Source organism: Microbacterium sp. SWDP-B6 (genome assembly GCF_059803615.1).
Genome location: NZ_JAPFGV010000001.1, coordinates 228,818 through 339,984, shown reverse-complemented (window position 1 = coordinate 339,984; position 111,167 = coordinate 228,818). Strand labels below are relative to the sequence as shown.

Below are 111,167 nucleotides of genomic sequence, written 5' to 3'. Positions count from 1 at the left end.
GCAGTCTGCGCCGCGGTCTCGGCCTGCGCCCGTTCTGCGCTCGCACGCGAGAGATGCTCGGCGGCGACACGTTCCTGGGCGCCGCGCACACGCAGCAGACCAGCCAGTGGGAAGGTCATGGGGTGAGTCCTCCGAAGTCGGTGGTGAGGGTGGCGAGCTGCAGCCAGGATTCGTCTGTCGCGGCGAGGTAGTCGATGCTCTGGGTGAGGAATCGGGAGATCGCACCCTCGTGAGCGATCGCGGCGTCGACCATCGGGTTGGCCCCCTGCCGATAGGCGCCGATCTCGATCAGGTCGTTCGCACTGCGCCGAGCGGCCAGGACGCTGCGCAGCGTCACGGCGTTCTGCCGCTGCTCCGGCGTGGTGACCTTCGACACGACGCGCGACACCGACCCGAGCACGTCGACGGCAGGAAAGTGACCGCGGATCGCGAGGGCCCGATCGAGCACCACATGCCCATCGAGGATTCCTCTGGCGGCATCGGCGATCGGCTCGTTGTGGTCGTCGCCGTCGACGAGCACCGTGTAGAGACCGGTGATCGACCCCACGGGCCCTGTTCCCGCCCGCTCGAGCAGCCGGGCCAGCACCGAGAACGTCGAGGGCGGATAGCCCCGGGTCGCGGGCGGTTCGCCGGCGCTCAACCCGATCTCGCGCTGCGCCATGGCGACGCGCGTCAACGAGTCCATCATCAGCACCACGTCGAGTCCGTCATCGCGGAAGCCCTCGGCGATCCGCGTGGCGACGAACGCCGAGCGCAGCCGTGCCATCGCCGGCTGGTCCGAGGTCGCGACGATCACCACCGAACGCGACAGACCCTCAGGCCCGAGGTCGTCTTCGAGGAACTCGCGCACCTCGCGACCGCGCTCGCCGACGAGGGCGATGACGTTCACATCGGCGGTGGATCCACGGGCGATCATCGACATCAGTGACGACTTGCCCACACCCGACCCGGCGAACAGACCGAGACGCTGTCCCGAGCCCACGGGTGTCATGGTGTCGAGCACGCGCACACCGAGTCCGAGCTGCCGGTCGATGCGCTGGCGGTCCATCACGCTCGGGGCATCGTGGTCGAGCGACACGTGGGCGACGCTCCTGTCGAGCGGCCCCTTGCCGTCGATCGGCCGACCGAGTCCGTCGAGCACGCGTCCGAGCAGCGCTCGTCCCGTCGGCACCTGCAGCGGCGCTCCCCCATGCCGCACCCGGGCACGGGCGGTGATCCCGTCGAGCCTGCCCAGGGGCATGCAGCGGACTGAGGCACCGTCGACGGCGACGATCTCGGCATCGACCGGGCGGCCGTCCGCCGTGTCGATGCGGATGCGGTCGCCGACCGCTCCGTCGATGCCGAGCACCTCCACCCCGAGTCCTCGCACCGCCTTCACCGTGCCGGAGCGCTCGGGGCGCGCGGCCGTGAGCGCGCGCTGCCACGACCGCGTCCCGGTGATCACCCGATCACCTCGGCAACCTGGTCGTCGCCGTCGAGTGCTGCGGCCGCGCGCGCGAGTGCTGCGGTGATGCGCGTGTCGACCGCCCCGTTCTCGATCTCCACGATGGCGCCGCCGTTGTCTACGGCGGGAGAGACCGATACCTGGATGCCGCGGAGCGCGTCGATCGTCGACTCCTCCTCCTGCAGGACACGGGCGTCCTGCACGCTGAATGCGACGCGAGTCCACCGGTCCGCCGGCATCTCGGCCAGGGCGCGCCGAAGCGCGTGAGCGGCGGATCGCGCAGGATCCGACAATTCCGCTCCGAGGATCGTCGTGGCCAGCATGACCGCGAGTTCTTCGACTCGGTCGGCAGCGAGCGTGCTCAGCTCGTCGATGCGCTGGTCGAGCGCCGCCTGCGCGGTCTCCAGCGCGCGCAGACCAGAGCCCCGCTCGTGCAGGTACAGCTCCTGGAGTTCCTGCATCCGCTGCTGCTGCGCGGCACGCTGGGCCTCACCCTCGTCCAGTGCGACTCTGCGACCTTCGGCGAAGCCGTCGGCGTAGCCCCGGGTGCGAGCGCGGTCGGCCTCGCCTCGGAGGTCGATGGGAGTCTCGCCGACGCGCGGCACGACCAACGGCGTGAAGGCGGAATCGAGCACAGCGGACACCTCGGAGTCGAAGGGCGAGGCCTGTCCGTGGCCCGTAGGTCGAGCGATCCGTGCTCCCTGCCCACTATCGCGACACATATCTGCGGCCGTAACCGCCGCCGCCGAATCACCTGCCGTCAGAGGGATCACTCGATGAGCTCGTCCTCGTCTTCGCGCGAGATCGTGATCTCCTCTGCGGCCTCCAGATCACGGATGATGCGCACGATCTCGGCGCGGGCCTCGTCGACCTGACGCATGCGCACGGGACCCAGCACCCGGGTCTCCTCAGCGAGGTTCTCCTGGTTGCGCTCGGTCATGTTGCTCTTGACCTTGTCGGTGATCTGCTCGTCTGCGCCCTTCAGCGCGAGCGCGAGCATGCGGAGGTCGATCCCGCGCAGCACACGCTGGGCGTCGCGGTCTTCGAGACGAGCGATGTCGGCGAACGTGACCATGCGGCTGCGGATATCCTCGGCCAGCGCCAGGTCGCGCCCCTCGAGGCTCGCGAGCAGCGACTTCTCGAGGGCGGTGTCGGACCTGTTGATGATCTCGACGAGAGGCTGCACGCCGCCGATCGCCTCATGATTGTCGCGCATCGCGAAGACGCCGGTGCGAGAGCGCAGCGAGTCGGCGACGATCGAGATCGCCTCCTGGGTCGCGGTGCCCATCGTCGCGATCGCCTGAGCGACATCGGTGCGCAGCGGGTCCTGCAGGGCGGCGAGCACCGCCGCCGCCCGATCGGCTCGCAGGTTCGCCAGCACCACGGCGACCGTGGTCGGCAGCTCGCCCTCGATGATCGTGGCGAGCTGGGCCGGGTCTGCCGCGTTGAGGAAGTCGAAGGACACCGAGCCCTGCGACATCACCCTGCCGACCATCCCGACGGCCTTCTCGCGCCCGAACGCCGTCTCGAGCAGTCCGGTGGCGAGTTCCTGGCCGCCGCGCGACGGCACAGAGCCGCCGGTGGCGATGCGCCGGAACTCCGCGAGGGCGCGGGCGGTGGAGGCGACGTCCACTCCCCCGAGCTGCGTGAGCTCGGCGGCGAGCATCTCGGAGCGCTCCTCACCGAGGTGACGCAGCACTTCGGCGCTGGCCGCGCGGTCCATGTTCATCAGCACGATCGCGGCCTTGCGAAGGCCGCTCATCTCCGGCACCGCAATCGCCGCGGGCGCCACGGCGGTCGAGACCTCGACCGTGTCGGCCTGTGCATCCAGCAACTCGGTCAATGCGCTCATACGGTCGCCTCGTCCATCAGGTCGGCCAGTGCGCTGGCGATGGTGTCGGGTTCGCGCTTCGCCAGATCGTCGATCTCACGGCGTCTGCGCTCGACGAGCACCTTGTCGGGCTCCGGTTCGTCATCGAGGTCGATCGATGCCGACGGCAGCAGCGTCGTGGGTGCCGGGGCGACGATCGCCTCGGCCTCCTTGAGGCCCCTGAGTGAACGGAGCTTCTGCTCCTCGCTCTCGGTGACGGTGGCGAAGTACTCGATCGGACCGTCTTCGGTGTAGAGCACACGGCGCTTCATCTTGCGGCGCACGACGAGGAAGACGATCAGGATGATCACCGCCAGCAGGATCGATCCGCCGATGATCGCCGACCGCAGCAGCTCCTGCTGCATCTGCGCCTCACGCTCGGCCTCCGCTGCCGCGAGCGCCGTCGCCGCCGCCGTCGCTCCCGCCTCGTTGAACTCGACGAACTCGACGGCGATCTCGTCGCCGCGCTCGACGTCGATGCCGGCGGCCGATGCCACGAGCGATTCGATCTGGTTCGCCGTCACGCCTGTGACGGTTCCGCGATTCAGCGCGATGCTGACCGTCTGCCTCGTCACCTCTCCTGCCGGGGTGATGGTCTTCTCCGTCGACTTGTTCACGGCGTTGTTGCGAGACGTCTCCTCGAACTCGTAGGCGCCGGTGCCGTCGGCGTTGTTCGGGACCGCGATGTTGTCGGGGCCGAGCACGCCGGTGCCGCCCGCTTGACCGCCGTTGTAGGTCTCCGTCTTGGTCTCCTCCGACGCGCTCAGCTCCCCCTCGGGCGCGGAGTACGTCTCGTCCATGCGCTCGGACGTGGAGTTCGCGACGTCGGCCGACACCGTCACGGTGGCGTTTCCGGGCCCGACGATCGTCTCGAGCATCTTGCTGACGGATGCGGCGACCTTCGCCTCGTGCTCCGTCGCCTGCTTCGACGAGTTGCCGGTGAGGCCGGTTCCGACAGCCGAGAGCACTCGGCCGTCCTGATCCGTCACCGCGACGTCTTCGGGGGTCATCCCGGGCACGGCGGCGCTCGTGAGGTGCACGATGGCCTCGATCTTCTCGTCGCTGAGGGTCGATCCGTTGCGGGTCTTCACGAACACGGATGCGGTCGGGCTCTGCCGCTCCGAGACAAACACCCTCTCTTCGGGGATCGCGAGCTGCACAGATGCGGTGGAGATGCCTTCCATGGCACCGATCGTGCCGGCCAGCTCGCCCTCGATCGCGCGCTTGTAGGTGACCGACTGCTGGAACTCGCTCGCGGTCACACCCATGTCGTCGAGCAGCGTGTACCCCTCGCTGGTGTCTCCGGGAAGACCGGCCGATGCCGCTGCCAGGCGCTGCGCGTAGACCTGGTCGTCGGGCACGAGGATGGTCGCGCCGCCCTCGGTGAGCTCGTAGCCCACGCCCGCCGACTTCAGCTGCTCGACGACAGCCGACGCATCGCCGGCGCTCAGGCCGGTGAACAGCGGACTCATCTGCGGCTTGGTGAGCCATGCGCCGAGCGCGATGGCCCCCATCACGAGCAGCGCGACGCCGATGATGGCGATCGTGCGCTGTGCGAGAGAGAATCCTGAGACGACCAGCTTCGCGCGGTCGTAGTAGCTCGTGAGCATCTTGGGCATCGTCAGGCCTGCATCCTCATGATCTCGTTGAACGCCGAGACGCTGCGGTCACGCACGGCGACCACCAGATCGAGCGTCACTGAGGCGCGTGTCGAGGCGATCATCGCCTGGTGGATGTCCTGCAGGTCACCTGTGACGGCCTTCACCGCCAGCTCGTTCGACGACGACTGCAGCTGCTGGAGGTTCTCCACGGCGCCCGAGAGCGATGTCGCGAAGGCGCTCCCCGATGCCGATGCACCGGATGCCTCCGGACCCGTCTCGAAGCTGAGCGCAGAGAGCGGCGTGACGCCTGCCGCGGAGATGGCCTCGACGCCGGACATCAGTTGCGCCCGATCTGCAGTGCGGCCTCGTACGTCGTCTTCGCACGGTCGACGACGGCGGCGTTCGCCTCATATCCGCGCTGCGCCAGGATCAGCATGCTCATCTGGTCGCCGAGCTCGACGTTCGGGTACTGCACATAGCCGTCCTCGTTCGCGTAGGGGTGCTCGGGGTCGTACACGAGCTTGGCCTCGGCATCGGATTCGACCACGCCTGCGACGTAGACGCCCGGACTCTCCGTGCCGGCCTGCACGGTGACGAACTTCTCTCGGAACGCCTCCTGGCCCGCGGGAGTGGCCGTGTTCACGTTGGCGATGTTGTCGCTGAGCGCGTCGAGCCACTTGCGGTGCGCGGTCAGGCCGGTGCCGGCGATGCCGATCGCGTCGAAGGTCATGCGGAGGCCTGCCCGATCGCCTTGGTGATGGACGCCGCCTGGCCGCCGATCGCCTGGCTGGCGAACTGGAACCGCAGCACGGTGTCGATGTTCGACAGGGTCTCGGTGTCGAGGTTGACGTTGTTGCCGTTCACCCTGGTCGGTTCGAGCGATCGCTCGACCGTGGCGCCGACTGTTCCCGAACCGCCTTCGACGGCGGAGCGCAGCTCGTCCTCGAACTGGACGCGCTTGGCCTGGTAGCCGGGCGTGTTGACGTTGGCGATGTTCTCGGCGATCGAGCGTTGGCGCAGGGCCAGCCCATCGAGGGCGCTGATCAGCGCAGAGGAGGTGACGGATTCGAGCACGGGGGCACTCCGGACGTTGGTGGAGAGGCCGATCCCTGGCCAATCGTCGAGCGATCCGTGCTCGGTGCCGACTATCGCGACACTCGACTGCTCACGTAACCTCGATGCTCAACCCTCGACGTCGAGATATGCGGGTACGTCGGTCTTGGAGGTCGGCACCCGTCGCAGTGCGGCGATCTCGCGTGCGACATGGGCGCGGGAGGTGACCAGGCCGCCGATCATGAGCTGCTGTCGCGCGAGAACAGCCTCTGCGCGTTCGCGAAGCTCCTCCGGCACGGGGCCGGGTGGCGCATCGAAGGGCTGGTCATCGAGCTGCTCGTCGGCAGCGTCGAGAGCCCGCTCGAACTGGTCGAGCACCGTCAGCCAGGCCGAGAGGTTGTCAGGCACGAGAGCTCAGGCCAGAGCCGTGATGGGCGTCTGCGTGCCGGACGTGATCGCCGCGGCCGCCGCATGCCAGGCCTCGCGCAGCGGAACGACGAGATCGCGGCACTCTGCGGTGGCGACCCGATCACGAGCGATGTTCGCGGTGATCAGACGGCCCGTGAGGTACGTGTACACGCCATGCAGTTCAGCGGAGCCGTCCCACTCATCGGTGAGTGAGCCGTTCAGTTCGGCGACGATCTGCTGCGCGTGCACGAGGTGGTTGCCCGCGGCCGCCCAGTCTCCGGACTCCTGCGAGGCGTCTGCGCGCTCGATGTCGACCAGCAGGCGGTCGTAGAGCAGCACGAGAAGGCGTTCCGGCGTGGCCGAGGCGACCTGCTGCTCGAGGTACTGCTGCTTCGCGCGGTCGAGAGAGGTGATGGGCATGGTTCTGGTCTCCGATGAGATGGTGGTTGCGGTGCTCAGGTCACGACGTCGTCGTGCCGTTGAGGCCTGCGAGCTGCGAGGTGAGCCACGACGACTGCGACTGGAGCTTCGAGAGCTGGACCTCGAGCTGCGCATAGGTGCGCTCGAGCGTCGCCTGCCTCTGCTCCAGCCGGACGTCCCATCGCTCCACCTGGGTCTTGAGCGTCTTGACCTCGGTCTCCTGACCGGTGATGCGCTGGGTGAGCAGCCCGTCGTACTTGTCGGAGTACTGGTCGGTGACGCCTTCGACCCGTCCGGCGATCGACGAGAAGATCTCCTGGGTCTTCTCCGGATCCTCGGCGAGGGCCTTTCCGAACTTCTCCGCGTCGAAGGAGAGCACGCCCTTGTCGCTGATCGAGATTCCGATCGTCGACGGCGATACTCCGTCGACCGGAAGCTGCATCGCGTTCGCGAGAGCGCCGCGGAGATTGCGAACGGTGCTGTCTCCGGTGAACACGCCGAGAGTGGTGGTCTCGCCGACATCTCCGATCGTCGCCTTCGATCCCTTGTCGATGCGCGTCAGCAGCGCAGCGATCTCCTTGACGAACGTCTCGGCGGTCGTGGTCTGCTTCTTGTCGTCCCTGGCGACGGTCACCGTCACCGGATCAGCGCTGGGCTTCGTGACCGTGACCTCGATGCCCTCGCCCACGCTGATCGTGTTGCTGGCGCTGTTCAGCGTCTGCTCGGCGGCGGTTCCGGCGAACAGACGGATTCGGGCGTCGGCCCCCTGCGTGATGACGGCGGCGCCCGGCTCGGCGCCGAGATCCGTCGAGGTGCCGGCCGCGACGTCCGCGGCAGTGCCTCGATGCACGGCGAACTCGCCGGCTGCGCCGGTCTCGATCGACGTCAGCTGAATGCGAGAAAGCGGCTTGCCGTCGGCATCCACACCGGCGGGGACGACCGTCGCGCTCACCCCGGCCTTGGACGCGTTGATGGCCTTGGCCAGGTCCTGCGGACCCGTGCCGAGCGGGGTCACCTCGATAGATTCACCGTCCGAGCCGACGAGAGTGAATGCGCCGCCCCATGCCGCGGATCCTCCGGATGCCGTGACGATGGAGTGCGCCGTGGCGACGGCGTCGACGACGACGTCGGTCGAGAACGCCGATGCCTTCGCGCCGGCCGTGACCGTGACGGTCTCGGATGACGATGTCGCCGTGAACGAGGCGAGCGAGGAGGGTGCGGCCGCGGTCTTGGCCTTGGCGACGAGCTCCTGCAGCGTGGTGTTCAGCGACTGGAGGTTCGTGATGATCGAGTTGCGGTCTGCGATCTTGTTGGTGATGAGCGTCTTCGGAATCGCCGAGACGTCCATGAGCGCTTTGATGAGCTCTTGCGTCTTGAGCCCTGATACGAGTCCGTCGAGTTTCATCCCGGTCGTCTTCCGTGCGAGGTGGTCTGGGGTGTCCTACAGGAAGGCGCCCGAGCGGAGGTGACTCCGCCCGGGCGCCTGTTGCGCCTCAGGCGCAGCGACTCAACGGAGAAGCTGCAGGACGCCCTGGCCCGACTGGTTCGCCTGAGCGAGCATGGCGGTGCCGGCCTGCTGCAGGATGTTCGAGGCGGTGTACTTGACCATCTCGGCCGCCATGTCGGTGTCCGCGATGCGGCTCTTCGCTGCGGCCAGGTTCTCGGCCGAGACCTGCAGCGAGTTGATCGTCGACTCGAAGCGGTTCTGCACGGCACCGAGGCCGGCACGAGCCGTCGAGACACCCTTGATCTCGGTGTCGAGCGCCGCGATCGTGGTGAGCGCAGCGGCAGCGTCCGTCACCGTCAGCGCCTCGATACGAGCGCCGAGACCGGAGAAGTCGGTCAGGGTGACTGCGATCTGGTCCTCATCGGCGTCAGAGCCTGCACCGACCTGGAACGTCAGCGTGCTCGCGCTGTCGAGCAGCTTGATGCCGTTGAAGTTGGTGCTGGCGGCGACGCGGGTGAGCTCCTTGCCGAGCGAGTCGATCTCGGTCTTGATGGCGGTGCGCGAATCGGCGTTGTTCGAGTCGGAACCCGCCTGCACGGCAAGGTCGCGGACACGCTGCAGGATCGAGTGCACCTCGGTGAGAGCACCTTCAGCGGTCTGGATGACCGAGATGCCGTCCTGCGCGTTGCGGGCTGCAACGTTCAGGCCGTTGACCTGCGAGCGCAGGCCCTCGGAGATGGCGAGGCCGGCGGCGTCATCGGCTGCGCGGTTGATGCGCAGACCGCTCGAGAGCTTCTCGAGCGACTTCGAGACGTCGTTCTGGTTGACAGAGAGGTTGCGGTACGCGTTGAGTGCACCGACGTTGGTTGCGATCTGAAGACCCATGAGAATTCCTCCGTGGTTATGGGGCTGGACGCGGGCCCATCCGTGGGCCTGCACAACCGATATTCGCGACATGCGCCGCCGTCGTAACCACGGAGCCGGAAGATTCCGGGCGTCGGTTCAGACGGCGGCGAGGAGCTCGCTCGACCGGTCGCGAGCCTCGGGGCGGATCGGGCCGAACAGGGTCTCGAAGAACTCCGCCCGCGCCTTGGTCGATCGATCGCCGGTCGTGCCGTTCTCCCATGCCTCCATGGCCTCGCGCATCAGAGCGAGACCCCGCGAGCGGACCTTCGACACATACGCGTGGCTGACCTCGAGCTCTTCGGCGATGTCCTTCACCATCCGGTCTTCGAGGTAGATCCCGCGGACGACCTGTCGCATCGCCGCCGGCAGCGCCTCGATGACGCGGTTCACCATCGCCCGCGTCTCCGACTGCTCGACCGCGTGCTCGGGCAGGATGACGCTGTCGGTGAGATCGGCGGCCTGACGCCCGGTCTCGACGTCGAAGTGCTCCTCGAAGCTGGTCGCGGTCCGTACCATCTCGTCGAGCTTGATCATCTCGGCCACGACGTCGACAGTGAAGCCGGACTCCCGCGCGAGCTCAGCCGTGGTCGCCACCCGGCCGGTGCGAGCGAGCAGAGTCTCGGCGGCGACCCGCAGGCGTTCGATCTTGTCGCGACTGCGTTCGCCGGCAGGATCCGCTCTGCGCATCTCCGACAGCATCGCCCAGTTGATCTGGCTGCTCGCGAAGGCGCCGAAGGGAATGCCGCGCGCCGGGTCATACGACATCGCGGCACGGGCGAGGCCCAGGCGTGCGGCCGAGAGCAGATCGTCGAGGTCGACATGCGTCGCCGATCTCGCCTTCTCCACAGCCAGGAAGGTCGCGAGCGGCATGTTGTCGCGCGCCAGCTTCTCGGGCGAGGCAGAGACGACTTCAGGCTGAGTGGAATCAGCAGAAACAGCGAAACTACTCAGCAATGTGACTCCGTGGCTTGAACGACTGTTTTACGAGTGAAGCTAGCATGAAGCACACGTTTATGAGTAAAAAATGATCAGGGCGCGCCGATACCCAGTCGCCCTAGAATCAGTCCCACACGGCAGGCATCCCCCGCGAGCGACTCGCGGCTCCGCTCCGACCGAACGAAAGAAGACGATCATGGGTGTGATCTCCCGCGGCTTCGGCGCACGGCGACGCGAGTCGGACGACCGCCTCCCCCCGGGCCAGTACCTCACCGAGGACTTCCCCGTGCTCTCCGCAGGGCCGACGCCGCGAGTCTCCCTCGACACGTGGGAGTTCGCGGTCGTCGGTCTCGACGGCATCCGTCGCACCTGGTCGTGGGACGACCTGCAGGCACTCCCGATCGACACCATCACCACAGACATCCACTGCGTGACCCGGTGGTCGAAGCTCGGCACCCGCTGGCGTGGCGTCTCGCTCGATCATCTGCTGCAGGATGCCGGCGAGGGCGAATTCACGCGGGTCTTCTCCTACGGCGGGTACACCACCAACGTTCCGCGCGCCGACCTCACAGGCGGCAAAGCGTGGGTGGCGTTCGAATTCGACGGCCAGCCGCTCGCTGCGGAGCACGGCGGCCCTGCTCGCCTTCTGGTGCCGCACCTCTACTTCTGGAAGTCTGCCAAGTGGGTCCACGGTCTGGATCTGCTCGAGAACGACGAACCCGGATTCTGGGAGCAGAACGGCTACAACATGTACGGAGATCCCTGGAAGAGGAGCGTTACTGGTGACCACGGCACCGCTGTGGCTGGTCGCCAGAGTCGTCGAGACACGAAACCCCACCCCCCACGGTCGCGTGCTCGAGCTGCGGGTCGACGGGTGGCCGGGGAATCTGGCCGGTCAGCACGTCGACGTGCGTCTGACCGCAGAAGACGGGTATCAAGCGGTCAGGTCGTATTCCCTCGCATCGTCCGGTGACTCGGACATCATCGAACTCGCGGTCGACGAAGTGCCCGAGGGCGAGGTCTCTCCCTATCTCGTCGAGGACGTGCGCCCCGGAGACGAACTGGAGGTTCGCGGTCCGATCGGCGCCTACTTCGTGTGGACCCCCACCCAGACCGAGCCCGTGCAGCTCATCGCAGGCGGGTCGGGGATCGTCCCGCTCATCGCGATGGCGAGGCAGCATGCGCGCACGGGCAGCTCGGCGCCGATGCGCCTGCTGTACGCGGTGCGTTCAGCCGCCGATGCGTTCTACACGGACGACCTCGCCCAGCTCGCCGACGACGCCTTCCTCGTCGACTGGGCGTACAGCCGTTCGGCGCCTCCGGGCTCCGAACGCCCGGCCGGCCGGGTGGACGCGGCGACGATCGCGGCCTCCACCATTCCCGCCACCGAACACCCGTCGGTCTACGTCTGCGGGCCGACGGGCTTCGTCGAGGCGGTCGCAGACCTGCTCGTGGCGGCGGGGCATCCGCCGGAACGGATCCGCACTGAGCGCTTCGGAGGTGCCTGATGGACGCTGCCCACCCCGGTCATCGCACGCGAGTCGACGGCAACGCCGCAGGCGGGATCCTGCTCGAGGTCTTCGGCAGAGACATGACGAGCGCGCGAGCAGCATGCGCGCACTGCGACCGCGAGGCCGAGCTCGCCGACGCGATCGCCGAGCTCGATCCGGCCGGCGTCATCCTCCTCTGCCGCGGGTGCGGTCGCACACTGCTGACCTGTCTCCGCGACGGCGGCAGCGCGACCCTCGTGATCGGTGCTCTGAGTCTCCTGCGCTGGCCGGCCGACGGATAGCGCCCCGACCTGTGGGATGCAGGTCCTGGGGCGACGCCGCGTCCCCCGGCGTCGGTCAGAGCTCGACCGGCGGAGCGGGCTCCGAATCCGCGACCTCGGGGTGACGCGCGAGGTTCACGATGGCGGCGACGAGTCCGCCCCAGATCGTGACCATCGCGATGATCATCATGACGACGGCTGTGATGGTCATGCGCTGGCTCCCTTCTCCGTCGAGCGGGGTTCCGTCGTCGGCACCATCGGGATCGACGAGGTCTCGGCATCCGGCTCGTAGTGTTCTTCGGCGAGGAACTCGTCGTACTCCGGGTCGTCCTTGGCGTGCGAGCGACCGCTCCACGGCAACGCGGACAGCAGCAGCGCGAGCGCGACGAGTGCGATGACCATGCCCCATCCGAAGACGGCCAGGAACCATCCGGGGTAGCCGCCGTACGGCTCGGAGATCTTCGAGATCAGCTCGGTGACCAGCAGGTAGCCGAGCACCAGGGGCGCGAGCGCACCGACGAGCAGCATCCAGACCCGACCGACCCGGAAACTCGAACGGCGATCGAGGTGCTCGACGAGCGCCGGCAGCTTGTGCAGCAGCCAGGCCACGACGATCACGGCGACGAGCGCGACCGCCATGATGCCGAAGGCATTGACGAACGCGTCAGCCGTATCGAGGACCGACAGAGCGGTGGTCGTCGAGAAGAGCGCCATCGAGACGATCGCGAGCGGAATCGACACCGTCAGGGTCGTGCGGATGCGCGCCCAGCCGAGCTTGTCCTGCAGGGCTGCGACGATCACCTCGAGGATGGAGATCAGTGAGGTCACGCCCGCGAAGACCAGCGCCCCGAAGAACAGGACGCCGATGATCGAGCCGCCCGTCGCCTGCGACACGATCGTCGGGAAGGCGATGAACGCGAGTCCGATCCCCGACGACGCGACTCCGGCGACCTCGGTGCCCTGCGCCTGCGCCATGAAGCCGAGCGCGGCGAACACGCCGATTCCCGCGAGGATCTCGAAGCCCGAGTTCGCGAAGGCGACCACCAGGCCGGAGCCGGTGAGGTCGGTCTTGCGCTTCAGGTATGACGAGTACGTCACCATGATGCCGAAGGCGACCGAGAGCGAGAAGAAGATGTGCCCGTAGGCAGAGGCCCACACGGCGGGGTCTCCGAGTGCTTCCCAGTTCGGGGTGAAGAAGGCGTTCAGGCCGTCCATCGCGCCGGGAAGGAACAGCGACTGCACCACGAGGATCGCGAACATCACCGTCAGCAGCGGCATCAGGATCATGTTGGCCCGGCCGATTCCCCGCTTGACCCCCAGCGCCATGATCACGATGACGATCAGCCAGACCGCGACGAGCGGCAGCCCGACCTGAGGCACGAACTCGGTCGAGATGCCGACCTCGGCGACGTCGGCCGAGCGGAGGAAGTCGACGAAGAAGAAGTCGTTCTCGTTGCCCGGCCCCCAGGTCAGCTGAGCGGAGAACCAGGTGTACATGGCGGCCCACGCGATGATGACCGCGTAGTAGACCGCGATGACCACGCAGATGAGCACCTGCCACCAGCCGAGCGGCTCTGCCCGGCGGTGCATCCGGCGGAAGGCCAACGGCGCAGAACCGCGGAACCGGTGACCGATGGCGTAGTCGAAGAACAGCAGAGGGATGCCGGCGGTCAGCAGCGCGCACAGATACGGGATGAGGAACGCGCCACCTCCGCCCTCGTACGCCACGTAGGGGAACCGCCAGATGTTCCCCAGCCCGACGGCGGAGCCGATCGCAGAGAGGATGAAGACGTTCCGCGAGCCGAACGCCTCACGTTTAGGGGTCTGCGTCGTTGCGGTGGCCATGCGCCGAGAGTACCGGAGTCGCGATCAGTTGACTGCGCGACTCTCGGGGCGCGGCAGCGCGCAGGCGGCGGTCCCCCCGGGCAGCCTGTGTCTGAAGCGGGCGATCAGCGTGTAGCCGAGTGCCGCAGCCCAGGAGAACGGCGACGTCACGAGCAGCTGGCCCACGACGCGCAGAGACCTCGACCGCTGCATCCTCAGCAGCGCGGCGAAGGCGGCATGACCGCGGAACCGGCGCTCGCCGACCAGAAGCCACACGTAGCGGGTGACATCGGCGGAGCTCAGGCCGATCTCGTCGAGGTCGAGCCACTGCCACGGCTGAGCCTCGGGGAACCTGACGAGCCACCGCTCGAGTCGGCGGACCCACGTGGTGCAGAAGGCACAGTCACCGTCGTAGACGAGCAGCGGTTGCGGACGCATGGCATCGACCCTACGCCTCGTCCACTCCCCTGTTGTTCGTGCGCTCTCGCGCCGGCGGTTCGCAAGGGCCTTGCGACACGCCACGCACCACTGTAGGTCTGGGCACATGGGCAGGTTCGTGTACGAGGGAAGCCAGAAGGCCGAGATCGACGATCGCACGCTCCACCATCTGCAGGTGGTCGTGACGACGAAGCTGCGACGAGGTGAGCCCTTCCTCTTCACCTGGAAGGATGACACCAGCATCGGCGGCGGTCGCAGCACGGTGTGGTTGCACCCCGGTTGCAACCTCGTCTTCAGCTACTCCGGCGGCCGGGTGCCCGATCTCAACCGTCAGTGGGTCGAGGCGCTCGCGTCGACCGCCAACGCCCCGTCGGGGTTGTACGTCGTGCGCGAGCCCGCTGTCGAGTCGAGCGCTGACCCCGGGCGATCCACGCGCACCGGGTGAAAAACGCTCGCCCCGTGGCTACGCAGGGAGCTGCTCGTCCGCGAGTCTGCCGAGGAAGTCTGCGGATGGAGCGAAGAAGACGCAGCCGGTCGTCGCGTTCGAGAAGTCGAGCAGCCTGTCGTATGCGCCGGGCGGATCGCCGATGAACATGTTCTCGAGCATCTTCTCGATGACCCACAGATATCGCGAGTACCCGATGAAATAGGTGCCGAACGACGAGGAACCAGGGCTCCCGAAGGGCATGTTGTCACGGAGGATGTCGTGCTCGACCCCGTCGACGACGATGGTGGCGAGCGTCTTGTGGGACTTCTGCCCCGCGACGGCGTCGTCCAACTCGACGTTGTCGGCCTTCTTCCGACCGATGATCGCCTCCTGCTGCTCGGTCGTCAGCGACTGCCACCGATCGAGCTCATGCAGGTACTTCTGGACGACGACGTAGCTGCCGCCGACGTTGTCTCCGTCTTCCGCACCAACGAGAGTCGAATCGGGCACGCTGTTCCCGACAGGATTCGCCGTGCCGTCGACGAAGCCCAGCAGGTCGCGGACGTCGAAGTAGCGGAAGCCGGCGGTCTCGTCGACCACGGTCACGGAGTCGCCGAGAGCATCGAGCAGCTGCCTCTCGAACTCGAAGACGAGATCCTGACGGTTCGCACGGATGTGGAAGAGCAGATCGCCGGGGGTGCTGGGGGCGGTGTGCACGGGACCCACGACCGGCGCGAAGGGGTGCAGCTCCGCGGGAGCGCGGCGCGCGGTGAGTCGCGGCCATGCTGCAGAGCCGATGCCGACCGTGCACGACAACATCGCATCGAGGTCACGGAATCCCACGTTCTTCACGATGTCGTCTATGCCGCTGATCGCGTCACGCACGGACGCCGCGGCATCCGCACCCTCTGCGATCCGCAGCACGAGGAACGTCGCGCTGGAAGTCAGGGGCGCATCGACCTTCTGCGATTCGATCGGGACGCGGCGGGAGGGAGAGCTGCTCACGCTGTCGAACCTAGAGGATGTCGACGAACAAGGCTTCGACGGGTGTCGAACGAGCAGGGGCATTCCGGCGGGCACCCTTGAGTACGGCCCAGAATCCCGACATCATGACCCGGACAGCACACCGACCACAGGAGACCCGCCCATGAGCGATGTCAGCGACTTCATCCGTTCCGACGTCCCGCCATCCGGCCCCGGGTGCGTGGACTGCGAGAGCCTCGGCTCGTGGTGGCTGCACCTGCGTCGATGCGCGTTCTGCGGGCACATCGGATGCTGCGACGACTCCTTGCACAAGCACGCGACGAAGCATGCGCACTCGAGCGGTCATCGGGTGATCCAGAGTTTCGAGCCCGGCGAGGACTGGTTCTGGGATTACGACACCGAGACCGCATTCGACGGACCCGTCCTCGCGCCCCCGCACAGCCACCCGCTGTCGCAGACCACCCCGGGTCCTGCTGAGCGGGTCCCGGCGGATTGGCAAGAGCAGCTCGCCGGGAACGCATGACCGACGCCTCGGGCGACCAGCCGCCTCTCCGCCTCATCGCGGATGCCGACGGTCCGGACGAGTACGCGATTCGCGACTATCTGACCCGCAGCGGAGTCCCCTTCCTCTCGATCGCGGTACCGGCAGGCTCCTCGTCCGCGGGGGGCGTCGATCTCGCCGGCAGGCGTCTCCCCCTTGTGGTCCTGCCGCGTGGCGGCGTCCTCGAAGATCCGACCCCGGAGCAGGTCGCGTCGGCTCTCGGCTGGGTCCATCCCCCTGCCCGATCGACGTACGACCTGATCATCCACGGCGCGGGTCCTGCGGGACTCTCGGCTGCGGTCTACGCGGCATCGGAGGGTCTCAGTGTCGCCGTCGTCGAACGCGACGCCGTCGGCGGTCAGGCCGGCTTCAGCAGCCTCATCGAGAACTACCTCGGTTTTCCCGGTGGAGTCTCCGGGGCAGAGCTCGCGGAGCGTGCGCGCCGGCAGGCGGTCTCGTTCGGAGCGGATCTCGTCCTCATGCGTCACGGGGTCGATCGCACGTTCACGGATCACGACGTGCGGGCGCTGCTCGCCGACGGCTCCGAGATACACGCCCGCGCTGCCCTGTGCGCGACAGGAGTGCAGTGGCGTCGACTCGACCTTCCGCGAGCCCGCGACCTCCAGGGTGCGGGCATCTACTACGGCGCCGGCACCAGCGAGGCCTCCGCCTGCATCGGACAGCATGTGTACGTCGTCGGCGGCGCGAACTCCGCAGGACAGGCCGCGATGAACCTGGCCGCGCACGCCGCACATGTCACGGTGCTCGTGCGCGGACCGTCGCTCTCATCGACCATGTCGGCGTATCTGCTCAACCGACTCGCCGTGCAGCCCAACGTCACCATCCTCGTGAACACCCGAGTCGTCGACGAGCACCTGCAGGAGATCACCCTCGACCAGGCGGGAACGGCGACGCGGTTGCCGGCCACGCACCTCTTCGTCTGCATCGGCGGCGCGCCCAACACCGAATGGGCGGAGACCACCGATGTCCGCCTCGACACCCGCGGATTCCTGCTCACCGGCGTAGACCTCTCGCCCGACGACCTGGATCGATGGCCCCTGAAACGCGCCCCCTACTATCTGGAGACCTCCGTCCCCGGGGTCTTCGCCGCCGGTGACGTCCGCGCGAACTCCGTCAAGCGCGTCGCATCGGCCGTGGGCGAAGGCGCCATGGCGGTCACCCTCATCCATCGATACCTGGCCGAGGTCACTCCGCTCTGATCAGCGACGGGGTGATGTCATCCTGCGTGGTGGGCTCCCGCGCCCAGCCGCCGCGCTGCAACCGGCGGGGTGACGGGACGTCGCGACCCACCTCGGGGCTCTCGGACGTGTCCATGTGAAGGCTCTTCTCTACTCGTGGGAGGGGGTGGTCGGTATGCGGTGGCGGTGAGGTCGCGCGATCTGAAGCAGGTGCGCGACCTCCGGTGCGGTGTCGCTCATGGCGCGGGCACGAGCGATGAGCTCTGCGTCGAATTCGGTGGTCCGCCCCTCGTGTTGGCTCACATGCTCCCGCCACGAGCCGACCGCGTACGCCTCCACGACGGAGTCCGGGTCGTCCGCGTCCACGTACACCTGCCATTCCCTGGCGCCGGTCCGCAGACGCGTCTGCTCGACCCGCTGCATCAGGGCGAGGAACTCCTGTCTCCGCTCCTCCGTGATCCGGTATCGGATCAGCACCAGAACGGCAGAGTCGTCGTCGCCGCGCGCGCGCGGCCGGTCGTCGACCCCCGGCACCTCGACGATCCTCCGGCCGATGCCGCTCGTCGCGGGCATCGGCCACACGAGGAGGGAGAGCCCACCCAGGCCACACAGGATTCCCGCTCCGACGACCACGAGACCCGGATCCCAGATGGCCGCGAGCACCCCTGCGCCCGCAGAGCCGGCGGCGGTGCATCCGAACAGCACGAGTTGGTAGAAGGACAGGCCGCGCGTGCGCACCCAGACAGGCAGGAAAGCCTGGATGGTTCCGTTGATGGTGGCGATCACACCGATCCACGCGAGCCCCGTCGCCACGAGCGCCGGGAATGTCACCCACAACGTGGGCGAGGCGACGAGCGCCACGAGGCCCGCGCCGAAGACCACCGACGAGGCGAGCACCACGCCGTTGACGGCTGCGACCCGACGCGCCCAGGGAAGCACGAAGGCGCCGACGATGGAACCGGCGCCGAGAGCCGCCAGGAGAAGACCGTATCCGCTCGCGGAGAGCCCGAGGGAGTTCTTCGCGATCGTCGGGAGCAGCGCCCACAGGGCGTTCGCGGGGATGAGGAAGACGGCGAGCCGGAGCAGAATGAGCCGGACCACCCTCGAATGGCGGACGTAGCGGATGCCGGCCCTGGTCGCGTCGACGAAGGGCTCCGGGCGAATCGCGGGTGGGCTGTATGTCTTCCAGAAGAAGAGCACCCCGAGGAACACGAGGAACGAGAGCGCGTTGAGCAGGAAGACCGCCGCGACTCCGAACTGCGCGACGACGAGACCGGCGATCGCCGGTCCCACCGCCCGCGCGATGTTCACGCCGATGGAGGAGAGACTCGCCGCGTCGAGGAGGAGCTTCGGCGGCACGATATCGGGCACCAGTGCCTGGAACGCAGGGAGCTGGATGGCCGAGACCGTCCCCAGCACGAACGTCGACGCGAGCAGGACCGTCGTGGTCGTCTGACCGGTCGCCGTCAGGTAGGTCAGCCCGAGCACGACCGCGAGTTGCACGATCTGCGACCAGAGAAGGACGAGCCGACGGTTGAGGAACTCGCCGATGACACCGGCCGGAATCGCGAAAAGGAGCACGGGAGCTGCCGATGCCGTCTGGACGAGCGCCACGAGCAGCGGGGATCCGTCGTCCTGGACCAGCAGCCACTGGGCGCCGACCGTCTGCATCCAGCTTCCGATGTTGCTGACGATGGACGCCAGCCACACCAGACGGAAGATGGGGACGGCGAGCGGAGCGAATCCTTCCTTCCATCCGATGCGCGCCGGCGCAGCACTCACCTGCGCCTCAGCCATGGGCCGCGATCTCCTCGAGGATGCCTCCGATGAGCTGCACGATCTCCGCAGCGTGGCTCTGAGTGACCAGATGCGGCGCGTCGAGTTCCATCACAGCCCGACAGCCCGCCCGCCGATACCCGAAGCGCTGAAGCTGCGGGCTGACCAACCGGTCTTCGGTCGCGACCACGCCCCAACTCGGCTTCGCCCTCCACCCGGCGCCGGGCGCCCGCTCGGTGAACACCGAGGCGGCGATCGGGCGCTGCGAGACCGCCAGAACACCCGACTCGTCCGAGGGCAATCCCTGCGCGAGCAGACGAGCGAACTGATCCGGCGCGACAGTGAGCTCTGTCCGACGTGCTCCGGCGTCGCCTGGGAACAGGGCGGGCACGAGGTGGCCGGATGCCTCATCCGGGGCGAAGCGATCCCTCATCTCGGCGATGCTCTCCCCCTGATCCAGCGCATATCCCGAGATGAAGAGCAGTCCGGTGACGTTGGTCGCCTCACCGGCCACGGTGACGACCGCTGCTCCGTATCCATGCCCGACGAGGAGCACCTCTCCGTCGACGCGCTCGACGAACGTACGGATGTAGTCGCAGTCGCCGAGGAAGCTGCGGCCGATCACGGGCGGGACGAGCACTCGATGTCCGCCATCGAGCAGACGGAGCACGATCGGCCACCATCCCGATGCGTCCAGAAAAGCGCCGTGCACGAGCACCACCGTGCTGGTTCTCATCATCTCGCCACCTCGTGGTCGTACGTGCGTGTGAGACGAATCTAAGAACCGAGAGGCCGGCGACCATGCGACAGGAGTCGAAGACGAGCATCTCCACTTCTGCCTGCTTTCCTCCTGGTGTGTGCGCGAGAGAGAGGGTTCCATGAGACGTACTCGAGTTCGGTGAGGTGGAGTCCCCCTCTCATCGACGCAGAGCGACACGGTGAGCCCATCCCCCGCTAGGAGCGAACCCATGACGATCAGCGATACGACGACCGACGCCACCTCGATGGCGCTGCACGAGATCGCGATCCAGCTCGAAGCGTCCCTGAATCGCCCGGTGGTCATCCGCCGGTTCGGTCCGGCGGGGATCGTCGGCCCGCAGTCCCCGACGCTGCTGTCCGTGCCGGTGCAGGACGACGGTGATGCCGTCGCGCTCATCGTGATCGACCTCGGCGCGGGGTCGCCCCTCACAGCGAGCGAATTCGAGGCCGTCGATGCGGCGGCCGCGCTCGTCCGGATCACCCTTCGTCGTGACCCCGGTTCATCGCGAGCCGATCGCGAGTCGGTCCTGCGCGATCTGCTGGACGTGGATGACTCGGTGCGTCGAGACGCCTATTCACGCGCACTCAGACAGAGGTGGGTGCAACGCGAGGCGGGCACGGTCGTGCGCGCCGTCCTGATCGATTCCGCCGCCACCGACGTCGACCGCATCGCCTTCGGCCGCCACCTCGCCCATCTGCGTCCGGTCCCCGCGCACTTCATCACGCTCGAGGGCGGAGTGGTCATGCTGGTCGGTCAGCCGTCGGACATCGACCTCGCCGACGTCCTCCTGCAAGAGGCCGCACGACGCGGGATGAGGATCCTCGGCATCGGCTCCGCCTCGCCGCAGCGAGGCGCGACAGACCTCCGGAGCGCAGCCGACGAGGCGGCGATCGCCGCCTCTCTCGCTGCGGCCCTCCCCCAGTTCCATCCGTCCGTCGACGCGAGCGATCTCGGCGTCTGGCGGCTGCTCGCCTCGGCATCCGCGAACCCCGACGCCCTTCGGATCATCTCTCCGGCGGCCGACGTGCTCTACTCCCAGACGGACGACACCCAGCGACTGACAGTCGAGACGTACCTCGACGTCGGCGCCAACGTGGTCGCCGCGTGCCGGATTCTCTTCGTGCACCGCACGACGCTCTACTACCGGCTCGAACGCATGCCCCCGATCGTGAAGGATGCGCTCGACGACGGTGTCAAGCGCAGCACTCTGCACCTGGCGCTGAAGCTCATCCGGCTCTGGGAATCAACGGGCCGGCTGTGATCGCGTGTCGCGAACCGACCGTCATGCGGACTCCACGGCTGTTTCCGGCGATCGCGGCGTCCCGATGGCCGACACGTCACGACGCACCCTCTCGAAGATGAACGCCTCGCTGCTGCCCGGCCCCAGAAGAGTCAGGGCTTCATCAGCCTCGGCGATCGCGGCCTCGCCTTCGCCGGCGTGGATCAGCGCACGGATGTGTCTGCGCATCATGAGCAGCACTCGGGTGTCGTCGTTCAGCGAGCGAGCGATGGCGATGCCCGACTCGCCGATCCGCATCGCATCCTCGAATCGTCCGACGGCGACGTAGGCGTCGATCAGGTCGAGGCACGCCGCGTACTGGGTGACGATGCTGGTGAGGCTGTCCGAGGTCTCGGTGGATCGCACCCTCGCGAGGGTGGCCTCCGTCGCCGCGATGGACTCGAGGAACTGACCGCGCTTGCCCTTGATCATGGATGACAGCACCTGGGCGTTCTCCAGCCCCGTGGTCTCGTGCGCAGCGGTGAATGCGTCGATGGCAGCGAGGGCAGCCCCATCAGCGTCGACGAGACGATCCAGGGTCCAGCTCGCCCATCCGATGTAGTACTGCGCCCAGCCCTCCTGGGCCGAATCCCCGGCGCGCCGTGCAGCAGCCAGCGCCGACCGTCCGGTGATCACCGCCTTCTCGCGATCGCCGACCTCGACGATCTCAGCCCACGCGACATATCCGAGCTGCGCCGCTTCCTTCGCCGGATCCCCCAAGCGCTGCGCCGCGCTCGCCGCGAGCGAGTAGAACCGGTGCCAGTTGCCCCACGTCATCCAGATGTCGGAATACCAGTGCAGCGCATCGGCGACATCGCAGACCACCGCATCGTCGCCGCGCTCTGCGGCCTCCGTATACGCCGGCCACCAGTGCTCGACCTCTGCGCGGATCCAGGCCGCGGCGGCCTCCGCACTGACGAACCCTCTCCCGGTGCGGCCGAGGGCAGTGGGCTCCCGCATCGGCTCGTACCAGGCGCCCGCGCGCTCCAGGCTTCCGAGCAGCCAGGATCGAACGTGGTCGCGGCGCCGCGCTATCTCGTCCGGTCCGACCGTCATGCGCAGCTTGCTCCGGCCGAAGAGTCGCATCAGATCGTGCAGGCGGTAGCGATCTCCGCCGCGCGCTTCGAGCATCCCCAGATCGGTGAGATCGTCCAGGCGAGACTCGACCTCGGCGAGATCGGCTGAACGCACCGCCGCGGCGGCGAGGTGAGCGCCGAACGTCCTCCCGTCGATGAGGGAGATCCAGCGGAACAGGGCGGCGGTGCGGGGGTCGAGCTCGTCGTAGGAGAGCGAGATGGCGGTTTCCACGGCCAGATCGCCGGCGACGAGAAGACGCAGCCGATCCTCCGACGTGCGCATCCGGCCGAGCAGGTCATCGACCGTCCATGCGGGCCGGCTGGCGATGCGATTGCCGACCACGCGCAGCGCCAGAGGGATGTCGTCGCAGAGGCCCGCCACCTCACCCAGAGCATCGTCGTCGGTCACGGCCTGCGGGATCAGCCGACGGAGGAAGGAGATGCTCTCCTGTCGTCGAAGTGGTCCGAGACGCAGTCGCCGCACGCCTTCGAGGCCTGCGAGGCTGCGGCGAGAGGTCACGACGACGACATCGCCGGCGCAGATCGACAGGATGGGACGGATCTGCGCCTCGTTCGCGACGTTGTCGAGCAGCACCGTGACCGGGGCGATGTCGACGGCTGCCCGCCATCGCGCTCTCGCCTCGCCGAGATCCGCGGGCGGTTTCTGCTCCGCTCCGGGCAGCTGGCGCAGCATGGCGGTCATCACCTGCAGCGGAGTCAGGGGCGACGAGCTGAAGCCGTCCAGCCCGAGGAAGACGTTGTGGTGGCCGCTCGTTTGCCCTCCTCGTTCGAGGATCTCGATCGCCACGGTCGTCTTGCCGATTCCCGGGGCCCCGCTGATGACGAGTGCGGGGCGCTGCGGATCCGGAGCCGGCGGACCGTAGAGGATCGCGAGCGCCTCATCGATCTCGGCGTCGCGGCCCGAGAAGTCGAACACCCGGTGCGGGGAGATCGCCCCAGGACCGTCGCTCGCGAGGGCGGCACGCGGTCGGGCGCGCGCAGCGCGGAGGAACGCATGCTGATCGGCCGCATCGAGGCCCAGTCCGTCGGCCAGCGCGTCGACGGTGCGGCGTTGGGGAGAGACGCTTGCGCCTCTCTCGAGGTCGCCGATCGTGCGAACGCTGACACCCGATCGTGAGGCGAGCGCTTCGAGGGTCAGGTTCTGGCCCACTCGCAGCGACCGCAGCAGCAGCCCGAAGGGTGAGGGTTCGGTCACGACGTCCGCCTTTCGCTGAGATCAGCTTGGCAGGTCTTCTCCGCGGAACGATGGCGGGACGGTTACGAGGCCGTTTCGTCATCGATCGGGACGACAGCTCCATGCTGCGCGCGCGACGCGGGCCCGACGAACGCGCGACGCATGACCACCGCTGCCGAGACCGTCGCGATCAGGACGATCGAGATGAACACGAGCAGCACAGCGGTCTGCGATGCGAAGGTGAGGATCACACCGATCGCGAGGACCGGCAGGGCGAGGCCGCAGTACGCGATCAGGAAGATCAGCGCCAGCGTCTCACCGCGTCGACCGGACTCCGCGAGAGCGGATGCCGTGGCGACCGCCGATCTGAACAGCAGCCCCACTCCGACGCCCGCCACGATGCCTCCTCCGAGGAACACCGGGAGCGACGGCAGCAGAGTTCCTGCTGCGACCGCGACGAGGCCCACTGCGCAGCAGACGGCCGCGACCGCGAGCTGGATGCGCATCGGCACGCGGGCGAGCGCCACCTGCCCGGATGCCGCAGCGGCGAACACCGAGCACGCCGTCACGCCGGCGAGAAGATGGTCGTGCTCGCCGAACGTGCTGATGAGGATGGTCGGTGCAAGAGAGGTGAACAGCCCGAAGAGAGCGAACCCCGCGAACGCGCCGAAACCCGCGGCGACGAACGCCGTCCTCGATCGCGGGGGCGCGGCGATCCGCTGCGGTCGATACCGCCGCGGCTCGTGCGGCGGCGTCACGGTCTCGGGAACGCAGGCGACGGCGATCGCGGCGACGATGAGCACGACGAGGAACACCGCGTGCGGCAGCACGAGCGGTGCGGGCAGGAACTCGGCGAACAGACCGCCGATCAGCGGTCCCAGCGCCAACCCGCCGAGGTTCGCGGCACCGGCCACCGATGCGGCGACGATGACGTTCTCGCTCGGTCGGGCGTGCGCGCGCAGCTCGCCGAGATGCGCGGTGGCCGTGGCAGTGAGGATGCCCACGCTCGCACCGTTCACCAGTCGCGCGGCGAGGAAACCGGGCACCTCGTGCCACAGCAGGAACAGCACGGCGCTGAGCACCGCGATGAGGATCGCTATGATCAGCATCCGGCGCCGACCCATCCAGTCGCTGACGTGCCCGAGCAGGAACAGGCTGAGCACGACGCCGACGGCGAAGGCCGCGAAGATCAGCGTGATGACGGAGACGGGGAACCCGTCGGCCTCCTGGTAGAGCGGGTACAGCGGTGTGGGCACCGTCGCGTACGCCATCACGAGCAGGAAGGCTGACGCGACCACCCAGAATCCCGCACCGTGTGAGAGGCGGGAGTTCGTCATGGTGGAGACACTATCGACGCCCTGCCCGGTCGGCACCGGACGGATGTCGAAAGCGAACGGGGCGGATCCTGGACAGATGTCGAGCGGTCGATGACGGCGCGCGGGTTAGCGTGGTCGCGCTCCCACGAAGCAGACGTGGGGCGACCGACAGTCGTCCGGCATCGTTCGGGACGACGGAAACCTGGAGGCTGATCATGGCGTTCGTGACCACGGATGATGGCGCAGAGATCTACTACAAGGACTGGGGCAGCCCCGAGGCTCAGCCCATCATGTTCCACCACGGCTGGCCGCTCTCGTCGGATGACTGGGACGCCCAGATGCTGTACTTCCTCGGCAAGGGCTACCGTGTCATCGCCAGCGACCGCCGCGGGCACGGACGGTCGTCGCAGATCGGCACCGGGCACGACATGGATCACTACGCGAGCGATGCCTCGGCAGTCGTCGAGCACCTCGACCTCCGCAATGCGATTCACATCGGCCACTCGACGGGTGGCGGCCAGGTCGCACGCTACGTCGCACAGTATGGTCAGCCCCAGGGCCGAGTCGCCAAGGCTGTGCTCGTGTCATCCGTGCCCCCGCTGATGGTGCAGACCGACGCCAACCCCGAGGGCACGCCGATCTCGGTCTTCGACGGCTTCCGCGAGGCGCTGGCGGCGAACCGTGCGGAGTTCTTCCAGGCGGTCGCCTCCGGCCCCTTCTACGGATTCAACCGCGAGGGCGTGGAACTCTCCGAGCCCGTGGTGGCGGACTGGTGGCGTCAGGGGATGACGGGCAGCGCCCTGGCCCACTACGAGGGGATCAAGGCCTTCTCCGAGACCGACCAGACCGACGACCTCAAGGCCATCACGGTGCCGGTGCTGGTCATCCAGGGCGATGACGACCAGGTCGTGCCGTACAAGGATGCATCGGTGAAGCAGGCCGAGCTTCTGAGCGACTCGACACTGAAGATCTACGAGGGCTTCCCGCACGGCATGCTGACCACGCACGCCGATGTGATCAACCCCGACATCCTCGCTTTCATCCAGCAGTAGCAGTCTCAGCGCGATACGGCGGGCGCATCCGGGCTCAGTTCCCGGGTGCGCCCGTCGCTAGGAGCCGGAGATCCCGGCCCCGACGACGTCGAAGGCCGCAGCGAGCAGTCCGATGGCCATCGTTTCGGGCAGCGGCTCGAGCGGCCGGTGCGCCCTCGGGTCCCCGTCGGGACCGTGGTCGGGACGAGGATCGCGGTCTCGGCGCCGGGGGACGAGGTGCGCATGCACATGCAGCCCTGCGGCCGCGGAGAGTGCGACGTCGACGCGATCGGCTCCGGTCGCTCGGCGGATGATGCGGGAGGCGAACTGGATGTCGACCAGGAAGAGCTCGGCGATCTCCGCCGGCGCGTCGGCGATGTCGTCGTAGTGATCGCGAAGGCTCAGGATGCTCCGGCCGGGGAACCGGGCGTCGGAGAACAGTCCGACACGCGACACGGTGAGCCTGCCCACCGGATCGGCCAGGACGAACGAACACTCTCGACAGCTCTTCACGTGGCCTCCTTCCCGGCATCGCCTCGACGTCCGCAAGCCGCTCAGAGTCCACGAAGAACTCTACGAGCGGCGCGACGATGCACGAAGAATTCCCCCGGGCCTGGCCATTCTCGACACTGCAGAGTAGAGTTCCGCGCCCGTCGGAGACCTGAGGTGGAGGATCGTCCACCGTCAGCAGGCGATCGATGAGGTGGGCCCTGCCGGGATCGAACCGACGACATCCACGGTGTAAACGTGGCGCTCTACCAGCTGAGCTAAAGGCCCTGGTGCGTCCAGTCTACAGATGACCCGATGCGCACCGATGTCGTGGAAGGGGGATAGGCTGAGGGCGGCACGCGTTGTGTACAACCGACAAGGTTGCCCGCGTCGCTTCCCGTTTCAATGGCATGACCTGCCAGCTTGACGAAAGGCTCCCCCGTGACTGTGCACGACCAGGATCCGTATTCCCAGGGCCCCCTCGACAGCGATCCGGAGGAGACGGGCGAGTGGCAGCAGTCGCTCGACGAGCTCGTCGACGCGAAGGGCCATGGCCGTGGCCGCGAGATCATGCTCAGCCTGCTCAAGCGCTCGAAGGAGCTGCACCTGGGCGTACCGATGGTCCCGACCACGGACTACATCAACACGATCGCTCCTGAGAACGAGCCCGAGTTCCCGGGCGACGAAGAGGTCGAGCGTCGCTACCGCGCGTGGATCCGCTGGAACGCGGCCATCACGGTGCACCGCGCACAGCGCCCCGGCATCGGCGTCGGCGGTCACATCTCGACCTACGCGTCGTCGGCGGCCCTCTACGAGGTGGGTTTCAACCACTTCTTCAAGGGTCTCGACAACCCCGGCGGCGGAGACCAGATCTTCGTCCAGGGTCACGCCTCCCCCGGCACGTACGCCCGCTCGTTCCTCGAAGGCCGCCTGAGCGAAGACCAGCTCGACGGTTTCCGCCAGGAGAAGTCGCACGCGCCGTACGGCATCCCCTCGTACCCGCACCCGCGGCTGATGCCGGAGTACTGGCAGTTCCCGACCGTCTCGATGGGTCTCGGTCCGATCAACGCCATCTACCAGGCGATGTCGAACAAGTACCTCGAGAACCGCGGCATCAAGGACACCTCCGAGTCTCACGTCTGGGCCTTCCTCGGCGACGGTGAGATGGACGAGGTCGAGAGCCGCGGTCAGCTGCAGGTCGCAGCCAACGAGGGCCTCGACAACCTCACCTTCGTCGTCAACTGCAACCTGCAGCGTCTCGACGGCCCTGTGCGCGGCAACGGAAAGATCGTGCAGGAGCTCGAGTCGTTCTTCCGCGGCGCCGGCTGGAACGTCATCAAGGTCGTCTGGGGCCGCGAGTGGGACGACCTGCTCGCCCGCGACACCGAGGGCGCGCTGCTCAACCTGATGAACGTCACCCCCGACGGTGACTACCAGACCTACAAGGCCGAGTCCGGCGCGTACGTCCGCGAGCACTTCTTCGGCCGTGACGAGCGTGCCGCTGCTCTGGTCAAGGACTACTCCGACGACCAGATCTGGAACCTCAAGCGCGGTGGCCACGACTACCGCAAGGTCTACGCCGCCTTCAAGGCCGCGACCGAGCACAAGGGCAAGCCCACCGTCATCCTCGCCAAGACCGTCAAGGGCTACGGCCTGGGTCCGCACTTCGAGGGCCGCAACGCGACCCACCAGATGAAGAAGATGACGCTGGACAACCTCAAGACGTTCCGCGACGCGATGCACATCCCGATCACGGACGCGCAGCTCGAGGAGAACCCGTACCTGCCCCCGTACTACAACCCGGGCCCCCAGGACGAGACGATCCAGTACATGCTCGAGCGTCGTAACGCGCTCGGCGGCTTCCTGCCCGAGCGTCGCTCGACGCACGTCGGCCTGGCGCTCCCCGACGACACGGCGTACGCCCTGCCCAAGAAGGGCTCCGGCACGCAGGAGATCGCCACCACCATGGCGTTCGTCCGACTGCTGAAAGACCTGCTGCGCTCGAAGGACTTCGGCCACCGCATCGTGCCGATCATCCCCGATGAGGCCCGCACCTTCGGAATGGACGCCTACTTCCCGTCGGCGAAGATCTACAACCCGAACGGCCAGCACTACACCTCGGTCGACCGTGAGCTCCTCCTCGCCTACAAGGAGAGCCCGCAGGGTCAGATCGTGCACGTCGGCATCAACGAGGCCGGCGCACTCGCGGCGTTCACCGCGGCCGGCACCTCGTACGCCACGCACGGCGAGCCGCTGATCCCGATCTACCTCTTCTACTCGATGTTCGGATTCCAGCGCACGGGTGACGCGCAGTGGGCCGCCGGCGACCAGATGGCCCGCGGGTTCATCATGGGCGCCACGGCCGGCCGCACCACCCTCACGGGTGAGGGCCTGCAGCACGCCGACGGCCACTCGCATCTGCTCGCCGCCACCAACCCGGCGACGGTCTCGTACGACCCCGCCTACGGCTACGAGATCGCGCACATCATGCGCTCCGGTCTCGAGCGCATGTACGGCGGAGAGCACGAAGACCCGAACGTCATGTACTACATCACGCTCTACAACGAGCCGATGGTCATGCCCGCCGAGCCGGAGAACGTGGACGTCGATGGCATCGTGCGCGGCATCCACCGCGTGTCGGTCGGCGAGGGCGAAGGGCCCCGCGCTCAGCTCTTCGCATCGGGCGTCGGACTCCCCTGGGCCCTCGAGGCGCAGGCACTGCTCAAGAACGACTGGGGCGTGATCGCGGATGTCTGGTCGGTCACCTCGTGGACCGAACTGCGCCGCGACGGCCTGGCCGCCGACGAGCACAACTTCCTGCACCCCGAAGAAGAGCCCCGCACGGCGTACCTCACGCAGAAGCTGCAGGGTGCCGAGGGTCCCGTCGTCGCCGTGAGCGACTTCATGCACGCCGTGCAGGACCAGATCCGTCCGTGGGTCCCGCAGCGTTTCGCGACGCTGGGCGCCGACGGCTTCGGCTTCTCCGACACGCGTGCAGCCGCTCGTCGCTTCTTCAAGATCGACGGTCCGTCGATCGTCGTCCGCACGCTGCAGTCTCTCGCCGAAGACGGGGTCGTCGACCGTTCTCTCGCCGCGCAGGCGATCCAGAAGTACAGCCTGCACGACGTGAACGCCGGCACCAGCGGCAACGCGGGCGGCGAAAGCTGAGTCGTCGGTGACGGGTTCCTCTTCGCGCGGCATGGACAAGTCGGCCACGCTCACCTGGCTGCGCCGGATCTCCGGCGACATCGCCTCGGTGACGATCAAGCGCCTCGAGGACACCCTCCCGTGGTACGCCGACATGCCACCAGCCCGCCGCTCTGCGGTCGGGCTGGTGGCTCAGGCGGGCATCACGTCGTTCATCCAGTGGTATGAGGATCCGACGTCGACGCCATGGATCGCCGCTGACATCTTCGCGGCCGCACCCAGAGAGCTGCTGCGCAGCGTCAGCCTGCAGCAGACTCTGCAGCTCATCCGAGTCACCGTCGAGGTGACCGAAGAGCGCGTCGCCGGAAGAGGCGCAGATCTCCGAGAGGCGATCCTGCTCTACTCCCGCGACGTGGCCTTCGCCGCGGCCGACGTCTACGCCAGAGCCGCCGAGGCCCGCGGTCTGTGGGATGCCAGACTCGAGGCCCTCGTCGTCGACTCCATCCTCACCGGTGAAGCGGACGAAGAGCTGCCGAGTCGGATCGCTGCCTTGGGCTGGCACGGTCACGGAGAGGTCGCGGTGCTGGTCGGCACGACTCCGCCGCAGTTCGACGTCGACCTCGTGCGTCGCACAGCGCGAAAGCTCGCTGTCGACGTGCTCATCGGAGTGCAGGGATCCCGACTCGTGCTCGTGATCGGCCGCGCTCGCATCGCCGGCCAGGAGCCTGCCGAAGGCGAAGAGGAAGAACTCGGCTTCGAAGAGATCGCGACGCGACTCGAGCCCTCGTTCGGCCCCGGTTACGTCGTGCTCGGGCCTGCGGTCGCCGCGCTCGTCGACGCGAGCCAGAGTGCACGGGCGGCCCTCGCCGGGTTCGCCGTGGCGCGCGCATGGCGCAGCGCTCCCCGTCCGGTCGACGCAGACGACCTCCTTCCCGAACGGGCGCTCGCGGGCGATCCACTCGCCAAGCAGACGCTGATCGAACGCATCTATCGCCCTCTGCAGGCGCACTCCACCGATCTCGTGACGACGCTCTGGAGTTACCTCGACAACGGCCGCTCGCTCGAGGCGACCGCCCGAGAGCTGTTCGTGCACCCGAACACCGTGCGCTACCGCCTGAAGCGCGTCAGCGAGGTCATCGGCTGGGACGCCACGGGTCCGCGCGAGGCTCTGATCCTGCAGACCGCGCTCATCCTCGGTTCGATCGGCGCCGCAGAGCAGGTCCGACGCAGGGCTCCCCTGCGTCGTCCGTCGCGCTGATCGGCGATCTGAGCCCCATCAGCTGTACGCCACACACAAGGGTTTTCTCGAATCTTGTGATGGATCATCCACCACTGATGGCGGATCGTTGGCAGACTGGGGTTGTGATTGTCGTCGTATGCCCTGGACAGGGCTCGCAGACCCCCGGTTTCCTCTCCCCCTGGCTCGAGCTCGACGGTGTGGCAGACAGCCTCGCCGCGTACTCCGAGGCGGCGGAGGTCGATCTCCAGCAGCACGGCACGGTGTCGGATGCCGACACGATCCGCGACACGCGCATCGCCCAGCCTCTGATCGTCGCCGCATCCCTGATCGCGGCGAACGCGCTCACGGCGCGTGGCGGTCGCCCCGCCGACGGTGTCGCCGGGCACTCGGTCGGCGAGATCGCCGCGCTCGTGGGCAGCGGTGTCATCGACGCCCAGACCGGCATGCGCCTGGTGGGCATCCGCGGCCGCGCCATGGCTGACGCGGCGGCACAGACCCCCACCGGCATGAGCGCCGTGCTGGGCGGCGATGAAGAGGCGATCCTCACGCGTCTCACCGAGCTCGGGCTCTCACCCGCCAATTACAACGGCGGCGGACAGCTCGTGGTCGCCGGCGAGCTCGCAGGACTCGACGCCCTTGCCTCCGAGCCCGTCAAGGGGACCCGCGTCATCCCGCTGCAGGTGGCCGGCGCATTCCACACGTCATACATGGCCTCAGCCGTCGCCGCTCTGCGCGATGCGGTCGCGACGGTCACCCCGTCCGACCCGCAGATCACCCTCTGGTCGAACCGCGATGGATCCGTCGTCGCCGATGGCGCACAGGCCCTGAGCCACCTCGTCGACCAGGTGTCGTCACCGGTGCGTTGGGACCTCTGCATGGCGTCGTTCGCCGATCACGGCATCACCGGCCTGATCGAGCTCGCGCCCGCCGGCGCGCTGACCGGTCTCGCCAAGCGCGGTCTGCGCGGAGTCCCCTCCGTGGCCGTGAAGACCCCCGATGATCTCGATGCGGCCGTCGCGCTGCTGAACGGAGAAGCCGCATGAGCCCCATCCTGAACCAGGTCACCGGTCCCGCCTTCACGCGGATCTACTCCTTCGGTGCTGCCCGTGGCGAGAACGCCGTGCCGAACGACGACCTGATCGGCCCCATCGACTCGAGCGACGAGTGGATCCGCCAGCGCACCGGCATCGTGACCCGCGTGCGCGCCGACAAGGGCACGGATGCGATCGACCTCGCCGCGATCGCCGGCGCGGAGGCCATCGAGAAGTCCGGCGTTCCCGCCGACCAGATCGACCTCGTGATCGTCGCCACCATCAGCAACCCGAAGCAGTCGCCGTCGGTCTCGGCGATCGTGGCCGACCGTGTGGGTGCGAACCCGGCTGCCGCCTACGACGTCAACGCGGCCTGCGCCGGCTACGCCTACGCGATCACTCAGGCCGACGCGCTCATCAAGTCGGGCGCCGCACGCTACGCGCTCGTGATCGGCACGGAGAAGCTCTCCGACGTCGTCGACCCTGCCGACCGGAGCATCTCGTTCCTGCTCGGCGACGGCGCGGGCGCTGCACTCATCGGTCCGAGCGACACGCCGGGCATCGCCCCCGCAGTGTGGGGTTCGGACGGCTCCAAGGCCGATGCGGTCGGCATGAACGCGACCCTGACCGAGTTCCGTGACGGCGAGGTGCCGTGGCCGACCCTGCGCCAGGAGGGCCAGACGGTCTTCCGCTGGGCCGTGTGGGAGATGGCGAAGGTCGCCCGCGAGGCGCTCGACAAGGCCGGCGTCGAACCGACCGACATCGCCGCGTTCATCCCGCATCAGGCGAACATGCGCATCATCGACGAGTTCGCCAAGCAGCTGAAGCTGCCGGAGTCGACCGTGATCGCGCGCGACATCGAGACCACCGGCAACACGTCGGCAGCCTCGATCCCCCTCGCCAGCCACCGGCTGATGGCCGAGCATCCCGAGCTCTCGGGTGGGCTCGCGCTGCAGATCGGCTTCGGCGCCGGACTCGTGTTCGCCGCCCAGGTCGTCGTCCTCCCCTGAGAACGCGCCGACTTTCCCTAGACTGTTCCACGGTTCCGAATACAAACCCGTAAGAAAGAGGAAGACCACATGGCTTTCACCAACGATGAGGTCCTCGCAGGCCTCGCAGAGCTCATCACCGACGAGACCGGCATCAACGCATCCGAGGTCGCCCTCGAGAAGTCGTTCACCGACGACCTCGACATCGACTCGATCTCGATGATGACGATCGTCGTCAACGCCGAGGAGAAGTTCGGCGTCACCATCCCCGACGACGAGGTCAAGAACCTCAAGACCGTCGGCGACGCTGTCAACTTCATCGTCGCAGGCCAGGAGTAATCCTCGAAGGATGCCACCCCCGCGCTGCCGGGGCGTGGCATCCTCCGCCTTGCCCGCTCTCTGCTCGACCCGCCTGACAAGGAACCACACATGACCAAGCGCATCGTCGTCACCGGCATCGGCGCCACGTCCGCCATCGGCGGGACAGCACCCGAGAACTGGACGAACCTGCTCGCAGGCCAGTCCGGCACCCGCACCCTTGAGCACGACTGGGTGCAGCAGTACGAACTTCCGGTCACCTTCGCCGCCGAGGCGATCGTCCGCCCCGAAGAGGTCCTGCCCCGCCACGAGGCGAAGCGGCTCGACCCCTCCTCGCAGTTCGCGCTCATCGCGGCACGCGAGGCCTGGGCGGATGCCGGTTCTCCCGAGGTCGCTCCCGAGCGTCTCGGAGTCGACTTCGCCACCGGCATCGGCGGCCTGTGGACCCTGCTCGACGCGTGGGACACCCTGCGCGAGAAGGGCCCCCGCCGCGTGATGCCGCTGACCGTTCCGATGCTCATGCCGAACGCGGCGGCCGGCAACCTGTCGCTGCAGTTCCAGGCTCGTGCCTACGCGCAGACAGTCGTCAGCGCCTGCGCCTCGAGCACCGAGTCGATCATCCACGCCTTCCACCACCTGCAGGACGGTCTCGCCGACGTCGTGATCGCCGGTGGCACCGAATCGGCCATCCACCCGATCACGATGGCGTCGTTCGCGTCCGCGCAGGCTCTGTCCCGCCGCAATGACGACCCGGCCACGGCCTCGCGTCCCGGCGCGATCGACCGCGACGGCTTCGTGATGGGCGAGGGCGCAGCCGCGCTCATCCTCGAGACCGAGGAGCACGCCAAGGCACGCGGCGCCAAGATCTACGGCTACGTTCTAGGGGGTGGCGTCACCGCTGATGCGTACCACATCACGGGCAACGACCCCGAGGGCACCGGCGCCGCACGGGCCGTCACGCAGGCGCTCGACGAGGCCGGCATCACCGCCGACCAGGTCGCGCACATCAACGCGCACGCGACGTCCACCCCCGTGGGCGACCCCAACGAGTACGTCGCGCTCAAGAAGGTCTTCGGCGAGCGGATCGATGAGATCCCCGTCTCGGCCACCAAGGCGTCGACCGGGCACCTGCTCGGCGGCACGGGAGCCCTCGAGGCGATCTTCGCGCTGCTCGCGCTCCGCGACCGCGTCGCCCCGCCGACCATCAACATGACCGAACCCGATCCGGCTGTGCCGTTCAAGCTCTCGGGCGAGGCGCAGCCTCTCGGCGACGGCCAGCTCTTCGCGATCAGCAACTCGTTCGGCTTCGGTGGCCACAACGCCGTCGCCGTCTTCGCGAGCGCCGACTGACCTGCAGCGCTGACGAAGAGCGGCCCCCGGGTATCCCGGGGGCCGCTCTCGTGTCTGCAGGTCTAGTGGGCGGTCGCCCGCGCGAGCTGACGGGATCTCGCCGCACGGATGCGAGTGGTCCACGGAAGGAACCAGCCGATGAGCGGTCCCACGCCGAAGGCGAAGAGCACCGTGCCCACGCCGACCGGACCACCGAGCAGGAAGCCGATCAGCAGCACGCCGCCCTCGATCAGGGTGCGCACGAGCCACACCGGCCACCCGGTGCGACCCACGAGCCCCGTCATCAGGCCGTCCCGCGGGCCGGGACCGAAGTCCGCCGCGATGTAGAGCCCGGTGGCGAAGGCGAGCAGCAGCAGTCCCGCCACGAACATCGGTGCCCCGACCCAGATCGATGTCGGTGCGGGAATGACGGCGAGAGCCAGATCCGCGCTCGGCCCGACGAGCAGGGCATTGAGCAGGGTGCCCAGCCCGACGCGCTGCCGCAGGGGGATCCACAGGAGCAGCACGAGCACCGAGACCAGCACGGTGACGACGCCGTATCCGATCCCCGTCTGCCCCGAGACGCCGAGAGCGAGGACGTCCCACGGAGCGACGCCGATGCCTCCGCGCACCATCAGACCGAGGGCGACGCCGTAGAGGAACAACCCCACGAGCAGCTGCACGATGCGCTCGACGACGTCGCGTCGACTGGTGGCGCTGATCGGGAGGAGAACGGAACGAAGCTGCATCTCTCCATGCTGGCCCACCCATCCGTCTGGTTCACGAGACCACTCGGCGAGAAGTGGCCTGCTTTCTTCAGTCCACTTTGCGGCATCATGGACTCATGACCTCACGGCTCGTCCAGCAGCTCGGTGCCCACAACGTCGCCGGCGCCACAGCCAAGGCCCTCGCGGAGCACATCCGCGCATTGATCCTCGACGGTCGACTCACCGTGGGCGAGCGGCTGCCGAGCGAGCGATCGCTCGCGATCGAGCTGCGGCGGTCGCGTTCCACCACGACCCGTGTCTACGACCTCCTCGAGCGCGACGGCTACGTCTCTCGTCTGCACGGGGGCGGCACTCGCGTCACTCTGCCGCACACCGCGGCCCCGGCCGGCGGCGCAGCAGACGAGTCGGCCATCGACCTGTCGATCGCGTCGATGGATTCGACGCCTGGGCTGTACGACGCGACAGTGCGGTCACTCCCTCGGCTCGCTGCCATGCGCGGCACCAGCGGCTATTCACTGCAAGGGCTCCCCGAGCTGCGGGAGGCTGTCGCGCAGCGCTTCATCGAGCGCGGAGTGCCGACCGATGCGGACGAGATCATGATCACGTCCGGCGCGCTCAACGCGTTCAATCTGGTGCTCGCCTCGATCGGCCGGCGGGGCGAGCGCGCGCTCGTCGAGCAGCCCACCTTCCCGCATGCGCTCGAGGCGCTCCACCGCCACGGGTACCGGCTGCTGCCGACGCCGGTCGATGTCACAGGATGGGACGAGGGCCATCTCACCGACACCCTGCTGCGCGGACGCCCCCACCTCGCGTACCTGATCCCCGACTTCCACAATCCCACGGGGGCCACGCTCTCCGACGCCGAGCGGACACGCATCGCGGCCACGGCACGGAGCGTCGGCACACACCTGATCGTCGATGAGACGACCGCCGAGCTCGACATCGATCGCGACTGGACCCCGCTTCCCTTCTCCGCCTTCAGCCCGCTTGTGATCACCGTCGGCTCGATGTCGAAGATCGCCTGGGGAGGCATGCGCATAGGCTGGATCCGGGCGGACCGCTCGGTCATGACCCGTCTGCTCGCCACCCGTCCCTCGTTCGAGCTCGGCACCGCGCTGCTCGAACAGTGCATCGCCGTCGAGCTGCTGCAGGAGATGCCGGCGCTCACCGCGCATGTCGCGACACGCCTGTATGCCGGCCGCGAAGCCGTGGCGGCAGGACTCGGCTCCTTCGAGACCATCTCCATGCCACCCACGAGAGGCGGACTCTCCGCCTGGCTCGACCTCGGCGCCCCCGTGTCGACCGCCCTGTCGCTGGCCGCGCGTGCTCACGGACTGATCCTTCCGCCGGGGCCGCGGTTCTCGACGGGCGGCGTGCTCGAGAGGCGCCTGCGCATTCCGATCACCCTGCCGCCTGAGCGCACCGCCGAGGCGATGGGGCGACTGAGACTCGCGTGGGAGGACGTCATGACGGGGGGCCGCGCGGCCGGGGCCGAGATGCCACGCTCGGCCGTGATCTGACAGACGAAGACCCCGTCCCGGATGTTCGGGACGGGGTCTTCGTCATCTGTGGAACGGGGATTCGCCTTCTCAGCGTCCGGGATCGCTCACCGGCATCCGATACTCGCGCCTTCCCGTTCCAGGTCTGTGGGTCCGCCTAGCCGACCTTGTGCAGCCACACCACGCGGGCGTCGTCGCTCGCGTGACGGAACGGCTCCAGCTCCTCGTCCCAGGCGGAGCCGAGCGCGATGTCGAGCTCACGCTGCAGCTCGGTCGCGCTGCCTGCGGCGATCTCCATCGCATAGCGGATGCGGTCCTCGCCCACGACGATGTTTCCCGCGGCATCCGTCTGCGCATAGTGGATGCCGAGGTCGGGCGTGTGCAGCCAGCGTCCGCCGTCGCTGCGGGGTGTGGGATCCTCGGTGACCTCGAAACGGAGATGCTCCCACCCGCGGATCGCGGTTGCAAGAGCGGCACCCGTGCCGACCGGGCCGTCCCAGTAGAACTCGGCGCGTCGAGCGCCGTCGAGCACCGGCTGGTCGCTCCAGTCGAAGTTCACTGCGCGACCGATAGCGCGACCGACCGCCCATTCCAGGTGCGGGCAGAGCGCGCGAGGTGCAGAGTGGATGAACACCACTCCGCGTGCGTAAGCCGTCGCCATGATCTCTCCGTTTCATCAGGTGCGTCTTCCCCAACGACCTGAAACAACGAGAACTGGCGTGAATATGCGGTTGTGGGCCTATTCTCGCCCAGACCAGGCGAAATCACAAGCATGTGATTCACACGACGAAGGCCCCGGTCGCGCGGGACCGGGGCCTTCAGACCGCGAACGGCCGTTGATCAGACGAGGATCACGCCTCGCTCATGGCCTGCTTGACCTGCTGTCCCTTTGCGGCGTAGTACGCGGCGCGTGCGGCGTCGCGGCGGGCCTGCTCGGCGTATCCGGCCTCGAGAACCTCCTGCGGGACCTCGACGTTAGGCACGTCCTGCGTGCCGTGGTACTTCTCGATGTAGGCGTCGAGCTCGGGGCCGGACGTCCACGACGTGATGAGGCAGTAGCGCGGCTCCGTGCCCACGTGGGTCGCGGCGTGCCACAGACGCTGCGTGTCGACGATGAGCTGAGCGCCCGCCGGCAGAGCGATGCGGTACTCGATGCTCGGGTCGGTGCGGTTCTCGCGCAGGACGAAGAAGCTGTCCTTGTCGTCGCTGAGGTTGAAGAACCCGCGGACGACCCAGCCGGTGCCGTCGGGGTTCAGACGGTTGTTGTCGTCCTGGTGGAGGTTGTAGAGGCACTCGCCGTACGGAGTCGGCTGCAGCTCGATGACGCGGCAGCGACCGACGTTGGCACCGGGCTCCTGCGCGCGACGCGTGAGGTTGGGGGCCTTGGCGGTCTGCGAGTCGATCCAGACGCCGTCCTTGTCGGTGCGCGGCGGCTTGTGGTTCCAGAAGCCGTTGCACTCGATCTCGCCCTTGGCGCTGGCGAGAGGGGCGAAGCGGGTGTCACCCGACGACTTCCAGTCGTTGTACTCGATGTCGAGCCACTCCTTGGGGTCGAGCTCCTGGTTGTAGCTGTCGAGAACGACGAAGCCCTTGTCTTCGAGCGCAGCGGACTTGATGTATCCCATGATCTGAACCAGATCCTTTCATCGGGGGCCAGCACGTTTTAACAGGCCCTGATAAGGCAAGCCTAACAGGGCACTTCTGGAGCGCCGCCGAGGGCCGCCGTGAATAAGCGAATAGACTGAATCGGGCGCCTGGCGACTCCTCGGCGCACGGCGTTACGGGAGGACGAGACACCAGCATGAGCACTGCGACCAACGTCGAGGCGACAGCTGTCAACACGATCGAGTGGCTCGCAGAGGACTCCACGACCATCGTCGTGCCGGTGTACCAGCGTCAGTACAGGTGGGACATCGGCGGCTGCGAGCAGCTGCTCTCCGACGTCCGGGCCGTCGCCCGTGAAGACTCGTCGCACCGTCACTTCATCGGGTCGATCCTCTCGGCCGCCGACGACAGCGACGCCGACACCGACCTCGTGCTGATCGACGGCCAGCAGCGCATCACGACGCTGATGCTGCTGGTCGCAGCGCTCCGACATGCGGTTCAGGACTCCGATCCCCTGCTCGCCGCCGACCTCGACCGGGTGCTCGTGCGCCCGGACGACCCCGATCGCACCAAGCTGCGCCCTCACGACGCGTGGGCCGAGCTGTACGAGTCCGTGGTGCTGGAGCGCGATGTCCAGGCAGAGCGCGAATCTCGGTTCGATGACAATTACGCGTTCTTCCGCAGCCAGGTGCACGCCGACGAGGCGCCGCACATCTGGGCGGGTCTGAAGAAGCTCGAGCACGTCTCGATCACCCTCGGCGCCGACGCGAACGCGCAGCAGATCTTCGAGAGCCTGAACTCCACCGGCGAGCCGCTGCGCGATCACGAGCTCATCCACAACTACATGCTGATGGGGTTGACCCACGCCGAGCAGCTCGACGTCGAGGCGCGGTTCTGGCTCCCGATCGAGCAGCACACCGGTGAGACCATCGGCGCGTTCTGGCGGCACTACCTCGTGATGACGACGGGGCGCGAGGTGGCGGCCAACGGCGAGCACGGTGTCTACAGCGCGTTCCGACAGTCCTTCCCCCGCGTCGACCTCGATCACCTGCAGGCGGACGCCGAGGTCTGGCGCCACTACGCCGAGATCTACGGCATACTGCTCGACCCGTCTCTCGAGCGCGACCCCGAGATCGCTCGGCAGCTGCGATACGTGAACACCTTCGGCCGCGCAGCCTATCCGCTCGTTCTCCGCGTCTACAGCGATCACAGCCGCGGGCTCATCGGCCGCGACGAGCTCGTCGAGACGCTCGAGTGGATCCAGGCGATGTATCTGCGGCGCACACTCGTGAACCTGCCCAACGAGCGACTCGTGGCCCGCCTCTGCCGAGCGCGCGCGAACGGAAGAGAGGCACTGGCTCGAGCGTTCGCCCGGATCACGCCGTCGGACGAGCGCGTCAGCGCCGTGCTGAAGTACAGCGAGCTGCCGCATCCGGCCTATGTCCTCGGGCGGCTCGAGGGAGTCGACGACCCTGACGAGTTCGATGTGGAGCACATCGTGCCCTCAGTCCCCAGCGACAGCTGGTCGGGCGACGGCCAGCGTCCGTGGATCGACTACTCGGACGACGAGCGCAACGCGCATCGCGCGCTCGCCCCGACACTCGGCAATCTCACTCTGCTCGAGCAGTCGCTCGCAGAGCGGGTCTTCGGAGAGTCGTACTCCGTGAAACGGGACGCGGCGTATGCTCGCAGCTCCGTCCCCGAGACCAGTGCACTCGCTGCCACGGAGACGTGGGGAACGGCGGCCATCTCTCAGCGCACGATCCGGCTCACCGCCGATCTGCTGACGATCTGGGCCCGCCCCGCACTGCCCGAGATCGACGACGACGGGCTCACTCCCATCCTCGATGCGGTGCGCCGGCGCGGGTGGCCGGCCGGATGGGAGCGCGAGTTCGAGTATGTCGAGTACCGCGGAGAGCGCTGGGAGGTCTTCGACGTCAAACACCTCTTCAACCGTGTCTTCCGTCGCGCATGGACGGACACCCGCGATGCCGCCGTGTCGTACTGCGCCACCCACGGCGGCCCGATCTACGACTCGATGGCCTGGAAGGGGCAGTGGGATCAGCTGGACGATACCCACCACCTCTACATGGGCTGGGATTCGAACTACATGATGAACGCAGTGCAGGGCGTGCTCGACGAGGCGGACATCGCCTCGGAGGTCTTCGTCAAGTACTCCTACATCGGGAATGTGATGTGACATGACGACAACCATCCGCCGCCTCCTCGACCTGACAGTCGAAGAGCACACACTGACCGTCCCGCTCGTATGGGGAGATCCGACAGACACCCGCACGATCGACATCTTCGCGCGGGTCGTCACACGCGAAGGAGGCGAACGCCTCCCCTATCTGGTCTTCCTGCAGGGCGGGCCGGGCCACGAGGCCCCTCGACCGTTCCACTCGTCGACGTCCCCCGCCTGGCTCGACGAGGCCCTCGCGCACTATCGGGTCGTGATGCTCGACCAGCGAGGCACCGGGCTCTCGACGCCGGTCGGCGATGCCGATCTCGAGCGCGGCTCCGCTGCGGTCGCCGAGTACCTCACGCATCTGCGCGCCGATGCGATCGTCCGCGACTGCGAGGCGATGCGCGAGCACCTCAGCGCGGAGACGTGGAGCGTGCTCGGCCAGTCCTTCGGGGGATTCACGACCCTGGCCTACCTGTCCACCGATTCGGACTCGCTCGCCGATGTCTTCATCACCGGCGGACTCAGCACCGTCGACCGGCACCCCGACGAGGTCTACGCGCTCTGCTACGACAAGATGCGCGCCGCCTCCGAGCGGTATTACCGCCGGTTCCCCGAGCACCGAGACGTCATGCGCCGCTTGGTCGATCAGGCCGCGGCAGGCGAGATCGTGCTTCCCGACGGCGAAGTGGTCTCGCCGTCACGGCTGCGCTCCGTGGGCTCGGCGCTCGGCACGAATGACGGGTGGCAGACCGTATGGTCGCTGCTCGAGCGCGATCCCGCGTCGAACGCGTTCCGCCATGATCTGATGCACGCCATGCCGTACGGCGGCCGCAACCCGCTCTACTTCGCGTTCCACGAATCGAGCTACGCGAGCGGGCACGCCACACGCTGGTCGGCGGAACGCACAGAGCCGCAGGACTTCCGCGACGACGTCACACTGTTCACGGGCGAGCACATCCGCCGCGAATGGACCGAGACCGTGCCCGCCTTCCAGCCGTGGCGAGACGTCACGCTCGCGCTGGCGGACTTCGAGTGGCCCCGGATCTACAACGAGGTCGCCATCGCCGCCTCCGGTGCGACGGGCGCTGCCGCCGTCTATGTGAACGACGTCTATGTCCCGATGGAGTTCTCACTCGAGACCGCACGCCTGCTGCCCGGCGTCGAGCTCTGGGTGACCAGTGAGCACGAACACAACGGCGTGCGCTCCGGCCCTGTGCTGACGCACCTCATCGACCTCGCGCACGGACGACGCATCCGCTGAGCATCTCCGCCGGAATCCTCCTGCAGACGGATGCCGAGGCGGCGACGGCCGCATAGCCTGGTCTCATGGCCGACGCACTCGGGATGCTGCTCACGATCGCGATCCTCCTCGTCGTGGTGATCGCGATCGTCGTGGTGATCGTCGCGGTCTACGCGAAGGCGCCGCTCGAGAAGAAGTACGAGAGCGCAGGCGGCGGACTGGGCGGTTCGTTCGACGCGATCTGGATGCCGTCGGCACACGAGGCCGGGATGGAGCGCGATCGCCAGACGAAGCGCACCGCACCGGCGCCCGCTCCCGGCGACCCGCCCGGCAGGATCGACGGGGAACGCATCATCATCGACATCTGACCCCGCGATCCACCGGGATGAGACGACGAAGGCCCCGTGTTCCGAGGAACACGGGGCCTTCGAACGCGGTGATCGTTACTTGCTCGATCCGCCGAAGCCCTTGAAGCGCTGGTTGAACTTCTCGACGCGGCCGGCCGAGTCCATGATGCGCTGCTTGCCCGTGTAGAACGGGTGCGATGCCGACGAGATCTCGACGTCGATGACGGGGTACTCGACGCCGTCGAGCTCGATCGTCTTGTCGCTGGAGACAGTCGAACGGGTGAGGAACGTCTCGCCCGAGCCGAGGTCGCGGAACACGACTGCCTTGTACACGGGGTGAATGTCAGTCTTCATGGGATTCCTTAGTTGCTGCCCTGGATTGTGCCAGGGACGAGGGAAGTCTGCGGTGCAGAGAGCACCAAGGATCGATTCTATCAGATCCGCGTCAGGATGCCGCGCGGGCCGCGTAGCGGCCCTCGTCGCTGCTCAGAACGATCGGCATTCCGAACGTCTCGGTCAGCGTATCTGCGGTCAGGGTCTCGGCGATGGGTCCGGCTGCCACGATGCGCCCCTCGCGCATGAGCAGCACGTGCGTGAAACCGACCGGGATCTCCTCGACGTGATGCGTGACCATCAGCATCGCGGGTGTCGTCGGCGACGAGGCATAGCCGCTCAGGAGCGCGAGCAGCTCCTCGCGCGAACCGAGGTCGAGCGAGGCCGTCGGCTCGTCGAGCAGCAGCAGCTCGGGGTCGGTCATCACGGCCCGAGCGATCTGGACGCGCTTCTGCTCGCCGTCGCTCAGGGTTCCGAACGTGCGATCAGCCAGGTGGTCGAGACGCCAGTCGCCGAGCACCCGCAGCGCGCGGCGCTCGTCGATGTCCTCGTAGTTCTCGTTCCAGCGCCCCAGAACGGAGTACGCCGCCGTGAGCACCGTGTTCAGAACGGTCTCGTCGCGCGGCACGCGCTTCGCCATCGCCGACGAGGCGAAGCCGATGCGGGGCCGCAGTTCGAACACGTCGGTTCGACCGAGGGTCTCCCCCAGCACGGTGACCGCTCCGGAGGTCGGGTGCATCAGCGTGTCCGCCAGCTGGAGCAGTGTGGTCTTGCCGGCGCCGTTGGGTCCGAGGATCACCCACCGCTGATCATCGTCGACCTGCCAGGTCACGTGATCGATGATGTCGCGCCCCTCGCGGCGCACGACGACGTCGGTGAATTCCAAGGCGATCGACATGCCTCCAGCCTATCGGCTCAGGCGGTCAGCTCCGCGTAGAGCGCGCGCGTGGTGTCGGCGATCGCATCCCAGCTGAACTCGTCGCGCGCGCGCTCCCGACCGGCCGCGCCGTAGGCGCGAGCCTGCTCCGGATCGGACGTCACCTCGGTGAGCACGCTCGCGAGGTCGGCGACATAGCGCTCGGGGTCGACCGGCGTCCCTGTGCCGTCCTGCAGCTGCTCGATCGGCACGAGACGCCCTGTCACGCCGTCGTCGACGACCTCGGGGATGCCCCCGGTGGCCGTGCCGACGACCGCGGCACCGCACGCCATGGCCTCGAGGTTCACGATGCCCAGCGGTTCATACACCGACGGGCATACGAAGGTCGTGGCCGCCGTGAGGATCGCCGAGAGCTCGTCGCGCGGCAGCATCCGATCGATCCAGATGACCCCCTCACGGGTCTGCTGGAGAAGCCGCACGCCCTCCTGCACCTCCGCCATGATCTCGGGGGTGTCCGGTGCGCCGGCGCAGAGGATCAGCTGAACCTCCGGCGGCAGCAGACGAGCGGCCTGCAGGAGGTACGGCAGACCCTTCTGACGGGTGATCCGACCGACGAAGACGACAGACGGTCGAGTCGGGTCCATGCCGACCGACTCGAGGAACGCGGGGTTCTGCACCGGACGCCACCGCTCGACGTCGATGCCGTTGTGGATCACACGCACCCGGGCGGGGTCGACGGAGGGATAGCTGCGCAGGATGTCCTCGCGCATGCCGGCGCTGACCGCGATCACCGCCGCCGCGTTCTCGTAGGCGAGCTTCTCGATGCCGCTCGACACCGCGTATCCCCCGCCGAGCTGCTCTGCCTTCCAGGGGCGCAGCGGCTCGAGACTGTGGGCGGTGAGCACGTGAGGGATGCCGTGCAGCTGCGAGGCGAGGTGTCCGGCGAAGTTCGCGTACCAGGTGTGGCTGTGCACGAGGTCGGCGTCGGAGATGGCCGCCACGATCTCGAGATCGGTTCCGAGCGTCTGCAGAGCGGCATTGGCCGAGGCCAACTCCGACGGGGCCTGATAGGAGAAAGTACCCGCCTCATCTCGGGGAGAACCGAAGGCACGAACCTGTACATCGATATTCTGCCGCAGGGCCGTGACGAGCTCTGCGACGTGCACACCGGCACCTCCGTAAATCTCCGGCGGGTATTCCTTCGTGATCATCTCGACGCGCATGTCTAGACGGTAGTGACTCACTTGTCCAGATGCTAGTTAGCCGAGCCGAATCACATCTATTGTGGGTGCATGTCCGCACCAAAGAAGATCTTCGGCATCATCCTCGCCGGCGGCGAGGGAAAGCGTCTCATGCCCCTCACGGCCGACCGAGCAAAACCTGCAGTGCCTTTCGGCGGACAGTACCGATTGATCGATTTCGCGATATCGAACCTCATCAACTCGGGTCTGCGACAGATCGTCGTCCTCACGCAGTACAAGTCGCACAGCCTCGACCGCCACATCTCGCAGACGTGGCGCATGTCGGCGCTGCTCGACTCCTATGTCGCCTCCGTGCCCGCGCAACAGCGTCTCGGAAAGCGCTGGTTCTCCGGCTCGGCCGACGCGATCCTGCAGAGCCTCAACCTCATCAACGACGAGAAGCCCGACATCGTCGTCGTGATCGGTGCCGATCACGTCTATCGCATGGACTTCCGGCAGATGCTCGACGCGCACATCGAGTCGGGCGCGAAGGCCACCGTCGCCGGCATCCGCCAGCCGCTCGCGATGGCGTCTCAGTTCGGTGTGATCGACGCCGACACCGAGTCGGGCCGCATCAAGCAGTTCCTCGAGAAGCCGACCGACATCGCAGGGCTCGAGGACTCCCCGCACGAGGTGCTCGCCTCGATGGGCAACTACATCTTCGATGCCGACGCGCTGATCGCCGCGGTCGAGGCAGACGGCGAGTCCCCCACCTCCGGTCATGACATGGGAGGCGACATCGTGCCGTACTTCGTCGATCGAGGCGAGGCCGGCTACTACGACATGAAACGCAACGACGTCCCGGGGTCCTCCCCACGCGACCGCTCCTACTGGCGTGACGTGGGCACCATCGACTCCTTCTTCGACGCGCACATGGATCTGATCTCCACGCTGCCCATCTTCAACCTCTACAACATGGAGTGGCCCATCCACTCGCAGGCCGTGAACTCGCCGCCCGCGAAGTTCGTGCGAGACTCCGTCGGGCGTATCGGCAACGCGATCGACTCGATCGTGTCCCTCGGATCCGTGCTCTCGGGCACCCATCTCGAGCGCAGCGTCGTCGGCCCGTGGACTCTCGCCGGCGGCGGTTCGACCATCACCGATTCGGTCGTCTTCGACGGAGTGAGAGTCGGCGCCGGTTCCCGGGTGCATCGAGCCATCCTCGACAAGAACGTCGTGCTCGCCGACGGCGCGACCGTCGGCGTCGACCGCGAACGCGATCTCGCGCGAGGCTTCACCGTGACCGAATCCGGCATCACTGTGGTGGGCAAGGGGCTCTTCATCGATCGCTGAGGATGTCGGCCGAAGACCGCCGTGCACCGACCCGCGCCTTGCGGTCGATAGGCTCAGAGGCGTGACTGCCGCTCGATTCCTCGTCGTCCTCGATGCCGATTCCACCCTCATCCGCAATGAGGTGATCGAACTGATCGCCGACGAGGTGGGGCGCGGCGCCGAGGTGCAGGCAGCCACCGAAGCCGCGATGCGCGGCGAGATCGACTTCGCCACGAGCCTGCGCTCACGCGTCGCAGCTCTCGAAGGCGTTCCTGTCTCGGGTTTCGCTCGAGTGCTCGCCCGGATCGAGCCGACTCCGGGCGTGCGTGAGCTCACTGCCGCCGTGCATCAGCGCGGGGGTGTCGTCGGGGTCGTGTCAGGCGGATTCCACGAGATCCTCGACGATGTCGCACCGGAGCTCGGTGTCGACCGTTGGCGCGCCAATCGACTCGAGGTGGTCGACGGTGCTCTGGCGGGTCGGGTCGACGGCGAGATCGTCGATGCCGCCGTGAAGGCCGCCTCGCTGCTGGAGTGGGCGGACGAGCTCGGAGTGCCCCGCCACGCCACGATCGCCATCGGCGACGGAGCCAATGACCTGCAGATGATGGCGGTCGCGGGACTCGGACTGGCGTTCAACGCGAAGCCCGCCGTGCGCGAGGCTGCGAGCCTCGTCATCGGACCGCAGGATCTCTCCGAGGTCATCGCGCTGCTGCCCTAGCGGATGTCCGATGCCCCGTCTACCCTCGGGCGCATGGACATCATCCTCATCCCCGGTCTCTGGCTCGACGCGTCCAGCTGGAGCGAAGTGACCACCGATCTCGAACGCGCAGGGCACACCGTGCATCCGCTGACCATGCCGGGCGTGGGCCTCCCGGCCGCCGAGTCCGCTGACATCGGCATCGCCGACTGGGTCGACGCCGCTGTCGCCGCCGTGGACGCCGTCGCCGCGCCCGTGGTCGTCGTCGGTCACAGCGGCGGTGGCAACGTCGCCTGGGGCGTGGCCGATGCGCGGCCCGACCGCGTCTCGCGGGTGATATTCGTCGACACCGTACCGCCGCCGTCCGGATTCGGCATCAGCGAGTTCGAGATCGTGGACGGCGTCGTCCCGTTCCCCGGATGGGAGTTCTTCCCTGCGGAAGAAGTCGACGACCTCGACGAGGCGACCCGTGCGCGCACCGCGCCGCTCACGCACAGCGTGCCAGCGCGCGTGCCCACCGATGAGATCGAGCTCGGCCCCGGTGCGCGGCACCGGGTGCCGGTGACGCTGCTCATGGGAGGTCTCGACCAGGAGACTCTCGAGTCCGAGCTCGAGCAGTGGGGGCCGTATGCCGAAGAGTTCCGTGCGATCGACGATGCCGAGGTCGTGCGCATCGGCTCAGGTCACTGGCCTCAGTTCTCGGTACCGAACAGACTCGCCGCGCTGCTCGATGCGGCGATCACCCGCCGATGACGGTACGTCGTCGGTGGAGTGTCAGTGCCCCATGCCGAGGCCGCCGTCGACGGGGATGACAGCACCCGAGATGTACCCGGCGTCATCGCCTGCAAGCCACGTGACGACGCCGGCCACCTCATCGGGCGTCGCGAATCGCCCGGCCGGGATGTTCGCCTTGTACTGCTTCTGAGTCTCTTCGGGAAGCTCAGCGGTCATGTCGGTCTCGATGAATCCGGGGGCGACGACGTTCGCGGTGATACCGCGTCCGCCGAGCTCCCGCGTGAGAGAACGTGCGAAGCCGACGAGCGCACTCTTCGAGGCCGAATAGTTCACCTGCCCGGCCGAGCCATAGAGGCCCACGACGCTGGAGATGAGGATGACTCGGCCGAATCGAGCCCGCAGCATGCCTTTCGATGCCCGCTTCACGACGCGGAAGGTGCCTCCGAGGTTCGTCGCGACCACGCTGTCGAAGTCGTCCTCACTCATCCGCAGCAGCAGGGTGTCCTTCGTGATGCCGGCATTCGCCACGACGACTTCGACGGGTCCGAGCTGCTGCTCGACCTCGGTGAAGGCCGCGTCGAGCGCAGCGGCATCCGTGACGTCTGCACGCACCGTGAGAGTGCCCTCGGGGCCTTCGCCGCTGCGAGCCGTGACGGCGACGCGGTAGCCGTCCCTGACGAATCGTTCGGCGATCGCGCGGCCGATGCCGCGGTTTCCACCGGTGACGAGGACGACGCGAGAACTCATTTCCACTCCTGATCTGGCCGGTGCGGGTACGGCGGCCGGGTCGTCATCGATCCTACCGATGATGCTGTGACTCGTTCGGGTCGACGTTTGACAGAACAGCCGCGTGGCTGGAACGCTGAACCCGACGAAAGGCATCACCGTGAGCGACAACAGCATCCCGACCTCGGCGGACGGACAGCAGCCGACTCCCCCGGCGGCGCCTCTCGCACCGGCTCCGCCGGCTCCCGCGGCGCCCTCGGCGCAGCCGTACCAGGCGTATCCCGGTGCGGCGCCGTCGGTCGCTCCTTCGCAGGGGCACGCGACCCCGTCGCCGCAGCCGCCGCAGTATGCCCCGCAGCAGCCCTACGGCTCTGCTGTGGCTCAGCCGTACGCCGCCGCCCAGCCGCCGTACTACGGGGCGGCGTCCGCACCGGGTCAGCCCAGTGCCGGATATCCGAACTACGGCGCGGTGCCCTACCCCGCTCCTCGCCCCGCCAGCGGACTCGCGATCACCTCGCTGATCTGCGGAATCGCGGGCGTCGTCCTCTTCTGGGCGGTGGTGCCGCTGCTCGCGTCGATCGTGGCCGTCATCACCGGCCACATGGCGCTGCGACAGACGAAGGAGAACCCGGCGATCGGCGGCCGCGGCATGGCCTTCGCGGGCCTCATCATGGGGTACATCATGGTCGCGGTCCTGGTCGTCGGCATCGTCATGACGGTGATCGGCTTCCTCTTCTTCGGCGCCTTCACGCTGCCGTTCCTCTTCTCCGCCTAGCGGCAGACGGGCGAGCCGCGGAGCCCGCGGCGGCGTAGGCTGGACTCATCGTGAAGAGCAAGCCCCTGGTCCCTGCCGTCACCTCGCTTCCGCAGTCGCCGAAAGACGAGGCTGACCACCGCGTGCGCCGATACGCGCTCACGATGACCATCCGCATCGTCTGCTTCGCCCTGATGATGTTCGTGCAGCCCTACGGCTGGTACACCTGGGTGTTCGCGCTGGCCGCCGCGGTGCTCCCGTACATCGCCGTCGTCTTCGCGAACGCGGGCAGCGACAGCACTGAGACGACGGCAGAGTCGCCTGTGCAGCAGTTGGAGGCTCCGGCCGCGACTCCGACGCTCCCGGTCGACGAGACCCCAGCTCCTGGCATCATCACCATCCACGAGAGCCGCCAGGATCGCGAGTGAGTGGATTGGAGTGCTCGCGCGCCGGATGCCGGAACGCGGCGACCATGCAGGTGGTGTGGCGCAATCCGCGTATCCATGCGGCCGACCGTGAGAAGATCTGGCTCGCGTGCGATGAGCACGTCGGCTTCCTCCGTGACTACCTGGCGGCCAGGGACTTCCCCGTGACAGTGAGAGATGGTGTGCCCTCGTGAGTGCCCGGATGGGTAGATGGACCGTATACGTGCTGATCGCGATCGGATTCGCGATCGCCTGCGCGTTCCTGTCGAACTGGCAGTTCGAGCGCAATGAGACGCGATCTGAGCAGATCGAGCTCGTGGAGAAGAACTACGACGCCGATCCCGTCCCTCTCGCCGATCTCATCGGCGACGACGGAGTGCTCGATCCCGGTGACGTGTGGCATCCCGTGGTGCTGAACGGCGAGTACATCGCCGATGATCAGCTGCTGGTGCGCAACCGCCCGCACGGCGGCACGAGCGCGTTCGAGGTCCTGGTGCCCTTCCGCGACGTCGACGGCCGTGTGTTCATCGTCGATCGCGGATGGGTGCCTCCGGGCGACGGCGACTCCCCGGATTCCGTTCCGGCTCCTCCGACCGGAGAGGTCGAGGTCATCGTGCGCCTGCGCCCGGGTGAGCAGCTCCCGGCCTCGGGGCGAGGTGCTCCCGATGGGCAGGTGCCGACGATCAACCTCCCCTCGATCGCCGAGCTGGTCGACGGAGACGTCATCACGAGCGCGTACGGGCAGATCGTCAGCGAGACTCCACCCGGCGACGGGACCCTCGGCGGCTTCGACTCACCCACCGACGACCCGGGACCGCACCTGTCCTACGCGATCCAGTGGATCCTGTTCGCGCTGATGGGCTTCGTCTTCATCGGGTACATCATCCGGACCGAGATCGTGAAGCACCGTGAAGAGGTCGAGGGAATGCCCGCACCGGTGAAGACGACTCGGCGGCGCGACAAGGACGCCGACGTCGAGGACGAGCTGCTCGACGCCCGCTGACTCGCGTCAGTCCCAGGCCGTCACCTCGCCGATGACGGCGGTCTTGGGGTACGCGCCTGCGGGCCCGCCGATCTCGAAGAGGTCGATCATCAGGAGCATGGGATAGTCCGGTGCCTGAGTGAAGCGGCGCACCACCCGCCCCTCACATCCGATGATCGTCTCGCCATCGCCCCAGATCACGGTCCAGGTATGCGGCCTCCGGGCATCGAACGGGAGGGTCACCTCGACCATGTCGGTCGTCAACCTCGTGTCGTGGTGCGACTTGATGCCCGTTCGTACCCGCGTCGTGCTCCCGACAGCTGAGGCGTCGATCTCGAAGATGCAGATCTCGCCGGCGTCCGTCTCGGAGAGGTGTTCGGTACCGACGAGCCACGCCGCGAGCATGCATCCTTCGTCGGTGCCCGCGGCAACCGTGAGGTCGATCCGCCCACGACAGGGTGTGAAGAGCAGTCGCGGCGGCGTATGCGTCTCGACCACGAGCCCGTCGTCGCGGTGGCGATGCGTGCCGGCGGTCGATCCGACCGGACCGGAGTACGTCGCCGTCTGCAGATTCGAGACCCGCAGCGGCGCGTCGTCCGGTCGCCAGTCGAGCTGATCGTGCTCGATCCGGAGTTGCAGTCCGCCCTCGACGAAAGCGAATCGCGCTGCGGAGCGCTCGGGCACCGTCCAGTGCGGCAGGTAGTGCGGAACCCACTTCTCCGCGTCGAGCCCCCGAGTGAAGTCATCCGTGAAAGCCGGCGGTGATGACGGACGCGGCGGCAGGAGCTCGGCCACGGATCAATCCCGCCAGGGCATCGGCTTCTCGGGGAGGCGAGAGCTGTCGTCGGGGAGATGCGGAAGTTGTTCTCCTCCGGCTCGAATGCAGAGCCAGCGCAGCTCTCCCGGGCTGTCGGACCGAGCGCGCCAGGTACGCGCGACGCCCTGTCCCACGCGGATCACCGTTCCCGGGCCCACCTCCACGACCTCGTCGTCGAGTCCCAGCTGCCCGCGTCCGTCGAGAAACACATAGAGCTCCTCGACCCGCGAATGGACGTGCCAGTAGCCGGCTTCCTCCCCCGGTTCGAGGGCGTTCGCGGTGAGGCCGATGTACTGCATCGTCAGCTCATGATCGACGACTCGACGGCCGTCGCGCGAGCGCGCCTGGTCGAACCCGCCATGATGTGCGCGCCACTCGTCGAGAGCACCGATCTCGATCACCTGGTATCCGCTCACGCCCTTCGCCCTTCCGACCTCTGATCTGCCGGGCCGCCCATGATCGAGCGGCTCCATCCGTCGTCGACAGCGTCGAAGACCACCCGCGTGTGACGGCGGTCTCTCGATCCCTGCCAGAACTCGACCCGAGTGGGGATGATCCGCCACAGCACCCAGTCGCCGTCGGCGACCTCTGCCCGCGCGGCCGGGGAGCGCGCTGCGAGATCAGCGGCGCTCTCCTCGGCAGTCGCCTCTTCCACACGGCCTCGCACCCGCACCGCGCGCACCTGCGGCTGCCACCAGAAGTTCAGGGCCGCGCCCGGCGAGGCAGCCAGCTGCGCGCCCTTGCGGGACGACCTCGTGCTGGCGAACGCCCAGCCTCGCTCATCGATCCGCTTCAGGATGAGCGTGCGAGCGTCGGGCAGTCCGTCGGCATCCACGGTCGCGAGGGTCACCGTGTGCGGCTCAGCCACCCCGGCCTCAGCCGCTGCGCGCAGCCACGTGGCGAACAGCGCGCTCGGGTCGTCAGGAAGTGCGCTGAGATCCCAGTCAGGGGCTCGCCCGGTGAGAGCGTGCCGACCCTTCAGCCACTCGTTGAGCTGGGCGGTGTCGAAGTCATGTTCGTCGTGCGTCACGCTCTCGACTATGCCACGAGGGGCGAAGGATCAGGCGAGCTCGATGAGGTCCTGGTACTCCTGGCTCCAGAGGTCTTCGACTCCGTCGGGGAGGATCAGAACGCGCTCGGGGTTGAGCGACTGCACCGCACCCGGGTCGTGCGAGACGAGCACGACTGCTCCCTCGTAGTGCGCGAGCGCGCCGAGGATCTCCTCGCGCGATGCGGGGTCGAGGTTGTTGGTGGGCTCGTCGAGCAGCAGCAGGTTCGCGGACGAGACCACGAGCGTCGCCAGCGAGAGACGCGTCTTCTCACCGCCGGAGAGCACCCCGGCGGGCTTGAGCACATCATCTCCGGTGAACAGGAACGAGCCGAGCACTCTGCGCGCTTCCATCTCGGTGATGTGCGGAGCAGCCGACACCATGTTCTCGAGCACCGAACGATTCACATCGAGGTTCTCGTGCTCCTGCGCGTAGTACCCGACCTTGAGACCGTGTCCGGGCTCGAGCTGACCGGTGTCGGGCTGGTCGACGCCCGCGAGCATGCGCAGCAGCGTCGTCTTTCCTGCACCGTTGAGTCCGAGCACGACGACCTTGGATCCGCGGTCGATCGCGAGGTCGACGTCGGTGAAGATCTCGAGTGAGCCATAGGACTTCGAGAGTCCGGTCGCCATCATCGGGGTCTTGCCGCACGGTGCGGGCTTCGGGAAGCGCAGCTTGGCGACGCGTTCTTCCTGGCGGACGTCATCGAGTCCGGCGAGCAGCTTGTCGGCACGCGCGATCATCTGATGAGCGGCGGCGGCCTTCGACGCCTTCGCCCCGAAGCGGGCCGCCTGCAGCTGCAGGGTCGTGGCCTTCTTCTCGGCGTTGGCGCGCTCCTTCTTGCGGCGCTCCTCGTCGGCCACCCGCTGACGCAGGTAGTTCTTCCAGTTCATGTTGTAGGTGTCGATGATCTGGCGGTTCGCGTCGAGGTAGAACACCCGGTTGACGGTCTCGCCGACGAGCTCGACGTCGTGACTGATCACGATCAGCCCGCCCTTGTAGTTCTTGAGGAACTCGCGCAGCCACACGACGCTGTCGGCGTCGAGGTGGTTGGTCGGCTCATCGAGGATCATCGTCTCCGCATCGGAGAAGAGGATGCGGGCCAGCTCGATACGACGGCGCTGACCACCGGACAGCGTCGAGAGCGGCTGGTCGAGGATGCGGTCGGGCAGCGACAGGTTGTTCGCGATGGAGGCTGCCTCAGCCTCGGCCGCGTACCCGCCCTGACCTTCGAACTCCTCGGTGAGACGCGCGTAGCGCTTCATCGCCTTGTCGGCGACCGCGGGGTCGTCCGACCCCATCGCGAGTGCGGCTTCGCTCATCCCGAGGTTGAGCTGGCCGAGTCCGCGGGCGTCGAGGATGCGGGTGCGGGCGAGGTCTTCGGGGTTGCCCGATCGGGGATCCTGCGGCAGGTAGCCGAGCTGGCCCGAGCGGGTCACGCTTCCGCCCGACGGCAGAACGTCACCGGCGAGCACCTTGGTGAGCGTGGTCTTGCCTGCACCGTTGCGGCCGACGAGACCGATCTTGTCTCCGTCGCTCACGCGGAACGACACGTTCTCCATCAGGAGGCGTGCGCCCACGCGGATCTCGAGTTCGTGCACGGCAAGCACAGCGGGATGTCCGTTCGTTCAAGGGGATTCAGGCCGAGGGGCCAAACTCCCAGTATAGATCGCCCGGCTGTGTGTTCAGTCGAAGTACAGATCGTGATGCAGCCGGCAGCCCGGATTGAAGACCGCCGAGCACGTCGGACACTCCGATGTCTCGAGGTAGGCGTCGATGCTCAGCAGCGAACCGCAGACGCCGCAGAGCACCGCCTGCGTCGAACGCTCGTCCGTCGACCACCGGCGCGCATCGTGCCGGGCGAGCTCCGCGTGACACAGGTGGCACGGGTACCAGTCGCGGCAGCACGCGAACTTGAGGGCGATGACGTCGAGCGGCCCCTGATAGTGCTCGCACCGGGTCTGGTCGTCGACCAGCAGGCCGTGCACGGTGGTCGCCCCGACCTCGGTCGGGCGATCGTCGGATCTACCTCTCCAGAGGGACGCGGTCGATACCTCAGGGTGATGCCCCACCAGCCACCTGCTTCCTAGCCTTCTGAGGTGGATGTTATCAACGAGCTGATCCTGCAGACCGTCGCCTCTCCCTGGCTGTACGCCGTGCTGCTCGCGGTGACGATCATCGACGGCTTCTTCCCGCCGGTGCCGAGCGAGACAGTCCTCGTGGCAGCCGCCGCTGTACTCGCGTCGACCGGTGAGTTCTGGACGCTGCTGCCCCTCGGCCTCATCGCCGCTGTGGGGGCGACGATCGGCGACAACATCGCGTTCGCCCTCGGCCGCAGGCTGGGCACGACCCGGTGGGCATGGATGCGCCGTCCGCGAGTCGCCTCCGCATTCGCTCATGCAGAGAGAGCACTCGCGCACCGCAGTGCGGCGCTCATTCTGGGCGCCCGGTACATCCCGGTCGGCCGCGTCGCCGTCAACATGTCAGCCGGTGCCCTGCGCTTCCCCTGGCGGAGGTTCCTCCCGTTGAGCATCGTGGGAGGCATCAGCTGGAGCGCCCTGAGCCTCGCCATCGGACTTCTCGCGGGCTCGTGGATCAAGGACCAGCCGCTCGTGAGCGCCGGCATCGGCATCGCCGTGGCTCTCGTCATCGGGCTGGTGATCGACCGCGTCACGGCATCCCGTCGGCGACGCACCCGTGTTCTGCAACTGGCAGGATGACAGACATGGCACGTCGTCGGCCGCGCACCGAGCGCGCTCCCCGCATCAGCCGTCGCACCGCCGCGCTCACGGCGCTCGGCGCTGCGAGCCTCGTGCTGTTCTCGGTGCTCGTGCCGGTGCAGACCGTGCTGTACGGCACCTCGCTGCCGCTCTCGTTCATCCTCGGTGCCGCTCTGTGCGCCGCACCACTCATGTCGCTGCGTCACCCGCGATGGGCGATCGCGCTGTTCTGCGCTGCGGCGTTCACGCTTCCGCTTCTCGTCGTCCCGGCTCTCGCGACGGAGGCCCCCTGGCCGTGGTCTGTGCCCGCGCTGCTGACGTTCGTGATCCTGGTCGGCGTCGTGACCTTCGTGCACGGGGCCAGAGCGGGCGTCTTCCCCCTGGCCATCGGAGCTCTGCTCTCCCTCACGGCGCCGCTGCTGCGCCCCGAAGTCGTCGCCACTCCAGAGACGGCCGGCAGCGTCACCGCCGACCTCATCGTCACGACCTCCCTGGCCGCGGCGATGTTCCTCGTGGCGGTCCTCGTCGCCGGACGGGTTCGGGTGTCTGCCGAGCTCACACGCGAGCGCGAGCACTCCGCCCTCGAGGAATCACGACGAGCTCTCGTCGAGGAGCGCACCCGCATCGCTCGCGAGCTGCACGACGTGATCGCGCACAGCATGTCCGTGATCCAGGTGCAGGCGTCGACCGCACGCTACCGGTTGCCCGAGATCGGAGATGCCGCGTCCGTGGAGTTCGACAGCATCGCGGCCACGGCGCGCACCTCGCTGACCGAGATGCGACGGATGCTCGGGGTTCTCCGCACCGAAGACCAGACGGCCGAGCTCGCACCGCAGCAGGGCATCGACGACATCCCCGCCCTCGTCGACACCATCCGTCGAGCCGGAGTGACCGTCGGCCTGGAGATCACGGGTTCCGTGACGGATGCGCCGCAGGCCGTCCAGATCGCGGCCTTCCGGATCGCCCAGGAGGCGTTGAGCAACGCGGTGCGACATGCATCGGGTGCCGCCGTCACGGTGCGCGTGCAGGCCGACCCCGACGCGGTCGGAATCCGCGTCCGCAACGGCCGTGCCCCGGGCTCACCCGCGTCTCCCGGCGGCGGATACGGGCTGCGTGGCATGCGCGAGCGCGTCGAGCTGTTGGGCGGCTCGTTCGACGCGGGCCCCACGACGGGCGGCGGCTGGGAAGTCATGGCCTCGCTGCCGCTCAGAGACGCACGACCGCGGGACAACACCCCAGAGCAACCCGAGGAGACCCCGTGACGATCAGCGTCCTCATCGCCGATGACCAGGCCATGGTGCGGGCCGGATTCGCCGCGCTCCTCGACGCTCACGACGGCATCCGTGTCGCCGGGCAGGCGGCCGACGGCGCCGAGGCCGTCGCTCTCGCCGCGCGGCTCGATCCGGACGTCATCCTGATGGACGTGCGGATGCCGGAGGTCGACGGCATCGAGGCGACCCGTCGCATCCTCGGTCCCGGCTACCCCGCAGCCCATGTGCCGCGGATCCTCATGCTCACGACCTTCGACATCGACGACTACGTGTACGACGCGCTCGAGGCCGGGGCGAGCGGGTTCCTGCTGAAAGACGCTCTTCCGGAAGAACTCGTCCACGCCGTGCGCGTGGTCGCCGGCGGCGACGCGTTGCTCGCCCCCAGCGTGACGAGGCGCATGATCGAGCAGTTCGCAGGGCGGCGGCCGCGCACACCGCGAGCCGCGACCTCGCTGGCCGAGCTCACCGACCGAGAGCGAGAGGTGCTCGTGCTCATCGGGCGTGGCAGATCGAACAGCGAGATCGCCGCCGATCTGTTCATCGCCGAGCAGACCGTGAAGACCCACGTCGGCAAGGTGCTGGCGAAGCTCCGACTCCGCGACCGTGTGCACGCCGTGATCCTCGCGTACGACGCCGGCCTGGTCGAACCCGCATCCTGAGCCTCGCCAGGATCACACCCCGGTAGGGGTGCGAACCAGCCCTGGGGGTGATCCCCCGCACGGCACCGCGTTCATACGCTCCTCGGACACCCCATCCGAGGAGGACTTCATGGCCATCGTCGAGGCACCATCCCTCACCGCACTTCGAGACCCGCTGCCGGCAGGTCGCGACACCGCGATCGACTTCCTGCGTGCGGTCTGCGTCGCGGGAGTCGTGCTCCTCCACGCCATCATGGTCGGAGTCACCGTCGTCGATGGCAGCCCGGTGTTCGCGAACGCCAGCGAGGGATCGTGGTGGATCGTGCCCGTCAGCTGGGTGCTCCAGGTGATGCCGCTCTTCTTCATCATCGGCGGGTTCGCCGGCTACATCTCCTTCCGGCGCACGCAGGCGCGCGGCGGCGCCGCGGCCTCCTTCATGGCCGCCCGGGTGCACCGGCTGCTGCGGCCGGCCCTGTTCGCGATCGGGATCGTGGGCGCGGCGCTCGCGGCGCTGAGCATCGCCGGCGTCCCGGCCGACATCATCGCCGTCGCCGGCTTCCGTTACAGCCAGCCGCTGTGGTTCCTCGCCGTCTTCCTGGGGTGCCAGGCGCTTCTTCCTGCACTCGCGATGGCTCACGCCCGGAAGCCGCTGATCACGGTGGCCTCGCTGGTCGCGGCTGCGCTCGCCGTCGACGCGCTCCGGGCGATCACCGGATTCGAGTGGGTGGGCTTCCTGAATCTCGCATTCGTCTGGCTCGCGCTGCAGCAGATCGGCTTCTTCCTCGCCGATGGCACGATCGACGGACGGAGCCGACGAGCACGCGCGATCGCGGGAGCTTCCGCGTCGATCACACTCGTCGGTGCCTTCACCACCGGCGTCTACTCCCCTGACCTCATCGCCAACATCAACCCGCCCACAGGTGCCCTGCTTCTCGTCGGAGTCGTGCACCTGAGCGCCGTCTCGCTTCTCCGCGATCGCATCGATGCGTTCAGCCGCCGCCCAGCCCCGGCCGCACTCGCCGCGTTCGTCAACAGACGCACCATGACGATCTACCTGTGGCACATGCCGACACTGCTCGCCATGGCCGGGATCTGCGCCATGGCCTCGCTCGGCAACGGCATCGCACTGCCGGAGCCGAGCACCCTCGCGTGGTGGGTGTCTCGCCCGCTCTGGCTCGCTGCCGCGCTGACTCTCACCGCGGCGATCGCGGTGGCGTTCACGCGCGTCGAGACGCAGCCGTCACCACCAGCCGCTGACTCGACTCGCCGGATCGCGATCGCAGCCGCACTCGGCGTCGCCTCGGTCGTGCTGCTTCTCGTCGCAGGAACGACGGTTCTGACGGCCGCACTCGCCGCCGGCGGAATGCTGCTCTCCCAACGCCTCGCACGCCGATCACACCAGACCGCGGGCGGCGAGGGCGTCGCCGACCTCGTCCGCGTGGCGTAGCGTCCTGACCATCAGCGGCACGGTGGTTCGAAGGCCCGGACGAACGCCGCGAGCACGCTGCGCCTCCCGCACAGCACGGGCGAATCCGGCGACCACCGGAATCATCGTGAGCGTCAGCGAGATCGTCATCGCGACCGCATCGGCATCGACACCCAGCCGATGCAGCGGCCGCAGCATCCGATGCAGAAAGGCGAGCAGATCACCCATCCGGGTGGTGATCGTGAGAAGCGCAGCCAGCAGGAGCAGCGACGCCACCCTGCTCGTGCTGATCCACGCGGTCAGCGGTGACACGAATATCCACAATGCCGTCCCGAGAACCAGCACGAGCCAGCGCAGCCGCCAGATCTCGGCGATCAGGACCCTCACCGGCAGCCCGGCGACGAGATAGAGCGTGCACACGACGACGAGCGAGACCGTGACGCTCCATCCGTCATGCGGGTACGCGGACGACACGAGCGCGAGCGCCGCGAAGAGCACGAGTTTGGGCCCCGCCGACATCCGGTGGACGATGCTGGCCCCTGGCCGGTACGACTGGATCATCCGCACCGCCCGCGGTACTCGGCGATCACCTCGTCCGGGGTGCCCACTGCGAGGAGCGAACCCGCGTCGAAGAGCACCGCATGGTCGCATCTCGCCGCGAGGGCGAGGTCGTGGGTGACGATGACGACCTGCGACGGCAGTGCCAGCAGCAGGTCGGAGACCCTTCGGGAGTTGCGCAGATCCAGCAGCGTGGTCGGCTCATCGGCCACGATCAGGCGCGGCTCGGCGATCAGAACCGACGCGAGAGCCAGCAGCTGCTTCTGACCGCCGGACAGGTCGGACGCGGGCACGTCCGCCCTGTCGGTCAGCCCGTGCTCGGCGAGTGCCCCGGCCACCCGGCTGGCGATCTCCGTGCGGGGCGAACCGCGCAGTGAGAGCGCGAGGTCCTCAGCGGGCGTCGGCATCAGGATCTGCGACTGGGGGTCGGTGAAGACGAAACCGACCCTGCGTCGAAGAGCCTTCGTGTCCCGCCGCGAGTCGAGATCGTGAACCGTGACTCGCCCTGCGTCCGGCAGCACGAGGCCGTTCAGCAGACGCGCGAAGGTGGACTTGCCCGACCCGTTCGCGCCGATCACCGCGATCCTCTGCGCCGTGAGCTCGACACTCACGTCGCGCAGGATCGCCCGCCCTTCCCTCTCGACGGCGACACCGTCGAGCGAGATCGATCCGACCGCGGTCTCAGATCGCACGGACGGATGCGGGCGCTGCGATCGAACGCGCGGCGAACGCCCGGGGGTACGCGCGTCGCAGCGCGAGAACGAGCGCCGTCGCTGCGGCCGCTTTGAGCAGATCGCCGGGGAGGAACACCAGACTCGCGAGCGCGGTCGGGCCGAGTTCGAGCCCGAGAACGAGCGCTGTCACGGGGATCCCACAGAGATACACCACCAGGATGCCTCCGACGACGACGCCGAGGGCGATTCGCCACCAGCTGAGCCGACCGCGGCCCACGATGAGACCGATCACGATGACGCCCGCCACCCACCCGAGCAGATATCCGGCGGTCGGGCCGACGAAGACACTGAGGCCGCCGCGCCCACCGGCGAGGACGGGCAGTCCGATCGCCGCGAGAGCGAGCACCAGAAGAATCGAGAGCGGAGCCAGTCGGGGTCCGAGCACCGCACCGGCGAGCATGACCCCCAATGTCTGCGCGGTGATCGGCACACCGCCGGGAATCGGCACCGTCACCATGCCGAGAACGATGATGAGCGCGGCGAAGATCGCCACTCTTGCTAGTTCGCGACCGAGGTCATCGCGTTGCTGGGTCATGATCCGACACCTTCCTGAACACTGTTCACCTGAACGGTGTTCACTATAGTGATCACATGAGCCCAGAGCACAACTCCGCCCGTCACGACCGCGATGGCGTCGCACGCGTGGCGCTGGCCCTCCTCGACGAGGTCGGCCTCGCCGACCTGTCGATGCGCCGGATCGCAGGCAGGCTCGATGTTCAGCCGAGCGCTCTCTACTGGCACTTCTCGAGCAAGCAGGAACTGCTGGCAGAGCTCGCCGACCGGATCACCGCGGGGATCCCCCGCGACGATGCCGACGTGCTGACCACCGCGCGCGGCATCCGCGACGCCCTGTTCACCTACCGCGACGGTGCGGAGCTCGTGCTCAGCACCTACGCCCTGCAGCTCGGCTCGTCATATGCCCAGGCCGCGCTCGAGGCCGCGCTCGCGCGCCACGGGCACGCAGAAGCCGCCGATCGGGCAGCGGCGATGCTGCACTTCGTGCTCGGCCACGCGACACTCGTGCAGCAGCGCATGCACGCCGACAGCCACGGGGCCGCTCTCACCGACGGCACGGACGATGTCACCGCCGGCCTCGATCGGGTCTTCGACCTGGGCGTCACCGCGCTCGCAGGGGACTCGCTCGGTGCAGTGGTCAGCCCTCGGACGACTCCGCGGCATGGCCCAGTCTGAGCCCCGGCACCGACGCCAGCAGCACCAGACCGAGGCAGAACGCGAACACCACCCCGAACGATGCGGCCTCGCCGCCCAGCGTCGCGACGAGCAATCCGGCCAGCGCGATCGCCACAGCTGAGCCCGCGGCGTCGGAGATCGACAGCGCCGACGAGTTGAAGCCCTGATTGCCCTCGTTCGAATAGGCGAGGGTGAGCACTGTGAGGCGCGGATACAGCAGCCCCATGCCGCCGCCGGCGAAGCCCCACCCCACGACGACGAATACCGGCGACACTCCCCACTGCGCCGCAGCGAGCACGAGCACGAGCGCCACGAGGAGGAGCGACAGGCTGATCACGGTGATGCGGGTGTTGCCCAGTCGTTCTCCGAAGGCCCCCTGCAGCTGCGAAGCTCCGGCCCATGCGAAGGCGGCGAGCATGAGCGCGATCCCCGCCCAGGTCGCCGTGAAGTCGAAGCGCTCCATCAACAGATAGGGGACGTACGCCTCGGCCGCGAAGAACGCGCCTGCGGCGATGCCGCGCATGAGGACGACGCTCGGCAGACCGCGCCCGGCACGGAGGGTGCGCCGGGGAACGAGCGGCAGCAGCGCGACACCGATCACGATGACGGATCCGATCGCCACCGGCCATGCGAGGCGCACGGTCATCTCCGCAGTGAAGCCGATCAGCACGGCGAAGACAGCGACGACCACCGCGAGAACAAGGCGGATGACGAGCGCCCGGCGATTCTGCGGCTCGCCGCGTCCGAGGTCGACGCCTCGCAGCCGCGCCACGACGATCACGAAGGCGACGCCCGTCAGCACGGCGACGCCGAGGAAGGCCCAGCGCCAATCGAGGTACTCGGCGACCGCCCCGGCGAGGAAGGGACCGATCATCGACGGCACCACCCATGCGGCGGCGAACGCCGCGAACACTCTGCCGTGAAGTTGCGGTGGATACAGCCGAGCGACCACGACGTACAGCGCCACGGTCTGTCCTCCCGCGCCGAGCCCCTGCACCAAGCGCCCGATGAGGAACTGGTCCATCGTCACGGCGAAGCCCGACAGCAGCAGACCGGCGATGAACAGCGACACCGCGGCGTACAGGGCACCACGGGGCCCTCGAGCATCCGACCAGGCACCCGCGGCGACCATGCCGATCACACTCGTCGCGAGTGTGCCGGCGAAGGCTACGGCGTACAGATCGTGTCCGTCCAGCGCCTCACTGACGATCGGCATGACGGTCGTGACAGCCAGCGCCTCGATCGCGGCGAGGAAGATCAGCGCGACCGCGCCGGCAGTGACCCAGAGTCGTTCTCGGTCCCAGATCGAGGCGGTCGGCCGCTGCTCGGTCGTCATCGGCCCACGAGCGTCGAGATGCGCTCGATGGCCTCGGTGATGATCTCCGGGCTCGTGCCGAAGTTCAGTCGGACGAAACCCCTGCCCGGCTCGCCGAAGGCGGGGCCGAAGTGCAGGGCGACTCCGGCCTCCTTGAGGATCCGTCGCGCGGGGTTGTCTCCCCATTCCAGTCCCGAGAGATCGATCCAGGCCAGGTATCCGGCATCGGGGATCCGATAGCGCGCGGCAGTGATCTTCGACGCAAGCAGATCCTCGAGCAGCACGCGATTCCCGTCGAGCGTTCTGAGCAGCCCATCGAGCCACTCGTCGCTCTCCTCGGAGAATGCGGCCACAGCCGCGAGGAGGCCGAACTGCCCGGTGCGCCACTCGACCTCGATAGGAAGCCCGCGCACGATGGCGCTGGTGCGATCGGATGCGGTCACCATGAGCGCGCACTTGAGACCCGCGAGATTGAAGGCCTTGCTCGCACTCACGACGGCGTAGCCCACGCGCTCCGCAGCTTCGCCCGTGTCGAGGAAGGGCGTGAACCCGGTGCCCGGCTGCGCGAGCGGTGCATGGATCTCATCCGAGATCACCGCAGCACCGAACTCATCGGCGATCTCGGCGAGAGCGGTCAGCGAGTCGCGGCTGTGCACCGTGCCGGTCGGGTTGTGCGGATTGCAGAGCAGCATGGCCGTGGCGCCGTCTTCGAAAGCCGCGCGGATGCCGTCGAGATCGAGTTCCCACGCCGTGCCGGTGTCGAGCAGCGGCACCCGCACGACCTCTGCCCCGGCCTCGGAGACCAGGTCGAAGAACGGTGGGTACACCGGTGTGGTGACGACCACGCGCTCCCCCGGCTGCGTGACCCGGCGCAGGATCTCGACGATCCCCATGCTCACATCGGCGGTCGTGCGCATCCGCGACGGATCCGCATGCCAGCCGTAGCGACGCATCGCGAAGGAGGCGTAGGTCTCGGGAAGAGGCGTTCGCGATGCGATGTATCCGGTGTCGCCGTTGTCGACAGCGCGTCGAAGAGCCGAGGAGATCGCCGGCGCCAGCGGGAAGTCGGTCTCCGCGACGAAGAGCGGCAGGACATCGGCGGGATACTCCCGCCACTTCTCGCTGCTGCGCTCGCGAAGCTCTGCCAGAGGCAGGGCCTTGACCTCGAGCATCCTCAGATGGCGAAGCCGAGAGCGCGCATCATGTCGCGCCCGTCGTCCGTGATCTTCTCTGGGCCCCACGGCGGCATCCACACCCAGTTGATGCGGAAGCGATCGACGACGCTGTCCAGAGCCTGAGCGGTCTGGTCCTCGAGCACGTCGGTCAACGGGCAGCCTGCGCTGGTGAGCGTCATGTGGATGACGAGAGCATCGTTCTCGTCATCCCACGCAAGATCGTAGATGAGGCCGAGGTCGACGACGTTGATCCCGAGTTCCGGGTCCATGACGTCTTTGAGAGCCTCGGTGACCTCGTCGTACTTCTCGTCGGTGAGGGTGGCTGTCATGCCAATCAGCCTACGCCTCGATCGGGGCTGCGGGGTCGAGGAAACGGTCGTATCCCTCGTCCTCGAGCCGGTCGGCGAGCTCCGGGCCGCCCTCTTCGACGATCTTGCCCGCAACGATCACGTGCACGAAGTCAGGGCGGATGTAGCGGAGGATGCGGGTGTAGTGCGTGATCAGCAGCACGCCGAGACCCGTGGCCTCCTTGGCGCGGTTGACGCCCTCGGAGACGATCTTCAGCGCGTCGACGTCGAGGCCGGAGTCGGTCTCGTCGAGGACGGCGAACTTGGGCTTGAGCACCTCGAGCTGAAGGATCTCGTGACGCTTCTTCTCGCCGCCGGAGAAGCCCTCGTTGACGTTGCGCTGGGCGAACTTCGGGTCCATACGGAGGTTGGACATGGCCGTCTTGACGTCCTTCGTCCACCCGCGGATCGCCGGCGCCTCGCCGTCGATCGCGGTCTTGGCAGTGCGGAGGAAGTTCGTCACCGTCACGCCGGGGATCTCGACCGGGTACTGCATCGCGAGGAAGAGGCCCGCACGAGCTCGCTCGTCGACGCTCATCGCGAGGACGTCCTGGCCGTCGAACGTGATCGAGCCGGACGCCACCGTGTACTTCGGGTGACCGGCGATCGTGTAAGCGAGCGTCGACTTGCCTGAGCCGTTGGGGCCCATGATCGCGTGCGTCTCACCCGTGTTCATCGTGAGGGTGATTCCGTTGAGGATCGGGGTGATTCCCGCCTCGGTCTCGACCGTCACGTAGAGGTCGCGGATTTCGAGAACAGACATTCAGACTTCCTTCGTCACAGTCGGGTCGATGAGCACGTCGTCGCCGTCGATCTCGACGACGTAGACCGGAACGGGCTCATAAGCAGGGAGATTCTGGGGCTTGCCGGTGAGCAGCGAGAATGCGGAGCCGTGGGCCCAGCATTCCACTGTCTCTCCTTCGACGAAGCCCTCGGAGAGTGAGATGTCACCGTGGGTGCAGGTGTCTCCGATGGCGTGGATGACGCCTTCGGAGTCCTTGATGACGGTGATCGGCACGCCGCTCGGCTCGACACGCAGCGGCATGTCCTGCTCGAGCTCGGCGACGCCGCAGACGCGCTCTGCGGTCATGCGTTCACCTCGGCGAGCTCCGTCTCGATCGCGGCGAGAAGCTCGGCCTCCAGCGCGGGGATCCCCAGACGCTGGACGATGTCGGTGAGGAAGCCGAGCACGACGAGGCGGCGCGCTTCCTCTTCGCTGATCCCTCGGGCCTGCAGGTAGAACAGCTGCTCGTCGTCGAAACGACCGGTGGCGCTGGCGTGGCCCGCGCCGAGGATGTCTCCGGTCTCGATCTCCAGGTTCGGGATCGAGTCGGCGCGAGCGCCCTCGGTGAGCACCAAGTTGCGGTTCGCCTCGTACGAGTCGGTGCCGTTCGCGTCGGCGCCGATCAGCACGTCGCCGATCCAGACGCTGTGCGCGCCCTGGCCCTGGAGCGCACCCTTGTAGAGGACGTCGCCCTTGGTGTGCGGCCCCTTGTGGTGCAGGAAGACCTGGCTCTCGAGGTGCTGGCCTGCGTCGGCATACGAGAGGCCGTAGAGGTATCCCTCCGAGCCCGCCCCCGCGAGCTCGACGCTCGGGTTCACACGGACGACGCCGCCGCCGAAGCTGATGACGAAGTGCTTGAGCGTGGCATCCGCGTCGACGCGAGCCTGGTGAGCGGATGTGTGCACGGCCTCGTCCTGCCACTGCTGCAGGCTGATGACGGTGAGCTTCGCTCCGTCACGCACGATGATCTCGACGTTCTGCGAGTACTGCGCCGCGCCCGTGTGCTGGAGCACGACGGTTGCGGAGCTGTGCTCGAGCGCCTCGATCACGATGTGGGCGTCGGCCCGTCGATCTGCACCGAGTCCGTCGATCGCGAGGAAGACCGGCTCAGCGACCTCTTCTTCACGCGGGATGCGGATGTGGAGCGCTTCGGTTGCGCCCTGCCACGCGATCGCGGCGGTGATGTCCTCCGCGAGGAAGACCTCCCCGCGCGGTGCGTCGCCGGCGGCCAGCGGCGCCGACACGTACTGCTCTCCCGAGCCGAAGGAGTAGCTCACGCCGTCGCCCGCTCCCGCGACCTCGAAGAGAGGCGAGAGCTTGGCGACCGGGGTGTGCTTCCAGTTGACCTCGCGACCGGTGGGAGCACCGAAGTCATCGGGGTCGAAGGAGTGGGGGCGCTCCGAGCGGGTCTGCACCGGGACGAATCCGGCGGAGGAGACCTGTGCTGCGGGGTCGATGTGCGCGTTCGTGTGCTGCGCCTCGCTGGGCGCTGTCGTCGAGGCCGCCATTTAGCCGACCGATCCTTCCATGCCCATTTCGATGAGCTTGTTCAGTTCCATCGCGTACTCCATGGGCAGTTCCCGTGCGATCGGCTCGATGAAGCCGCGCACGATCATCGCCATCGCCTCGTCCTCGGGCATGCCGCGAGACTGCAGGTAGAAGAGCTGCTCTTCACTGACCTTCGAGACTGTCGCCTCGTGGCCGAGCTGCACGTCGTCCACACGGATGTCGATCGCGGGATATGTGTCGGAGCGCGATTTGGTGTCGACCAGCAGGGCGTCGCAGCGCACGGTGTTCGCGGAGTGGTGCGCGTTGGCGTCCACTCGGACCTCGCCGCGGTATCCCGCACGACCACCACCACGGGCGATCGACTTCGACACGATCGACGACTGGGTGTACGGCGCCATGTGGATCATCTTCGCGCCGGCGTCCTGGTGCTGCCCTGGGCCTGCGAAGGCGACCGAGAGCGTCTCGCCCTTGGCGTGCTCGCCCATCAGGTAGATCGACGGGTACTTCATCGTCACCTTGGAGCCGATGTTGCCGTCGACCCATTCCATCGTCGCGCCTTCGTGCGCGACCGCACGCTTGGTGACGAGGTTGTAGACGTTGTTCGACCAGTTCTGGATCGTCGTGTACCGAACGCGGGCGTTCTTCTTCACGATGATCTCGACCACGGCCGAGTGCAGCGAGTCCGACTTGTAGATCGGAGCCGTGCAGCCCTCGATGTAGTGGACGTAGCTGTCTTCGTCGGCGATGATCAGCGTCCGCTCGAACTGGCCCATGTTCTCGGTGTTGATGCGGAAGTAGGCCTGGAGCGGGATCTCGACGTGCACGCCCTTGGGGACGTAGACGAACGAGCCTCCGGACCACACGGCGGTGTTCAGGGCGGCGAACTTGTTGTCACCGGCCGGGATCACCGAGCCGAAGTACTCCTCGAAGAACTCGGGGTGCTCGCGCAGAGCGGTGTCGGTGTCCATGAAGATGACACCCTGCTCCTCCAGGTCCTCGCGGATCTGGTGGTAGACGACCTCGGACTCGTACTGAGCGGCGACGCCCGCGACGAGGCGCTGGCGCTCGGCCTCGGGGATGCCGAGGCGCTCGTAGGTCTCGCGGATCTCCGCGGGGAGGTCCTCCCAGGACTGCGCCTGCTTCTCCGTGGAGCGCACGAAGTACTTGATGTTGTCGAAGTCGATCTCGCTGAGGTCTGCACCCCACGTCGGCATCGGCTTGCGTCCGAAGAGCTGATAACCCTTGAGACGGGTCTTCAGCATCCATTCGGGCTCGTGCTTGAGCGCCGAGATCCCGCGAACCACCTCTTCGGAGATTCCACGCTTGGCGATGGCTCCGGCGGCATCTTCGTCATGCCATCCGAATTCGTACACCCCCAGGCCGTCAAGCTCCGGGCGGTCGATCAGCACATCCGACATCACACACTCTCCTCACAGGTCCCAAACGGTGTCATCCGCCCCGACACACCTGATCCCCGTCGAGTCTGCGGGAGCGGGTGCCGTTGGTGGGCCCTCATCACCGGCGCATCCATCGCGCCTAAACTGTTAGTGATGCTTCAGCGCGGTAAGCGCTCATCACAACAATCCGATTCTACAGGTTCCGCCTGAAGACAGGGCCGCCCGCCGTGTCCGGGCGGTTCGGAGAAGACTTATGCCCCAGCCCTCGATCTCCTCCCCCGTGAACGCACCGGCCTCGGCTCATGCGATCCTCTGGGGACGAGCTCTCCGCGTGTTCGCCTGGCTGTCCTTCCTGGCTCAGACGATCATCATCGGCACCGGCGGCGCAGTGCGCCTCACGGGCTCCGGCCTCGGGTGCTCGGAATGGCCGCTCTGCACCCCCGAGTCGCTCGTGCCGATATATGCCGATCAGGGCATCCACGGCATCATCGAGTTCGGCAACCGCGTCATGACGGGCGTCGTCGGCATCATCGCCCTCGCCGTCCTGCTGCTCGTGCTCGCACGTGTCGGCGGCCGACTGCTGGTCTTCTCCGCCCTGCGTTTCGCGGGCGCCGGCATTCTCGCGGCCGTCATCACCTTCGTGATCGTGTCGCTGTTCTCGCTTCCCGCGACTCCGTTCGCCATGGGCGCTCTGCTGATCGCCGTGATCGCGGCGATGGTGCGATCCTTCCGTCTGACGACCGACCGTCGTGATCTCGTCGTCCTCGCCTGGATCGTCCTGCTAGGAGTCGTCGCACAGGCGCTCGTCGGCGGCATCACCGTGCTCACCGGCCTGAACCCCTTCATCGTCGGGTTCCACTACGTCTCCTCCCTGCTGCTGGTGTGCGTCACCGCGGCGTTCCTGGTGCGCCTGTACGGGCAGCCGGGTCCGAGGGAGCGCGCGGTCCCGAAGTGGTTCGCGATCCTGAGCCACGTCACGGGCCTGGCTCTCGCCGTCACGATCGTCTTCGGTGTGCTCACCACCGGTTCGGGCCCGCATTCTGGTGATGCCGACGTGCTCCGTCACGGGTTCGACGCCACCGTGCTGGCGCACGTCCACGCATGGCCCGGATACATCCTCGCCGCGCTCGTCGCCACGCTCACGATCTCCGCATGGGTGCTGCGGCTCGAACCCCGCAGGTGGTTGCTCGTGCTCGTGCTCGCGATCCTCGTGCAGGTCGGTGTCGGCATCTGGCAGGCGCGTGAGGGCCTCCCTCCACTGCTCGTCGGCATCCACATGGTGCTCGCGTCGCTCTCGGCGGCGACGTACACGGTCGTGGTGCTGCATCTGAAGAAGCCCGTCGCGCCCAGGGAGTGACGAACCCGGCCGTGAGGTCGGCGCGCTCCGAGCCCTCGGCACAGTGGATGCACAGCTGAGGCATCAGAGGCTCATCAGTTGGTCGTGCATCGTGGCCGACATGAAAAAGTCACTGACACGCAGCATCGGCTTCTGGCTCCTCCTCGTGTTCTCGCTCGCCTCGGCTGGCGTGGGCGGATGGCTCATCGCCGGTCAGATCGGCACCATGACGAGCACTCTGCTCGACGGCACGGCCACCGGCATCGAGGTCTACGTCGGGCAGTCGCTCGTCGTCGTCGGCTCCGCACTTCTGGGCGCGGGCGTCATCGGAATCCTCGTCGCGGTGGCGCTGAGCGCCGTGCAGGCGCTTCTGCCCTCCCCCGCTCCCGTCGTCGTCGAGCCGATCGACGGCGACACCGAATCAGACGCCGCCGACGACGAGACCACGATGGTCGAGAACAGCTCGACCCACGCGGATGCCGAGCAGATCGCCGAGGACGACGAGGCTCAGAACGGCAGCAGCGGGTCGACGGCGACGGCGACGAAGATCAGCGTCAAGTAGGTGATCGAGGCGTGGAAGACGCGCATCGGCCGCGCCTCGTTCCCCCGCACCGCCTGGTTGTACAGACGGTGTGATTCATAGATGAACCACCCTCCGAACACGAGGGCGGAGACGGTGTAGACGAGGCCCATGTTCGCGATCGGGATCAGCAGCAGCGAGCAGGCGATGGTCGCCCAGGCGTACAGGATGACCTGGAGACCGACCTGCGAGGCGTTGCGGGTCACACCGAGCATGGGCACGTCGACGTCTTCGTAGTCGTCCTTGTACTTCATGGAGAGCGGCCAGTAGTGCGGCGGGGTCCAGAGGAAGATGAGCGCGAAGAGGATGAGCGCCGGCCAGTCGAGCGAACCGGTGACAGCCGCCCAGCCGATGAGAACCGGGAAGCATCCGGCGATACCGCCCCAGATGATGTTCTGTTCGGTGCGGCGCTTGAGGATCATCGTGTAGATCACGACGTAGAAGAAGATCGCGGATGCCGACAGCGTGGCCGCCAGCCAGTTCGTGGTGTACCACAGCCACACGGTCGAGACCACGGCCAGGGTCCACGAGAAGATCAGCGCGCCGCGAGGCGTGATCTCTCCCGTCACGAGCGGACGATTCTCGGTGCGGTGCATGTGGGCGTCGATGTCGCGATCGAGGTACATGTTGAACGCCGCGGCGGAGCCCGCGCTCAACGATCCGCCGATGACGGTGGCGAGGACCAGCCACATGTCGGGCAGTCCACCCTGGGCGAGGAACATCACCGGGACGGTCGACACCAGCAGCAGTTCGAGGACGCGCGGCTTGGTGAGGGCGACGTACGCCTTCACGGTGCGACCGATGGACTTCTTCACAACGGTCTGATCAGACATCGTCGAGATCTCGATCGCCTCCTCCACACGCGTCACGACAGCGTTTCCCAGTCTAGAGCACGCGGGACGATGGGCTCGCCCGCCGTCGGGGCGTCAGCCCCGGTTCACGCTCTGCGTCCGCCCCACGCGGCCGTCACGGAATCGCGTTCCAGGAACGATGATCCCCAGTCCCACCGTGCTGCAGAAGCCACGACAGATCCATGGAATTACTGGAAGGGCGGAGCGTTGTAAAGGGGGGTAATGGGTCAGACCTCGGCGCTATGCTGAAATGACTCGCGCGCCCAGCGCACATCACACACCCTTCCGTAGCGTTGCGGACTGCGATCGTGCAATCCGGGCGCTCTCGAACAGTTGCAGAAGGGCTTCACAGTGTCGGAATTGCAGTGGGATGAGATCGACCGACGCGCGGTGGACACCGCGCGTCTTCTGGCTGCGGATGCGGTGGAGAAGGTCGGCAACGGCCACCCCGGCACCGCGATGAGCCTGGCTCCGGCCGCGTATCTCCTCTACCAGCGGGTGCTGCGTCACGACCCGACCGACACCGACTGGCTCGGCCGCGACCGCTTCATCCTCTCGGTCGGACACTCCTCCCTCACCCAGTACGTGCAGCTCTACCTGGGCGGCTTCGGCCTCGAGCTCGACGACCTCAAGGCGCTGCGCACCTGGGGCTCGCTCACCCCCGGGCACCCCGAGTACGGCCACACCAAGGGCGTCGAGATCACCACCGGCCCGCTCGGCCAGGGACTCGCCTCCGCGGTGGGCTTCGCCTACGCCGCTCGCTACGAGCGCGGTCTCTTCGACCCCGAGGCGGCCGCGGGCACCAGCCCGTTCGACCACTTCGTCTACGTGATCGCCGGCGACGGCGACCTCCAGGAGGGCGTCACCAGCGAAGCGTCCTCGCTCGCGGGCCACCAGGAGCTCGGCAACCTCATCGCGATCTACGACTCCAACCAGATCTCGATCGAGGACGACACGAACGTCGCCTTCACTGAAGACGTCGCGAAGCGCTACGAGGCCTACGGCTGGCAGGTACAGACCGTCGATTGGAAGAAGTCGGGCGAGTACGTCGAAGACGTCGCCGAGCTCCATGCCGCCATCGAGGCCGCCAAGGGCGAGACCTCCAAGCCGTCGCTCATCATCCTGAAGACGATCATCGGCTGGCCGTCGCCGGGCAAGCAGAACTCCGGCAAGATCCACGGATCGGCACTGGGTGGCGACGAGCTCGCCGCGACCAAGAAGGTCCTCGGATTCGACGCCGACGAGCACTTCGCGATCGCCGACGACGTCCTCGCCCGCACACGCGGCCTGGCAGAGCGTGCCGCCGAGAGCCGTGCCGCATGGCAGCAGTCGTTCGATGCGTGGGCCGCCGCGAACCCCGAGCGCAAGGCCCTCCTCGACCGCCTCGAGGCCAAGGAGCTGCCGGCCGACATCGCCTCGGCGCTCCCCGTGTTCGAGAGCGGCAAGGACGTCTCGACCCGCGCGGCGTCAGGGCAGGTCATCAACGCCCTCGCCGCCGAGCTTCCCGAGCTCTGGGGCGGCTCGGCCGACCTCGCCGAATCGAACCTCACCACGATCAAGGACTCCAAGTCCTTCATCCCCGCCGAGTGGTCGACGCACGAGTGGTCGGGCGACCCCTACGGCCGTGTGCTGCACTTCGGCATCCGCGAGCATGCCATGGGCGCGATCGTCAACGGCATCGTGCTGCATGGTCCGACTCGCGCCTTCGGTGGCACGTTCCTCATCTTCAGCGACTACATGCGCCCGCCGGTGCGTCTGGCCGCTCTCATGAACGTCCCCAGCATCTTCGTCTGGACGCACGACTCCGTCGCACTCGGCGAAGACGGGCCCACGCACCAGCCGATCGAGCAGATCGCGACGCTGCGCGCCATCCCCAACTTCACCCTGGTGCGCCCTGCCGACGCCAACGAGACCTCAGCCGCATGGCTCGAGATCCTCCGTCGGCATGAGGGCCCGGCCGGCATCGCCCTGACCCGACAGAACATCCCGGTGTTCGAGCGCGGACAGGGCACAGCGGAGGGCGATGTCTTCGCATCGACCGACGGCGTCGCTAAGGGCGCCTATGTGCTCGCCGAGGCTCCGAACGGCACCCCCGACGTGATCATCATCGCGACGGGCTCCGAGGTGCAGCTCGCCGTCGACGCCCGCGCGGCACTCGCCGAGGAGGGCGTCAACGTGCGCGTCGTCTCCGCTCCGTCCCTGGAGTGGTTCGAGGAGCAGGACGAGGCATACCGCGAGTCGGTCCTGCCGAAGGCCGTCACGGCGCGTGTCTCGGTCGAGGCGGGTTCCGTGCTCAGCTGGCGCGGCATCGTGGGCGACCGTGGCCGCTCGGTCGGCATCGACCACTTCGGCGCCTCCGCCGACTACAAGACCCTGTTCCAGAAGTTCGGCATCACCACCGAGGCCGTCATCGCGGCCGCACGCGAGACCATCAAGGAGAACGCATGAGCACCCCCACCGCAGACCTCGCAGCAGCCGGTGTCAGCATCTGGCTCGACGACCTGTCACGCACCCGCATCTCCTCCGGCAACCTCGCCGAGCTGATCGAGACCCGCAACGTCGTCGGCGTCACGACCAACCCGACGATCTTCGCCAACGCGATCACCGACAAGAACAACACCTCGTACGACGCACAGGTCACCGAGCTCGCTGCGTCCGGCGCGACGGCCGAAGAAGCCGTCTTCGCCGCGACGACGCAGGACGTCGCCGCCGCGCTCGACATCTTCCGCCCCGTGTGGGAGAAGTCGGGTCACGTCGACGGCCGCGTCTCGATCGAGGTCTCCCCCGACCTCGCACATGACACCGAGGGCACCGTCGAGCAGGCCAAGAAGCTCTGGGCTAAGGTCGACCGCCCGAACCTGCTCGTGAAGATCCCCGCGACGAAGGCGGGCCTGCCGGCCATCACCGAGGCGATCGCGGCGGGCATCAGCGTCAACGTCACCCTGATCTTCAGCCTCGAGCGCTACGCCGAGGTCATCGACGCCTACCTGACCGGACTCGAGCGCGCGCACAGCGCCGACTTCGATCTGTCGAGCATCCACTCCGTCGCCTCGTTCTTCGTCTCGCGCGTCGACACCGAGACCGACAAGCGCCTCTCGGCGATCGGCACCGACGAGGCCGAGGCGCTCAAGAGCAAGGCCGGACTCGCGAACGCACGTCTCGCCTACGAGCTCTACGAGCAGAAGTTCGCCGAGAAGCGCGCGCAGGACCTCATCAAGCTCGGCGCGAACACTCAGCGTCCGCTCTGGGCCTCGACCGGTGTCAAGGATCCGGCGCTGCCCGACACTCTGTATGTCACCGAGCTCGTCGCGAAGGACGTCGTCAACACGATGCCCGAGAAGACGCTCGAAGCGACCTTCGACCACGGCGTCGTCACCGGTGACACCATCACCGGTGGCTACGAGGACGCGCGAGCGGTGTTCGCCGGCCTCGAGGCTCTGGGAATCGACTTCACCGACGTGACCCAGGTGCTCGAGGACGAGGGCGTCGCCAAGTTCATCGACTCGTGGCACGACCTGCTGACGCAGGTGGCCGAGGGCCTCGAGGCGCAGCGATGACCTTTGCGATCCACGCCTCCGGCGCGGCTCGGGTCGCGATCGACGAGACGGTCCCCGCTCTCGTCCACGACCTCGTCGCCTCGCGTGTGACCGGCGGCGACGCGGCCCTGTGGGGCCCGGCAGCCGAATCGGAGGCGTCGATCCGCCTGGGGTGGGTCGAGGCGGTGTCCGTCTCGCGGCCCCTGGTCGCCGAGATCGCCGCCCTGCGCGCCGACCTGCAGGCGAAAGGCGTGACGCGCGTCGTGCTCGCGGGCATGGGCGGATCGTCGCTCGCCCCCGAGGTGATCGCCCAGACCGCCGGTGTCCCGCTGACGATCCTCGACTCGACCGCCCCCGGCCAGGTGCTCGCCGCGCTCGACGAGGGCCTGCAGAACACCGCACTCGTGGTGTCGTCGAAGTCGGGCTCGACCGTCGAGACCGACTCGCAGCGTCGCACGTTTGAAGCCGCGTTCCGCGACGTGGGCATCGATCCGCTCGAGCGCATCATCGTGGTCACCGACCCGGGCTCGCCGCTCGATGTCTCGGCTCGCGAGGCGGGGTACCGCGTCTTCAACGCCGACCCGAACGTCGGAGGACGCTACTCGGCGCTCACCGCCTTCGGTCTCGTCCCGTCCGGGCTCGCCGGAGCCGACATCGACGAGCTCCTGAACGAGGCCGACGCCTCGCTCCTCGAGGTCGCGATCGACTCCGCCGACAACCCGGCTCTGCGGCTCGCTGCCGCGATCTCCGCCACGTCGCCTCGCCGCGACAAGCTGGGTCTGATCACCGACGGCACGCACATCAACGGCCTGCCCGACTGGATCGAGCAGCTCATCGCCGAATCCACCGGCAAGGACAGCACCGGCATCCTGCCCGTCGTCCTCCTGCCTGTGTCGCCCGAGCTCGACGCGAAGCCGTCGGACCTGCAGATCGTGCGTCTGGTCGACGACGCGAACGAGTTCCACCTCCGCGAACGGCACGAGGGCGAGATCCTGGTCAGCGGATCGCTGGGCGCTCAGCTCGTCGTGTGGGAGTACGCGACGGCGATCGCGGGCTACCTGCTCGGCATCAACCCCTTCGACCAGCCCGACGTCGAGTCCGCCAAGGTGGCGGCTCGCGGCCTGCTCGACGCCCGTCCCGCGCCGACCGCTCCCGCATTCGTCGAGAACGGCGTCGAGGTTCGCGTATCCGACCCCGCTCTCGCGGCGTCCGGAACCGTCGAGGGCGTGCTCGACGCGCTGTGGGCGGCACTGCCGGAAGATGGATACGTGTCGATCCAGGCATACGTCAACCGGCTCGACGTCCCGCAGCTGCAGGGGCTCCGCGAGCTCGTCGCCGCGGACTCCGGTCGGCCGACGACTTTCGGTTGGGGACCCCGGTTCCTGCACTCCACCGGCCAGTATCACAAGGGCGGACCGGCGCAGGGCGTGTTCCTGCAGATCCTGGAGCGCACCGACGTCGATCTCGAGATCCCCGAGCGACCGTTCACGTTCGGCCAGCTCATCGAGGCACAGGCGGCCGGCGATGCCGGCGTCCTGGCCGAGCACGGCCGCCCGGTCGTCTCCCTGACGATCACCGATTCGTCGGCCGACGTCCTCACCCTCTTCGAAGCCGCACAGAAGTAACAGCCAGGAGAATCCCCCACTGATGTCTGTTCCCATCTCGCGCGGGCACAACCCGCTGCGTGACCCCGATGATCGCCGTCTCAACCGGATCGCAGGGCCCAGCGCTCTCGTGATCTTCGGTGTGACCGGAGATCTGTCACGCAAGAAGCTCATGCCCGCCGTCTACGACCTCGCCAACCGCGGGCTCCTGCCACCCGGGTTCGCTCTCGTCGGCTTCGCCCGACGCGACTGGGAGGACCAGGACTTCGCCCAGGTCGTCTACGACGCCGTGAAGCAGCACGCTCGCACGCCGTTCCGCGAGGAGACGTGGGCGCAGCTGCTCCAGGGCATCCGGTTCGTCTCGGGCGAGTTCGACAACCCCGAGTCCTTCCGCAAGCTCCGTGAGACCGTCGACCAGCTCGACGTCGAACGCGGCACGATGGGCAACCACGCGTTCTACCTGTCGATCCCGCCGAAGGACTTCCCTCTCGTCGCGAAGCAGCTCAAGGACTCGGGCCTCGTCGGGGCGAACGACGATGACGACGAGCGCTGGCGCCGTGTGGTGATCGAGAAGCCGTTCGGCCACGACCTCGAGTCGGCGCGCGAGCTCAACGCCGCCCTCGAAGTGGCGTTCTCGGCCGACTCGATCTTCCGCATCGACCACTACCTCGGCAAGGAGACGGTCCAGAACATCCTGGCGCTGCGCTTCGCGAACGAGCTCTACGAGCCGATCTGGAACCGCAACTACGTCGACCACGTGCAGATCACGATGGCCGAGGACATCGGTGTCGGAGGCCGTGCGGGCTACTACGACGGAGTCGGCGCCGCGCGCGACGTCATCCAGAACCACCTGCTGCAGCTGCTGGCGCTCACCGCGATGGAAGAGCCGATCAGTCTGTCCGCCGAGCACCTGCGTGCCGAGAAGGAGAAGGTGCTCGCCGCGGTGCACGTTCCCGAGGATCTCGCACTCGCCACGGCCCGCGGTCAGTACGCGGGCGGCTGGCAGGGTGGCGAGCAGGTCACCGGCTTCCTCGACGAGGACGGGATGAACCCGGAATCCGCCACCGAGACATATGCCGCGATCAAGCTCGAGATCGACACCCGTCGCTGGTCCGGTGTCCCGTTCTACCTCCGCACGGGCAAGCGTCTCGGCCGACGTGTCACCGAGGTCGCCGTCGTGTTCAAGAAGGCTCCGGAGCATCTGTTCGGCCGCTCGAACACGTCGGAGCTCGGCCAGAACGCGCTCGTGATCCGCGTGCAGCCCGATGAGGGCGTCACGATCCGCTTCGGCTCGAAGGTGCCGGGCAACGGAACCAACGTGCGCGACGTCACGATGGACTTCGGCTACGGCCACGCGTTCACCGAGGCGAGCCCCGAGGCATACGAACGGCTGATCCTCGACGTCCTCCTGGGCGATCCGCCGCTGTTCCCGCGTCACGAGGAGGTCGAGCTCTCCTGGAAGATCCTCGACCCTGTGGAGGAGTACTGGGCAGCCGAGGGCGGCCCGGTCGACCAGTACGCACCCGGTTCATGGGGTCCGGCATCCGCCGACGACCTCCTTGCCCGTGACGGACGAGTCTGGAGACGCCCATGATCATCGACCTTCCCGACACGACCGTCAGCCAGGTCGCCAAGCAGCTCGTCAAGGTGCGCGAAGAAGGCGGCGCCGTCGCGCTCGGCCGTGTGCTCACGCTGATCATCTCGGCCCGCAACGGCGTGGCTGAAGCCGCGATCGACGCGGCCAACGACGCCTCGCGCGAGCACCCCATGCGCGTCATCGTGCTCACCACGGGCGACGGCGAATCGCGACTCGATGCGCAGATCCGCGTCGGCGGCGACGCCGGAGCATCCGAGGTGGTCGTCCTCCACGCCTATGGCGACGCCGCGAGCAACGAAGAGAGCCTCGTCACGGGACTGCTCCTGCCCGACGCCCCTGTCGTCGCCTGGTGGCCCGAAGAGGCACCGACGTCGCCCGCCGCGTCGCCGCTCGGCAAGATCGCGCAGCGACGCATCACGGATGCCGCGACGGCACCCGACGTGCGCGAACGCCTCGCGCAGCTCGGCGAGACGCATGCTCCGGGAGACACCGACCTCGCCTGGACGCGTCTGACGCACTGGCGCGAGCAGCTCGCAGCGGTGCTCGATCAGCCACCGTTCCAAGAGGTGACCGCAGTCGAGGTGCGTGGCGGGTCCGCCTCGCCGTCGACCGCGCTGCTGGCAGCATGGCTGCAGATGGCCCTCGACGTGCCGGTCAAGTGGTCGTACGAAGACCCGGAGCACTGGCAGGAGGGCATCAAGTCGGTGCGGCTGCACCGCTCGTCCGGAGACATCCTGCTCGAGCGCCCGACGCCCGGCGTGGCGGTGCTGACGCAGCCTGATCAGCCCGACCACGATCTGCACCTCCCCCGCCGCACGCTGCGCGAGTGCCTCGCCGAGGAGCTGCGTCGCCTCGACCCCGACGTCCTGTACGGTCGAGTGATCACCGAGGGCTGGGAGAAGCTGGGTCCGCCCGAGACAGGAGAATGATGTCGACGCAGACAGCATCCGCTGAGAAGCGGGTCGTGGTCGAACCGACGCCGGCGGCACTCGCCGCGAGCGTGGCCGACCGATTCCTGACGCGCCTTCGTGCCCGCACGCGCAACGGCCGCATCGCTCATATCGCCCTCACGGGCGGTTCGATGGGCGGCGCGGTCCTGCGCGCGACGCGCGACGACGCTCGGTCGGCTCAGATCGACTGGTCGCTGGTGCACTTTTGGTGGGGCGATGAGCGCTTCGTCGCTCGCGACGACGCCGACCGCAACGCCGTGCAGTCGCGGGAGGCTCTCCTCGACCACATCCCGGTTCCTGCGGAGAACGTGCACGAGGTCGCAGCCGCGGGCGAGGGTCTGACCCTCGACGAGGCTGCCGCCGCCTATGCTGCGGAGCTCGCACGTTACGGCACCGAGGACCACCCGTGGCCGTCGTTCGCCGTCTGCTTCCTCGGCGTGGGGCCTGACGGCCACATCGCCTCGCTCTTCCCCGATCGCACAGAGGTCACGGTGACCGATGCCGCCGCTCTGCCGGTGCGTGACTCCCCCAAGCCGCCGCCTGAGCGAGTCACACTGACGCGACCGGTACTGAACGCCTCGAAGCGTGTCTGGCTCGTTCTCACAGGCGCAGACAAGGCGTCGGCGCTCGGCCTCGCCCTCGCCGGTGCGAGCTACACGAACGTCCCGGCAGCCGGCGCTAAGGGTCGCAAGCGCACGGTGTTCTTCGTCGACGAGGCAGCAGCCTCAGAGGTCTCACCCGACCTCATCGATCCCGCCTACTGAGCCTGACCGGCCAGCGATCGATCTCAGGCGTCTTTCGACCCACTGCCCGCGCTGTCGTCGCTTCCGCGAGTGATACCGAGGTCCTGGCTGTCGCTGAGCACCTGAGGGTGATAGCGAGCCAGTCCGACGACGCCCCACACGGCGATAGCTCCCGCGATCGCGAAGATCACGAGAACCCACGGCGGCGCGGCGGCCGCCTCACCGAGGACGACCATGCCGATGAGCACGGCGATCAGAGGGTCGACGACAGTGAGGCCGGCGATGACGAGATCCGGCGGGCCCGAGCTGTAGGCGGTCTGCACGAAGTAGGCTCCGACAGCCGCAGCGGCGATCAGAGCGATCACGCACACGATGGTGATCCAGTCGAAGTTGCCCGCCTGGACGCGCTTGATGACGACCTTCGCGAGCGTAGCCACGAATCCGTAGAGGATGCCCGCACCGACGATGTAGAAGAGCGCGCGCATGCGGTGACGAAGGACGAGCCAGCATGCGCCGAGGATGATGATCACGACCAACAGGATCGCCAGGATCGTGAACAGCTCGGTGTCGGTGACTTCCTTCTCTGTGGCGAAGATCGCCGCGAAGAAGACGAAGAGGAAGATTCCACCTACACAGCAGACGATCGCGGTGATCGACTGCTTGGTCGGTGAGTGCCCCGAGATGCGGGCGTTGAGCAGCGTCGTCATGACGAGAGCGATCGCACCGAGCGGCTGAACGACGATCAGGGGCGCCACAGTGAGAGCTGCGAGTTGGCACACGATGGCCAAGCCGAGCATCAGCGTCCCTACGAGCCACGACGGCCGCGTCAGCAACCCGCGGACCTGGGCCATCGAAAGGCCGGATGCGCCGTCCGCGCCGCTCAGTCGCTCCATCTTCTCCACGCCGCGATGCTGATACTGCGCACCGAGCGACATGAAGACCGCACCCGCGAGTGCGAGGGGGATGCCGAGGAGCAGTCCCGGGTTCTGGAACGCGCCTACCAACTGGTCGGTGACGTCTTCCGCCCCAGTCGTCCATACGGAGATGCTCACGCTTCGACCCTACCCGGCGATGCGCGCCGAGTAGGGTTATGGCGTGGCTGTTCTTCCTATTCGCATCATGGGCGATCCCGTCCTGCACTCCCCCGCATCCGTCGTCGAGGACATCACCGACGACATCCGAACGCTCGTCGCCGACATGTTCGAGACGATGGACACCGCTCCCGGCGTCGGTCTGGCCGCGCCCCAGGTCGGCGTGCCCCTGCGCATCTACACCTACGCATACGTCGACGACGACGACCAGCCGTGGCGCGGAGTCATCATCAACCCCGAACTCTGGATGGTGCCGCTGGAGCCCGGCGAGCCTGACGACGACCTCGAATCGGAAGGGTGTCTCTCGTTCCCCGGCGAGCGATTCCCGCTGCGTCGCTCCGAACGGGTGCGCGTCATAGGAACCGATCTCGACGGCTCGCCTGTCGAGATCTCCGTCGATGGCTGGCGTGCGCGCATCATGCAGCACGAGTTCGACCACCTGGACGGGATCCTTTACATCGACCGCCTCTCGGACGGCGACTGGAAGACCGTGCAGAAGATCGCCAAGAAGCGCGGGTGGGGCAAGCCCGGCGCCAGCTGGGTCCCCGGCATCGACGATTTGGAAGGCTGACCTAACCTTTCAGCCCAGTCAAAGCGTTCTCGGAGTTGCATCACAGACTCGGAGCCGGATAGCGTGCTTGAGGCGGGATATCGATATGCCCGCTCACGAAGGCTCTGGAGGGGACGAAATGATGAAGATGCGCACGCGACGCGCACTGGCGCTGGCAGGTTCTGCCGTAGCGCTGTCGGTCGCACTGACCGGCTGTAGCGCGCTCAACGGAATTCTGGGCGGAGGCTCCGGCGACGCAGACCGCGACGAGGAATCCGGCCAGGTCACCGAGAGCGCGAACATCGACATCTTCTCGCTGAAGCTCGGTGACTGCAAGATGGCCAGCGACACGGGCCTGATCGAGGACGCCGACGTCGTGCCGTGCGACCAGCCGCACGACGAAGAGGTCTACCACGAGATCACGATGGACGACGGCGAGTTCTCGGAGGAGAACATCGACGCCGCTTCGCAGGAATGCATCGGCGACGCCTACACGAGCTTCGTCGGCATCGCGTTCAACGACTCCGTGCTCGAGGTCTACCCGATCACGCCGACCCAGCAGACCTGGGACGAGCTGAACGACCGCGTCGTCCAGTGTGTCATCTCCGACCCCGCTGGCCAGACCACCGGCTCGCTCAAGGGCGCTGCACGTTGATCTGACTCGGATTCGCACAACGAGGCCCCGTCACTCGACGGGGCCTCGTTCGCGTTCATCGAGGCGGCGTTCCACCCCGCTCGATGAAGGCGACCGAGGACGTGCGACACAAAGGGAAAAGCCCCTCCGAAGAGGGGCTTTTCATTGGCTCCCCGGCTTGGACTCGAACCAAGAACCTGCCGGTTAACAGCCGGCTGCTCTGCCAATTGAGCTACCGAGGAATGTGCTCCGCTGCGCGGGCAACTCGTCAATCCTAGCAAACTCCGGACCTTGCTCGTGACACCGGCCGCAGGTCGGGCGTGTCGCCGGCGACCCCGTCAGTGCCCGGAATCCGCCTCGGCATTGGGAGCCCACAGCAGGTCCTTGCCGACGCCGCGTGCAACCACATGACCACCGCGCAGCATCAGGGTCTCGGCGTTGAGCTCGCGGATGAAATCAGCGTCGTTCGTGACCAGCAGCGCACCCATCCCCTGCTCTTTGCGCCGGCGGGTGATCGCGTCGAAGACCACGGGTCGCACCTCGAGGTCGAGGTTGGCGAGGATCTCGTCGGCGATGAGCACCCGGGGCTCGAGAACGAACGACCGGGCGATCGCGACGCGCTGGCGCATTCCGGCGCTGAGCTCATACGGGAACTTCGAGGCTGTTCCGAGAGGCAGGTGCAGCTCGTCGAGAAGCGTCGCGACTCGGATGGACAGGGCTTTGGTGTTGACCCGCTTCTCACGGATCAGGATCGGCTCGGCGATGACCTCGTTGACCGTGAGCTGCGGAGGGAGGTCGGCACCGGCTCCCTGCGGCACGAATCCCGTGCGATAGGTGAGCAGGCGATGCTTGCGCCCCGGGCGGCGGATGTCGACTCCACAGACCTGCGCACTGCCGCCCACGACGCGCACGGACGGGTCGGTCGAACCCGCCAGGGCGGCGACCAGGGTGGACTTGCCCGAACCGGTCGGACCCGCGACGCAGATGAGCTCGCCCGGCGCGAGTGAGAAGCTGACCCCGTCGATGGCGCGGGTCGGGCCGCTGTGCCCGATGCGGTCGATCACCAGATCTGAGCTGTCGATCGCATTGGTCGATTCGGGCCGAGAGAACATTCCTCCATCCTGCCCTGCCGCGCCTGACTGCCGCCGTTACGACTCGGCGAACCGCTGACGCTCGACGTCGATGTCACGAAGGCGCATGCGCAGAGCACGCCCGCCGTCGGAGTCCGCCGGAACCCTCTGCACCGCTCCGAGGAGCTCCTGCTTCTCGTGTTCCAGAATGCGCATGATGAGTCGCTTGGCCAGGTCGGTCGTCGAGGCGACGGCGCCCTCTTCGTTGCGCGCCGGGAAGGGGGTCATCAGCAGTTCGCCCGCGAGCGATCGGTAGGGCTCCCGCACCGAGTTCACGGTGTCCGTCACCCATCCGGCTCGAGTCCGATCAGGCGCGGACGCGACGGCCTCGCGGACGGCGTCCAGCCCCGGTGTGCGGAACGGCGCGCTGAGGGCCCGCGTGAGCAGCGCCTGATCGATCTGATGTCCGTACTGAAGCGCGCCCATCAGAGCGTCGCGCTCCACGGCGGCATCGGCAGTGCGCGGCAGGCTCGCGAGGGTGACCGGAGTCACCCCTGGAACACCGGATGCGGAGTCACTCGCACTCTCGCGCCTGGTCGGCTCGTGTCTCGACGACTGCGATCCCCCTCGGGCGGCACGCTCGACCTCGTTGCGCACCTCGGTGGGGTCCATACCCAGGCGCCGAGCCAGCACGCGCTCATAACCGGGGCGCAGCAGCCGATCGCGGATCTCGGCGACGATCGGCGCTGCCGCGCGAAGAGCGCCGACACGACCCTCGACCGTCGAGAGGTCGAAGCCGCTGAGCTTCCTGTCGATCGCGAACTCGAACATCGGCTGCTTCGTCTCCATCAGCGAGCGCACGGCGGCATCGCCGCGCTGCAGCCTGAGGTCGCACGGGTCGAGCCCGTCGGGCGCCACCGCGACGAACGTCTGGGCGTTGAAGCGGTCGTCCTCGGTGAAGGCCCGAAGAGCCGCCTTCTGGCCTGCCTCATCGCCGTCGAACGTGAAGACGACCTCTCCCGAGGCGTTGTCGTCGCCCATGACGCGACGCAGCACCTTGATGTGATCGGTTCCGAACGCGGTGCCGCAGGTCGCGATCGCGGTCGTGAGGCCCGCGAGGTGGCAGGCCATGACGTCGGTGTATCCCTCGACCACCACCACCCGACGAGGGTCACCCCGCGAGATGTCGCGCTTGGCGAGGTCGAGCCCGTACAGCACCTGCGCCTTCTTGTAGATCGGGGTCTCGGGGGTGTTCAGGTACTTCGGGCCCTGATCGTCGTCGAACAGCTTGCGCGCGCCGAACCCGATGGTCTGACCGGACACGTCGCGGATCGGCCAGACGAGGCGACCGCGGAAACGGTCGTAGACGCCGCGCTGCCCCGTCGACACCAGACCGGCGGCACTCAGCTCGTCGCGGGTGAACCCCTGCGCGGTGAGAGCCTTCAGCATCTTGTCCCACCCGCGCGGTGCGAAGCCGACACCGAAATGCGCGGCGGCACCCGCGTCGAATCCTCGCTCGCCGAGAAAACGTCGTCCTGCCTCGGCGTCGGCGGTGAGCAGCTGCGCCCGGAAGTACTCCGCAGCAGCGGTGTTGGCGGCGTACAGACGGCTGCGCCCACTCGTCTCCGGAGCCGACCCGCCGTCTTCGTAGTGCAGTGAGTATCCGATGCGGCCTGCGAGACGCTCGACGGCCTCGGTGAAGCTGACGTGGTCCATCTCGCGGAGGAACGAGTAGACGTCGCCGGACTCTCCGCATCCGAAGCAGTGGTAGTAGCCGACCTGCGGCCGCACGTGGAAGCTCGGACTCTTCTCGTCGTGGAAAGGGCACAGGCCCTTGAGCGAGCCGACGCCTGCGGACTTGAGCGCGACGCGCTCCCCGACGATGTCAGCGATGTTGATGCGCGCCTTGACCTCGTCGACGTCGGCCTGGCGGATGCGGGGCATCAGCCGGCCCCTTCGACGACCGCCTGCCGCGGCGTGTGCTCCCGCGCACCCGGTCGCGCGTGTCGTGGCGTCCAGATGCCGACCTCTGCGGGGTCGATCTCGCCGACCAGCCTGTTGTGCCAGTCAATGGCGCTCTGATCCGTCAGACTCGCGATCTGATCGACGATCACGCGTGCGCGTTCGGCATCCGTCGTCGCGGCGACGAAGTCGGCGGAGAAGGCGGGCTCGAGCACATCCGCGCCTGCCGACCAGAGCGTGTCTGTGGACCACAGCGCGTCGGCGAGTCTCTTGAGCACACGGCGCTGTTCCTTGTAGACGCCCTTGCGGGCCTCGATCGTGACGATCGCCTGCCCCATGATGCCCTTGAGAACGGCGATCTCGGCCTCGATGACGCGCGGCACGACGACGTGCGCGTTGTAGCGCACGAGTGCAGGGCCGGCATACGCCTCGCGCGTGGCCGAGACGGCTGCCCTCGCGAAGCGACCGATGAAGTCGCTCGTGAGGTTCTTGAGTCGAGCGAGATCTCGCCGCGACCGGTCGAAGGACTGCAGCCACATGGGCTGCGATGCCAGCCGGTAGAGCGCGTCGGCGAGCTCGTCGCGCGTGAAGTCGTAGCCCACCCACTGCTGGATGCGATCGATCAGCGCATCGTGCGCCTGCGGATCGGCGAGCTGGGAGACGTCGACGTAGCCATTGAGGATCGCATCCTCGAAGTCGTGCACGGAGTAGCCGATGTCGTCCGACAGATCCATGATCTCGGCCTCGATGCAGCGTCGACGCCCGGGAACGCCGTCGCGCATCCAGCGGAACACGGCTTCGTCCTCGGGATACACACCGAACTTGAGGCGCCCGCCCGGGTCAGGAACCGGACTGTCGACGGTCCACGGGTACTTGCAGGTCGCGTCGAGGCTCGCCCTGGTGAGGTTGAGGCCGACCGACTGCCCGTTGTCGTCGATCGCCTTGGCCTCGAGCCGGGTCAGAATGCGCAGGGACTGCGCGTTGCCTTCGAAACCGCCGATCGGCTCCGCCCATTCGTTGAGCGCACGCTCGCCGTTGTGACCGAACGGAGGGTGTCCGAGGTCGTGGCTGAGACAGGCGGTGTCGACGACATCGGCCGAGACTCCCAGCGCGGTCGCGAGTTCCCGTCCGACCTGAGCGACCTCGAGCGAGTGCGTCAGACGGTTGCGGGCGAAATCCGCTGTGCTCGCGGGGCTGAGCACCTGTGTCTTGGCCGCCAGGCGTCGAAGCGCCGCGGAGTGCAGCACGCGCGCGCGATCGCGGGCGAAGTCGTCGCGTTCGGATCGATGGGTCTCGGCGAAGAATCGCTCGGCATCGCGCGGGTCGTATCCGTCCGAGCGACCGCGCGCCGGGTGTGCCTGAGGATCAGCCGCCACTGTTCTCGATCTCCGCCCCTCGCATCATCTCGGATGCCGATGCCGCGAGCTCGCGCGACTCCAGCCACTTGTCCGGCAGCGCCGGTCGCTTCGGGCGTCCGGACCGACCGCGCTGGCCCTCGGCATCCGCACCGGGATACGGCGCCGTGTGATCGAGCTGACCGAGCAGCTCGTCGATCTCAGCCAGGCTGGATGCCGTCGCGAGCCCGGTGCGGATGTCGCCGCCCACCGGGTAGCCCTTGAAGTACCAGGCGACGTGCTTGCGGACGTCGCGGCATCCTCGATCCTCGTCCTCGAAGAACTCGACGAGGAGTTCTGCATGACGACGGAACGCATCGGCCACGAAGCCGAGGGTCGCATCGACGGGGTGCGACTCCGCACCGAAGGCCGCGGCGAGTTCGCCGAAGAGCCACGGCCGGCCGAGGCATCCGCGACCGACGACGACTCCGTCGCAATCGGTCTGCTGCATCATGCGCACGGCGTCGTCGGCCGACCAGATGTCGCCGTTGCCGAGCACCGGAACGCTCGTGACGGCCTGCTTGAGCTCGCCGATCGCGTTCCAGTCGGCGAAGCCGGAGTAGAACTCGCTCGCCGTGCGTGCGTGCAGCGCGATCGCCGAGACACCCGCATCTTCGGCGGCGCGACCCGCATCGAGGAAGGTGAGGTGGTCGGGGTCGATGCCCTTGCGCATCTTGATGGTCAGCGGCACGTCGCCCGCTGCCTTGACCGCCTGCGTCACGATCTGCGAGAACAGGGAGCTCTTCCACGGCAGGGCTGCTCCCCCGCCCTTGCGCGTGACCTTGGGCACCGGGCATCCGAAGTTCAGGTCGATGTGGTCGGCGTGATCTTCGGCGACGATGATCCGGACGGCCTCGGAGATGGTGTGCGGATCGACGCCGTAGAGCTGGATAGACCGTGGGGTCTCGGACTCGTGATGGCGGATCAGCCGCATCGTCGTCTCGTTGCGCTCGACGAGCGCCCGCGACGTGATCATCTCGCTCACATAGAGCCCCGCACCGTACTCGCGGCAGAGGCGACGGAACGCGGTGTTGGTGATGCCCGCCATGGGTGCGAGCACGACCGGCACGTCGAGAGCGATCGGGCCGATGTTGAGGGTGCGAGCGGATGCGGTGGCGACAGTCATATCCCCTCCATTCTCCCAGACCCGGAGCCGGTATCGGCGCACCGATCTAAGCTGTGAATATGACCGATCCCGCAGTGCGTTCCATCCCCTTCATCGACGCCGACGGCAACGAGAAGACGATCGACGATCTCGGCGCCGACGTGGTGCTCGTCGTGAATGTCGCCTCGAAGTGCGGCCTCACTCCGCAGTACGAGCAGCTCGAAGAACTGCAGCGTCTGTACGGCGACCGCGGGTTCAGCGTCGTCGGGTTCCCGTGCAATCAGTTCTTCGGTCAGGAGCCCGGTTCGGTCGATCAGATCCTCGAGTTCTGCTCCACCACCTACGGGGTGACGTTCCCCATCAACGACAAGGTGAAGGTCAACGGCAAGAACGCCACCGACCTCTACAAGACGTTGAAGGAGACTCCGGATGCCGGAGGCAAGGCCGGCCGCGTCGAGTGGAACTTCGAGAAGTTCCTCGTTCTGCCCGACGGCGAGGTCGTCCGGTTCCGCCCGAAGCAGAAGCCGAACGACCCCGAGATCGTCGGCGCGATCGAAGCCGCGCTGACCCGCTAGACGGCTGCGGCCTCGGGCTCGGCCTCGGCGTCGCCGCGCTTGGCCCAGAGGTCGCGCAGTACGTTCTCGAATGCGGCGGGCGGCTGCGCGCCGCTGATGCCGTACTGCCCGTCGATCACGAAGAACGGCACACCCTGGATGCCGTAGGCCTGAGCCTGCGCCTGGTCCTGTCGGACATCCGCAAGGTGACGGGCGGAGACGAGGGCCTCGCGGGTGTCATCGGGGTGGAGCCCCACCTCGACGGCGAGCTCGACCAGGTCGTCGATGCGGCCGACGTGCTTGCCCTCGGTGAAGTACGCGGACATGAGCCGCTCTTCCATCTCGTGCTGCAGTCCCTGCGCCTTCGCGAAGTGCAGCAGCTCGTGCGCCTTGACCGTGTTGGTGTGCTGCAGCAGGTCGAAGCGGTACGCGAGACCGGCGTTCTCGGCGACGCCGGTGACGTGCGAGAGCATCTGCTCGACCTGCTCGCGCGGCATCCCCTTGTGACCTGCGAGGAAGTCGATCTCATCGCCGTCGAAGTCGACGGGAGTGTCGGGCGAGAGCTCGAACGAGTGGAAGGTGATGTTCACCTGTGGGGCGTCTTCGTCGCCGGCGACGGCTTCGAGCCCCTTCTCGAGGTTGCGCTTGCCGATGTAGCACCAGGGGCAGGCGATGTCGGACCAGATGTCAATCGAGATGGCTTCACTCACACTGACATCCAACCGTATGCACCTATGGGCTATTCCGTCGTTAGGATTCTCAGATGCTCTCCGCCGTCGATCCGCTGCCGTTCCGGCCTGCGCGCGTTCTGATCGCGGGCGTCACCGGGTCGGGCAAGACGACGCTCGCGCGGCGCGTTGCCGAGCTGTGGCAGCTTCGACACATCGAGATCGACGGACTGTTCCACGGCGAGAACTGGACCCCGCGTCCCTCCTTCCTCGACGATGTCCGGGAGTTCGCCGCCACGGACCGCTGGGTCACCGAGTGGCAGTACACGAGCAAGGGCACCGACGAGATCATGACGCCTCGCGCGCAGCTGGCTGTCTGGCTCGACTATCCCTGGCCGGTCGTCCGCGGCCGGCTTGTCCGACGCACTCTCAGCCGCAGCATCCTGCGAACGGAGATGTACAACGGGAACGTCGAGAAACCCATCTGGCATCTGCTGGCCACGCGGGATGCGGAGCGCAACATCCTCTCCTGGCAGTCGAAGACGCGGATGTTCTGGACGACTCAGATGCCTGAGAAGCAGGAACGATTCCCGCACCTCACGATCGTGCGGCTGCGGCATCCCCGCGAGACGGAGAGATGGCTGCGCGCTCAGGCAGAGGCGTCAGGCGCGTCGATCGCTCCACCGAAGCGACGGTCACGCGACAGATAGACCCCGATCGCGCGCCACAGCTCTTCGCGCGAGAAATCTGGCCAGAGAGTGTCGAGGAACACCATCTCGGCATACGCCGCCTGCCACAGCAGGAAGTTCGAGGTGCGCTGCTCACCCGAGCTGCGCAGGAACAGGTCGACGTCCGGCATGTCAGGCACGTAGAGGTTGCGACGGATCATCTTCTCGGAGATCGCGTTCGGCTTCACCCGACCGGCCGCGACCTCGGCGGCGATCGAGCGCATCGCGTCGACGAGCTCGATGCGGCCGCCGTAGTTCACGCACATGGTGAGTGTGAGGACGTCGTTGTTCTTGGTCAGCTGCTCGGCGTACTGCAGCTCCTTGATGACGCTGCCCCACAACCGTGGCTTGCGCCCGGCCCATCGGACTCTCACGCCCCACTCGTTGAGCTGATCGCGTCTGCGATGCAGGACATCTCGGTTGTATCCCATGAGGAAGCGCACCTCGTCAGGAGAGCGCGCCCAGTTCTCGGTGGAGAACGCGTAGACGGAGAGGTGCTTCACGCCGGCCTGGATCGCGCCGGCGACGACGTCGAGAAGCACCTCCTCCCCTGCCTTGTGCCCTTCGACGCGGCTGAGTCCCCGACGGTTGGCCCAGCGACCGTTGCCGTCCATGACGATCGCGACGTGCTCAGGAACCGATCGGAAGCTCGGCGGATAGACGCCCGTCCAGTCGAGCGGGCGATACGCGACGGCATCCTTGTGCGTGTAGGGCTTGGGACTCACCGTGCTCCTTCTCGGGGGATGTCGGCCACCAGGTGCTCGAGTGAGCGGATGCCGCGCTCCAGATGCCATTGGGCGTAGGCGGCGACGAGGCCGGATGCTGCGGCGTTGTCGGCGTGCGGAGCAGCGTCGATCGCTTCCCATTCACCCGCCATGAGCGACCGCAGCAGCGACAGGGTCTTCTCCGCGACCTTCGGGCTGCCCGCCGGCGCGCAGTTCGGGCAGACGGCCCCGCCGAGCTGCCCGACGAAATGCGCGTGAGGCCCCGGGGTGGCGCATCGCGCGCAGTCGCCGAGCGACGGAGCCCACCCCGACAGCGCCATGACGCGAAGCAGATAGGAGTCGAGGATGCTGCGGGGCGAATGCTCGCCCCGAGACAGCGCACGCAGGCCACCGACCAGCAGGAGGTACTGATCGGGCGTCGCCTCAGAGTCGCTGAGCCGGTCGGCAGTCTCGACCATCGCGTTCGCAGAGGTGAATCGGTCGTAGTGGGCCGCGATGTCGGATCCGTACGAGCCGAGCGACTCGGCCTGCTGGACGATGTCGAGAGTGCGCCCCTGGTAGAGCTGCACATCGGCGACCATGAAAGGCTCGAGACGCGACCCGAACTTCGACGACGTGCGTCGCACTCCCTTCGCGACTGCGCGGATCTTGCCGTGTCGCCGAGAGAGCATGGTGACGATGCGATCGGCCTCACCCAGCTTGTGGGTGCGCAGGATCACCGCTTCGTCTCGGTAGGTGGGCACCGTTCGATTATCCTCCGTGCAGGAGAATAGAGGCGTGACCGAACCGCTCTTCATCATTCCGCTCTGGGCGGACCTGCTCGGCGTAGGCCTCGGCGGAGTCCAGGGCGCGATGTTCGCCTCGGGATTCCAGGGCCAGCGACGCCTCGACTGGCTCGGAGTCGCGATCATCGGGATCATGATCGGCATGGGGGGCGGCCTCATCCGCGACATCCTTCTCGGCCAGACCCCCGCGACGCTGCAGAGCAACTGGTATCTGCTGACGGCCACGGGCGCGTCGCTGTTGGGGATGCTGCTCGCGGGACTCTTCAATCGACTGAACACCGTGATCGTGGTGCTCGACGCCGTCGTGATCGGCATGTTCGGTGCGTTCGGCACGAGCAAGGCGATCGCGTTCGGCATCCCTCCCGTGCCCGCCGTCTTCATCGGCGTCTGCGCGGCCGTCGGAGGCGGTGTGCTGCGAGACATGCTCATGGGACTCCCGACGTCGATCATGCACGTCGGCTCGCTCTACGCCGTCGCCGCCGGTGCCGGATGCGTCTTCATCGCGACCGCGAACAGCCTGGGGATGTCGATCACCCTCGCCGCCGTGCTGGGCATCATCGTCACCGCTGTCATCCGCGTGCTCGCCGTGAGCTTCGACGTGTCCCTGCCCGAGCAGAGGCGGCTCTACCGTCGCAAGGTCGCCGCTGAGACCGGAGTCATCCAGGTCGTCAAGCCGAGCGCGGACTGACGCCCGTCTGCTGCGCCGCCGTCGAGTGGGCGCCTCCGGTCGGAATCGAACGCGTATTCCGACCGCCGGTGTCAGGTCGAGGTGATCCCCTCACACAGAGATGGCACCTGCTGCCGGTATCACGCACGCATACCGGCAGCAGGTGCCTACTCGAGCCGAGGATCAGACGGCTGCGAGCTCCTGCTGACGCGTGCGGATCGAGCGGTTCACGCCGGAGACGATCGCCTTGAGCGACGCCGTCGAGATGTCACCGTCGATGCCGACACCCCACAGGCGCTGGTCGCCGACCTGCAGTTCGACGTAGGCAGCGGCCTGCGCATCGCCACCGGCGCTGAGAGCGTGCTCGACGTAGTCGTAGACCGTGATGTCGAAGCCCTGTCCGCGGAGCACCTCGACGAACGCGGCGACCGGACCGTTGCCGTTGCCGGCGACGGCCACCTGCTGGTCGTCGTCCCGGAGCACGACGTCGAGCACCACATCTCCTGACATGTCGCTGCGGGTCTGCGTGGCCAGCAGCTCGAAGCGACCCCACTTGGCTGCCTCATCGGCCGCCGGCAGGTACTCGTCGTTGAAGATCGACCAGATCTGCTCGCTCGTGACCTCGCCGCCCTCGGCATCGGTCTTGGTCTGGACGACACCCGAGAACTCGATCTGCAGCTTGCGGGGCAGGTCGATCGCGTGGTCGGCCTTGAGCAGGTAGGCGACGCCGCCTTTGCCGGACTGCGAGTTGACGCGGATCACGGCCTCGTACGAACGGCCGAGATCCTTCGGGTCGACGGGCAGGTACGGCACGGCCCACTCGATGTCGTCGACCGTGACGCCCTCGGCCTCGGCCCGGGCGGCCATCGCCTCGAAGCCCTTCTTGATCGCATCCTGGTGCGATCCGCTGAACGCCGTGAAGACCAGGTCGCCGGCCCACGGGCTGCGCTCAGGCACCGGCAGCTGGTTGCAGTACTCGACCGTGCGCTTGACCTGGTCGATGTCGCTGAAGTCGATCTGCGGGTCGATGCCCTGCGTGAACAGGTTGATGCCCAGCGCCACGATGTCGACGTTGCCGGTGCGCTCGCCGTTGCCGAACAGGCAGCCCTCGATGCGGTCGGCGCCGGCCATGTATCCGAGCTCAGCGGCGGCGATCGCGGTTCCGCGGTCGTTGTGGGGGTGCAGCGAGAGGATGACGTTCTCGCGGTGTGCGAGGTTGCGGCTCATCCACTCGATCGAGTCTGCGTAGACATTCGGCGAGGCCATCTCGACAGTGGCGGGGAGGTTGATGATCACCTTGCGGTCGGGAGTCGGCTCGAAGACCTCGATCACCTGGTTGCAGACATCGACCGCGAACTCGAGCTCGGTGCCGGTGTAGCTCTCGGGCGAGTACTCGTAGTAGACCTTGGTGTCAGGGATCGTCTTCTCGTACTGACGGCACAGACGTGCACCCTCGAGCGCGATATCGATGATGCCCTGCTTGTCGGTGCGGAACACGACCTCACGCTGCAGCACGCTGGTCGAGTTGTAGAGGTGCACGATGGCCTGCTTCGCGCCGGCGATCGACTCGTAGGTGCGCGCGATCAGGTGCTCGCGAGCCTGCGTCAGCACCTGGATCGTCACGTCGTCGGGGATCAGGTTCTCTTCGATGAGCTGACGGACGAAGTCGAAATCAGTCTGGCTGGCCGAGGGGAACCCGACCTCGATCTCCTTGTAGCCCATGCTGACGAGCAGTTCGAACATGACGCGCTTGCGCTCGGGCGACATCGGGTCGATGAGCGCCTGGTTTCCGTCGCGGAGATCGACCGCGCACCAGCGAGGAGCTTCGGTGATCCAGGCGTCAGGCCAGGTGCGGTCGGGCAGGTTGACCGTGATCTGCTCGTGGTACGGCCGGTACTTGTGGATCGGCATCGCGGACGGGCGCTGAGTGTTCTGCATGATGGGGCTTCTTCTCTTCGTCAGAAATGTGAACGGGCCAACACAAGCGCCGCGACGAGGAAGGCCCTAGCTTTAGGACTCGTCGCGGCAGCTAAGAAGAAGCAGACCGCCGAAAGGCATGCGGCCATGGTAGCAGGGATCCGGAAGTCGTCCGACTCGCTGCTGAGACGATCCACCGACACGAGACACTGTCAGACATGAGCACATCGCGCAGTCGCATGCTTCTCGCCGTCGTCGCACTCGTGGGGGCACTCGGCCTCGCCGCGTGCACCGCCGGCATCGGCTCCTCCCCCGTGCCCACGAGCTCGGGATCGCCCACGTGGGATGCCGCGAACGCGGCACCGCCGGAGGGCCGCGTCATCGGCACGGGCACTGTTCTCGACGTCGCCGGCGAGGCGCAGCTGTGTCTCGGAGTCGTCGCCGAGTCCTACCCGCCTCAGTGCACGGGGATCCCGCTCGATGGCTGGACGTGGGAGGGTGTCGACGGCAGCGAGACCAGCGGAGACACGACGTGGGGCACCTACGCCGTCTACGGCACCTTCGACGGCGAGCGGTACACCGTCACCGACCCGCCCATCATGCTCGCGCTCTACGATCCCGTCCGCCCGGAAGACCCGGCGAACGGTGTCGACGGCACGAGCTCCGAGGCCGACCTGATGCGAGTACAGGATGACCTGTCGACGTCACTGGGACGCGATGCCCTGACCCTCTGGACCGAGCGCGGCTATGTCTGGGTCAGCGTCGTCTGGGACGACGGCACGCTGCAGGATGCCGTCGATGAGGCATACGGCGACGGAGTCGTCCTCGTGACGTCGGCTCTGCGCCAGATCGACTAGGACGACGGGATCAGCGCGAGCTTGCCGCCGGGGTGACCGCCGGAGAGCAGCCGCAGTGCAGCAGGCGCCTCGTCGAGCGGGAAGGTGCGCGCCATGGGGACGACGAGGTCGCCGTTCTGCGCGAGCGCGACCAGCTCGGCACGGATGTCGTCGCGGAACCGGGCGCTCTCAGGCATGGATCCTGCGATCACCTGGATGCCGTCGGCGCCGGCCCTCTGGGGCGCGGCGATCGTCACGATTCGACGGCGTTCGTCGACCAGTTCGAGGGACACGTCGATGGCTTCATCGGTACCGACGGCGTCGAGCGCCGCGACCACCGCGGCGCCGGCCGCTGCCGCTCTCACGCGGTCAGCCAGCCCCGGGCCGTAGGTGACGGGGATGCCGCCGAAGCGCTCGACGACGTCGAATCGCTTCGCACTCGCGGTGCCGATCACGCGGATGCCGCGGAGTGCCGCCTGCTGAAGCACGCTCACCCCGACCGCACCTGATGCGCCGTGGAGCAGAATCGTCTCGCCCGGGGCAGAGCCCGTGACCCAGAGCATCTCGGCCGCCGTGGTTCCGGCCAGCAGCAGGTTCGCCGCCTCCGGGTGAGTGAGCGTGGTCGGCTTCGCGAAGACCTTCTCGGCGGGGACGGTCAGCTCGGTCGCATAGCCCCCGCGCACCCGGAAAGCGACGACCTCGTCGCCCACGGCCGCGTCACCGGATCCGATACGGGTGTCCGGCCCGAGCGCGCTGATGCGTCCGGAGACCTCGTAGCCGATCGGAACCGGGAGCTGCGCCCCGGAGCGGGCGGACGCGACATGCTTGGCGTCCGCCGGATTCACGCCGGCCGCGTGCACCCGGATCGTGACCTCCCCGCGGCCCGGGGGTGAGACCTCGTGCTCGACGAACTCCCATGTGTCAGGGGCGCCCCACGACGACGCGATCCAATGCTCGGCGATTGTCATGTCGCGACCCTACCCTCAGAAGACGCACCGGACATTGGTCGCCGTTCCGGCGATGTTGGCCCACCCTCCTGCGGGTGCGGTGGCGAGCACCGTGGAGTTGTTGCGTGCCTGGGCATAGCCCGCCGACCGCGCATCCGCGATCGACTTCGCCGAGAACGACGACGGGATCGAGAGTATCCCGCAGATGCTCCAGCTCAACTTCGCGCCGCTCAACGACGATCCGGTGTAGACGCACACGGTGCCTGTGGCGCAGCTGCCCACCGAAGCCGCCGAGACAGCGCTGCGCTGTTCCAGCACGACGAGATCCATCCCCAGCCTGGGCCACACGGCATGCTGCGCATCGACGATCACCCCGCCGGGAACCTCCGCCATCACGGCGAGGATCAGCGGGTCGATGCTCTCGCCCGTGTCGGCTGCGGCGTCCGCCAATGCCGGTGCGCCGAGCATCAGTATGCTGAGCAATCCGCCGACGACTGCGGCGAGCACCCCCCGACGTCTCATCTCACGAGATCCTCATCGACGTCCCACATCGTGTACGAGATGATCGCACCACCGGCTATCAGATCGTTCGCGATGAGGTTGGTCCGCTCGACGCCGATGATCCTCCCGGTGTCGAGAGACAGGAGCAAGACGTCGCTCGCAGCCCCGTCCGCCGTGATCACGCGCAGTCCTGCGGCCTGCCGTCCCAGGCGGTCGGCAGTCGTGCCGAGCGCCTCCACTCCGTCCGCATCCGCGAGGATGTCGAGCACCTGCGACTCCTGAGCGTTCGTGAGGGTCCATTGCTCGAGCACCGATGTCGCAGCGGCGACGACTTCGGACCCGGTCGGATCCGACGGCATACCGAACGCCATGAGGGCCGCGGACACGTCCTCGCGGGAATCGCCGAAGACGTCGGGAACGGGGGTCGAGAACTGACCGGGCTCGATGGGCAGGTCTACGACGACCTCGCCCGAGCTGCTGATCTCCGCGCCGACGTTCGCAGACGCGTCGGTCGGGTCATACGGCACACCCCTCACCGAGACCATCCGCCCCGAGAGGTCGGATTCCCAGCGAAGGGTGTTGAGCTGCGGGACCACCTTCGTCGCCCCGGTGCTGCCGTTGATGTCCAGCCCCCACGTCGCCGACCTCACGACGCGCTCCGGATCGGCAGGTCCAGGCGTCGCGATGAGTGTCGCTTGCGCCGTGTCGAGCGTCTCTGCCGTGCCCTCCCCCGCAGCGAAGTCCAGGGGTGCGGGCGAGCCTGCGACCGCCGCCCCCTGGGGAACCAGGACGGCGACGGCCACGACCACGGCCGCGGCCGCCATCGCGATGCCGGAAGCCCATCCGAGAGCACGCCTCCGCTGAGGCCGAGGCTTCGAAGCGGTGCGGATGATCCGATCCCTTGTCCGCTCCGCCGCGGGGTCCGGCTTCGCATCGCGCGGCGTCCGGGCGGGATCGGCCTCCGTCAGGACGCGTTCGAGCAGAGCGTGCTCATCCGTCATGATCCCTCCGCCCCTCCAGTCCGAGCTCCGCACACAACTTCGCCTGCGCACGCGAGAGCGTCTTCCGTACCCGGACACGCGGGCTGCGCAGCAACTCGGCGATCTCCCCCACTGCGAGCCCATCCCAGTACGTCAGCATGATGATACGCCGCTCACGCCCGGTGAGGACACCCAGAGCTGCGAGCACCCTCGCGCGAGTGGCCAGGGCAGGCGGGTCCTTCTCTCCGGACACACCACCGTGCACGGCGTCGATGGCCGTGCGCCGCAGCGTCGACCGACCCGATCGCCCTCCGAGCACCCGATCGGCCGCGCGGATCAACCAGATCCGATCCATCGGCTTCGTCGGAACGAGCCGGGACCATGCCAGGAGGAAGATCTCGGAGACGATCTCCGTCACCTCAGCGGGGTCCTCGACCACTCCTTCGACATGATGCCTGACCGCCGCCCAGTTGGCGTCGAAGAGCCGGGTGAAGGCTTCGTCCCTCTGGGTCTCACGGTTCTCACCGCGGGCGCTCATCTCTCTCGTCCGCCGGAGCACCCGATCCGCGTCGCGTCTCGGAGTCGCATGTCAGAAGCCGAGGCGGCCGAGCTGCTTCGGGTCGCGCTGCCATTCCTTCGCGACCTTGACGTGCAGGCCCAGGAAGACCCTCGTGCCGAGGAGCTCTTCGATGCCGGCACGGGCACGGCGTCCGACGTCGGCCAGACGCTTGCCCTTGTGACCGATGATGATCGCCTTCTGGCTGTCGCGCTCCACCACGATCGACGCATGCACATCGGTCAGGTCGGTTCCTTCGCGGGGGGCGATGTCGTCGATCACGACCGCGATCGAGTGGGGAAGCTCGTCTCGGACCCCGTCGAGCGCCGCCTCGCGGATCATCTCTGCGATGCGATCCTCTTCCGACTCATCGGTCGTGATTCCCTCGCCGTAGAGGGCGGGGCCCACCGGCATGAGGGAGAGGACTTCATCCGCGAGGACCTCGAGCTGGTCGTTCGTGAGCGCCGAGATCGGGATCACCGCATCCCAGTCCTCGCGCAGTGCATCGACCTCTAGGAGACGCTCGGTGATATCGTCGCGGTCCGCGGCATCGGTCTTGGTGACGATGGCGATCTTCTTGGCGCGACGGTATCCGTCGAGCGAGGCAGCGATGCGGCGATCGCCCGGTCCGACCTTCTCGGTCGCCGGCACGCAGAAGCCGATCACATCGACATCGCCGAGCACCTGCTCGACGAGGTCGTTCAGGCGCTCGCCCAGAAGCGTGCGGGGCTTGTGGATGCCGGGGGTGTCGACGATGACGAGCTGCCCCGCGGGGCGGTTCACGATCCCGCGGATCGCGCGGCGGGTCGTCTGCGGCTTCTCACTCGTGATGGCGATCTTCTCGCCGACCAGCGCATTCGTGAGAGTCGACTTTCCGACGTTCGGGCGCCCCACGAAGGTCACGAACCCGCTCCGCGTCTGCTCAGTCATCGTTTCCGTCTCTCTCATCTGCGGCGTTATCCGCGTCGTCTGCCGCGCGTTCGACGAACACGGTCGCGATTCCGCGGCCGCGCCCTCGAGACGCGCCGCCGGTGAGGGTCAGCCCCTCCACCGTCGCCGTCGATCCCGGTTGCGGAACCTGGCCCAGTGCCTTGCCCAGCAGACCGCCGATGGAGTCCACGTCCTCGTCCTCGAGTTCGAGACCGAACAGATCGCCGACGTCCTCCAGCGAGAGTCGGGAGCTCACGCGGTAGCGTCCGTCGCCCAGTTCGACGACTTCAGCTGATACCTGATCGTACTCGTCGGAGATCTCGCCGACGAGTTCCTCGATGAGGTCCTCCAGGGTCACGAGGCCCGATATGCCTCCGTGTTCATCGATCACGAGGCACACGTGCACGGCGTCGCGCTTCATCTGCTGAAGCAGCGTCTCGGCGCGCATGGACTCGGGCACGAAGGTCGCCGGACGCGAGATGGGGCGGATGGACGCCGTGCGCCAGGCGTTCTCATCGCGGAAGGCGAACAGCACCAGGTCCTTCAGGTACAGCACGCCGACGACGTCGTCGGCGTCGTCGTCGACCACCGGCATGCGTGACACACCACGCTGCAGGAACAGCGTCATGGCCTCGCTCGTCGTCGCGGTCGCATCGACCGTCACCATCTCGGTGCGGGGCACCATCACGGCACGGACGAACTGGTCGGTGAAGTCGAACACCGAGTGGATGAGGTCGCGATCGTCGGCCTCGATCAGGTCGTTCGAGGCGGCCTCGTCGACCATGCTGAGCAGCTGCTCCTCGGACGTGAACGAGCTGCGGCCGCGGCCGGGGGTGACCCGGTTGCCGAGCAGCACCAGTCCCTGGGCGAGCGGCCCGAGGATGATGCGAAGCCCGCGGACGATCCGCGCATTCGCGCGGAGCATGCCTTCGGCGTGATGCCGGCCGAAGGAACGCGGGCTCGCCCCCACCAGCACGAAGCTGATGCCCGTCATCAGCACTGCGGCGGCGAGCATCGCCCACCAGATGTTGTCGATCAGGATGCTGAACGCGACCGTCACGAGCACGGCGGCCGCGGTCTCGGCGAGCACGCGGATGAATGCGACCGCGTTGACGTGTGCGTCCGGGTCGGCGGCGATGCGCGCCAGCTGAGGGCCGTTGCGCCCCTCGGTTCCCATCTCCTCGATGTCCGAGCGGGACGTGACACCGAAGGCGGCGTCGATCGCCGCCATGAGACCGCCGAACGCGACGAGCAGAACAGCGCCTGCGAGAAGGAGAGCGGCGGTCATCGTCGACGTTCAGCCGCGGCGAAGCCCTGGATGAGCTCCTTCTGCAGTCCGAACATCTCGCGCTCCTCGTCGGGCTCGGCGTGATCGAAGCCGAGGAGGTGCAGCAGCCCGTGGGTGGTGAGCAGGATCAGCTCATCCATCAGAGTGTGGCCGGCTGCCTGCGCCTGGGCCTCGGCGACCTGAGGGCACAGCACGATGTCTCCGAGCAGCCCTGGTGCCGTGGGGCGATCCTCGGTGCCGGGGCGCAGCTCATCCATCGGAAAGCTGAGAACGTCGGTCGGACCCGGCTCGTCCATCCACTGCACGTGAAGGGCCTCCATGGCGCCCTCGTCGACGAGGACGATCGCGACCTCGGCATCCGGGCTCACGTGCATCTGCGCCAGGTTGAAGTCGGTCAGCCGCTGCAGCACGGTCTCGTCGACATCGATCGCCGACTCGTTGTTGATCTCGATCATGACTGTGCTCGTTTCATCAGGAGAGGCCTCGCTTCGGCATCCGGTCCCGGGGTCCTGGTCGTTGTGCGCCTCGGCGGTCGGCGCGATTGGCGAACTCCGCGGCCTGCTCGCGCTCGAACCGTTGCGCAGTGCGGCGCTCGTCGTACTCGCTGTACGCGTCGACGATGCGTCCGACGAGCGAATGCCGCACGACGTCGTCGCTCGTGAGTCGTGCGAAGTGGATGTCGTCGATGCCGTCGAGCACTCGGGTCACGAGGCGGAGCCCCGAGGATCCCTGCGGGAGGTCGACCTGAGTGATGTCACCGGTGACGACCATCTTCGAGCCGAAGCCGAGACGCGTGAGGAACATCTTCATCTGCTCGGGCGTCGTGTTCTGCGCCTCGTCGAGAACCACGAACGAGTCGTTCAGCGTGCGGCCGCGCATGTACGCGAGCGGCGCGACCTCGATGGTCCCCGTCGCCATCAGGCGAGGGACGATCTCGGGGTCCATCATCTCGTTGAGCGCGTCGTAGAGCGGACGCAGGTACGGGTCGATCTTGTCGGTGAGAGTGCCGGGGAGGAAGCCGAGACGTTCTCCTGCTTCGACAGCGGGGCGCGTCAGGATGATCCGGGTGACCTCCTTGCGCTGCAGCGCCTGGACGGCTTTCGCCATCGCCAGATAGGTCTTTCCCGTTCCGGCCGGACCGATGCCGAACACGATCGTGTTCTCCTCGATCGCGTCCACGTACTCCTTCTGGCCCAGGGTCTTGGGCCGGATGACCTTGCCGCGAGTCGACAGGATGGCCTCGCCGAGCACCTCGCTCGGGCGGGGTCCTCCGTCGTTGCGGAGCATGCGCGCCGAGCTCGTGACGTCACTGGGGGCGAGGTCGTGGCCGGCCTTGGTCATGGTCATCAGCTCGTCGACGAGACTCTTCGCCTTCGCGACGGCGTCCGCCGTGCCCGTGAGAGTGATCTCGTTGCCGCGGACGAGCACCTGCACGTCGCGGTGCTCCTTCTCGAGCATCCGCAGCAGGCGGTCCTGCGGTCCGAGCAGCTGCACCATGGCGACGCCGTCGGCATAGATCTTCTCGACAGCGGTGTCGGATGCGGTGACAGGGTCGTTTTCGTCAGAAGCCAACGAGCTTGTTCTCCTCGATATCGGCGAGCACATGGGCGTGCACGTGGAAGACGGATTGGGCGGCGCTCGCGCCGTTGTTGAAGATGAGGCGGTACTCGCCGTTCGCATGCTCTGCGGCGAGCTGCTTGGCCGCGGCGACCATCTCGGCGAGAAGCCCCGGGTCGCCCTGAGCCAGCTCGGTGACGTCTCGGTAGTCCTCGGTCTTGGGAACCACGAGCGCGTGCAGAGGTGCCTGCGGGTTGATGTCGCGAATCGCGAACACCCGGCCGGTGTCCAGCAGGATCTCACCCGGGATGTCGCCGTTGAGGATGCGCGTGAAGATCGAGGGCTCGGACATGCTCTCAGTCTACTGACCGCAGCCCGGCGCGGTCCTTCCCCTCGTTCACCAGCGACCGAGCGCCACCGACAGCACGGCGATCGCCGCAGGACCTGCAGTGGAGGTGCGCAGCACCGTCTCCCCGAGGAGGACCAGTTCCGCACCGGCGTCGGAGAGCTTCGTGAGCTCCTCATCGGAGATCCCACCCTCCGGGCCGACGACCAGCACGATGTCGCGGCCGTCCGGCTCGAGCTCGGACAATCGCGTCGATGCGCCCGGATCCAGCAGCAGCAGGCGCTGAGACGCTGCACGCACCGCGAGGTCTGCCGTCGTCGCCGGAGGCGAGACCTCGGGAACCCAGGCGCGGTGCGCCTGCTTGGCGGCCTCTCGGACGATCGTCGACCAGCGTTCGCGCCCCTTGACGGCCTTCGGCCCCTCCCAACGGGACACGCTGCGGCTGGCCTGCCACGGGACGATCTCGTCGACCCCGAGTTCACACGCCGCCTGCACCGCCAGCTCGTCGCGATCGCCCTTCGCCAGAGCCTGTGCGAGGACGATCCGCGGATGCGGCGCGGATTCTTCGGATCGGACCGACACGCGCACCTCGACCCGAGACGGTGATACCTCCTCGGCGACGCCGGTGAGCCACACCCCTGCACCATCGCCGACCGTGACCGCCTCGCCGACGCGGAGCCGCCGGACGACCGCGGCGTGCTTGGCCTCAGCCCCGGTGAGCGACACGAGGTCGCCGACCGCGGCATCCGAGGAGTTCTCGACGAGGAAGTGGAGTGCCATGATCGCCGTCCGGATCAGTGCGAACGGAAGCGGTCGCGGAGCTTCGAGAACAGTCCCTGCTGGAACTGCGCCAGCTGCGGACCCGGCGCCTTCGTCTTCTTCGCGAAGTCCTCGATGAGCGCGCGCTGCGCAGAGTCCAGCTTGGTCGGGGTGACCACCTGCACGCCGACACGCAGGTCGCCCCGCTGGTTTCCTCGCAGCGGAGTGATGCCGCGGCCCTTGATGGTCAGCACGTCGCCAGACTGCACGCCCGAGCGGATCTCGAGATCGACCTCGCCGTCGAGCCCCTGGATGGTCGTCTCGGTGCCGAGGACGGCATCGGGCATCGACACCTCGAGTGTGGCGAGCAGGTCGTCGCCGTCACGGCTGAAGGAGGGGTGCGGGTTGACGGAGACCTCGACGTACAGGTCGCCGTTCGGGCCGCCGGCCTTGCCGACCTCGCCGGAGCCGGGAAGCTGAAGACGGAGTCCGGTCTCGACGCCGGCGGGGATGTCGAGGGAGACGGTGCGGCGTGAGCGCACCCGACCCTGACCTCCGCACGTGCCGCACGGGTACGGGATGGTGGTGCCGTAGCCCTCGCAGGTGCCGCAGGGCTGAGACGTCACGACGTTGCCGAGCAGGCTCCGCACCTGACGCTGAACATGACCGGAACCGCCGCAGATGTCGCAGGTGACGGGCGACGTTCCCTCCTGGCAGCACGAGCCGTTGCACGTCTCGCACAGCACGGCCGTGTCGACCTCGATGTCGCGGTGCGCGCCGAAGACGACGTCGCCGAGATCGAGGGTCACGCGCACCAGGGCGTCCTGGCCGCGCTCACGCCGTGACCGCGGACGCGCTCCGCGCCCGCCGCCCTGGCCTGCGCCGAAGAACGTCTCGAAGATGTCTCCGAAGCCGCCGAACCCGCCGAAGTCGTTCGCCGCTCCGTCTCCCCCGCCCATGTCGTAGCGGCGGCGGGAGTCGTCGTCGCTCAGCACGTCATAGGCGTGCGTCACGAGCTTGAACCGCTCGGCGGCGTCTTCACCCGGGTTCACGTCGGGGTGGAGTTGACGGGCGAGGCGCCGGTACGCCTTCTTGATCTCATCGGTGGAGGCGTCGCGAGAGACGCCGAGTACCTCGTAGTGGTCTGCCACAATGGCCCTTCTGCGTGTGCTGTCATCTGGGCGGCCGCGTCAGCGGGCCGCCTCGTCTTCGTCGAGCATCCGCGACAGGTAGCGGGCAACCGCCCGTGCCGCCGCGAGATTGCTCGGATAGTCCATGCGAGTCGGCCCCATCACGCCGACGCGCGCCGTGCCGCTGGGGGCGGCGTAGTTGCTGGCGACGATCGATGCCTCGCCGAGTCCGAATGACGCGTTCTCGGTGCCGATGCTGGCTGCGAGGCCATGAGAGTCCGCCTCCATCTCGCTCATCAGGCGCAGCAGGGTCACCTGTTCTTCGATCGCCTCGAGGATGGGATGGATGCTGCCGCGGAAGTCCTGCTCGCGCTTCGCGAGGGTCGCCGCACCCGCCATCACCAGGCGCTCCTGACGGAACGCGCCGAGCTCGTCGATGACGATGGTCGCGAGTGCGCGAAGCACGATGTCGTGCGAATGCTCATCGTCGGTGAGCAGCGTCTGCAGCCGCTCAGCCGCATCGCTCACCGCCCGCCCGGTGATCAGCGCAGACAGGCGCGCACGGAGCAGCGCCATGTCGGCATCATCCACATCGACGGGCAAGGGGGCGATCCGCTGCGAGACGCCGCCCGCGTCGGTGACGAGCACGATGAGCAGCCGATTGGGAGCGAGCGCCACGAGCTCGAGATGCGTCAGGTGCGCGCGGGCGAACGACGGGTACTGCGCGAGGGCGACCTGACCCGTGAGCTGCGTGAGCACCCGGACGGTGCGCACCATCAGGTCGTCCAGATCAGAGGGAGCGGTGAGGAAGGACTCGATCGCCGTGCGCTGGGCGACCGAGAGCGGCCGCAGCTGCGCGAGGTGGTCGACGAAGACGCGATACCCCTTGTCGGTGGGGACGCGACCGGACGACGTATGCGGGGCGGCGATCAGCTCTTCGTCTTCGAGGAGTGCCATGTCGTTGCGGATCGTCGCAGCCGACACACCGAAGGAGTAGTGGTCGACGATCGACCTGCTGCCGACGGGCTCGTGGGTCTCGACGTAGTCCTGCACGATCGCGCGGAGAACCCGGAGGCCTCTTTCACTGACCATCGCAACTCCCTCCCTTTGGCACTCACTGGCTACGAGTGCCAATTCTACCCGCCCGTTCCGACCACATGCTGATCGCCATACGATGACGGGTATGAGTGTCGCCCCACAGGTCGCGGTCTCCGCCGGAATCGTGCGCGGCGAGGTGGTCGATGGTGTTCGGCGTTTCCTCGGCATCCCGTACGCGGCGGCGCCCTTCGGACCGAATCGCTTCCGCGAGCCCCAGCCGGCTCCTTCATGGGACGGCATCCGGGATGCCACGGCGTTCGGGCCGACCGCGCCTCAGCTTCCTTACCCCGGTGCCACCGGCGAGCTGCTGGGCTCGGTCGAGATTCCCGGCGACGACATCCTCTCCGCCAACATCTGGACGCCTCAGGACGCCGACCGCGCCCCGGTCGTCGTCTGGATCCACGGTGGCGCGCTCGAACGAGGCACCGCAGCCATCCCGCTGTATGACGGCGCCGGCTTCGCACGCGCCGGGATCGTCTTCGTGTCGATCAACTACCGCCTGGGATCCGAGGGATTCTCCGTGCTCGAGGACGCTCCCCGGAACCTCGGATTGCAGGATGCAGCAGCGGGACTCGCCTGGGTGCACCGCGAGATCGCCTCCTTCGGCGGAGAGCCGGAGCAGATCACGGTCATGGGCGAGTCCGCGGGCGGTGCGATCGTCGCGGGGCTCCTCGCGAACGATTCGTCTCGGGCGCGGATCGCGCGGGCCATCATCGAGTCGGGGCCGCTCGAAGCGCAGACGGCGAAGAAGGCCGGCCGCGTCACGGCGCAGCTCGCCAAGCGGCTCGGAGTCGCCGCCGACAGAGCGGGTTTCGCTACGGTCTCCCCCGAGCAGCTGCTGGAGGCACGGCGCCAGCAGGCCGCAGGGTCATCTCCGCTCGGCGGAGCCCCAGGATTCCAGTTCGCTGTGGATGCCGGGGCTCTGCCGCGTTCTCCGCACGAGGTCCTCGCCGGCGCCGACGTGCCGCTCCTCATCGGGAGCAACACCGACGAGTACCGGCTCTGGTTCCCACCCGCAGCCCTCGCCCGAATCAGCGAGATGAAGCTGCTGCTCGGACGACTCGCTCTGCGGATCCCCCGCCGAGCGGTCGCCGCCTATCGCTCGGCCTTTCCCGGCGCGACCACGGGCGAGATCTTCGGCCAGCTCGCGACCGACATCATGCTGCGAGGGCCACTGACGACGCTGGCGAGGGCGCGCACGGCACCGACCTACGTCTACGAGTTCGCGTGGCGGAGTCCCGTCCGCGACCTGCGTGCCGCGCACGCGCTCGAGCTGGGGTTCGTCTTCGATCGCCTCGGCGACCCCGAGGCGAAGCGCCTCGCAGGCGCTGAAGCGCCGCAGGGGCTCGCCGATGAGATGCACTCCGCGTGGGTCTCCTTCATCAAGACCGGAGAACCCGGCTGGCCGGTCTTCGGTGCGGAGCGCACCACCCGCCTGTTCGACACCGACAGCGCCACGGTGCCGCAGCGACGGACCGACGCGCTCGACCTGCTTCCGTAGCGCGCGTCTCTGCTCAGTCGGTGAGTTCGCGCACCACGGCGTCGGCGAGCAGCCGACCGCGCAGAGTGAGCTGAACGCGTCCGCGCACTGCGGCGGCCGGGTCGAGGAGTCCGTCCGCGATCAGGCCGGCGACCCTGGTGTGTTTGTCTGCCTGGAGGTCGGCGACCGCGATCCCCTCGCGGATCCGGCTCAGAAGCAGGACCCGCTCCAGCATCGTGGACTCCTCGTCGGGGCGCTCGGTGCCCGCCGCGGGCGACTCCGAGGCCGCGAGACGCTGAGCGTAGGCGGCCGGGTGCTTGACGTTCCACCACCGCAGACCAGCGACATGGCTGTGCGCACCGGGACCGAACCCCCACCAGTCACTGCCCCGCCAGTAGGCGAGGTTGTGTCGCGAGCGCTGGTCCACGCTGCGAGACCAGTTGCTGATCTCGTACCAGTCGAAGCCCGCCGCCGCGAGACGCGCATCGGCGAGCTCGTACATGTCGGCCTGCAGATCGTCGTCCGGCGACGGCACCTCGCCCCGGCGGATCTGCCGGGCGAGCTTGGTGCCGTCCTCGATGATCAGCGCATAGGCCGAGATGTGGTCGGACTCGAGCGCCAGCGCCGCCTCGATCGAAGATTCCCAGTCGGCCAGCGACTCCCCCGGCGCGCCGTAGATCAGGTCGACGCTGACCGCGAGACCCGCATCCTTCGCTGCCGCGACGGCTGTCGTCACATTCTCGGGCCGGTGGGTGCGGTCGAGAGCCGCGAGCACATGGGGAACGGCCGACTGCATGCCGATCGACAGCCGCGTGACCCCGGCATCCGCGAGGGTTCGAGCGACGTCCGGCGTCACCGTATCGGGGTTCGCCTCCACCGTGACCTCTGCGCCGTCGACCAGCCCGAACGCATCTGTCGCAGCATCGAGCATGCGGGCGAGGTCACCGGCCGGCAGCAGGGTGGGCGTGCCTCCGCCGAAGAACACCGTGTCCATGGGGCGCAGCGCGCCCGCGTCCGCGAGGACGCGTCTCGCGAGGTCGATCTCCGTGATCAGCGTCGAGGCGTAGTCCTCCTGCTTCGCGCCTCGGAGCTCGCCGGACGTGTAGGTGTTGAAGTCGCAGTAGCCGCAGCGCACCCGGCAGAACGGGACGTGCAGATAGGCCGAGAAAGGCACGGCGCGATCGATCGGCAGATCGGACGGAAGACGGCCGTCGGCCGGTGCCGGATCGCCGAGAGGAAGCGGGCCGGCCATCAGAGAGGTGCGGCCATCAGACGGGGGTCGCGTACAGCGGCGAGATCGCCCGCAGATAGCGCGCGAAGAGCTCACGTCGGCGACGCTTCACGAGAGGCGGGATGACGCGGTAGAGCAGGGAGTTGGGGGCGTCGAACGCCCGCACCGTGAACCAGACCTCGTCGTTGTCTTCGCGCCAGTCGATGTCGAACGACTCCTCGCCCCGCACGACCGACCCGCCGACGGTGCCGAGCACGAAGCCGATCCGTCGCTTCTCCTCGGTCACCGAGATCACGCGGAGCTCGGCATCCGCTCGCATCCCACTCACACGCCCATGCAGACGAAGAGTCATCCCCGGCCCTGCGAACGGAGTTCCCTCGGCATCGAAACGCTGCTCGACGTCGTTCTTGCTCGGGGCGATCGGATTTCCCTCGGCATCGAAGCTCACACCTGCGTACGCGGGGCCGGGAGCCGGACGGACATCATCGACGCTCAGACCTGATGCGCGCTGCGCCGTCCAGGTGAGGAGTGCTTCGCCCGCAGACCGGAACCGCTCGACACCGCTGCCGATCCGCCAGGAGTTCTCCGCAGGGATGCTGCGCTCCGGCGGGTACTGCATCAGGTCGGGCGCGTGGGTCGCACCCACGGCCGCATAGTCCACCGTGTCGTCTCGGAAAGTCCCGCGCCGCATGTTTTCGAGCCTACTTCCCGTTCCCTGGAGGATCACCCTGTACGCGCCGGAACCGCCCGACCCGCAGAGCTCCTACTTCTTTTCCTTGCCTTCGACATCTCCCGAGAGTGCAGCGATGAACGCCTCCTGGGGGACCTCGACCCGTCCGACCATCTTCATGCGCTTCTTGCCCTCTTTCTGCTTCTCGAGGAGCTTGCGCTTACGGCTGATGTCACCGCCGTAGCACTTGGCGAGCACGTCCTTGCGCAGCGCTCTGATCGTCTCGCGGGCGATGATCCTGGCGCCGATGGCGGCCTGGATCGGCACCTCGAAATTCTGGCGAGGGATCAGCTTGCGCAGTCGCTCCGTCATGAGCGTGCCGTACGCGTAGGCCTTGTCGCGATGCACGATCGAGCTGAACGCATCGACCTTGTCGCCCTGCAACAGGATGTCGACCTTCACGAGGTCCGCTTCCTGCTGTCCGGCGGGCTCGTAGTCGAGCGACGCATAACCCTGAGTCTTCGACTTGAGCTGATCGAAGAAATCGAAGACGATCTCGCCGAGCGGCATCATGTAGCGCAGCTCCACGCGCTCCTCTGAGAAGTACTCCATGCCCAGAAGCGAGCCGCGGCGGGACTGGCAGAGCTCCATGACGGTGCCGACGTAGTCCTTGGGCAGCAGGATGGCCGTCTTGACCATGGGCTCGGACACGGAGCCGATGCGCCCGTCGGGGTACTCGCTCGGGTTCGTGACCGTCACGGTCTCGCCGGTGTCGCTGGTGAGCACCTCGTAGATCACGCTGGGCGCGGTCGTGATGAGGTCGAGACCGAACTCGCGCTCGAGACGCTCGGTGATGATCTCGAGGTGCAGCAGGCCGAGGAAACCGCATCGGAATCCGAACCCGAGGGCGACCGACGTCTCGGGCTCGTACTGGAGCGAGGCGTCGGAGAGCTTCAGCTTGTCGAGCGCTTCGCGCAGCTCCGCATAGTCGCTGCCGTCGATCGGGTAGATGCCCGAGAAGACCATGGGCTTCGGGTCGGTGTAGCCGGCGAGGGCCTCGGTCGCGGGCCTGCGCGCCGTCGTGACGGTGTCTCCGACCTTGGAGAGCCGCACGTCCTTCACGCCGGTGATGAGGTAGCCGACCTCGCCGACACCCAGACCCTTGGTGGGCACCGGCTCTGGGCTCGACACGCCGACCTCGAGCGCCTCGTGGGTAGCACCCGTGGACATCATCTGGATGCGCTCGCGCGGTGACAGACTTCCGTCGATCATGCGGACGTAGGTGACCACGCCTCGGTAGGCGTCGTAGACGGAGTCGAAGATCATGGCTCGGGCCGGGGCGTCGGCATCGCCGACGGGCGCCGGGATCTCCTTGACCAGGCGATCGAGCAGTTCCTCGACCCCCACACCGGTCTTGCCCGAAACCCGCAGCACGTCCTCCGGCTTGCCGCCGATGAGCGATGCCAGCTCCTTGGCGTACTTGTCGGGATCGGCCGCCGGCAGATCGATCTTGTTCAGCACCGGGATGATGTGCAGATCGTTCTCGAGCGCCAGATAGAGGTTCGCGAGCGTCTGGGCCTCGATGCCCTGGGCAGCGTCGACGAGCAGGATCGCTCCCTCGCACGCGGCGAGAGAACGTGACACCTCGTACGTGAAGTCGACGTGCCCCGGGGTGTCGATCATGTTGAGCGCGAAGGTCTCGCCGTCGATCTCCCACGGCATCCGCACGGCCTGGCTCTTGATGGTGATGCCGCGCTCGCGCTCGATGTCCATGCGGTCGAGGTACTGCGCGCGCATGTCACGGTCCGAGACCACGCCGGTGATCTGGAGCATGCGGTCGGCGAGGGTCGACTTGCCGTGATCGATGTGCGCGATGATGCAGAAATTGCGGATCTGCGCCGAAGGCGTCGCGGCAGGCTGAAGCGGAGTGAGGGCGCGTGGTGACATGTCCTGACGATTCTACGGTGAGGCGCGACTAATGCCCGCTTCGTCCGATCCGGTGATATTCTGCCGAGGTTGCCCGGGAGCCATCCGTGACACCGGATCCCGTGAGCGACAAGACTCCGTCACAGACCAAGTGGAGGCGTCGTGTCGCGCAGATCGGCTGATGGTGATTGACTGTCTTCCCGGCTCAGCGTTGCGTCGGCGGATCCCGCGTGCGTCTGTAAAAGAGAAAGAATCATCACCTTGATCAAGTATCTGTTGCGCCGCCTGCTGGGTTGGGTGCTGATGATCGTCATCGCGACGAACATCACCTACTTCCTCGCGTGGCTGTACCTCGACCCTGAGAACAACTACGTCGGACGGCGTCCTCCTCTCTCCGCCGACCAGATCGACAATCTGCTGGGTCCTCGCAACCTCAGCGAGTCGGTGCCTCTCATCGAGCGATGGTGGACCTGGTTCTCGAACATCCTCTTCCACTGGAACTGGGGCCTCAGCCCGACGGGCGAGTCGATCAACGAGCAGGTCGCCTACCGCGTCTGGATCAGTGCCGAGCTCGTGCTCGGTGCGACGATCATCACGACGATCCTCGGCATCGCCCTCGGCGTGTACACCGCCTCGCGGCAGTACAAGCTCGCTGACCGCATCGGTCAGGGTACGAGCATCATCACGATGAACATCCCCACCGTCGTCGCCGGCTTCGCTCTGGTCCTTCTGGCGATCAACTTCAACAACGCGGTCGGCACGACCGTCTTCTACGTGGTGGGTTCGTCCAGTCAGGGGGTGGAGGGCTTCTTCCCCGTACTCGTCGATGTGCTGCAGCATCTGACCCTCCCCACGCTGGCCCTCGTACTCACGGGGTATGCCGGCATCCACTTCCTCCAGCGCTCGCTGCTGCTCGACAACATCAAGGCCGATTACGTGCGCACCGCACGGGCGAAGGGGCTGACCAAGCAGCAGGCGATCCGCAAGCACGCTCTGCGAACGTCGCTGATCCCCGTCACGACGCAGGTCGCATTCACCATCCCGGCCGTCTTCACGGGTGCGGTGCTGACCGAGACGATCTTCAACTGGAACGGGATGGGGCGCTACTTCATCCAGACCCTCAACAACAACGACATCCACGGCGTCGTCGCGGTCGCTGCATTCGGCGCCCTGATGACCGCGATCGGCGCGATCCTCGCCGACATCGCCGTCGTCGTCCTCGATCCGAGAGTGCGGGTGAGCTGATGGCTCTGGAAAGCATCGGGGTCTCCCCCGAAATCGCAGACAAGCCGAAGAACCGCAAGCGCACTTCGATGCTGACGCTGTACACGCGTCGCTTCATGCGCAACCGCGGCGCGCTGATCGGCGTCGTCATCCTCGCTCTGCTGGTGGTCTTCGCGATCGTCGGTCCGCTGATCTCGCCCTATTCGCACACCGACCTCGACTTCCTCGCGCTGCGCACGGGGCCGTCGGCCGAGCACTGGTTCGGGACGAACGGATCGGGCAACGACAACTTCGCGCAGGTCGCTGTCGGCCTCCAGCGCTCGATGATGATCGCTGCGCTGGTGGCGATCGGCACGACCGTGGTCTCGGCCATCGTCGGTGCGACGGCCGCGTACTTCGGCGGACGCTACGAGCGCATCATGCTCGCCATCATCCACTTCATGATGGTCGTGCCGAACTTCCTCATCCTCGCGATGATCTCGAACGACGCCGGCGGAAACTGGCTCGTGATCTCGCTCGTGATGATCTTCATCGTCGGATGGTTCTTCCCCGCGCGCGTCATCTGGACGCTGTCGCTGTCGATCCGCGAGCGCGAGTACGTCCACGCCGCCCGCTACGCCGGCCTTTCGGGCATGCGGATCGTGATCCGCCACATGCTGCCGAACATCGGCTCTCTGCTGGTGATCAACTTCACCCTCGGCGTCGTCTCGGCGGTGCTCACCGAGACCGCCCTGTCGTTCCTCGGGTTCGGTGTGAAGCTGCCCGACGTCTCGCTCGGTGCGCTCATCGGCTACGGCTCGAGCACGCTCGTGAGTGCGCCGTGGCTGTTCTACTTCCCCGCGGCGGCGCTGACGCTGCTCACCGTCTCGATGGCACTCATCGCCGACGGTCTGCGTGACGCCCTCGATCCGACCTCGGCGGCTGGAGGTCGCGCATGAGTACTGTTCTTTCCGTCCGCGACCTCAAGGTCAGCTTCCCGTCCGAAGCTGGTCGCGTGGACGCCGTGCGTGGCGTCTCCTTCGATCTCGAAGCGGGCAAGACGCTCGGTATCGTCGGCGAATCCGGCTCAGGCAAGTCCGTCACCTCGCTCGCGATCATGGGCCTGCTCGACGACAATGCCAAGGTCAGCGGCTCCATCATCTACGACGGCCAGGAGCTTCTCGGCAAGTCCGACAAGCAGCTCTCGGTGATCCGCGGCAACGGCATGGCCATGGTCTTCCAGGACCCGCTGACGTCGCTCACTCCGGTCTTCACGATCGGCGACCAGCTGATCGAGGCGCTCACCGTGCACCGTCGACTGTCGAAGAAGGATGCCTGGGACCGCTCGGTCGAGCTGCTGAAGCTCGTGGGGATCCCCGAGGCGGAGCGCCGGATGAAGGCGTTCCCGCACGAGTTCTCCGGCGGCATGCGTCAGCGCGTCGTGATCGCCATCGCGATGGCCAACAATCCGAAGCTGATCATCGCCGACGAGCCGACCACCGCGCTCGACGTCACCATCCAGGCGCAGATCCTCGAGCTCATGGAGAAGGCGCAGGAGGAGACCGGCGCCGCGATGATCATCATCACCCACGACATGGGCGTCGTCGCGAAGACCGCCGACGACGTGCTCGTGATGTACGCGGGAAAGCCCGTCGAGCACGCACCGGTGCGCGAACTGTTCTACCGCACCCGGATGCCGTACTCGATCGGCCTGCTCGGAGCCATCCCCCGCGTCGACAAGACCGAGAAGGTGCCGCTGATCCCGATCAAGGGCAACCCTCCGCTGCTGATCAACCTGCCGGATGCGTGCCCGTTCGCGGCGCGCTGCCCGATCGCTATCGATGCGTGCCGTGAGCG

Annotated in this window: 118 protein-coding genes and 2 tRNA genes (2 of these 120 running past the window's edge); 48 read left to right on the top strand and 72 right to left on the bottom strand. The window is 67.5% G+C overall.

Going from position 1 to position 111,167, the window contains the following annotated elements; translation table 11 throughout:
* The 13 genes from OPU70_RS01740 to OPU70_RS01680 form a co-directional block, all read right to left on the bottom strand.
* Positions 1–119, bottom strand: partial view of a flagellar FliJ family protein gene (locus OPU70_RS01740; RefSeq protein WP_042537465.1) — the beginning only. 307 nt of this gene lie to the left of the window's left edge; the window shows 119 of its 426 coding nt (coding positions 1–119); its start codon is at positions 117–119; its stop codon lies beyond the left edge, outside the window.
* Positions 116–1,441: a FliI/YscN family ATPase gene (locus OPU70_RS01735; RefSeq protein WP_498557231.1), complete on the bottom strand. Its 1,326-nt coding sequence runs from the start codon at positions 1,439–1,441 to the stop codon at positions 116–118. The genes OPU70_RS01740 and OPU70_RS01735 overlap by 4 nt, the downstream gene beginning before the upstream one ends.
* Positions 1,441–2,079 (bottom strand): FliH/SctL family protein, encoded by a 639-nt coding sequence (locus tag OPU70_RS01730; RefSeq protein WP_042537470.1) that lies wholly within the window; start codon positions 2,077–2,079, stop codon positions 1,441–1,443. The genes OPU70_RS01735 and OPU70_RS01730 overlap by 1 nt, the downstream gene beginning before the upstream one ends.
* Positions 2,080–2,213: 134 nt before the next feature.
* Positions 2,214–3,296, bottom strand: coding sequence for a flagellar motor switch protein FliG (gene fliG / locus OPU70_RS01725; protein WP_228385512.1), 1,083 nt, complete (start codon positions 3,294–3,296; stop codon positions 2,214–2,216).
* On the bottom strand, positions 3,293–4,933 hold the full coding sequence (fliF, locus tag OPU70_RS01720; protein WP_498557035.1) for a flagellar basal-body MS-ring/collar protein FliF: 1,641 nt from the start codon (positions 4,931–4,933) through the stop codon (positions 3,293–3,295). The genes fliG and fliF overlap by 4 nt, the downstream gene beginning before the upstream one ends.
* A gap of 2 nt (positions 4,934–4,935) precedes the next feature.
* A complete protein-coding gene (gene fliE, locus OPU70_RS01715; RefSeq protein ID WP_042537474.1) occupies positions 4,936–5,253 on the bottom strand; it encodes a flagellar hook-basal body complex protein FliE in 318 nt (105 codons plus the stop codon).
* The gene (gene flgC / locus OPU70_RS01710; protein ID WP_042537476.1) at positions 5,253–5,645 is read right to left on the bottom strand and encodes a flagellar basal body rod protein FlgC; all 393 of its coding nucleotides are present in this window, start codon (positions 5,643–5,645) and stop codon (positions 5,253–5,255) included. The genes fliE and flgC overlap by 1 nt, the downstream gene beginning before the upstream one ends.
* Positions 5,642–5,989 carry a flagellar basal body rod protein FlgB gene (locus OPU70_RS01705; RefSeq protein ID WP_042537477.1) on the bottom strand — a complete coding sequence of 116 codons (348 nt, stop codon included), beginning with the start codon at positions 5,987–5,989 and terminating at the stop codon, positions 5,642–5,644. The genes flgC and OPU70_RS01705 overlap by 4 nt, the downstream gene beginning before the upstream one ends.
* A 108-nt stretch (positions 5,990–6,097) precedes the next feature.
* Positions 6,098–6,376: a hypothetical protein gene (locus tag OPU70_RS01700; RefSeq protein ID WP_042537478.1), complete on the bottom strand. Its 279-nt coding sequence runs from the start codon at positions 6,374–6,376 to the stop codon at positions 6,098–6,100.
* A 6-nt stretch (positions 6,377–6,382) separates the two neighbouring features.
* Positions 6,383–6,796, bottom strand: coding sequence for a flagellar export chaperone FliS (fliS, locus tag OPU70_RS01695; RefSeq protein WP_042537479.1), 414 nt, complete (start codon positions 6,794–6,796; stop codon positions 6,383–6,385).
* Between the two features lie 40 nt (positions 6,797–6,836).
* Positions 6,837–8,201 carry a flagellar filament capping protein FliD gene (gene fliD / locus OPU70_RS01690; protein WP_079112909.1) on the bottom strand — a complete coding sequence of 455 codons (1,365 nt, stop codon included), beginning with the start codon at positions 8,199–8,201 and terminating at the stop codon, positions 6,837–6,839.
* A gap of 102 nt (positions 8,202–8,303) precedes the next feature.
* Positions 8,304–9,128 carry a flagellin N-terminal helical domain-containing protein gene (locus OPU70_RS01685; RefSeq protein WP_042537481.1) on the bottom strand — a complete coding sequence of 275 codons (825 nt, stop codon included), beginning with the start codon at positions 9,126–9,128 and terminating at the stop codon, positions 8,304–8,306.
* Positions 9,129–9,245: 117 nt separating this feature from the next.
* A complete protein-coding gene (locus tag OPU70_RS01680) occupies positions 9,246–10,103 on the bottom strand; it encodes a sigma-70 family RNA polymerase sigma factor (RefSeq protein WP_498557034.1) in 858 nt (285 codons plus the stop codon).
* 178 nt (positions 10,104–10,281) lie between these two features.
* Between OPU70_RS01680 and OPU70_RS01675 the strand changes: the two genes are divergently transcribed.
* Genes OPU70_RS01675 through OPU70_RS01665 form a run of 3 tightly spaced genes read left to right on the top strand, consistent with a single transcriptional unit; the run spans position 10,282 to position 11,877 of the window.
* Positions 10,282–11,058 (top strand): sulfite oxidase-like oxidoreductase, encoded by a 777-nt coding sequence (locus tag OPU70_RS01675; protein WP_498557033.1) that lies wholly within the window; start codon positions 10,282–10,284, stop codon positions 11,056–11,058.
* On the top strand, positions 10,994–11,593 hold the full coding sequence (locus OPU70_RS01670; RefSeq protein ID WP_498557032.1) for an FAD-binding oxidoreductase: 600 nt from the start codon (positions 10,994–10,996) through the stop codon (positions 11,591–11,593). Before OPU70_RS01675 ends, OPU70_RS01670 begins: the two co-directional genes overlap by 65 nt.
* Positions 11,593–11,877: a DUF6510 family protein gene (locus OPU70_RS01665; RefSeq protein ID WP_042537489.1), complete on the top strand. Its 285-nt coding sequence runs from the start codon at positions 11,593–11,595 to the stop codon at positions 11,875–11,877. The genes OPU70_RS01670 and OPU70_RS01665 overlap by 1 nt, the downstream gene beginning before the upstream one ends.
* 55 nt (positions 11,878–11,932) lie before the next feature.
* On the opposite strand, the gene OPU70_RS01660 is transcribed toward OPU70_RS01665, so the two are convergent.
* From OPU70_RS01660 to OPU70_RS01650, 3 genes are read right to left on the bottom strand one after another with little or no spacing between them, the layout of a single operon-like run.
* Positions 11,933–12,067, bottom strand: coding sequence for a methionine/alanine import family NSS transporter small subunit (locus tag OPU70_RS01660; RefSeq protein WP_079112911.1), 135 nt, complete (start codon positions 12,065–12,067; stop codon positions 11,933–11,935).
* Positions 12,064–13,701, bottom strand: a complete 1,638-nt coding sequence (locus OPU70_RS01655; RefSeq protein WP_042537491.1) for a sodium-dependent transporter — start codon at positions 13,699–13,701, stop codon at positions 12,064–12,066. Before OPU70_RS01655 ends, OPU70_RS01660 begins: the two co-directional genes overlap by 4 nt.
* A 24-nt stretch (positions 13,702–13,725) precedes the next feature.
* Positions 13,726–14,118, bottom strand: coding sequence for a thiol-disulfide oxidoreductase DCC family protein (locus OPU70_RS01650; protein WP_079112913.1), 393 nt, complete (start codon positions 14,116–14,118; stop codon positions 13,726–13,728).
* 106 nt (positions 14,119–14,224) lie between these two features.
* Between OPU70_RS01650 and OPU70_RS01645 the strand changes: the two genes are divergently transcribed.
* A complete protein-coding gene (locus OPU70_RS01645) occupies positions 14,225–14,563 on the top strand; it encodes a DUF7882 family protein (protein ID WP_042537496.1) in 339 nt (112 codons plus the stop codon).
* Positions 14,564–14,581: 18 nt separating this feature from the next.
* On the opposite strand, the gene OPU70_RS01640 is transcribed toward OPU70_RS01645, so the two are convergent.
* Positions 14,582–15,550 carry a Dyp-type peroxidase gene (locus OPU70_RS01640; protein WP_498557031.1) on the bottom strand — a complete coding sequence of 323 codons (969 nt, stop codon included), beginning with the start codon at positions 15,548–15,550 and terminating at the stop codon, positions 14,582–14,584.
* Between the two features lie 142 nt (positions 15,551–15,692).
* Between OPU70_RS01640 and OPU70_RS01635 the strand changes: the two genes are divergently transcribed.
* The gene (locus OPU70_RS01635; RefSeq protein WP_498557030.1) at positions 15,693–16,052 is read left to right on the top strand and encodes a UBP-type zinc finger domain-containing protein; all 360 of its coding nucleotides are present in this window, start codon (positions 15,693–15,695) and stop codon (positions 16,050–16,052) included.
* The gene (locus OPU70_RS01630; RefSeq protein ID WP_498557029.1) at positions 16,049–17,290 is read left to right on the top strand and encodes an NAD(P)/FAD-dependent oxidoreductase; all 1,242 of its coding nucleotides are present in this window, start codon (positions 16,049–16,051) and stop codon (positions 17,288–17,290) included. The genes OPU70_RS01635 and OPU70_RS01630 overlap by 4 nt, the downstream gene beginning before the upstream one ends.
* Here OPU70_RS01630 and OPU70_RS01625 read toward each other — a convergent pair.
* The 3 genes from OPU70_RS01625 to OPU70_RS01615 are packed head-to-tail and all read right to left on the bottom strand — an operon-like array spanning position 17,277 to position 19,784.
* A complete protein-coding gene (locus OPU70_RS01625; RefSeq protein WP_498557028.1) occupies positions 17,277–17,405 on the bottom strand; it encodes a hypothetical protein in 129 nt (42 codons plus the stop codon). The genes OPU70_RS01630 and OPU70_RS01625 overlap by 14 nt on opposite strands.
* Before the next feature lie 14 nt (positions 17,406–17,419).
* Complete coding sequence (locus OPU70_RS01620; protein ID WP_498557027.1) at positions 17,420–19,066, bottom strand: MFS transporter; 1,647 nt, start codon at positions 19,064–19,066, stop codon at positions 17,420–17,422.
* The gene (locus tag OPU70_RS01615; RefSeq protein WP_498557026.1) at positions 19,059–19,784 is read right to left on the bottom strand and encodes an alpha/beta hydrolase; all 726 of its coding nucleotides are present in this window, start codon (positions 19,782–19,784) and stop codon (positions 19,059–19,061) included. Before OPU70_RS01615 ends, OPU70_RS01620 begins: the two co-directional genes overlap by 8 nt.
* Before the next feature lie 229 nt (positions 19,785–20,013).
* Between OPU70_RS01615 and OPU70_RS01610 the strand changes: the two genes are divergently transcribed.
* Positions 20,014–21,066: a PucR family transcriptional regulator gene (locus tag OPU70_RS01610; protein WP_498557025.1), complete on the top strand. Its 1,053-nt coding sequence runs from the start codon at positions 20,014–20,016 to the stop codon at positions 21,064–21,066.
* A 21-nt stretch (positions 21,067–21,087) separates the two neighbouring features.
* Here the strand turns inward: OPU70_RS01610 and OPU70_RS01605 are convergent, their stop codons facing one another.
* Complete coding sequence (locus OPU70_RS01605) at positions 21,088–23,376, bottom strand: helix-turn-helix domain-containing protein (RefSeq protein ID WP_498557024.1); 2,289 nt, start codon at positions 23,374–23,376, stop codon at positions 21,088–21,090.
* 62 nt (positions 23,377–23,438) lie between these two features.
* A complete protein-coding gene (locus OPU70_RS01600) occupies positions 23,439–24,692 on the bottom strand; it encodes an MFS transporter (RefSeq protein WP_498557023.1) in 1,254 nt (417 codons plus the stop codon).
* A gap of 194 nt (positions 24,693–24,886) precedes the next feature.
* On the opposite strand from OPU70_RS01600, the gene OPU70_RS01595 reads away from it, so the two are divergent.
* Positions 24,887–25,723 (top strand): alpha/beta fold hydrolase, encoded by an 837-nt coding sequence (locus OPU70_RS01595; RefSeq protein WP_498557022.1) that lies wholly within the window; start codon positions 24,887–24,889, stop codon positions 25,721–25,723.
* Between the two features lie 57 nt (positions 25,724–25,780).
* On the opposite strand, the gene OPU70_RS01590 is transcribed toward OPU70_RS01595, so the two are convergent.
* Together OPU70_RS01590 and OPU70_RS01585 are read right to left on the bottom strand one after the other, a co-directional pair.
* Entirely contained in the window at positions 25,781–26,215 is a 435-nt protein-coding gene (locus OPU70_RS01590) for an HIT family protein (RefSeq protein WP_498557021.1), read from the bottom strand.
* 191 nt (positions 26,216–26,406) lie between these two features.
* Positions 26,407–26,479 (bottom strand) — tRNA-Val (locus tag OPU70_RS01585).
* Between the two features lie 153 nt (positions 26,480–26,632).
* On the opposite strand from OPU70_RS01585, the gene aceE reads away from it, so the two are divergent.
* From aceE to OPU70_RS01555, 6 genes are all read left to right on the top strand, one after another.
* Positions 26,633–29,359 carry a pyruvate dehydrogenase (acetyl-transferring), homodimeric type gene (gene aceE, locus OPU70_RS01580; RefSeq protein ID WP_309689029.1) on the top strand — a complete coding sequence of 909 codons (2,727 nt, stop codon included), beginning with the start codon at positions 26,633–26,635 and terminating at the stop codon, positions 29,357–29,359.
* Between the two features lie 31 nt (positions 29,360–29,390).
* The gene (locus tag OPU70_RS01575; RefSeq protein ID WP_056377454.1) at positions 29,391–30,596 is read left to right on the top strand and encodes a PucR family transcriptional regulator; all 1,206 of its coding nucleotides are present in this window, start codon (positions 29,391–29,393) and stop codon (positions 30,594–30,596) included.
* Between the two features lie 104 nt (positions 30,597–30,700).
* Positions 30,701–31,621, top strand: a complete 921-nt coding sequence (locus OPU70_RS01570; protein ID WP_475434364.1) for an ACP S-malonyltransferase — start codon at positions 30,701–30,703, stop codon at positions 31,619–31,621.
* Entirely contained in the window at positions 31,618–32,619 is a 1,002-nt protein-coding gene (locus OPU70_RS01565) for a beta-ketoacyl-ACP synthase III (RefSeq protein WP_042537516.1), read from the top strand. Before OPU70_RS01570 ends, OPU70_RS01565 begins: the two co-directional genes overlap by 4 nt.
* Before the next feature lie 69 nt (positions 32,620–32,688).
* Entirely contained in the window at positions 32,689–32,937 is a 249-nt protein-coding gene (locus OPU70_RS01560) for an acyl carrier protein (protein ID WP_017202249.1), read from the top strand.
* 90 nt (positions 32,938–33,027) lie between these two features.
* Positions 33,028–34,266 carry a beta-ketoacyl-[acyl-carrier-protein] synthase family protein gene (locus OPU70_RS01555; RefSeq protein WP_042537520.1) on the top strand — a complete coding sequence of 413 codons (1,239 nt, stop codon included), beginning with the start codon at positions 33,028–33,030 and terminating at the stop codon, positions 34,264–34,266.
* A 62-nt stretch (positions 34,267–34,328) separates the two neighbouring features.
* On the opposite strand, the gene yczE is transcribed toward OPU70_RS01555, so the two are convergent.
* Positions 34,329–34,994, bottom strand: a complete 666-nt coding sequence (yczE, locus tag OPU70_RS01550) for a membrane protein YczE (protein WP_042537522.1) — start codon at positions 34,992–34,994, stop codon at positions 34,329–34,331.
* Positions 34,995–35,089: 95 nt separating this feature from the next.
* Here yczE and yczR point away from each other — a divergent pair, with 95 nt between their 5' ends.
* Positions 35,090–36,493, top strand: coding sequence for a MocR-like transcription factor YczR (gene yczR, locus OPU70_RS01545; RefSeq protein ID WP_042537524.1), 1,404 nt, complete (start codon positions 35,090–35,092; stop codon positions 36,491–36,493).
* A 136-nt stretch (positions 36,494–36,629) separates the two neighbouring features.
* Here the strand turns inward: yczR and OPU70_RS01540 are convergent, their stop codons facing one another.
* Together OPU70_RS01540 and OPU70_RS01535 are read right to left on the bottom strand one after the other, a co-directional pair.
* Positions 36,630–37,133 (bottom strand): DUF3145 domain-containing protein, encoded by a 504-nt coding sequence (locus OPU70_RS01540; protein WP_042537526.1) that lies wholly within the window; start codon positions 37,131–37,133, stop codon positions 36,630–36,632.
* Between the two features lie 190 nt (positions 37,134–37,323).
* Positions 37,324–38,097, bottom strand: coding sequence for a hypothetical protein (locus OPU70_RS01535; protein WP_042537528.1), 774 nt, complete (start codon positions 38,095–38,097; stop codon positions 37,324–37,326).
* A gap of 176 nt (positions 38,098–38,273) precedes the next feature.
* Between OPU70_RS01535 and OPU70_RS01530 the strand changes: the two genes are divergently transcribed.
* From OPU70_RS01530 to OPU70_RS01520, 3 genes are all read left to right on the top strand, one after another.
* Complete coding sequence (locus OPU70_RS01530; RefSeq protein ID WP_498557020.1) at positions 38,274–40,277, top strand: DUF262 domain-containing protein; 2,004 nt, start codon at positions 38,274–38,276, stop codon at positions 40,275–40,277.
* A gap of 1 nt (position 40,278) precedes the next feature.
* Positions 40,279–41,526, top strand: coding sequence for an alpha/beta fold hydrolase (locus OPU70_RS01525; protein WP_042537532.1), 1,248 nt, complete (start codon positions 40,279–40,281; stop codon positions 41,524–41,526).
* Positions 41,527–41,591: 65 nt separating this feature from the next.
* Positions 41,592–41,873, top strand: a complete 282-nt coding sequence (locus OPU70_RS01520) for a hypothetical protein (protein WP_042537534.1) — start codon at positions 41,592–41,594, stop codon at positions 41,871–41,873.
* A 75-nt stretch (positions 41,874–41,948) separates the two neighbouring features.
* Here OPU70_RS01520 and OPU70_RS01515 read toward each other — a convergent pair whose 3' ends face one another.
* From OPU70_RS01515 to glgA, 3 genes are all read right to left on the bottom strand, one after another.
* Positions 41,949–42,206 (bottom strand): type B 50S ribosomal protein L31, encoded by a 258-nt coding sequence (locus OPU70_RS01515; protein ID WP_042537536.1) that lies wholly within the window; start codon positions 42,204–42,206, stop codon positions 41,949–41,951.
* Positions 42,207–42,297: 91 nt separating this feature from the next.
* On the bottom strand, positions 42,298–43,083 hold the full coding sequence (locus OPU70_RS01510) for an ABC transporter ATP-binding protein (protein ID WP_042537538.1): 786 nt from the start codon (positions 43,081–43,083) through the stop codon (positions 42,298–42,300).
* Between the two features lie 17 nt (positions 43,084–43,100).
* On the bottom strand, positions 43,101–44,285 hold the full coding sequence (gene glgA / locus OPU70_RS01505; RefSeq protein WP_042537541.1) for a glycogen synthase: 1,185 nt from the start codon (positions 44,283–44,285) through the stop codon (positions 43,101–43,103).
* Positions 44,286–44,354: 69 nt separating this feature from the next.
* Here glgA and glgC point away from each other — a divergent pair, with 69 nt between their 5' ends.
* From glgC to OPU70_RS01490, 3 genes are all read left to right on the top strand, one after another.
* The gene (glgC, locus tag OPU70_RS01500; protein ID WP_498557019.1) at positions 44,355–45,596 is read left to right on the top strand and encodes a glucose-1-phosphate adenylyltransferase; all 1,242 of its coding nucleotides are present in this window, start codon (positions 44,355–44,357) and stop codon (positions 45,594–45,596) included.
* Positions 45,597–45,657: 61 nt separating this feature from the next.
* Positions 45,658–46,293 carry a phosphoserine phosphatase SerB gene (gene serB, locus OPU70_RS01495; protein ID WP_042537545.1) on the top strand — a complete coding sequence of 212 codons (636 nt, stop codon included), beginning with the start codon at positions 45,658–45,660 and terminating at the stop codon, positions 46,291–46,293.
* Positions 46,294–46,326: 33 nt separating this feature from the next.
* On the top strand, positions 46,327–47,025 hold the full coding sequence (locus OPU70_RS01490; protein ID WP_475123081.1) for an alpha/beta fold hydrolase: 699 nt from the start codon (positions 46,327–46,329) through the stop codon (positions 47,023–47,025).
* Between the two features lie 21 nt (positions 47,026–47,046).
* On the opposite strand, the gene OPU70_RS01485 is transcribed toward OPU70_RS01490, so the two are convergent.
* Positions 47,047–47,754 (bottom strand): beta-ketoacyl-ACP reductase, encoded by a 708-nt coding sequence (locus OPU70_RS01485; RefSeq protein WP_042537549.1) that lies wholly within the window; start codon positions 47,752–47,754, stop codon positions 47,047–47,049.
* Between the two features lie 103 nt (positions 47,755–47,857).
* Here OPU70_RS01485 and OPU70_RS01480 point away from each other — a divergent pair, with 103 nt between their 5' ends.
* The 4 genes from OPU70_RS01480 to OPU70_RS01465 are packed head-to-tail and all read left to right on the top strand — an operon-like array spanning position 47,858 to position 49,915.
* A complete protein-coding gene (locus OPU70_RS01480) occupies positions 47,858–48,508 on the top strand; it encodes a DUF4190 domain-containing protein (RefSeq protein ID WP_498557018.1) in 651 nt (216 codons plus the stop codon).
* A gap of 50 nt (positions 48,509–48,558) precedes the next feature.
* Positions 48,559–48,915, top strand: a complete 357-nt coding sequence (locus tag OPU70_RS01475; protein ID WP_079112931.1) for a DUF3099 domain-containing protein — start codon at positions 48,559–48,561, stop codon at positions 48,913–48,915.
* The gene (locus OPU70_RS01470; protein ID WP_042537550.1) at positions 48,912–49,106 is read left to right on the top strand and encodes a hypothetical protein; all 195 of its coding nucleotides are present in this window, start codon (positions 48,912–48,914) and stop codon (positions 49,104–49,106) included. The genes OPU70_RS01475 and OPU70_RS01470 overlap by 4 nt, the downstream gene beginning before the upstream one ends.
* A gap of 8 nt (positions 49,107–49,114) precedes the next feature.
* Positions 49,115–49,915 (top strand): SURF1 family cytochrome oxidase biogenesis protein, encoded by an 801-nt coding sequence (locus tag OPU70_RS01465; protein WP_079112932.1) that lies wholly within the window; start codon positions 49,115–49,117, stop codon positions 49,913–49,915.
* A 6-nt stretch (positions 49,916–49,921) separates the two neighbouring features.
* Here OPU70_RS01465 and OPU70_RS01460 read toward each other — a convergent pair whose 3' ends face one another.
* The 5 genes from OPU70_RS01460 to OPU70_RS01440 form a co-directional block, all read right to left on the bottom strand.
* Positions 49,922–50,689, bottom strand: a complete 768-nt coding sequence (locus tag OPU70_RS01460) for a LamG domain-containing protein (protein WP_228385515.1) — start codon at positions 50,687–50,689, stop codon at positions 49,922–49,924.
* 3 nt (positions 50,690–50,692) lie between these two features.
* Positions 50,693–51,127, bottom strand: coding sequence for a cupin domain-containing protein (locus tag OPU70_RS01455; RefSeq protein WP_042537554.1), 435 nt, complete (start codon positions 51,125–51,127; stop codon positions 50,693–50,695).
* Positions 51,124–51,741 carry a pyridoxamine 5'-phosphate oxidase family protein gene (locus tag OPU70_RS01450; RefSeq protein WP_042537556.1) on the bottom strand — a complete coding sequence of 206 codons (618 nt, stop codon included), beginning with the start codon at positions 51,739–51,741 and terminating at the stop codon, positions 51,124–51,126. The genes OPU70_RS01455 and OPU70_RS01450 overlap by 4 nt, the downstream gene beginning before the upstream one ends.
* 30 nt (positions 51,742–51,771) lie before the next feature.
* Positions 51,772–53,370 (bottom strand): ABC-F family ATP-binding cassette domain-containing protein, encoded by a 1,599-nt coding sequence (locus tag OPU70_RS01445; RefSeq protein WP_042537558.1) that lies wholly within the window; start codon positions 53,368–53,370, stop codon positions 51,772–51,774.
* A 75-nt stretch (positions 53,371–53,445) separates the two neighbouring features.
* On the bottom strand, positions 53,446–53,748 hold the full coding sequence (locus OPU70_RS01440) for a CHY zinc finger protein (protein WP_042537757.1): 303 nt from the start codon (positions 53,746–53,748) through the stop codon (positions 53,446–53,448).
* Between the two features lie 111 nt (positions 53,749–53,859).
* Here OPU70_RS01440 and OPU70_RS01435 point away from each other — a divergent pair, with 111 nt between their 5' ends.
* The 4 genes from OPU70_RS01435 to OPU70_RS01420 all read left to right on the top strand — a co-directional run bounded on the left by OPU70_RS01435 (position 53,860) and on the right by OPU70_RS01420 (position 57,836).
* The gene (locus OPU70_RS01435) at positions 53,860–54,480 is read left to right on the top strand and encodes a DedA family protein (protein ID WP_042537564.1); all 621 of its coding nucleotides are present in this window, start codon (positions 53,860–53,862) and stop codon (positions 54,478–54,480) included.
* A 5-nt stretch (positions 54,481–54,485) separates the two neighbouring features.
* Positions 54,486–55,742, top strand: coding sequence for a sensor histidine kinase (locus OPU70_RS01430; RefSeq protein ID WP_498557017.1), 1,257 nt, complete (start codon positions 54,486–54,488; stop codon positions 55,740–55,742).
* On the top strand, positions 55,739–56,410 hold the full coding sequence (locus OPU70_RS01425; RefSeq protein ID WP_042537568.1) for a response regulator: 672 nt from the start codon (positions 55,739–55,741) through the stop codon (positions 56,408–56,410). The genes OPU70_RS01430 and OPU70_RS01425 overlap by 4 nt, the downstream gene beginning before the upstream one ends.
* 109 nt (positions 56,411–56,519) lie before the next feature.
* Positions 56,520–57,836 (top strand): acyltransferase family protein, encoded by a 1,317-nt coding sequence (locus tag OPU70_RS01420; protein ID WP_498557016.1) that lies wholly within the window; start codon positions 56,520–56,522, stop codon positions 57,834–57,836.
* Here OPU70_RS01420 and OPU70_RS01415 read toward each other — a convergent pair.
* Genes OPU70_RS01415 through OPU70_RS01405 form a run of 3 tightly spaced genes read right to left on the bottom strand, consistent with a single transcriptional unit; the run spans position 57,783 to position 59,642 of the window.
* Complete coding sequence (locus OPU70_RS01415; RefSeq protein WP_498557015.1) at positions 57,783–58,376, bottom strand: energy-coupling factor transporter transmembrane component T family protein; 594 nt, start codon at positions 58,374–58,376, stop codon at positions 57,783–57,785. The genes OPU70_RS01420 and OPU70_RS01415 overlap by 54 nt on opposite strands.
* Positions 58,373–59,065 (bottom strand): energy-coupling factor ABC transporter ATP-binding protein, encoded by a 693-nt coding sequence (locus tag OPU70_RS01410; protein WP_498557014.1) that lies wholly within the window; start codon positions 59,063–59,065, stop codon positions 58,373–58,375. The genes OPU70_RS01415 and OPU70_RS01410 overlap by 4 nt, the downstream gene beginning before the upstream one ends.
* Positions 59,055–59,642, bottom strand: coding sequence for a biotin transporter BioY (locus tag OPU70_RS01405; protein ID WP_079112940.1), 588 nt, complete (start codon positions 59,640–59,642; stop codon positions 59,055–59,057). The genes OPU70_RS01410 and OPU70_RS01405 overlap by 11 nt, the downstream gene beginning before the upstream one ends.
* A gap of 56 nt (positions 59,643–59,698) precedes the next feature.
* Between OPU70_RS01405 and OPU70_RS01400 the strand changes: the two genes are divergently transcribed.
* Positions 59,699–60,298, top strand: coding sequence for a TetR family transcriptional regulator (locus tag OPU70_RS01400; protein ID WP_498557013.1), 600 nt, complete (start codon positions 59,699–59,701; stop codon positions 60,296–60,298).
* On the opposite strand, the gene OPU70_RS01395 is transcribed toward OPU70_RS01400, so the two are convergent.
* From OPU70_RS01395 to sufB, 7 genes are read right to left on the bottom strand one after another with little or no spacing between them, the layout of a single operon-like run.
* Complete coding sequence (locus tag OPU70_RS01395; RefSeq protein WP_498557012.1) at positions 60,261–61,634, bottom strand: MFS transporter; 1,374 nt, start codon at positions 61,632–61,634, stop codon at positions 60,261–60,263. The genes OPU70_RS01400 and OPU70_RS01395 overlap by 38 nt on opposite strands.
* Positions 61,631–62,785 carry a MalY/PatB family protein gene (locus tag OPU70_RS01390; protein WP_498557011.1) on the bottom strand — a complete coding sequence of 385 codons (1,155 nt, stop codon included), beginning with the start codon at positions 62,783–62,785 and terminating at the stop codon, positions 61,631–61,633. Before OPU70_RS01390 ends, OPU70_RS01395 begins: the two co-directional genes overlap by 4 nt.
* Positions 62,786–62,787: 2 nt before the next feature.
* Positions 62,788–63,117, bottom strand: coding sequence for a metal-sulfur cluster assembly factor (locus tag OPU70_RS01385; protein WP_042537580.1), 330 nt, complete (start codon positions 63,115–63,117; stop codon positions 62,788–62,790).
* A gap of 10 nt (positions 63,118–63,127) precedes the next feature.
* A complete protein-coding gene (sufC, locus tag OPU70_RS01380; protein ID WP_042537582.1) occupies positions 63,128–63,898 on the bottom strand; it encodes a Fe-S cluster assembly ATPase SufC in 771 nt (256 codons plus the stop codon).
* On the bottom strand, positions 63,899–64,225 hold the full coding sequence (locus OPU70_RS01375) for a non-heme iron oxygenase ferredoxin subunit (protein ID WP_079112944.1): 327 nt from the start codon (positions 64,223–64,225) through the stop codon (positions 63,899–63,901).
* Positions 64,222–65,427, bottom strand: coding sequence for a Fe-S cluster assembly protein SufD (gene sufD, locus OPU70_RS01370; RefSeq protein WP_079112945.1), 1,206 nt, complete (start codon positions 65,425–65,427; stop codon positions 64,222–64,224). The genes OPU70_RS01375 and sufD overlap by 4 nt, the downstream gene beginning before the upstream one ends.
* A complete protein-coding gene (gene sufB, locus OPU70_RS01365) occupies positions 65,428–66,846 on the bottom strand; it encodes a Fe-S cluster assembly protein SufB (RefSeq protein ID WP_042537589.1) in 1,419 nt (472 codons plus the stop codon).
* 232 nt (positions 66,847–67,078) lie between these two features.
* Here sufB and OPU70_RS01360 point away from each other — a divergent pair, with 232 nt between their 5' ends.
* Positions 67,079–68,182 carry a COX15/CtaA family protein gene (locus OPU70_RS01360; protein WP_498557010.1) on the top strand — a complete coding sequence of 368 codons (1,104 nt, stop codon included), beginning with the start codon at positions 67,079–67,081 and terminating at the stop codon, positions 68,180–68,182.
* A 100-nt stretch (positions 68,183–68,282) separates the two neighbouring features.
* On the top strand, positions 68,283–68,723 hold the full coding sequence (locus OPU70_RS01355) for a hypothetical protein (protein ID WP_498557009.1): 441 nt from the start codon (positions 68,283–68,285) through the stop codon (positions 68,721–68,723).
* Here OPU70_RS01355 and OPU70_RS01350 read toward each other — a convergent pair.
* Positions 68,669–69,583, bottom strand: a complete 915-nt coding sequence (locus OPU70_RS01350) for a heme o synthase (RefSeq protein WP_376708833.1) — start codon at positions 69,581–69,583, stop codon at positions 68,669–68,671. The two genes, OPU70_RS01355 and OPU70_RS01350, sit on opposite strands and share 55 nt — an antisense overlap.
* A gap of 360 nt (positions 69,584–69,943) precedes the next feature.
* Between OPU70_RS01350 and tkt the strand changes: the two genes are divergently transcribed.
* From tkt to pgl, 6 genes are read left to right on the top strand one after another with little or no spacing between them, the layout of a single operon-like run.
* Positions 69,944–72,040 (top strand): transketolase, encoded by a 2,097-nt coding sequence (gene tkt, locus OPU70_RS01345; RefSeq protein WP_042537773.1) that lies wholly within the window; start codon positions 69,944–69,946, stop codon positions 72,038–72,040.
* Complete coding sequence (gene tal / locus OPU70_RS01340; RefSeq protein ID WP_042537591.1) at positions 72,037–73,149, top strand: transaldolase; 1,113 nt, start codon at positions 72,037–72,039, stop codon at positions 73,147–73,149. Before tkt ends, tal begins: the two co-directional genes overlap by 4 nt.
* Positions 73,146–74,753 (top strand): glucose-6-phosphate isomerase, encoded by a 1,608-nt coding sequence (locus OPU70_RS01335; protein WP_042537592.1) that lies wholly within the window; start codon positions 73,146–73,148, stop codon positions 74,751–74,753. The genes tal and OPU70_RS01335 overlap by 4 nt, the downstream gene beginning before the upstream one ends.
* 22 nt (positions 74,754–74,775) lie before the next feature.
* Entirely contained in the window at positions 74,776–76,326 is a 1,551-nt protein-coding gene (gene zwf / locus OPU70_RS01330; protein ID WP_042537594.1) for a glucose-6-phosphate dehydrogenase, read from the top strand.
* Positions 76,323–77,258, top strand: a complete 936-nt coding sequence (locus OPU70_RS01325) for a glucose-6-phosphate dehydrogenase assembly protein OpcA (protein WP_079112947.1) — start codon at positions 76,323–76,325, stop codon at positions 77,256–77,258. The genes zwf and OPU70_RS01325 overlap by 4 nt, the downstream gene beginning before the upstream one ends.
* Complete coding sequence (pgl, locus tag OPU70_RS01320) at positions 77,258–78,043, top strand: 6-phosphogluconolactonase (RefSeq protein ID WP_194285928.1); 786 nt, start codon at positions 77,258–77,260, stop codon at positions 78,041–78,043. The genes OPU70_RS01325 and pgl overlap by 1 nt, the downstream gene beginning before the upstream one ends.
* Before the next feature lie 23 nt (positions 78,044–78,066).
* Here the strand turns inward: pgl and OPU70_RS01315 are convergent, their stop codons facing one another.
* Positions 78,067–79,068 (bottom strand): DMT family transporter, encoded by a 1,002-nt coding sequence (locus OPU70_RS01315; RefSeq protein ID WP_367821322.1) that lies wholly within the window; start codon positions 79,066–79,068, stop codon positions 78,067–78,069.
* Positions 79,069–79,117: 49 nt separating this feature from the next.
* Here OPU70_RS01315 and def point away from each other — a divergent pair, with 49 nt between their 5' ends.
* The gene (gene def / locus OPU70_RS01310; RefSeq protein ID WP_079112949.1) at positions 79,118–79,684 is read left to right on the top strand and encodes a peptide deformylase; all 567 of its coding nucleotides are present in this window, start codon (positions 79,118–79,120) and stop codon (positions 79,682–79,684) included.
* Positions 79,685–79,802: 118 nt separating this feature from the next.
* Entirely contained in the window at positions 79,803–80,318 is a 516-nt protein-coding gene (locus tag OPU70_RS01305) for a septum formation family protein (RefSeq protein WP_056377390.1), read from the top strand.
* A 145-nt stretch (positions 80,319–80,463) separates the two neighbouring features.
* Here the strand turns inward: OPU70_RS01305 and OPU70_RS01300 are convergent.
* The 5 genes from OPU70_RS01300 to dusB form a co-directional block, all read right to left on the bottom strand.
* Positions 80,464–80,539 (bottom strand) — tRNA-Asn (locus OPU70_RS01300).
* Positions 80,540–80,635: 96 nt separating this feature from the next.
* The gene (locus OPU70_RS01295; RefSeq protein WP_042537607.1) at positions 80,636–81,409 is read right to left on the bottom strand and encodes an ATP-binding cassette domain-containing protein; all 774 of its coding nucleotides are present in this window, start codon (positions 81,407–81,409) and stop codon (positions 80,636–80,638) included.
* 36 nt (positions 81,410–81,445) lie between these two features.
* Entirely contained in the window at positions 81,446–83,311 is a 1,866-nt protein-coding gene (gene dnaG, locus OPU70_RS01290; RefSeq protein WP_042537609.1) for a DNA primase, read from the bottom strand.
* Complete coding sequence (locus OPU70_RS01285; protein WP_042537611.1) at positions 83,311–84,705, bottom strand: deoxyguanosinetriphosphate triphosphohydrolase; 1,395 nt, start codon at positions 84,703–84,705, stop codon at positions 83,311–83,313. Before OPU70_RS01285 ends, dnaG begins: the two co-directional genes overlap by 1 nt.
* Positions 84,695–85,849 (bottom strand): tRNA dihydrouridine synthase DusB, encoded by a 1,155-nt coding sequence (dusB, locus tag OPU70_RS01280; RefSeq protein ID WP_042537612.1) that lies wholly within the window; start codon positions 85,847–85,849, stop codon positions 84,695–84,697. The genes OPU70_RS01285 and dusB overlap by 11 nt, the downstream gene beginning before the upstream one ends.
* Positions 85,850–85,908: 59 nt before the next feature.
* On the opposite strand from dusB, the gene OPU70_RS01275 reads away from it, so the two are divergent.
* On the top strand, positions 85,909–86,403 hold the full coding sequence (locus OPU70_RS01275; protein WP_042537613.1) for a glutathione peroxidase: 495 nt from the start codon (positions 85,909–85,911) through the stop codon (positions 86,401–86,403).
* Here the strand turns inward: OPU70_RS01275 and OPU70_RS01270 are convergent.
* The gene (locus tag OPU70_RS01270; RefSeq protein WP_498557008.1) at positions 86,400–87,092 is read right to left on the bottom strand and encodes a DsbA family oxidoreductase; all 693 of its coding nucleotides are present in this window, start codon (positions 87,090–87,092) and stop codon (positions 86,400–86,402) included. The genes OPU70_RS01275 and OPU70_RS01270 overlap by 4 nt on opposite strands.
* A gap of 53 nt (positions 87,093–87,145) precedes the next feature.
* Here OPU70_RS01270 and OPU70_RS01265 point away from each other — a divergent pair, with 53 nt between their 5' ends.
* Positions 87,146–87,760 (top strand): P-loop NTPase family protein, encoded by a 615-nt coding sequence (locus tag OPU70_RS01265; protein WP_079112952.1) that lies wholly within the window; start codon positions 87,146–87,148, stop codon positions 87,758–87,760.
* On the opposite strand, the gene OPU70_RS01260 is transcribed toward OPU70_RS01265, so the two are convergent.
* Positions 87,700–88,503 carry an isoprenyl transferase gene (locus OPU70_RS01260; RefSeq protein ID WP_079112953.1) on the bottom strand — a complete coding sequence of 268 codons (804 nt, stop codon included), beginning with the start codon at positions 88,501–88,503 and terminating at the stop codon, positions 87,700–87,702. The two genes, OPU70_RS01265 and OPU70_RS01260, sit on opposite strands and share 61 nt — an antisense overlap.
* Positions 88,500–89,246 (bottom strand): DNA repair protein RecO, encoded by a 747-nt coding sequence (gene recO / locus OPU70_RS01255; protein ID WP_042537620.1) that lies wholly within the window; start codon positions 89,244–89,246, stop codon positions 88,500–88,502. Before recO ends, OPU70_RS01260 begins: the two co-directional genes overlap by 4 nt.
* Before the next feature lie 34 nt (positions 89,247–89,280).
* Here recO and OPU70_RS01250 point away from each other — a divergent pair, with 34 nt between their 5' ends.
* A complete protein-coding gene (locus OPU70_RS01250; RefSeq protein WP_042537622.1) occupies positions 89,281–89,976 on the top strand; it encodes a trimeric intracellular cation channel family protein in 696 nt (231 codons plus the stop codon).
* 162 nt (positions 89,977–90,138) lie between these two features.
* Here OPU70_RS01250 and leuA read toward each other — a convergent pair whose 3' ends face one another.
* Positions 90,139–91,893 carry a 2-isopropylmalate synthase gene (gene leuA / locus OPU70_RS01245; RefSeq protein WP_498557007.1) on the bottom strand — a complete coding sequence of 585 codons (1,755 nt, stop codon included), beginning with the start codon at positions 91,891–91,893 and terminating at the stop codon, positions 90,139–90,141.
* A 197-nt stretch (positions 91,894–92,090) separates the two neighbouring features.
* Here leuA and OPU70_RS01240 point away from each other — a divergent pair, with 197 nt between their 5' ends.
* Positions 92,091–92,729, top strand: a complete 639-nt coding sequence (locus OPU70_RS01240) for a hypothetical protein (RefSeq protein ID WP_475434312.1) — start codon at positions 92,091–92,093, stop codon at positions 92,727–92,729.
* Here OPU70_RS01240 and OPU70_RS01235 read toward each other — a convergent pair.
* From OPU70_RS01235 to hrcA, 12 genes are all read right to left on the bottom strand, one after another.
* Positions 92,726–93,676 carry a quinone oxidoreductase family protein gene (locus OPU70_RS01235; RefSeq protein WP_498557006.1) on the bottom strand — a complete coding sequence of 317 codons (951 nt, stop codon included), beginning with the start codon at positions 93,674–93,676 and terminating at the stop codon, positions 92,726–92,728. The two genes, OPU70_RS01240 and OPU70_RS01235, sit on opposite strands and share 4 nt — an antisense overlap.
* 15 nt (positions 93,677–93,691) lie before the next feature.
* Positions 93,692–94,177, bottom strand: a complete 486-nt coding sequence (locus OPU70_RS01230; RefSeq protein WP_042537630.1) for a hypothetical protein — start codon at positions 94,175–94,177, stop codon at positions 93,692–93,694.
* Entirely contained in the window at positions 94,174–95,157 is a 984-nt protein-coding gene (locus OPU70_RS01225) for a hypothetical protein (RefSeq protein ID WP_498557005.1), read from the bottom strand. Before OPU70_RS01225 ends, OPU70_RS01230 begins: the two co-directional genes overlap by 4 nt.
* On the bottom strand, positions 95,147–95,674 hold the full coding sequence (locus OPU70_RS01220) for an RNA polymerase sigma factor (RefSeq protein WP_042537635.1): 528 nt from the start codon (positions 95,672–95,674) through the stop codon (positions 95,147–95,149). The genes OPU70_RS01225 and OPU70_RS01220 overlap by 11 nt, the downstream gene beginning before the upstream one ends.
* Before the next feature lie 51 nt (positions 95,675–95,725).
* Positions 95,726–96,622, bottom strand: coding sequence for a GTPase Era (gene era / locus OPU70_RS01215; protein WP_498557004.1), 897 nt, complete (start codon positions 96,620–96,622; stop codon positions 95,726–95,728).
* Entirely contained in the window at positions 96,615–97,910 is a 1,296-nt protein-coding gene (locus OPU70_RS01210; protein ID WP_498557003.1) for a hemolysin family protein, read from the bottom strand. The genes era and OPU70_RS01210 overlap by 8 nt, the downstream gene beginning before the upstream one ends.
* Positions 97,907–98,365, bottom strand: coding sequence for an rRNA maturation RNase YbeY (ybeY, locus tag OPU70_RS01205; protein ID WP_056307252.1), 459 nt, complete (start codon positions 98,363–98,365; stop codon positions 97,907–97,909). Before ybeY ends, OPU70_RS01210 begins: the two co-directional genes overlap by 4 nt.
* A 16-nt stretch (positions 98,366–98,381) precedes the next feature.
* Positions 98,382–99,407: a PhoH family protein gene (locus OPU70_RS01200; protein ID WP_367821318.1), complete on the bottom strand. Its 1,026-nt coding sequence runs from the start codon at positions 99,405–99,407 to the stop codon at positions 98,382–98,384.
* Between the two features lie 64 nt (positions 99,408–99,471).
* Positions 99,472–99,819, bottom strand: a complete 348-nt coding sequence (locus tag OPU70_RS01195; protein ID WP_042537645.1) for an HIT domain-containing protein — start codon at positions 99,817–99,819, stop codon at positions 99,472–99,474.
* A gap of 45 nt (positions 99,820–99,864) precedes the next feature.
* Complete coding sequence (locus OPU70_RS01190; protein WP_498557002.1) at positions 99,865–100,593, bottom strand: 16S rRNA (uracil(1498)-N(3))-methyltransferase; 729 nt, start codon at positions 100,591–100,593, stop codon at positions 99,865–99,867.
* Positions 100,594–100,607: 14 nt separating this feature from the next.
* Complete coding sequence (gene dnaJ / locus OPU70_RS01185) at positions 100,608–101,723, bottom strand: molecular chaperone DnaJ (RefSeq protein WP_042537649.1); 1,116 nt, start codon at positions 101,721–101,723, stop codon at positions 100,608–100,610.
* Positions 101,724–101,762: 39 nt separating this feature from the next.
* Positions 101,763–102,794, bottom strand: a complete 1,032-nt coding sequence (gene hrcA, locus OPU70_RS01180; protein WP_498557001.1) for a heat-inducible transcriptional repressor HrcA — start codon at positions 102,792–102,794, stop codon at positions 101,763–101,765.
* 91 nt (positions 102,795–102,885) lie between these two features.
* Between hrcA and OPU70_RS01175 the strand changes: the two genes are divergently transcribed.
* Positions 102,886–104,301: a carboxylesterase/lipase family protein gene (locus tag OPU70_RS01175; protein WP_498557000.1), complete on the top strand. Its 1,416-nt coding sequence runs from the start codon at positions 102,886–102,888 to the stop codon at positions 104,299–104,301.
* 13 nt (positions 104,302–104,314) lie between these two features.
* Here the strand turns inward: OPU70_RS01175 and hemW are convergent, their stop codons facing one another.
* The 3 genes from hemW to lepA form a co-directional block, all read right to left on the bottom strand.
* Positions 104,315–105,532: a radical SAM family heme chaperone HemW gene (gene hemW / locus OPU70_RS01170; protein WP_498556999.1), complete on the bottom strand. Its 1,218-nt coding sequence runs from the start codon at positions 105,530–105,532 to the stop codon at positions 104,315–104,317.
* Positions 105,533–105,548: 16 nt separating this feature from the next.
* A complete protein-coding gene (locus OPU70_RS01165) occupies positions 105,549–106,202 on the bottom strand; it encodes a DUF1990 domain-containing protein (protein ID WP_079112963.1) in 654 nt (217 codons plus the stop codon).
* A 72-nt stretch (positions 106,203–106,274) separates the two neighbouring features.
* Positions 106,275–108,128, bottom strand: a complete 1,854-nt coding sequence (lepA, locus tag OPU70_RS01160) for a translation elongation factor 4 (protein WP_079112964.1) — start codon at positions 108,126–108,128, stop codon at positions 106,275–106,277.
* Positions 108,129–108,368: 240 nt separating this feature from the next.
* On the opposite strand from lepA, the gene OPU70_RS01155 reads away from it, so the two are divergent.
* The 3 genes in view from OPU70_RS01155 to OPU70_RS01145 are tightly spaced (each overlapping or abutting the next) and all read left to right on the top strand, a layout consistent with a single transcriptional unit that may run on beyond the window.
* The gene (locus OPU70_RS01155) at positions 108,369–109,352 is read left to right on the top strand and encodes an ABC transporter permease (protein ID WP_042537659.1); all 984 of its coding nucleotides are present in this window, start codon (positions 108,369–108,371) and stop codon (positions 109,350–109,352) included.
* Positions 109,352–110,269, top strand: coding sequence for an ABC transporter permease (locus OPU70_RS01150; protein WP_042537660.1), 918 nt, complete (start codon positions 109,352–109,354; stop codon positions 110,267–110,269). Before OPU70_RS01155 ends, OPU70_RS01150 begins: the two co-directional genes overlap by 1 nt.
* Positions 110,266–111,167: the beginning of an ABC transporter ATP-binding protein gene (locus tag OPU70_RS01145; protein WP_056377356.1), read on the top strand. 1,030 nt of this gene lie beyond the right edge of the window; the window shows 902 of its 1,932 coding nt (coding positions 1–902); it begins with the start codon at positions 110,266–110,268; the stop codon falls past the right edge of the window. The genes OPU70_RS01150 and OPU70_RS01145 overlap by 4 nt, the downstream gene beginning before the upstream one ends.

What these genes read in the sequence shown, in the direction of transcription:
- fliG (WP_228385512.1), bottom strand. Translation starts at nt 3,296, where the DNA reads ATGAGCGCATTGACCGAGTTGCTGGATGCACAGGCCGACACGGTCGAG.
- fliF (WP_498557035.1), bottom strand. Translation starts at nt 4,933, where the DNA reads ATGCCCAAGATGCTCACGAGCTACTACGACCGCGCGAAGCTGGTCGTC.
- fliE (WP_042537474.1), bottom strand. Translation starts at nt 5,253, where the DNA reads ATGTCCGGCGTCGAGGCCATCTCCGCGGCAGGCGTCACGCCGCTCTCT.
- flgC (WP_042537476.1), bottom strand. Translation starts at nt 5,645, where the DNA reads ATGACCTTCGACGCGATCGGCATCGCCGGCACCGGCCTGACCGCGCAC.
- fliS (WP_042537479.1), bottom strand. Translation starts at nt 6,796, where the DNA reads ATGCCCATCACCTCTCTCGACCGCGCGAAGCAGCAGTACCTCGAGCAG.
- fliD (WP_079112909.1), bottom strand. Translation starts at nt 8,201, where the DNA reads ATGAAACTCGACGGACTCGTATCAGGGCTCAAGACGCAAGAGCTCATC.
- OPU70_RS01685 (WP_042537481.1), bottom strand. Translation starts at nt 9,128, where the DNA reads ATGGGTCTTCAGATCGCAACCAACGTCGGTGCACTCAACGCGTACCGC.
- OPU70_RS01675 (WP_498557033.1), top strand. Translation starts at nt 10,282, where the DNA reads ATGGGTGTGATCTCCCGCGGCTTCGGCGCACGGCGACGCGAGTCGGAC.
- OPU70_RS01665 (WP_042537489.1), top strand. Translation starts at nt 11,593, where the DNA reads ATGGACGCTGCCCACCCCGGTCATCGCACGCGAGTCGACGGCAACGCC.
- OPU70_RS01660 (WP_079112911.1), bottom strand. Translation starts at nt 12,067, where the DNA reads ATGACCATCACAGCCGTCGTCATGATGATCATCGCGATGGTCACGATC.
- OPU70_RS01655 (WP_042537491.1), bottom strand. Translation starts at nt 13,701, where the DNA reads ATGGCCACCGCAACGACGCAGACCCCTAAACGTGAGGCGTTCGGCTCG.
- OPU70_RS01650 (WP_079112913.1), bottom strand. Translation starts at nt 14,118, where the DNA reads ATGCGTCCGCAACCGCTGCTCGTCTACGACGGTGACTGTGCCTTCTGC.
- OPU70_RS01645 (WP_042537496.1), top strand. Translation starts at nt 14,225, where the DNA reads ATGGGCAGGTTCGTGTACGAGGGAAGCCAGAAGGCCGAGATCGACGAT.
- OPU70_RS01635 (WP_498557030.1), top strand. Translation starts at nt 15,693, where the DNA reads ATGAGCGATGTCAGCGACTTCATCCGTTCCGACGTCCCGCCATCCGGC.
- OPU70_RS01630 (WP_498557029.1), top strand. Translation starts at nt 16,049, where the DNA reads ATGACCGACGCCTCGGGCGACCAGCCGCCTCTCCGCCTCATCGCGGAT.
- OPU70_RS01625 (WP_498557028.1), bottom strand. Translation starts at nt 17,405, where the DNA reads ATGGACACGTCCGAGAGCCCCGAGGTGGGTCGCGACGTCCCGTCACCC.
- OPU70_RS01620 (WP_498557027.1), bottom strand. Translation starts at nt 19,066, where the DNA reads ATGGCTGAGGCGCAGGTGAGTGCTGCGCCGGCGCGCATCGGATGGAAG.
- OPU70_RS01615 (WP_498557026.1), bottom strand. Translation starts at nt 19,784, where the DNA reads ATGATGAGAACCAGCACGGTGGTGCTCGTGCACGGCGCTTTTCTGGAC.
- OPU70_RS01610 (WP_498557025.1), top strand. Translation starts at nt 20,014, where the DNA reads ATGACGATCAGCGATACGACGACCGACGCCACCTCGATGGCGCTGCAC.
- OPU70_RS01600 (WP_498557023.1), bottom strand. Translation starts at nt 24,692, where the DNA reads ATGACGAACTCCCGCCTCTCACACGGTGCGGGATTCTGGGTGGTCGCG.
- OPU70_RS01595 (WP_498557022.1), top strand. Translation starts at nt 24,887, where the DNA reads ATGGCGTTCGTGACCACGGATGATGGCGCAGAGATCTACTACAAGGAC.
- OPU70_RS01575 (WP_056377454.1), top strand. Translation starts at nt 29,391, where the DNA reads ATGGACAAGTCGGCCACGCTCACCTGGCTGCGCCGGATCTCCGGCGAC.
- OPU70_RS01565 (WP_042537516.1), top strand. Translation starts at nt 31,618, where the DNA reads ATGAGCCCCATCCTGAACCAGGTCACCGGTCCCGCCTTCACGCGGATC.
- OPU70_RS01560 (WP_017202249.1), top strand. Translation starts at nt 32,689, where the DNA reads ATGGCTTTCACCAACGATGAGGTCCTCGCAGGCCTCGCAGAGCTCATC.
- OPU70_RS01555 (WP_042537520.1), top strand. Translation starts at nt 33,028, where the DNA reads ATGACCAAGCGCATCGTCGTCACCGGCATCGGCGCCACGTCCGCCATC.
- yczE (WP_042537522.1), bottom strand. Translation starts at nt 34,994, where the DNA reads ATGCAGCTTCGTTCCGTTCTCCTCCCGATCAGCGCCACCAGTCGACGC.
- yczR (WP_042537524.1), top strand. Translation starts at nt 35,090, where the DNA reads ATGACCTCACGGCTCGTCCAGCAGCTCGGTGCCCACAACGTCGCCGGC.
- OPU70_RS01540 (WP_042537526.1), bottom strand. Translation starts at nt 37,133, where the DNA reads ATGGCGACGGCTTACGCACGCGGAGTGGTGTTCATCCACTCTGCACCT.
- OPU70_RS01535 (WP_042537528.1), bottom strand. Translation starts at nt 38,097, where the DNA reads ATGGGATACATCAAGTCCGCTGCGCTCGAAGACAAGGGCTTCGTCGTT.
- OPU70_RS01530 (WP_498557020.1), top strand. Translation starts at nt 38,274, where the DNA reads ATGAGCACTGCGACCAACGTCGAGGCGACAGCTGTCAACACGATCGAG.
- OPU70_RS01525 (WP_042537532.1), top strand. Translation starts at nt 40,279, where the DNA reads ATGACGACAACCATCCGCCGCCTCCTCGACCTGACAGTCGAAGAGCAC.
- OPU70_RS01520 (WP_042537534.1), top strand. Translation starts at nt 41,592, where the DNA reads ATGGCCGACGCACTCGGGATGCTGCTCACGATCGCGATCCTCCTCGTC.
- OPU70_RS01515 (WP_042537536.1), bottom strand. Translation starts at nt 42,206, where the DNA reads ATGAAGACTGACATTCACCCCGTGTACAAGGCAGTCGTGTTCCGCGAC.
- OPU70_RS01510 (WP_042537538.1), bottom strand. Translation starts at nt 43,083, where the DNA reads ATGTCGATCGCCTTGGAATTCACCGACGTCGTCGTGCGCCGCGAGGGG.
- glgA (WP_042537541.1), bottom strand. Translation starts at nt 44,285, where the DNA reads ATGCGCGTCGAGATGATCACGAAGGAATACCCGCCGGAGATTTACGGA.
- glgC (WP_498557019.1), top strand. Translation starts at nt 44,355, where the DNA reads ATGTCCGCACCAAAGAAGATCTTCGGCATCATCCTCGCCGGCGGCGAG.
- OPU70_RS01490 (WP_475123081.1), top strand. Translation starts at nt 46,327, where the DNA reads ATGGACATCATCCTCATCCCCGGTCTCTGGCTCGACGCGTCCAGCTGG.
- OPU70_RS01485 (WP_042537549.1), bottom strand. Translation starts at nt 47,754, where the DNA reads ATGAGTTCTCGCGTCGTCCTCGTCACCGGTGGAAACCGCGGCATCGGC.
- OPU70_RS01465 (WP_079112932.1), top strand. Translation starts at nt 49,115, where the DNA reads ATGGGTAGATGGACCGTATACGTGCTGATCGCGATCGGATTCGCGATC.
- OPU70_RS01430 (WP_498557017.1), top strand. Translation starts at nt 54,486, where the DNA reads ATGGCACGTCGTCGGCCGCGCACCGAGCGCGCTCCCCGCATCAGCCGT.
- OPU70_RS01420 (WP_498557016.1), top strand. Translation starts at nt 56,520, where the DNA reads ATGGCCATCGTCGAGGCACCATCCCTCACCGCACTTCGAGACCCGCTG.
- OPU70_RS01415 (WP_498557015.1), bottom strand. Translation starts at nt 58,376, where the DNA reads ATGATCCAGTCGTACCGGCCAGGGGCCAGCATCGTCCACCGGATGTCG.
- OPU70_RS01405 (WP_079112940.1), bottom strand. Translation starts at nt 59,642, where the DNA reads ATGACCCAGCAACGCGATGACCTCGGTCGCGAACTAGCAAGAGTGGCG.
- OPU70_RS01400 (WP_498557013.1), top strand. Translation starts at nt 59,699, where the DNA reads ATGAGCCCAGAGCACAACTCCGCCCGTCACGACCGCGATGGCGTCGCA.
- OPU70_RS01395 (WP_498557012.1), bottom strand. Translation starts at nt 61,634, where the DNA reads ATGACGACCGAGCAGCGGCCGACCGCCTCGATCTGGGACCGAGAACGA.
- OPU70_RS01390 (WP_498557011.1), bottom strand. Translation starts at nt 62,785, where the DNA reads ATGCTCGAGGTCAAGGCCCTGCCTCTGGCAGAGCTTCGCGAGCGCAGC.
- OPU70_RS01385 (WP_042537580.1), bottom strand. Translation starts at nt 63,117, where the DNA reads ATGACAGCCACCCTCACCGACGAGAAGTACGACGAGGTCACCGAGGCT.
- sufC (WP_042537582.1), bottom strand. Translation starts at nt 63,898, where the DNA reads ATGTCTGTTCTCGAAATCCGCGACCTCTACGTGACGGTCGAGACCGAG.
- OPU70_RS01375 (WP_079112944.1), bottom strand. Translation starts at nt 64,225, where the DNA reads ATGACCGCAGAGCGCGTCTGCGGCGTCGCCGAGCTCGAGCAGGACATG.
- sufD (WP_079112945.1), bottom strand. Translation starts at nt 65,427, where the DNA reads ATGGCGGCCTCGACGACAGCGCCCAGCGAGGCGCAGCACACGAACGCG.
- sufB (WP_042537589.1), bottom strand. Translation starts at nt 66,846, where the DNA reads ATGTCGGATGTGCTGATCGACCGCCCGGAGCTTGACGGCCTGGGGGTG.
- OPU70_RS01360 (WP_498557010.1), top strand. Translation starts at nt 67,079, where the DNA reads ATGCCCCAGCCCTCGATCTCCTCCCCCGTGAACGCACCGGCCTCGGCT.
- OPU70_RS01355 (WP_498557009.1), top strand. Translation starts at nt 68,283, where the DNA reads ATGAAAAAGTCACTGACACGCAGCATCGGCTTCTGGCTCCTCCTCGTG.
- tal (WP_042537591.1), top strand. Translation starts at nt 72,037, where the DNA reads ATGAGCACCCCCACCGCAGACCTCGCAGCAGCCGGTGTCAGCATCTGG.
- OPU70_RS01335 (WP_042537592.1), top strand. Translation starts at nt 73,146, where the DNA reads ATGACCTTTGCGATCCACGCCTCCGGCGCGGCTCGGGTCGCGATCGAC.
- zwf (WP_042537594.1), top strand. Translation starts at nt 74,776, where the DNA reads ATGTCTGTTCCCATCTCGCGCGGGCACAACCCGCTGCGTGACCCCGAT.
- OPU70_RS01325 (WP_079112947.1), top strand. Translation starts at nt 76,323, where the DNA reads ATGATCATCGACCTTCCCGACACGACCGTCAGCCAGGTCGCCAAGCAG.
- pgl (WP_194285928.1), top strand. Translation starts at nt 77,258, where the DNA reads ATGTCGACGCAGACAGCATCCGCTGAGAAGCGGGTCGTGGTCGAACCG.
- OPU70_RS01305 (WP_056377390.1), top strand. Translation starts at nt 79,803, where the DNA reads ATGATGAAGATGCGCACGCGACGCGCACTGGCGCTGGCAGGTTCTGCC.
- OPU70_RS01295 (WP_042537607.1), bottom strand. Translation starts at nt 81,409, where the DNA reads ATGTTCTCTCGGCCCGAATCGACCAATGCGATCGACAGCTCAGATCTG.
- dnaG (WP_042537609.1), bottom strand. Translation starts at nt 83,311, where the DNA reads ATGCCCCGCATCCGCCAGGCCGACGTCGACGAGGTCAAGGCGCGCATC.
- dusB (WP_042537612.1), bottom strand. Translation starts at nt 85,849, where the DNA reads ATGACTGTCGCCACCGCATCCGCTCGCACCCTCAACATCGGCCCGATC.
- OPU70_RS01275 (WP_042537613.1), top strand. Translation starts at nt 85,909, where the DNA reads ATGACCGATCCCGCAGTGCGTTCCATCCCCTTCATCGACGCCGACGGC.
- OPU70_RS01265 (WP_079112952.1), top strand. Translation starts at nt 87,146, where the DNA reads ATGCTCTCCGCCGTCGATCCGCTGCCGTTCCGGCCTGCGCGCGTTCTG.
- leuA (WP_498557007.1), bottom strand. Translation starts at nt 91,893, where the DNA reads ATGCAGAACACTCAGCGCCCGTCCGCGATGCCGATCCACAAGTACCGG.
- OPU70_RS01240 (WP_475434312.1), top strand. Translation starts at nt 92,091, where the DNA reads ATGAGCACATCGCGCAGTCGCATGCTTCTCGCCGTCGTCGCACTCGTG.
- OPU70_RS01235 (WP_498557006.1), bottom strand. Translation starts at nt 93,676, where the DNA reads ATGACAATCGCCGAGCATTGGATCGCGTCGTCGTGGGGCGCCCCTGAC.
- OPU70_RS01230 (WP_042537630.1), bottom strand. Translation starts at nt 94,177, where the DNA reads ATGAGACGTCGGGGGGTGCTCGCCGCAGTCGTCGGCGGATTGCTCAGC.
- OPU70_RS01225 (WP_498557005.1), bottom strand. Translation starts at nt 95,157, where the DNA reads ATGACGGATGAGCACGCTCTGCTCGAACGCGTCCTGACGGAGGCCGAT.
- OPU70_RS01220 (WP_042537635.1), bottom strand. Translation starts at nt 95,674, where the DNA reads ATGAGCGCCCGCGGTGAGAACCGTGAGACCCAGAGGGACGAAGCCTTC.
- era (WP_498557004.1), bottom strand. Translation starts at nt 96,622, where the DNA reads ATGACTGAGCAGACGCGGAGCGGGTTCGTGACCTTCGTGGGGCGCCCG.
- OPU70_RS01210 (WP_498557003.1), bottom strand. Translation starts at nt 97,910, where the DNA reads ATGACCGCCGCTCTCCTTCTCGCAGGCGCTGTTCTGCTCGTCGCGTTC.
- ybeY (WP_056307252.1), bottom strand. Translation starts at nt 98,365, where the DNA reads ATGATCGAGATCAACAACGAGTCGGCGATCGATGTCGACGAGACCGTG.
- OPU70_RS01200 (WP_367821318.1), bottom strand. Translation starts at nt 99,407, where the DNA reads ATGGTGCAGCTGCTCGGACCGCAGGACCGCCTGCTGCGGATGCTCGAG.
- OPU70_RS01195 (WP_042537645.1), bottom strand. Translation starts at nt 99,819, where the DNA reads ATGTCCGAGCCCTCGATCTTCACGCGCATCCTCAACGGCGACATCCCG.
- OPU70_RS01190 (WP_498557002.1), bottom strand. Translation starts at nt 100,593, where the DNA reads ATGGCACTCCACTTCCTCGTCGAGAACTCCTCGGATGCCGCGGTCGGC.
- hrcA (WP_498557001.1), bottom strand. Translation starts at nt 102,794, where the DNA reads ATGGTCAGTGAAAGAGGCCTCCGGGTTCTCCGCGCGATCGTGCAGGAC.
- OPU70_RS01175 (WP_498557000.1), top strand. Translation starts at nt 102,886, where the DNA reads ATGAGTGTCGCCCCACAGGTCGCGGTCTCCGCCGGAATCGTGCGCGGC.
- hemW (WP_498556999.1), bottom strand. Translation starts at nt 105,532, where the DNA reads ATGGCCGGCCCGCTTCCTCTCGGCGATCCGGCACCGGCCGACGGCCGT.
- OPU70_RS01165 (WP_079112963.1), bottom strand. Translation starts at nt 106,202, where the DNA reads ATGCGGCGCGGGACTTTCCGAGACGACACGGTGGACTATGCGGCCGTG.
- lepA (WP_079112964.1), bottom strand. Translation starts at nt 108,128, where the DNA reads ATGTCACCACGCGCCCTCACTCCGCTTCAGCCTGCCGCGACGCCTTCG.
- OPU70_RS01150 (WP_042537660.1), top strand. Translation starts at nt 109,352, where the DNA reads ATGGCTCTGGAAAGCATCGGGGTCTCCCCCGAAATCGCAGACAAGCCG.